We start from the raw sequence: 115,343 nt of genomic DNA, 5'->3' as shown, positions 1-115,343 counted from the left end.
CGGGGGTGGTGGCGGGGCGGGAGGGTCCGGTGTCGGGGTGGTGGTGGGGAGGCGGACCGTGAAGGTCGTGGTGCCGGGGCGGCTTTCCAGGGCCACGCTTCCTCCGTGTGCCTGCGCCACCGCCGCCACGATCGAGAGTCCGAGCCCCGCCCCGCCGCCCGCGGCCTCCGTGCGGCGGCGGTGTTCGGCACGGGTGAAGCGTTCGAAGACGCCGGGTCTGACCTCCTCGGGGACGCCCGGCCCGGTGTCGTGCACGTCCAGCCGGACGGTGTCGCCGTCGGTCTCCAGGGACAGGGTCACCTTCGTACCGGCGGGCGTGTGCGACCGCGCGTTGGCCAGCAGGTTGGCCAGTACCTGCTGCAGGCGGTGGGCATCGCCGGTCACCGTCACCGGCTCCTCGGGCAGTTGCAGTGCCCAGCCGTGACCGGGGCCCGCGGCCCGCGCGTCCGTGACGGCGTCCAGCACGAGCCGGGTGAGGTCGACGGGCCGCCGCTCCAAGGGGCGTCCGGCGTCCAGCCGGGCCAGCAGCAGCATCTCGTCGACCATCTCGCCCATACGGGCGGACTCGGCGGCGATCCGTTCCAGGGCCCGCGTCACCTCCGGCGGCACCGGCCCGGGATGCAGCAGGGCGAGTTCGGCGTGGCCGCGCACCGAGGCGACCGGGGTGCGCAGCTCATGGCTGGCGTCGGCGGCGAAGCCACGCAGCCGTTCCTCGCTCGCCTGCCGCTTGGTCAGCGCGTTCTCGACGTGTCCGAGCATCCGGTTGAACGCGGCGGCCACCTGCCCCACCTCGCCGCGCGGGTCGGTCTGCGGGGCCCGCGCGGGCAGCACGACGTCCCCGCTGGCCAGGGGCAGTTCGCTGACCCGGGTGGCGGTCGCGGCGACCCGGGTCAGCGGGCGCAGCGACCAGCGCACCCACAGGGCACCGGCGACACCGGCGATCACCAGGGCGGCGCCGAAGACCACACCGGCGACCAGTTCGAGCCGGTGCACGGCGGCCTCCACCGGCTCCAGCGGCAGCCCGGTGATCAGCACGTCGCCGTCCTGGCCCCGGTAGGCGGCGGCCCGGTAGGAGGCGTGCAGCGAGTCCAGCCCGACGGTGCGGGCCCGGCCGTCGGCCGGCAGGGCGGCGAGCCGCGCCCGGTCCCCGGCGGACAGGGTGACGTCGCGCAGATTGGCGGCGGCGCGGCCGGCCGGCACGACGGCCGCGTTGGTGACCCGGCCGTCGAGCAGCCGGGCGCCGAATGTGCCGGCCGCCTGGCGCCTGGTGTCGCCGTGCTCGTCGCCGTCGTGGTCGCTCGGCCTGAGGGCCTGGTGCTCCAGGCTGGCCGGGAGCCGGCTTCCGACGTCGGCCAACTGCTGGTCGAGGCGGCTGGTGAGAAAGCCGTCCAGCTCGACGACGGCGGCCACCCCCACGGCGGCGCAGCCGACGGCGAGCAGTACGACCAGTCCCGCGCTGAGCCGGGCCCGCAGTGTGCGCGGCCACGGCAGCCGCCGCAGCCCTGGCGCCATGCCCCGCCGTGGCGGCCTCATGAGAGCGCCGACTTGATCAGATAGCCGGACCCGCGCACGGTGTGGATCATGGGCGCCCGGCCCGCGTCGACCTTCTTGCGCAGGTAGGAGATGTACAGCTCGACCACGTGGGCCTGGCCGCCGAAGTCGTAGGACCACACCCGGTCGAGGATCTGTGCCTTGCTGAGCACCCGGCGCGGGTTGCGCATCAGGAAGCGCAGCAGCTCGAACTCGGTCGGGGACAGCTCGACCAGTTCGCCGGCCCGGGTCACCTCGCGGGCCTCCTCGTCCATGACCAGGTCGCCCACGACCAGCCGCGGCCCCTCCTCCAGCTGCCGGGCCATGCCCGCGCGCCGCAGCAGTCCGCGCAGCCGGGCGACGACCTCCTCCAGGCTGAACGGCTTGGTGACGTAGTCGTCGCCGCCCGCGGTGATCCCGGCGATGCGGTCCTCCACGGCGTCCCGCGCGGTGAGGAAGAGCACACAGACGTCGGGCTTCACCTCGTGCAGCCGGCGCAGCACGGCGAAGCCGTCGGTGTCCGGCAGCAGTACGTCGAGGACGACCGCGTCGGGCAGCAGCTCGCGGGCCGCCGCGAGCGCCGAGGCGCCGTCGCCGGCCGCGCGGACCTGCCAGCCCTCGTAGCGCAGGGCGCCGGTGAGCACCTCGGCGAGGTCGGGGTCGTCGTCGACGACGAGGACGCGCAGCGGGGTCCCGTCGGGGCGGGTCAGGGCGGGGCGGCCGGAACGGGTGGTGTTCATCTCGTCCCCCAGCATCCCCCATGCCGGGCGAGGGCGGGCGGCGGGAATGCTCTGAGGTTCCTCTGAGTCCGCTCGGCGCGGCTGTCCTCAGAGGCGGTTCAGAGGTTGCGGCGGCACAGTGGCGGCTCCGGTGGCGGCGCACGGTGCACATCCGCCGGAAGAGAGGACGTGATCATGGCCGCGGTGCATGGGCAGGTGCATGAACAGCGGACGGCACGCGCCGCTCCGCCCGCCTCCCGGTGGTCCCCGGCGCTCTGGCTGCCGGGGCTGCTGTGGGCCGGCGCTGCGGCCGTGCTCGCCCTGTGGTGGACGGACACGGGTCGGGTCGTCGGCGCGGCGGGCTGGCTGACCGGGGCCGGGCGGATCGCCGGTCTGCTGTGCGGGTACGCCTGCGCGGTGCTGGTGGGGCTGATGGCGCGGGTTCCGCTGCTCGAGGTGCGGATCGGCTCGGACCGGGTGGCCCGCTGGCATGCGATGGCGGGCCGGTACACGGTCTGTCTGCTGGTCGCGCACATCGTGCTGATCCTGGCCGGGTACGCCGCGCAGGACCACCTCTCCCCGGTCCGCGAGACGGTCACCGTGGTCCTCGACTACCCGGAGATGCTGAAGGCGACCGCGGGCGGGGTGCTGCTGTGCGCGGTGGGGGTCGCCTCCGCGCGCGCCGTGCGCCGCCGTACCAGCTACGAGTTCTGGTACTACACGCATCTGCTGACGTACGCCGCCGTCTTCCTCGCCTTCTCCCACCAGTTGGCGCTCGGCGACGACTTCGCCGGCAAGCCCGCGGCCACCGCCGCCTGGTACGCGCTGTATCCGGGCGTCGCGGCCCTGGTGATGTGGTACCGGATCCTGGGGCCGGTGCGGCTGAACCTGCGCCACCGGCTGCGCGTGGAGTCGGTGCACAGGGAGGCGCCGGGCGTGTACTCGGTCGTCGTACGCGGCCGGCGGCTGGACGAACTGGACGTGCGGCCCGGGCAGTTCTTCCGCTGGCGGTTCCTCGGCGCGGGCCTGGGCTGGACGTCGACGCCGTACTCCCTGTCGGCGCCGCCGCGCGGGGACCGGCTGCGGATCACGGTCAAGGCGCTCGGCGGTCACAGCGCGGCCGTGCCGCTGCTGCGGCCGGGCACCCGGGTGTGGGCCGAGGGCCCGTACGGCTCCCTGACGGCGGACCGGCGTAGCGCGCACAGGACGCTGCTGATCGCGGGCGGCGTCGGCATCACCCCGCTGCGGGCGCTGTTCGAGACGCTGCCCGGCGATGTGACGCTGCTCTACCGGGCGCGGACGGCCGAGGACCTGGCCCTGGGCGGCGAGCTGGAGGCCATCGCGCGGTGGCGCGGGGCGACGGTGCGCTACGCCCTCAACGGGGCGGCCGGCCAACGCCCGGCGCTGACCGCCGAGGCGCTGGGCGCCGCCTTCCCCGGACTCGCCGGGTACGACGTGTACCTGTGCGGTCCGCAGGGCTTCGCCGAGGACGTGTACACGCAACTGCGGGCCGCGGGTGTGCCGGACCGCCGTATCCACCACGAGTCGTTCGAGCTGTGAGGCCGTCATGCACGCGTTGAGGAAAGCCCGTCCACTGCGCCGGGTCGTACTGGCGAGCGCCGCGACCGTCTGCGGGACGGTCCTGCTGCTGGCCCTGAAACCGCACGCGACCCCGTCGGTGACCGTCGGTGCCCCGGCGCCCGCTTCGTCCTCGGGGGCGAGCGCGCCGGCCACCGCGCCTACTTCCGCGGGGGCGAGCGCGTCGGCCACGGCTCCGGCATCCGGCGACAAGACCGTCACGGGTGACGCGGCGCAGACCCGCTGGGGCCCGGTCCAGGTGCGCGTCACGGTGCGGGGCGGCCGGCTCACCGATGTCACGGCCGTCGCCTGCCCGCAGGACAATCCGCGCGACCAGCAGATCAACGCCTACGCCCTGCCCCAGCTGCGCCAGGAGGCGCTGGCCGCGCAGAGCGCGCAGATCGACACCGTGTCGGGCGCCACCTACACCAGCGACGGTTACCGGCAGTCGCTCCAGTCCGCGCTGGACTCGGCGGGCCTGTGAACACTCGGGAGCCGTGACACGTATCTGTGGGCCAAGGGTCCCGTCCCCCCGGAGGAACCGTGACCACCACCATCGCAGGCGGACGTGCCGCCCGCCGCCAGACGATGCGCCGCATCCGCCCGCGCCGCTCCCCGGCCGTCCCGCTGCTGCTCGCCGTCGCCGCGGGCGCGATGGGTGTGCTGTGGCTGTGGTGGCACAACACCCCGTCCATCGCCGACGACAACGGCAGGATCCTCAACGCGGGCCGGATCACGGGGCTGCTCGCCGGCTACCTCATGGCGCTGGTCGTGCTGCAGATGGCGCGGGTCCCCGCGCTGGAGCGGCGGGTCGGTTCGGACCGGGTGGCCCGCTGGCACGCGATGAGCGGCCGCTACACGCTGTGCCTGGTCCTCGCCCATGTCTTCCTCATCATGTGGGGCTACGCGCTGCAGGCGGGCAAGTCGCTCGGCGACCTCGTCCGGCAGACCGTCGACTCCGTCAACCAGCTGCCGGACATGGGCAAGGCCGCCATCGGCACGGGCCTGTTGGTGCTCATCGGGCTGACCTCGATCGGCGCGGTCCGCCGCAGGCTGCCGTACGACACCTGGTACCACGTCCACCTGATGACGTACGCGGCGGTGTTCCTGACGTTCTGGCACCAGATCAGCGCCGGGAACGACTTCGCCCTCGAACCCGCCGCGAAGACGTTCTGGTACGCCCTGTACGGCTCGGTGACCGCGCTGCTCCTGTGGTACCGGGTCCTCACCCCGATCCGGCTCAATCTGCGGCACCGGATGCGGGTCGAGGCGGTGATCGAGGAGACCCCGGGCATCGTCTCGGTGCTGATCGGCGGGCGCAGGCTGCACCGGATGGGCGCGGAGGCCGGGCAGTTCTTCCGGTGGCGGTTCCTGGCGCCGGGCATGCGGCTCAGCTCGCACCCGTACTCGCTGTCGGCGGCGCCCCGGCCGGACATGCTGCGGATCACGGTGAAGGCGATCGGCGACCACAGCGCCCGGCTGCGTGAGCTGCGGCCGGGCACTCGGGTGTGGGCCGAGGGCCCGTACGGCGCGCTCACCGCGTCCCGGCGCAGCCGCGGCAAGGTGCTGCTGGTCGCGGGCGGCGTCGGCATCACGCCGATGCGGGCGCTGTTCGAGACGCTGCCCGGCGCGGCCGGCGACCTGACCCTGCTGTACCGGGCCAACAGCACACAGGACCTGGCGCTGTGGGACGAGTTGGCGTCGATCGCCGAGGAACGCGGAGCCCGGCTGATGTACGCGGTGAACAGCCCGGAGGGGGAACGGCCGGACATCTCCGCGGACAACCTCCGGCGGAAGATCCCGGACATCGACCGGCACGATGTCTTCCTGTGCGGTCCGCCCGGGTTCGCGCAGTCGGTGTACGAGGCGTTGCGCGGCGCGGGGGTTCCCGCCCGCCGCATCCATCACGAGTCGTTCGAGATGTGAGCGACGGACTCTCAGCGGAACCCGACGGGAAATCAGGAGTGCACAGAAATGCGGAAGAACCACCCCATACGGCGCGTCGTGCTGGCCACCGCGGCCACCGTGTCCGGTGTCGTCCTGCTGCTGACGCTGAAGCCGGCCTCGGACCCGGCCTCCGCGTCGGCGGCGGGCGCGGCGCCCCAGCAGACGGCGGCGGCGCAGCAGTCGCCGCAGGGCGGAGCACAGGCCGCCGGATCCAGCACGGTGACCGGTGACGCGGCCCAGACCCAGTACGGGGCCGTGCAGGTACGCCTGACCGTCAGCAACGGAAAGATCACTGCGGCGGAGGCGGTGCAGGCGCCCAAGGGCGGCACCAGCGACCAGAAGACGGCACTGGCCGTACCGAAACTCAACCAGGCCACCGTGGCCGCACAGAGCGCCCAGATCGATGCCGTCTCCGGCGCCACCTACACCAGCAACGGCTACAAGCAGTCACTCCAGTCGGCGCTGGACAAGATGAAGGCGGCGAGTTCCTCGCCCGCGTCGCCCGCCGCGCCGTCCTCCGGCGCCGCACAGACCGGTTCCCGCACGCTCACCGGCGACGCCGCCCAGACCCCGTACGGCCCGGTCCAGGTGCGGATCACGGTCACCGACGGGAAGATCAGCGAGGCGGAGGCGGTGCAGGCACCCAAGGGCGGCACCAGCGACCAGAAAACAGCACTGGCCGTACCGAAACTCAACCAGGCCACCGTGGCCGCACAGAGCGCCCAGATCGATGCCGTCTCCGGCGCCACCTACACCAGCAACGGCTACAAGCAGTCACTCCAGTCGGCACTCGACCGGGCCGGTGGCTGACGCGGTGGCGGAGCCTGCGAGGACTCCCGCCGCGATGCGTCACGCGGAGGAGGTCATGGGGACGGTCTTCTCCTTCGACGTCCGCGGCGGGGAACCGGATGCCGTGCGGGCGGCGCTGGACGAGGCAGTCGCCGGGCTGCACCGGGTCGACGAGGTGTTCAGCACGTACCGCGAGGACAGTCAGGTCTCCCGGCTGGCCCGGGACGAGCTGGCCGTGGCCGACTGCGATCCCGAGGTGGCCGAGGTGCTGGCGCTGGGGGCCGAGGCGGAGCGGCTGAGCGAGGGGTGGTTCAGCACGGCGTACCGGGGCCGGCTCGATCCGACCGGGATCGTCAAGGGCTGGGCCGCCGAGCGGGCCGCGCTGCGGATCGCCGCGGCCGGGGTGAGCGGGGTCAGCGTGAACGGCGGCGGCGATGTGCAGATGCTCGGCGTGCCCGAGCCGCACCGGCCGTGGCGGGTCGGGGTGGCGGATCCGCTGCGGCCGGGCGGTCTTGCGGCGGTGGTGTCCACGACCGGGGTGGACCGGCTGGCGGTGGCGACATCCGGGACGGCGGAGCGCGGGGCGCACATCGTGGACCCGCGCACCGGGCGGACCGCGGTCACGGACCTGGTGGGGGTGACCGTGATCGCTCCCCGGCTGACCTGGGCGGACTGCTGGGCCACGGCGGCGTTCGCGATGGGCTCAAGGGCCGGCCTCGACTGGCTGGAGTCCCTGCCGGACGTGGAGGCCCTACTGATCACAGCAGGCGACGAGGTCCGCTGCACAGAGGGCTTGCCAGCCCGCCTGGGCTGACCCCACGGCCTCCCTTACGCCCCGCCAGGGCCGCGGGCAACCGCGCGACCAGCCGAATACCACCCGCACCCGACAACACACAACCACCCAACTCAGGGGCGCGGGGAACTGCGCAACCAGCCGAATACCACCCGCACCCGAGATCGCGGCCCCAGCCCCCAGCCCGCCCCCGCCGCCGAATACCTTCAGTGACCGTTCTGGGCCAAGCGCAGCATGTGGTCCGCCAGGGCCTGCCCCCCACTCGGCTCCCGGCTGATCAGCAGCACCGTGTCGTCACCCGCGATCGTCCCGAGGATGTCGTGCAGTTCGGCCTGGTCGATGGCGGACGCGAGAAACTGCGCGGCCCCCGGAGGGGTCCGCAGCACCACGAGGTTCGCCGAGGCCTCCGCGGAGATCAGCAGCTCCTGGGAGAGGCGCCGCATGCGCTCCTCCTTGGCCGACTCCCCGAGCGGCGCCCGGGGCGTGCGGAATCCCCCTTCGCTCGGCACCGCGTAGATCAGGTCACCGTCGGTGTTGCGGATCTTCACCGCGTTCAGCTCGTCCAGGTCCCGGGAGAGCGTCGCCTGGGTGACGCTCAGCCCGTCGTCGGACAGGAGCTTCGCCAGCTGGCTCTGCGACCGCACCGGCTGCCGGTTGAGGATGTCCACGATCCGGCGGTGGCGTGCGGTCCGGGTCTGCGGTACGGCGGGCCCGGCGGCCTGCTCGTTGTCCTGCCCGTGGTCCTGCTCCAGACTCATCGTCGTCTCATTCTCCGGATCGTCCGTCCCCGTTCACTGCGTCGAGGATGCCGGGCAGGGCCCGGAGGAACGCCTCCGTCTCGTCGTCGCCGACGTTCAGCGGCGGCATCAGCCGTACCACGTCGGGGGCGGGCGCGTTCACCAGGAAACCGGCGTCCTGAGCCGCCTGCTGGGCCTGTGGCGCGAGCGGCTCGGTGAGCACGATACCCAGGAGGAGCCCGGCACCCCGGACATGGGCGATCAGCGGGTGGCCCAGCGCCTCGATCCCGCCACGCAACCGTTCGCTCTGCCGCTTGACGTTCTGCAGCAACCCGTCGTTCGCGATGGTGTCGAGGACCGCGAGCCCCGCGGCGCAGGCCACCGGGTTGCCGCCGAAGGTCGTGCCGTGCTGGCCGGGCCCGAGCAGTTCGGCGGCGCGGCCGAAGGCGACCGTGGCGCCGAGCGGCAGCCCGCCGCCGAGGCCCTTGGCGAGAGTGACGATGTCCGGCAGGACGCCCTCGTGGGCCTGGTACTCGAACCAGTTCCCGGTGCGGCCGACGCCGGTCTGCACCTCGTCCAGGACCAGCAGCGAACCGGTGGCGGCGGTGATCGCGCGGGCCGCCTTCAGATAGCCGGCGGGCGGCACCACGACGCCGTTCTCGCCCTGGATCGGCTCGATGACGACGAGGGCGGTCTCCTCGGTGACCGCGGCGGCCAGTGCCTGCGCGTCGCCGTAGGGCACGTGTGTGACGTCGCCGGGCAGCGGCCGGAACGGGTCCTGCTTGCCGGGCTGGCCGGTGAGCGCGAGGGCGCCCATGGTCCGGCCGTGGAAGCCGCCCTCGGTGGCGACCATATGGGTACGCCCGGTGCGCCGGCCGATCTTGAAGGCGCCCTCGTTGGCCTCGGCGCCGGAGTTGCAGAAGTACACCCGGCCGTCGCGGCCGAAGAGTTGGAGGAGCCGTTCGGCGAGGGCGACGGGCGGTTCGGCGATGAACAGGTTGGAGACATGGCCGAGGGCGGCGATCTGCCGGCTCACGGCCGCCACGACCGCCGGGTGGGCGTGGCCGAGCGCGTTGACCGCGATGCCGCCGACGAAGTCGAGGTACTTCTTGCCGTCGGCGTCCCACAGCGTCGTGCCGGCGCCGCGCACCAGCGGCAGCCGTGGCGTGCCGTAGTTGTTCATGAGCGCGCCCTGCCACCGCTCGGTCAGTTCCTGATTGCCCGTCATGGGGCGTCCCTCTCCTGCTCGTCGGGCACGACCATGGTGCCGATGCCCTCGTCGGTGAAGATCTCCAGCAGGATCGAGTGCTGGACCCGGCCGTCGATGACACGGGCGGTGTGCACGCCGCCGCGCACGGCGTGCAGGCAGCCCTGCATCTTCGGCACCATGCCGGCGGACAGATCCGGCAGCAGTTTCTCCAGTTGGGAAGCGGTGAGGCGGCTGATCACCTCGTCGGAGTGCGGCCAGTCCTCGTAAAGACCCTCGACGTCCGTGAGGACCATGAGGGTTTCGGCGCCCAGTGCCGCGGCGAGTGCCGCGGCCGCCGTGTCCGCGTTGACGTTGTAGACGTGTCCGTCGTCCTGGCTGCGGGCGATGGAGGAGATGACCGGGATACGGCCGTCGGCGAGCAGGGCCTCGATCGCGCCCGTGTCGACGGCGGTGATCTCGCCCACCCGTCCGATGTCGACGGGTTCACCGTCGATCTCGGGCAGGTGCTTGGTGGCGGTCATGGTGTGCGCGTCCTCGCCGGTCAGGCCCACGGCGAGCGGCCCGTGCCGGTTGAGCAGTCCCACCAGTTCGCGCTGCACCTGCCCGACGAGCACCATGCGTACGACGTCCATGGCGTCCTCGGTGGTGACTCTGAGGCCGGCCTTGAACTCGCTGACGATGCCATGCCTGTCGAGCGCGGCGCTGATCTGCGGGCCGCCGCCGTGCACCACGACCGGTTTCAGGCCGGCGTGCCGCAGGAAGACCACGTCCTGGGCGAAGGCGGCCTTCAGCTCCTCGTCCACCATGGCGTTCCCGCCGAACTTGATGACGACGGTCTTGCCGTGGTGCCGGGTCAGCCAGGGCAGCGTCTCGACGAGGATCCGGGCCTTGGGCAGCGCGGTGTGTTTACGGGTCGAGGACTTCGGTTCTTCTGGGTGATCGACCGTCATAACCGACTTTCGGAAGTGTCTCGAATCAGCCGCCGGGCGGGCGGCGTCGGCCCGTGGAGGCGAGGGAGGACTTGTCTCGGACTCGTCTCGGACTGTCCGGGGCGAGCGGTCGCCGGTGCGACAGGAACCCTCGTCGGCGACGACGGGGACCCGCGACGACCAGGCGGGCGCGTCAAGAGCTGTAGACGCTGTTCTCGTGGACATAGTCGGCCGTCAGGTCGTTGGTCCAGATCGTGGCGGTCTCGGGGCCTGCCGCGAGATCCGCCACGATGTGGACCTCGCGGTAGCGCATGTCGACCAGGTCGCGGTCCTCGCCGACGCCGCCGTTCTTGCACACCCAGACGCCGTTGATGGCGACGCTCAGCCGGTCGGGTTCGAAGGCGGCGCCGGTGGTGCCGATGGCGGACAGGACGCGGCCCCAGTTGGGGTCCTCGCCGTGGACGGCGCACTTGAGCAGGTTGTTACGGGCGATGGAGCGGCCCACCTCGACGGCGTCGTCCTCGGTGGCGGCGCCCGTCACCTCGATCTTGATGTCCTTGCTGGCGCCCTCGGCGTCCTGGATGAGCTGCCGGCCGAGGTCGTCGCAGACCTGCCGTACGGCCTCGGCGAACTCCGCGTACTCCGGAGCGATGCCGGAGGCGCCGGAGGCGAGCAGCAGCACGGTGTCGTTGGTGGACATGCAGCCGTCGGAGTCGACCCGGTCGAAGGTGACCCGGGTGGCGGCGCGCAGCGCCCGGTCCAGTGTCTCGTCGTCGGCGACGGCGTCGGTGGTGAGGACGACCAGCATGGTGGCGAGGCCGGGGGCGAGCATGCCGGCGCCCTTGGCCATGCCGCCGACCGTCCAGCCCTTCCCGGTGACGACGGACGTCTTGTGCACGGTGTCGGTGGTCTTGATGGCGATGGCGGCCTTCTCACCGCCGTGCTCGGAGAGCTGGGCGGCGGCGGCCTCGACACCCGGCAGGAGCTTGTCCATGGGCAGCAGTACGCCGATCAGCCCGGTGGAGCAGACGGCCACCTCGACGGCGCCCCGGCCGAGGACCTCGGCCGCCTTCTCGGCGGTGGCGTGGGTGTCCTGGAAGCCCTGGGGGCCGGTGCAGGCGTTGGCGCCGCCGGAGTTGAGGACGACGGCGGTGACCTGGCCGCTCCTGATGACCTGCTCGGACCAGAGCACCGGGGCGGCCTTCACACGGTTGGAGGTGAAGACGCCCGCTGCGGCCCGGCGGGGCCCGTCGTTGACCACGAGGGCCAGGTCCGGGTTGCCGTTGTCCTTGATCCCGGCGGCGATGCCCGCCGCCGTGAATCCCTTGGCTGCCGTGACACTCACTGCGTCTCCTTGTTCGCTTCTTCGCCCGTGCAGCGCAGCGGTGCGGCCTTCGTCGTCGTCCGCAGCCCGGCGGCTGCGCGGTCGTCGCTCACGGTGCGACTCCGATCGTGGAAAGCCCCGTGGTCTCGTCGAGCCCGAGGGCGATGTTCATGCTCTGGACGGCACCGCCCGCGGTGCCCTTGGTCAGGTTGTCGATGGCGCTGATCGCGATGATGCGTCCCACGGCGGCGTCGTACGCGACCTGCACCTGTACGGCGTTGGAACCGTGGACGGACGCCGTGGCGGGCCACTGTCCCGCGGGCAGCAGGTGGACGAACGGCTCGTCGGCGTAGGTCTTCTCGTAGGCGGCGCGCACCGACTCGGCGGTGACCGGCCGGCGTGCCTTCGCGCTGCACGTGGCGAGGATGCCGCGGGGCATCGGCGCGAGGGTCGGGGTGAAGGAGACGGCGACCCGCTCGCCCGCCACGGCGCTGAGGTTCTGGATCATCTCGGGGGTGTGCCGGTGACCGCCGCCGACGCCGTACGGCGACATGGATCCCATGACCTCGCTGCCCAGCAGGTGCGGCTTGGGCGCCTTGCCCGCGCCGGAGGTGCCGGAGGCGGCGACGATCACCGCCTCGGGTTCGGCGAGGCCCGCCGCGTACGCGGGGAGGAGGGCGAGCGAGGCGGCGGTGGGATAGCAACCGGGTACCGCGATGCGCTTGGACCCCTCCAGCGCGGCGCGGGCACCCGGCAGTTCGGGAAGGCCGTAGGGCCAGGTCCCGGCGTGCCCGGAACCGTAGAACCGCTCCCAGTCGGCGGCGTCCTTGAGCCGGAAGTCGGCGCCCATGTCGACGACGAGGACATCGGGGCCGAGTTGCTCGGCGACGGCGGCGGACTGCCCGTGGGGCAGGGCGAGGAAGACCACGTCGTGCCCGGCGAGGGCCGCGGGGGTGGTCTCGGCCAGCACCCGGTCGGCCAGCGGCAGCAGCTGGGGCTGGAGCGTGCCGAGCCGCTGGCCTGCGTTGGAGTTGCCGGTCAGGGCACCGATCTCGACCTCGGGGTGTGCAAGGAGCAGTCGCAGGACCTCTCCGCCCGCGTATCCGCTCGCTCCGGCCACCGCCGCACGTACCGCCATGTCACCCTCCTCCTGGATGGCATGACTATACGTTTCGCTGCACGTTTATGCAATCCTATGCGGCGTCCCCCTCGGGGACCCGGGGCAGCATCACCCAGCGGGAGACCACGAAGGTCACCGGAATCGCCGCCGCGGACGCGAGCAGGGGCGCGAACCGGCTGCCCGCGTGCAGCACGCCGACGATCACGTACACACCCGCCGTGGTGATCAGGAAATTGGTGGCGTTCGTCAGCGGGAACAGCAGGAATTTCCGCCAGGTGGGCCGTATCCGATAGGTGAAGCGGGCATTGAGGAAAAAGGACCCGGTCATACTCAGCAGGAATGCAAGGACATGCGCGAAAAGGTAGGGCAAACGCATCAGGAACAACAGGTAGAGACCGTAATACGTGCCCGTGTTCACGACGCCGACGGCGGCGAAGGTGAGCATCTGCCGCGGCAGCGGCCGGGCCGCCGGGCGGGGCGTCGGACGGGTCGTCGCGGTACGCATCAGGGGATGAGGTCTTTCGTCCGTTCCACGTTGGTCGCCTTCACCAGGAAGTGCGGGCGCCCCTTGACCTCGTAGTAGATCCGGCCGGTGTACTCGCCGATGACCCCGAGCATGATCATCTGCACCCCGGCGAGGGCGGTGACCGCGGTGATGATGGTGACATAGCCGGGCGTGTCCACGCCGTGGATGAGCGCGGCGCCCACGATCCACGCCGTGTACACGCCCGCGCACAGCAGCAGTCCCAGGCCCAGGTACAGGGCGGCGCGCAGCGGCCGGTTGTTGAAGGAGAGCAGTCCGTCGAGGCCGTAGTTGAGCAGGCTGCGCAGGGTCCAGGAGCTGCGGCCGTGCTCGCGCACCGTGTTCGTGTAGGCGAAGGTGGTGCTGGGAAAGCCGACCCAGGCGAACAGGCCCTTGGAGAAGCGGTTGTACTCGGTCAGGTCGAGGACCGCGTCCACCACGCGCCGCGACAGCAGCCGGAAGTCGCCGACGCCGTCGACGAGTTCCACGTCCACGAGCCGATTGACCATCCGGTAGTACAGGCGGGCGGTGAGGGTGCGGGCGATGCCCTCGCCGGTCCTGGTGCGCTTGGCTATGACCTGGTCGTAGCCCTCTCCGCGCAGTTCGACCATGCGTTTGATCAGTTCCGGCGGATGCTGGAGGTCGGCGTCCATGACGATCACGCAGTCCCCCGTGGCGTGCCGCAGACCGGCGAGCAGGGCGGCCTCCTTGCCGAAGTTGCGGCTGAAGGAGACGTAACGCACCCGGGCGTCGAGGTCGGCGAGTTCCTTCAGGACGACCAGCGTCCGGTCGCGGCTGCCGTCGTCGACGTACACGAACTGCATGTCGTGCCCGAGCGGCAGCAGTTCATCGGCGACCTTCTGCACCGCCTCGTGGAAGGGTCCGAGGACGTCCTCCTCGTTGTAACAGGGCGCGACGATCGAGATGAGCATGGGTTCTTCCCCTTGGGCGGTCACAGAGCGTGGGTGAGGCGCTCGGGCTGTTCGGTCGTGGTCGTCGGTGCCGCGGTCCGTCGGCGGCGGACGGCGCGAAGGACGCAGAGCAGGATCAGGATCAGCAGCGCGGCGCCTCCCGCCGTCGCGCCCAGTCGCAGTCCCGGCGGGTGGAACGTGCAGCTCAAAGTGGTCGCGGAGCCGTCCAGGGGCACCGCGATCAGCCCGTAGTACTCCCCCGCGGGCTTCTCCTCGGCGCCGCCCGCGGCGCACCGCCAGCCCGCGATGCGCGGTGCCGCGACGACGGCGGTCCCCTTGCTGCCGGCGGGGAGTTCGGCCCGCAGCGTGCCGTCGTCGACGGTCACCGCGGTGGCCGCGGTGGCCCGCAGCCCGTCGACGGCGGTGCGCAGCGCGGCGGTGTCCAGGCAGCCGACCGCGCCGCGGTCCGGCACCCGGCTGGGCCGGTCCGGGGTCAGCTCGATCCGCACCCGCCCGGCGGCCGGAACCGCGCCGAGCGGCTGCATGGCCGCGATCTTGGCGCCGTCGGCGTCGGACCGGAACCGGGCGACCGGCCCGCCGCCGGCGAGCCGCGCGGTGCCCGAGAAGTGCGGCGCCCACAGGAACACCCGGTCGCCGGCCGTGCAGCGCGCCGTGATGGTGGGTCCTGGCAGGTCCGCGCCGCGGGCGGGCGCGGCGACGAGCAGCCCCGGACGGCGGGCGTCGCCGCGCTGCGGGGGCCGGCCGGAGGCGGTGCGCACCGTCGCGCGGGGCAGGGTGTAGACGCGGCTGCCCAGCATCCGTTCCTGGTTGCGGTACGGCGACGGCCCGAAGGCCGCGACGCCGGTGTGCGCCGAGGTGCCGGGCGGACGCACGGTCACCAGGGGCGGCACCTGCGCACGGGACACGGTCACCGGGCCGCCGCCCCGCGGCAGCCACGACTGGTGCGGGTCGGGCGGGGAGTGCACCCGCGCGCCGACGGAGAAGACCGCGTCCGTGACGGGGTTGTCCAGGCTCTGCAGGCTCCGGCCCCGCGAGGTCCAGCCGCCGCCGACGGCGGTGAGGGTACGGCTGAGGACGTCGGAGGTGAGGCTGCTGTAGTACTGGACGCCCTGGCCGCCCACCATCAGCGGGTCGTTGGCGACGGTCTGGTCCCGGCCCGGTTCGGTGCGGTAGCGGGGCCAGTCGTCGGCGCCCGCGATCGCGTCGGCCTGCGTCTGCTGCCGCTCGCCCCAGGGCGCGTAGTCGTCCATGTGGGCGAGGCGCAGCCGGCTGGCCACCGCGGAGGTCGCGGCGGTCTCGCCGAGCTGCCCGCCGAAGAGCAGCACGACGGCGCAGCCGGCCAGTACGGTGCGTCGGCGCCCGGCGGCCAGCCGGCCCCGGCCCTGCGCGGCGAGCAGGGCGAGCCCGCCGAGCGCGCCCACGACGGCGAGCAGGAACACCGCCCAGGTGTAGCGGTGCACCAGCGCGCTGCGGCTCGCGACGGCGGCGAGCAGCGCGAGCAGCGCGCTCGCCGCGCCCAGGGCGCGCCAGTCGGGCGGGCCGTGGGACAGGGTCTGCCAGGCGGCGATGACCAGCACCGCGCACAGGACGAACGCCTCCCGGTAGGCGCTGCCCTGCGGGGTGGCGAAGGCGTGCCAGACCAGTTGGGTCGGCGCCCACTGCAGCGACAGGGTCACCGCGATCACGAGCAGTGTCCAGCCCGCGCGCACCGGCCGGGGCACCGCCCGGTGGAACGGCAGGGCGAGCGCGAGCAGCAGCGCGGTGACGCCCACGTACAGGGCCGGGCTGCCGAAGCTGTACGTCGTCGGCAGCAGCCGGGCCAGCAGGTCGTCCGTGGGGACCGGGACGAAGTGCCCCTCGCGGCCGGGGTAGGCGTGCTTGGTGCCGAGGTACACGACCGCCACCAGCGGTGCGGCCAGGCCCATGCCGAGCGCGACGGTGCCGGCGGCCCGGCCGGCCGCCGCCAGCGCCTGCCGCCGCGGGAGTCCGGCGAGCAGCAGCCGGAGCAGCAGGACGAGTCCGGCGGCGAGGGTGGCCATGTACGCGGTGTAGAAGTTGGCGATCCAGGCGAGCGCGACGATCAGCACGCCGAGGACCGGCCGGTGGCGCCGCAGGGCCCACTCGCCGACCAGGCACAGCAGGGGCAGTGCGATCAGGCCGTCGATCCACATCGGGTTGTAGATGGCGACGGCCACGCCCCAGCCGCACAGGGCGTAGGAGGCGCCCAGCAGACCGGCCGCCCACCAGCGGCCGGGGCGCAGGGCGAGCAGCAGGCAGGCCATGGCGGCGCCGGCGGTCGCCGTCTTCAGCACGGTGACGACGTACACCGCGAGGTCGATCTCGTCCCGTGGGAAGACAGCGACGAGCAGGGCGAACGGGCTGCCGAGGTAGGTGCCGACGTCGGGCAGGAAGCTCGCGCCGTAGCCGGACTGCCAGTTGATGAGGAGCCCGCCGTCGGCGCGGCCGTGCAGCAGGTCCCACAGGTGGGCGTGGAAGGGTATGTACTGGTTGCCGAGGTCGTTGACGCTGCGGGTGCGGGGGCCGAACGGGTAGCAGCGGGCGAGCGCGTCGGCCGCGCACAGCGCGGTGACGGTGATGGCCGCGGCGAGCAGGGCTGCGGTTCGCCCGGTGACGCGGCTGTCACCGGGCGGGGTCGGGCGGTGCATTCTCGGGAGGCCCCCAGAGGGAATTCGGGACGCGCGGCGTCCCGGCCGGGGGTGTCAATCCCCGTGCTTCGCTGATTCGCCGGGTTAGACGGGCCTGGTTTCCGGATGGTTGTGTCACCGACCCGATCTGATGCCCGGAATTCCGAATACCTGAGCGTTTTAGAAATCCTCGCCGACTATTGGGAAAACGGCAGCTTTACAGAACATGAGCGAAAGGTGAATCAGACCGGCCCTGGCTCCGGCCACGCGACCGCCGACCGATGACGCCGGGTTTCCCAACTGACCACGCCGACCCCCTCCGGGGCCCCAGCCGCCCCTCGGCTACCGCGCCATCGTGACTGATCACGCCGACCCCCGCGCGCCCCTCCGGGGCACCTGCCGTCCCTGCCTGCGGCGCCAGCGTGGCTGGGTTGGCTGCCGCGCCATCGTGACTGACCGCGCCGTTCCCCGCGCCCCCATCCGGGGCACCAGCCGCCCCTCGACTGCCGCGCCATCGTGGCTGATCGCGCCGACCCCCGCGCACCCTCCCTGGGGCACCAGGCGTCCCTCGGCTGGGCGGCGGCGTGGCTGGGGCGGCGTCGAGGGTGGTGGGGCTTGGGCGGTGTCCGGGGACGTAGGGTCGACGCCATGGATGCGCTGCTGCCGTACCTGGCCCTGTCGGGGGGTCTCGCCGTCGTCCTGGGCTTCTTCACCTGGCTGGCGCGGCTGATCCGGCGCCGCGGCGCCGCCGGCGCGGGGATCGGCGCCGCCCTGGCCGCGTACGAGGAGGCTTTCCGCGCCACGAGCCATACCGCGCACTACGAGATCCGGGCCCAGGCGCGGCGCAAGGCGCCCACCGGCTCCCCGGACGGCCCGCGACCCGGGACGGGGAAGGCATGAGCCGGCCCGTGGGCGGGTACCGCGCGGCGGCGGGCGACGGGGTGTGGGGTGTGCCGGATGTGTGCGCGTATCTGGCCGGGCGCTGGCACGTCGAGCGCACCGTGCGGGATCTGGCGAGCGGCGACGAGGGCCGCTTCACGGGCGGCACCGTCTTCAGTCCGCTGCCCGGCGGCGGGCTGCTGCACGAGGAGTCCGGCACGTTCACCTGGCGGGGCGTGCCACGGCCCGCCGAGCGGATCCTGCGTTTTCTGCCCGGCGCCGGCACGGGCACGGCGGACGTCCGCTTCGCCGACGGGCGGCCCTTCCACGACCTGGACCTGACCTCGGGCCGCCATGTCGCCGACCACCCGTGCGCGGCGGACCTGTACCGCGGCGAGTTCACCGTCCAGGACGCGGACCACTGGCGGACGGTGTGGCGGGTGGGCGGCCCCGCGAAGGACCTCCTCCTCGTCACCGACTACACACGCGCGAACTGAGCCGCCGCGCCGCGGCGCATGGCGGCCGTCGGCGTCCCCGAGGCCGGCCAGTTGCAGTCGGCCCGGCCGCTGCTCACACTGGTGTCGTCGGTGCTGCTGGTGGGCGAGCACCTGACGGCGGCTGCTCCGCTGACCGCCGCCGCGGTGCTCGTGGGCATCGCCGTCACCCAACGATCACGTTCGTGAGGAGGCCCGCAGATGCGTGCAACCGTGGGCGACCAGCTTGTCCAGCACGGCAGGGTGGTCGGCCAGCACGACCAGGTCTCGGAGGTCGTCGAAGTGATGGGCACCGAGGGCAACCCGCCCTACCGCGTGCGCTTCCCGGATGGACACGAGGCCGTGATGGCTCCCGGCCCCGACTGCGAAATCCGTCACCCGAACCAGGAACCCCAGGCCCAGTAGTCAGCGCGGGGGCTGCGCCGGCTGCCGGTAGTGGTCGGCGACGACCCGCGCCATCGCCCCGATCGGATCCCGCGCCAGGTCCCGGGCGGAGAAGAAGACATGCCCGCGCACCCGCGCACAGCCGGCGGCGAGGGTGAGGTGCCGGGACAGCTCGGCCGGGTCCTGCCACTCGGCGGGCTGCCCGGCGGCACCCGTCTTGTACAGCGCCTCACCGATGTACAGGCGGGTCCGGCTGCCCTTGGCGACCTCGGCCCACCAGGGCACGAGTCTGGCGTAGTCGGCGGCGGCGAAGCCGATGTTCCAGTACAGCTGCGGCACGATGTAGTCGATCCAGCCCTCCCTGACCCAGGTGCGGGTGTCCGCGTACAGGTCGTCGTACGTCTGCACGCCCGCCCGGGTGTCCGAGCCGCGGCTGTCGCTCGACGCGTTGCGCCACACCCCGAACGGGCTGATCCCGAACTGGGTGCCGGGCCGGATCCGCCGGATCCGCGCGGCCGTCTCACGCACCAGTTTGTCGATGTTGTCGCGGCGCCAGGCCGCCCGGTCGGTGAAGCCGCCGCCGTACGCGGCGTACGCGGCGGCGTCGTCGAAGCTCTGCCCGGCGACCGGGTACGGGTAGAAGTAGTCGTCGAAGTGGACGGCGTCCACGGGGTACCTCGCCACCGCGTCCAGCATCGCGTCCTGCACGAAGGCGCGGACCTGCGGCAGGCCGGGGTTGTAGTAGAGCTTGCCGCCGTAGCGCACCACCCAGTCCGGGTGTCTGCGGGCCGGGTGGGATGCGGTCAGCCGGGCGGGGTCGGCGTGCAGCGCGATCCGGTACGGGTTGAACCAGGCGTGCAGCTGCAGCCCGCGGGCGTGCGCCTCGGTCACGGCCGTGCCCAGCGGGTCCCAGCCCGGTGATCTGCCCTGGGTCCCGGTGAGATACGCGGACCACGGCTCGTGGGGCGAGGGCCACAGCGCGTCCGCGGTCGGCCGCACCTGGAAGATGACCGTGTTGAGGCGGTCGCGGACGGCCCGGTCGAGGTGGGCGATCAGCTCCGCGCGCTGTGCGGCGGCGGTCAGGCCCGGTTTCGAGGGCCAGTCGTGGTTGTCGACCGACGCCAGCCACATGCCCCGCAGCTCGGTGGCGGCCCGGCGCGGTGCCGCCGCGCTGTCCGGCGCCGGCGCACCGCCCCCGGCGGGCGCACCACCGCGCGCGGGCGCGCCAAGCGCCGCCGAGGCACCGTCTGCCGCGGTGGCGCCACCGGCCGCGGCCGCACCACCTGGTGCCGCCGCGGCGCCCGGTGCCGTCACCAGCGTCGACAGCGCCAACGCGAACGTCCGGCGTGAGACCGGCCCCATCTGCCCACCCCCCATGACACTGCGGATCCATGCCGTCGCCGTCAGGAATCGTCCGGGCCCCAGCATGCCCCGCCCCCCGCGATCAATCATCGATACCGGGGAGTAACGTGCACGATCGGAGCAGGCGCGCAATTCTGAGGCGCCGCGCGGGCCGTGGATCAGCGAAGGGGACGATGTGACGGGCAGCTCGGATATCGCACGTGTCGGAGTGGTCGGCTGCGGTCAGATGGGGGCGGGCATCGCCGAAGTCTGCGCCCGCGCCGGTCTGGAGGTCAAGGTCGCGGAGACCACCGGCGAGGCCCTGGAGATCGGCCGCACCCGGCTGTTCAACTCCCTTGCCAAGGCCGCCGAGCGCGGCAAGATCAGCGAGGCGGAGCGGGACGCGACGCAGGCACGCCTCGGCTTCACCACCGACCTCGGCGAGTTCGCGGACCGCGACCTGGTCATCGAGGCCGTCGTAGAGAACGAGCAGGTGAAGACGGAGATCTTCCAGGTGCTCGACCAGGTGGTGACCCGGCCGGACGCGATCCTCGCCTCCAACACCTCCTCCATCCCGCTGGTGAAGCTGGCGGTCGCCACGGGCCGCCCCGACCAGGTCGTCGGCATCCACTTCTTCACCCCGGCCCCGGTGCAGCAGCTGGTCGAGCTGGTCCCGGCGCTCACCACCTCCGAGGGCACGCTCAGCCGTGCTCAGCTGTTCGCCGAGAAGGTGCTGGGCAAGCACGCCATCCGCGCCCAGGACCGGTCCGGATTCGTGGTCAACGCGCTGCTCGTGCCCTATCTGCTGTCCGCGATCCGGATGTTCGAGTCCGGCATCGCGGGCCGCGAGGACATCGACAACGGCATGGAGCTGGGCTGCGCCCACCCGATGGGCCCGCTGAAGCTGTCCGATCTGATCGGCCTGGACACCATCGTCTCTATCGCCGACTCGATGTACCAGGAGTACAAGGAACCGCTGTACGCCGCTCCCCCGCTGCTCCAGCGCATGGTCGAAGCGGGCCGCCTCGGCCGCAAGTCCGGCTCGGGCTTCTACACCTACGCCTGACCTGCACGAACACCGCCCCGCACAGCGCACCACACACCACCAGACCGCACGCGCGAGGGCCGTCACCACTGATCCCGGCGACGGCCCTCACTGATCGCCGCCGGGCTCAGGGGGTTCGGGCGGCTGCGGACGTGAGGCGGATCACTGCGGTCCGGTTTTTTTTGAATGTTGAAGCTTCCTTCGCCTATCGTCGTGTCGTCAGGCCATCCGGACCACGGTCCGGATTCGCGGGATGCGACCTCCAGGAAGTTCAACCATGTCTCTCGTTCTCGACTCCGCCACTCAGGACCTGCTGTTCCGCGAGGCCCGCACCGCCAACACCTTCACCGACGAGCCGGTGACCGACGAGCAGGTCCAGGCCGTCTACGACCTGGTCAAGTTCGGCCCCACCTCCATGAACCAGTCGCCGCTGCGCATCGTCCTGGTCCGCTCCCCCGAGGCCCGTGAGCGCCTGGTGCAGCACATGTCCGAGGGCAACCGGAAGAAGACCGCGGCGGCACCGCTGGTCGCGATCCTCGCCGCGGACAACGAGTTCCACGAGGAGCTGCCGCAGCTCTTCCCACACTTCCCGCAGGCCAAGGACATCTTCGCCGCCGACCGCTCGGTGCGGGAGAAGAACGCCACGCTGAACGCCGCACTCCAGGCCGCCTACTTCATCATCGGCGTCCGTGCCGCCGGTCTCGCCGCCGGCCCGATGACCGGCTTCGACCTCGCGGGCGTCCAGAAGGAGTTCCTGGACGACGACCACACCCCGCTGATGGTGGTCAACATCGGCAAGCCGGGCCCGGACGCCTGGTTCCCGCGCGGCCCGCGCCTGGCGTACGACGACGTCGTCACGACCGTCTGAGCCACGCCGTACGCATGCGGGAGGCCCCCGACCGGCTGTGACGCCGTCGGTTGGTTCGGGGGCGGGCTCCACTCGGCCCCGCTGAGCTTCGGCTCGGCGGGGCCGAGTGTCGCGAAGCGGCGGTGCGGGTGCGGGCCCGGGGTGTGCCGGTGAGATGGGCGCCGATGCGGGCGAGGTTGACCGAGGCGCCGGTGAGCTGGTGCCGGAGGCTCCGCCAGGCCCACGCCCAGCAGGACACGCCGCCAGAGCGCGGCCATGCCGCAGACCGTACGCCCGGGAGCCACTGGTTGCGCCGGCACCCGGCTCGCACGGCGCAGGCCCGCGAGGAAACCGCTCGCCCTCGGTGCCACGCTCAGGACCGACGGGACGGTCACGCGCCTGCGGCTGATTACGCGGAGCGACGTCGTGCGGGCCCGGCACCTGATGCGGTGCCGGGCCCGTCCGTTTCACACACCGTGTGCGTGCCGGACCCGCATACGGCCTTCGCACACGCTCCCCTCGCGCCCACCAGGCGAGTTGACTCCTCATGCGCATGCAAGGGATGCGGAACCCCCCGTTCGACTACGGAAAGGAGTGGACCCGTGACCGCCGATCCGAAGCATCCCGTGGTCCATGGAGAACTCGCAGAGTTACGGCGCCGCCTCGACGTGGCTTACGCCCGTGTCGAGGGAGGTCTGGCTCTGCTCAGTCATCGCAGCGAGGTGACCGCCAAGGAGCTGGACGAGCTGAACACCCGTATGACCTCGTTGGAACACACGCGCTGGCCGCTGTCCTCGGTGGCCGCGCTCACCTCCCTGGGAGCCCTCGTAGTGACCATCTGGCAGGTGCTGGCCCACTAGTCAGGCGAGCCTGAGGTGGTGCAGGAGGAGTAACGCCGCCGCCATGTTGGCGGCCGGGACCTCTCCGCGGGCGACCATGTCGGGGACGAGCTTGAGGGGGACCCATTCCCGGCGGTCCGACTCGAAGTCGTCCACGGGGTGTCCGATGTACTCGCCCTCGTCGGCCCAGTAGACATGGTGCCGGGCGTCGGTGAGGCCGTTGGACGGCTCCACGCTCATCAGATGGTGCAGGGGTCCCGGCCGCCAGCCGGTCTCCTCCTCCAGTTCCCTGGCGGCCGCTCGGGCGATGTCCTCGCCGTCCTCCACGACTCCCGCCGCGAGTTCCCACCCCCAGCTGTCCGTGATGAACCGGTGGCGCCACAGCAGGAGGACCTCGTTGGCCTCGTTCACCACCGTCGCCACGGCCACGGGCCGCAGCCGGATCAGGAAGTGGTCCAGGTGCCGGCCGTCCGGCAGTTCGACATCTGCCAGATTGACGCTGAACCAGCGGTTTGCATACACAGTTTGTTCGTTCTGTTTCGTCCACTGCACGGTTCTGCCACCTTCCGCCGAGTAAGTGGCAATATCGCAGCAGTGGCTGGGGCTGGCCTACAGCGGTACGCGCAGCGCCCCGTCGATGAGTTCGGCGGCCTCGGCGGTTCCGGCACAGCCGCTGCGCGTCAAGTGCTCGCGCACCGCGCGCAGTCGGTCGCGCAGTCGCTGGGACTCCATCCCCCGGGCCTGCTCGGCCATCTGCACCGCCGTGGCCACCGCGGTGTCCGCGTTGCCCTGCCGCAGTTCGATGGTGCTGAGCATGGCCAGCCGGTGCACCCGGCCCCGGTCGTGGGCCGGGTTTCCCACGGCGGCCGCGGCATGCTCCCGGGCCGCCGCCAGTTCGCCCAGACTGAGCAGCGCCTCGGCCACCTGCACATTGACGAGGCCCGGCTGGACATAGCCGGTCTCGTCGGGTTCGTAGCCACGACGGATGCGTTCGGCGGCCGTCTCGGCCCGCCGGATGCAGGACAGGGCGCTCGTGGCATCGCCCAGATGGGCGTACGCCTTGGCCTGCATCGCGTACAGATCCGAGGCCAGCGCGGGGGTGATGTGCTTGCCCGCGGCGCGCAGCGCGGCCTCGGCGAAGGCGACGGCCTGCCGGTACTCCCGTGTGAACAGCGCCTGGTTGACCAGGAGCGCGATGACATACGCCCCAAGTCCCCTGTCCCCGCTGGCCTTCGCCAGCCTGAGCGCCTGGTGGAAGTAGCGCTGGGCGAGCCCGTGCGCGTCGGAGTCGTATGCGCAGATGCCCGCGATCGCCACCAACGCGCCGGTGGCCCGGTGCACTTGGCGGCCGGTGGCGTCGGTGTAGCCGCCGCGCAGCAGCGGCGCCGCCTCGGCGTTCAGGAAGCCGACGACGCGGCTGCGGGTCGCGATGCCGCCGGCCTTGCGGTACATCTGCTCGTAGTGCGCGCGGGCGGCGCGCAGCATCTCGATGTCCCCCGCGGTGACCCGGTGTCCGCCGCCGCGCGAGACGTCCACGTCCTCGGGCGGGTTCTCCCACTCCCACACGGGCATCACCGCGGGTGTGCCGGTGACGGCGGGCGCGCCGAGCACATGCGGGCGCTGCTGTTCGTCGGAGCGCCACAGCGCGGTGGCCCGTTCGACGAAGCCGGACAGCGAGGTGCCGTGCGGGGTGGCGGGTTCGCCGGGGACGCCGAGGCCGATGTCGTCGAGCGTGACGGGCCGGTGCAGCCGGGCGGCAAGCACCTCGCAGATCAGGTCGGGCACCTGGCCGCGGGGCCGCTGGCCCTTCAACCACCGGGCGACGGCGGTGTGTTCGTAACGGAGCGCGAGGCCCCGCGCCCGGCCCGCCTGGTTGACATGGGCGGCAAGGCCGGCGTGCGAGATGCCGGCCTCGTCCAGGATCGCGTCGAGCAGAGTGTTGGGCTGCATGAATGCCCCCCGGGTGGCCTGGTGTGGTCAGCGTAGTGCGTACGGGTTCACACGGGGTGTGAACGAAAGTGCGCGAATCCGGGCGGTACGCGCACTGTCGCGGAGCGTGTTCGGCCGGGTTCACTGAGATGCCTCGCAAGAGGCCGGCCGCGCCGCCGGCTCTCCCTCCTACGGTGCGGCGGTCTGGCCGCCGGCTTGACCGTGCGCTCTAGGGCTGCCCTAGGGGGGTGCCGCCAAGGACGCGTTGTCCGCCGCGGGGTGTGGCGGGTCGGCAGCGCGGTTCCCCGCGCTCCTCGGGGGCGCTCCGCGCTTCGCCCCGCCCCTTTCGTTCCGCAGGATCAGAACGGCGATGTCGTCCGTCGGGGCGCCCGCGGTGTGCCGCAGCAGGGATGTGAGGACCGTACGCAGGACCGTCTGCGGGCAGACCGGGTCGTCGCGGGCGGCCTTGGTGAGGATGTCCGGCAGCGGGAAGAAGCGGCCCTGTGCGTCCCTCGCGTCCTCCGCTCCGTCCGTGTACAGGGCCAGGGATTCACCGGGGAGCAGCCGGCCGCGGAAGGCGGGCTCCACCTCGCGCGGCAGCGGGAACGGGCCGAGCGGTGGCAGGGGTTCGGCGCGGGTGAGCGGCTCGACGCCGTGGTCGCCGAGCCGGTACGGCCACGGATGGCCGCAGCTGAGCGCGCGCAGTTCACCGTCCGGGCGGATCTCCAGCACAAGCACCGTGACGAACTCCTCGGCGACCGGGGTGGCGGGTTCCCGGCCGGCCGAGGGATGCTCGGCGCGGGCCCGTTCGCGCAGGTGCCGGTCCAGGGCCCGGTCCAAACGGCGCAGCACACAGCCGAGTTCGGGCTCGTCGTGCACGGCCTCGCGGAAGCTGCCGAGGACGGCCGCGACGGTGGCCAGGGCGGCGAGACCGTGGCCGCGCACGTCCCCCATCACCACCCGGACGCCGTGTTCGGTGGCGATCGCCTCGTACAGGTCGCCGCCGATGGCCGCGCCACGGTCGGCGGAGAGCTGACCGGCGGCGACGAGCAGGCCGTCGAGGCGGGCGGGCGGAGGGCGCAGCAGCACGCTCTGCGCGGCGCCCGCGACCCGGCGGGCCTGCCGCAGCTCACGCAGCAGGGCCCGGCGGCCGTGGATCATGAGACCGGTGCCGACCGCGAAGAACACGGCGCAGGTGACGATCCGCGCGCCGAACCCGTTCCGCTGGGCGAGCGGGCAGAGCAGCTTGTACAGGATGGCCGCGCCGCCCCAGAGGGTGGGCAGTGCCAGGGCGCGGGCGCGGCGCACACCGCGCCGGGTGGGTGCTCGCGCCTTGAGACGGATCATGCCGATGCCCCCATGGAAGCCCTGACAGAGCAGACGGACCGGCCCCGAAAGGCCGGTCCGATTCTGTCGACGGCATGGCCGGAAAAGGCCAGATCACCACCAGCTGCCACCCGAACGAGTGAGCCGCCCCATTTCATCAGCGCGAGGTGGGCGGGTCCGCAATCACCATGCGGCTCCGCCACGCGGGCGCGAGCAACCACGACGCAAGCCGCAGACGAACGACGCCAGCACCCCCAAAAAGCGCGAGGCGGCCGACAGCGCCGCGGCGCTGCGCGACCAGCCACGACACAAGCCGCAGACAAACAACGGCAGCACCCCGAAAGGGGCGCGGGGCCGCAATCACCATGCGGCCCCGCCGCGCGGGCGCGACCAGCCACGACGCGCCCGCAGACGAACGACGGCCCGGCCGGCTAGGCCCGCAGCACAGCGCCCGTGCGCTCGCCCGCGAGGGCGACCGCCGCGTCCCGGGCGGCCGAGGCCTCGTCCACCGTCAGCGTCCGGTCCGCCGCGCGGAAACGCAGCGCGAACGCCAGCGACTTCTTGCCCGTCCCGAGCTGTTCGGCGTTCTCGTAGACGTCGAACAGCCGGACGGACTCAAGGAGTTCACCCGCTCCCTCGCGCAGGGCGGCCTCGACGTCGGCGCTCGGCACGCTCCCGTCGACGACCAGCGCCACGTCCTGGGTGGCCACCGGGAAGGTCGAGATACGCGGGCTCGTCACAAGTCCGGCGCCCGCCTCTTCCAGGACGTCCAGGTTCAGCTCCATCGCGCAGCTGCGCGCGGGCAGGCCGAGCGTCTTGAGGACACCGGGGTGCAGCTCACCGGCGTACCCGATGACCCGCTCGGCGCCGTCCACGACGACCGTCAGCTCGGCGCAGCGGCCCGGGTGCCAGGGCCCGTACTGCCCCTTGCGGACGATCAGTTCGGTGCCGGTCTCGCGGGCGAGCAGCCGCGCGGCCTGCACGGCGTCCGCCCAGTCGGCCGGGCGGCCCTTGCCCCACCAGCCGGCCTGCTCGCGCGCGCCGGCGAGGACGACGGCGGCGTGCCGCGGCTGCTCGGGCAGCTCCTCGGTGAGCGAGGCGATCTCCTCGTCGGTGGGACGCCGGTCGACGGGCAGCCGGACGGCCGTCTTCGGTTCCCGGCGCGGTGAAGTCTCCCCGGTGCCGGCGGAGTCGAGGGTCCGGGGATGGAAGACCAGCCCGGTCTCGAAGAGCGCCAGGTCGTGCGAGCCACGGCCGTCGTTGCGGCGCAGCGCGCCGAGCAGGCCCGGCAGCAGCGTCGTACGCAGGGCGGGCTCCTCGTCGGAGAGCGGGTTGACCAGCGTGACCACCCGGCGGTCGGGGTCGTCGGCCGCGAGGTTGAGCTGGTCGAGGATCTGCTCGCCGATGAACGGGTAGTTCAGCGCCTCGACATAGCCGGCGCCGGCCAGCGCGCGGCCGATCCGGCGGTGCAGCCGCTGCCGCTCGGTCAGGCCGCGGCCCGCCGGGGGCTTGGGCAGGGTGGAGGGCAGGTTCTCGTAGCCCTCCAGGCGGATGACCTCTTCCGCCAGGTCGTTCGGGTCGGTGAGGTCGGGCCGCCAGGACGGGACGGTGACGATCAGCTCGTCCTGCCCGTACACATCGCAGCCGACTTCCTGGAGCCGGCGGACGACCGTCCCCCGGCCGTAGTCGACGCCCGCGACCCGGTCCGGGTGGTCGGCCGGGATGGTGAGGGTGCGCGGCGCGGACGGCGCGATCACCTCGGTGACACCGGCGTCCGCGGTGCCGCCCGCGAGCAGCACCAGCAGGTCGACGGTGCGCTGGGCCGCGGCGGACGCGGCCTGCGGGTCGACACCCCGCTCGAAGCGGCGGGACGCCTCGGAGGACAGCTTGTGCCGGCGGGCCGTGCGCGCGATGGAGACCGCGTCGAAGTGCGCGGCCTCGACGACGACTTCGGTGGTGGTGTCGTCGGTGTCGTCGATCTCGGTGTCGGCGCCGCCCATGACGCCGGCCAGGCCGATCGGACCGCGGTCGTCGACGATGACCAGGTCCTGCGCGTCGAGGGTGCGGGTGACCTCGTCGAGGGTGGTGAGCTGCTCGCCCGCCGCGGCCCTGCGCACACCGATCGTGCCCTGGACGTGGGAACGGTCGTAGGCGTGCAGCGGCTGGCCCAGCTCCAGCATCACGTAGTTGGTGATGTCGACGGCCAGCGAGATCGGGCGCATGCCGGCCTTCTGGAGGCGCCGCTTGAGCCAGATCGGGGAGCGGGCCTCCGGGTCGAGGCCGGTCACGGTGCGGGCCGTGAAGCGGTCGCAGCCGAACGGGTCGGCGACCTTGACCGGGTGGCCGAAGGCGTTCGGGGCGGGCACGTCGAGCAGCGCCGGGTCGCGCAGCGGCAGGCCGTAGGCGATCGCCGCCTCGCGGGCGACGCCGCGCAGGGACAGGCAGTAGCCGCGGTCGGGTGTCACCGCGATGTCGAGGACCTCGTCGACCAGCTGGAGCAGTTCGATGGCGTCCGTGCCGACCCCGTGCTCCGGAGGCAGCACGATGATGCCCTTGGACCCTCCCCCAGACTCCGTCCGGGGGGACCCCCAGTCCCCCATGCCCAGCTCGTCACTGGAGCAGATCATGCCGTGCGAGACCTTGCCGTAGGTCTTGCGGGCGGCGATCGCGAAACCGCCGGGCAGCACGGCGCCGGGAAGGACCACGACGACCTTGTCGCCGACCGAGAAATTGCGGGCGCCGCAGACGATCTCCTGTGGCTCGCTGGTGCCGTTGGCCTGACCCACGTCGACCGTGCAGAACCGGATCGGCTTCTTGAAGCCCTCCAGTTCCTCGATGGTCAGCACCTGGCCGACGACGAGCGGCCCCTTGAGGTCGGCGCCCAGTTGCTCGACGGTCTCCACCTCAAGGCCGACCGAGATCAGCTTCTCCTGGACGTCACGCCCGGTCTCCGTCGCCGGCAGGTCGACGTACTCCCGCAGCCAAGAAAGCGGGACCCGCATCAGATCTCCATCCCGAACGGCCGGGTGAACCGGACGTCACCCTCGACCATGTCTCGCATGTCTTCGACGTTGTGGCGGAACATCAGCATTCGCTCGATGCCGAACCCGAAGGCGAATCCGCTGTACTTCTCGGGGTCGACGCCGCAGGCGGTGAGCACCCGCGGGTTGACCATGCCGCAGCCGCCCAGTTCGATCCAGCCCTCGCTGGAACAGGTGCGGCAGGGCCGGTCGGGGTTGCCGACGGACTCGCCCTTGCAGACGTAGCAGAGCATGTCCATCTCGGCGGACGGCTCGGTGAACGGGAAGTAGTTCGGCCGCAGCCGGGTCTTCATGTCCGCGCCGAACAGCGAGCGGACCATGTGGTCCAGCGTGCCCTTGAGGTCGGCCATGGTCAGGCCCTCGTCCACGGCCAGCAGCTCGATCTGGTGGAAGACCGGGGTGTGCGTGGCGTCCAGCTCGTCGGTGCGGTACACCCGGCCGGGGCAGACGATGTAGACGGGCAGCTCACGGTCGAGCAGGGCGCGGACCTGGACCGGCGAGGTGTGGGTGCGCAGGATCACACCGGACTCGCCGTGGTCGCCGTCCGGGCCCTGGACGAAGAACGTGTCCTGCATCTGCCGCGCCGGGTGGTCCGGGGTGAAGTTCAGCGCGTCGAAGTTGAACCACTCCGCCTCGACCTCGGGGCCCTCGGCGATCTCGTAGCCCATGGACACGAAGACGTCGGCGACGCGTTCCATCATGGTGGTCAGCGGGTGCCGGGCGCCGGCCGGTACGCGGTCGTACGGCAGCGTGACGTCGACCGACTCCTCGACCAGGACACGGGCGTCGCGTTCGGCCTCCAGTTCGCCCTGGCGGGCGGCGAGCGCCTTGTTCACGGCGCCGCGGGCCTGGCCGACGCGCTTGCCGGCCTCGGCCTTGGCGTGCGGGGGCAGGGCGCCGATCTCGCGGTTGGCGAGGGCCAGCGGGGAGGCGGGGCCGGTGTGGGCGACCTTGGCCTCGTGGAGCGCGTCGAGGGAGTCCGCGGCGGCGAAGGCGGCGAGCGCCTCGTCCCGCATGCGCTCGATCTCTTCCGGTTTCAACGCCTCTACCTCGACAGGGTCGTACGACTTATTGGGTGCCGACATCTCTTCCCGTGCTTCCGATTGGCTGGCTGATGGTCCCCGTCACCGGCCCGAGGACGAACCGTCACCGTTACCCGGGACTGCCGTCCCGCTCTTTGGGACACAAAGGTGCCAAAGGCCGAGTCTAACGGGGTCGGGGAAAGCGAATGCGCCCGTGGGTCCTCGGCGCGCGCTCAGAGCAGGTGTGCCGGGGTGCCCACGGGCAAAGTAAATCGGAACTCGGCGCCGCCGCCGGGGGCCCGGCCGACCGTGATGGTGCCGCCGTGGGCCTCGACGATGCCCTTGACGATATAGAGCCCGAGGCCGGTGCCGCCGCGCTTGCTGCCCCGCCAGAAGCGGGTGAAGACGCGGTTCATGGACTCCTCCGGGATGCCGCTGCCCTCGTCGCTCACCGTGACCGACGTGCCGGCGTCCTCTCCTTCGCGGGGGGACGCGGCGGGCGTGACGTCAATGGTGACGGTTCCCTCGCCGTGCCGCACCGCATTTTCGATGAGGTTGCTGAGCACCTGGTCGACCTTGTCGGGGTCGGCCCACAGGTCGGGCAGCGGCTGCTCGATGCGCAGCAGGAACCGGTCGGCGGGCTGTCCGGCGGCGACGTACGCCTGGATGTGGCGTCCCACGGCCGCCCCCATGTCGACGGGCTGGCGGCGCACCTCCAGCCGTCCGGAGTCGATGCGGGAGATGTCGAGCAGTTCGGCGATCAGCCGGGTGACGCGGTTGGCGTCCGCGTCGACGGTCTCCAGCATCAGCCGCTTCTGGTCGTCGGTGAACCGCTCCCACTTGGCGAGCAGGGTGGCGGTAAAGCCCTTCACGGAGGTGAGCGGGGAGCGCAGCTCGTGGGCGACGATGGCGATCAGCTCGGCATGGCTGCGTTCCGTGCGGCGCCTCGCCTCGGTGTCACGCAGCGAGACGACGACACGGCGGATGGGGCCGGTGGGCTCGCCGCGCACGTACCGCGCGGAGACCAGGACCTCCCGGCCGCCGGGCAGCAGCAGATTGCGCTCGGGCTGGCGCACCCGGATGGAGAGGCCGCCGTAGGGGTCGGTGAGCTGCCACCAGCGGCGGCCCTCCAGGTCTTCTAATGGCAGGGCCTTCTCCAGCCGGCGGCCGAGGGCGTCCTCGGGGCGTACGGCGGTGATCCGGGCCGCCGCCGCGTTGAAGCAGACAACGATGCCGTGTTCGTCGGCGATCACGAGGCCGTCGGGCAGTTCGTCGGGGTCGATGCCGAGTTCGGCGAGACCACCGTGCCGGGGCGCGGGTGGCCGCCGTACGTCCCGCCCTCCCGGCGCACTGCTCGTGCCGACGCTCATCCCCGCACTCCACCTCTCAGTCGACGTGGGGCACCTCGCTGCTCCAGCGAAGCCGTGAGCTTGGGGGAAAGCCCCGGGCGGGGCCACCCTACTAGCTCTCGGTGACGGAACGGCACCCTCCGCAGGCGCGCTGTGCACGGGCCGACGCATACAGACATACGGCCGCGGCGGTCGCGAGGTTCAGGCTCTCGGCCCTTCCGTGGATGGGGACGCGCACGACGGCGTCGGCGAGCGCCCGGGTCTCCTCGGGCAGCCCCCATGCCTCGTTGCCGAACACCCAGGCCGTGGGCCCGCCCATGGTGCCCTTGTCGAGTTCGTCGTCGAGGTCGTCGGGGCCGGCCCCGTCGGCGGCGAGCACCCGCACCCCGGCGGCCCTGAGTCCGGCGACGGCCCGCTCCACGGGCACGCCGACGCAGACGGGCAGGTGGAACAGGGAGCCGACGGAGGCCCGTACGGCCTTGGGGTTGTAGACGTCGACGGAGGCGTCGGTGAGCACGACGGCCTCGGCGCCGGCCGCGTCGGCGCAGCGCAGCACGGTGCCGGCGTTGCCGGGGTCGCGCACATGCGCGAGGACGGCGACGAGCCGGGGCCGGGCGGCCAGGATCGCCTCGAAGGGGGTGTCGAGGAAGCGGCAGACACCGACCAGTCCCTGCGGGGTGACGGTGGTGGAGATGTCGGCGATGACCTCGTCGGCGGCCAGGTGCACCGGGGCGTCCGCGGCGCGGGCCGCGCCCACGATGTCGGCGTACCGCTCGGCGGCCTCGACGGTGACGAACAGCTCCACGAGGGTGGGGGCGCCGCCGGCCCGGTGCCCGGCCGCCTCCCGCACGGCCTGCGGCCCCTCGGCGAGGAACAGCCGTTCCTTCCCCCGGAAGTTCCGCCGGGCCAGCCGCCGGGCAGCCGAGACACGACCGGACCGGGCGGAGATCAACTCGGGACCAGCGGGGGGCATCCTCTTCTTCACCTTCAACAGATTGTCACCAAGCGGAGTTCCGCCTGGGGGCGCGGGGAACTGCGCGACCAGCCCCCACCGGACCCGCAGCCGTAGCGACGGCCAAGGCCCAAACAACAGGACCCGCAAGCCAGAAAGCCTGCGGGTCCTCAAGTCACCGTACGCGGCTGAGGCCGGCGCAGCGTCAGGCGGCCTTGGGCGCGTTCACGTCCGAAGGCAGCGCCTTCTGCGCGACCTCGACGAGGGCGGCGAACGCGCTCGCGTCGTTGACCGCCAGCTCCGCCAGGATCTTGCGGTCGACCTCGATGTTCGCGGCCTTCAGACCCTGGATGAAGCGGTTGTAGGTGATGCCGTTGGCGCGGGCGGCGGCGTTGATCCGCTGGATCCACAGCTGACGGAAGTCGCCCTTGCGCTTCTTGCGGTCGTTGTAGTTGTAGACCAGCGAGTGGGTGACCTGCTCCTTGGCCTTGCGGTACAGGCGCGACCGCTGACCGCGGTAGCCGGAGGCCTGTTCGAGGATCGCCCGGCGCTTCTTGTGGGCGTTGACTGCCCGCTTGACGCGTGCCACTTGTTAACTCCTTGTAGCGGGGCCGTGGTGGTGCTCACACGGCCCGGAAACGGCTGGGTCCCGGTCCTGGCGCGGGGCGCTCGGCTGCGAGCGCCCGTGCGTCACTTGCCGAGAAGCTTCTTGATCTTCTTGGCGTCGCCCGGGGCCATCTCGGCGTTGCCGGTGAGGCGACGCGTCACGCGGGACGACTTGTGCTCAAGCAGGTGGCGCTTGCCGGAGCGCTCACGGAGCACCTTGCCCGAGCCGGTGATCTTGAAGCGCTTGCTGGCACCGCTGTGCGTCTTGTTCTTCGGCATAGCGCCGTTTCTCCTCGTCGGTGGCGCTCCGGTGCCCGGTTGCGAGAACCGGGCACGGTGGAGCGTCGCTCTTGTTTCGGTTACGTCCTGGGGACATACGTCCCCCGGGGTCACACCTCGGCGGAAGCCTCTGCAGGGGCCTCGGCGTCCACGGCGCTGTCGGGGTCCGCGGCGTTCTGCGAGCGGCCCGGGTGGGCCTTCGCGGACGCCTTGCGGGCCTCCTGCGCCTGACGGGCCTCGGCCATCGCCTCGGTCTTCTTCTTGTGCGGACCGAGGACCATGATCATGTTGCGGCCGTCCTGCTTCGGGTTGGACTCGACGAAGCCGAGGTCCTGGACATCCTCCGCGAGCCGCTGAAGCAGCCTGTAGCCCAGCTCGGGGCGGGACTGCTCGCGACCACGGAACATGATCGTGATCTTGACCTTGTCGCCCTGCTTGAGGAACCGGACGACGTGACCCTTCTTGGTGTCGTAGTCGTGCGGGTCGATCTTCGGCCGGAGCTTCATCTCCTTGATGACCGTGTGCGCCTGGTTCTTGCGCGCCTCACGGGCCTTCATGGCCGACTCGTACTTGAACTTCCCGTAGTCCATGAGCTTGCACACGGGCGGACGGGCGTTCGCCGCGACCTCGACCAGGTCCAGGTCGTACTCCTGCGCAAGCTCCAGTGCCTTCGCGAGCGGCACGATGCCGACCTGCTCGCCACTGGGACCGACAAGTCGCACCTCGGGAACGCGAATCCGGTCGTTGATGCGGGGCTCGGCGCTGATGGATCCTCCTCGGTAGCACCACGCGACGGTCTGGCGGACAGCCGCGTAACGTCTGTTTTCTCCTCAGACCAACCGCGACGAAGCAGAAAAAATGCCCCGGACGATCACAGACGGGGCTCCTCGCACTACCGGAGCACCGCCGCGGTGACCGCGGGGCGCGCTTTCGGGCGACTCCACCGCCCCGCAGGGAACGATGGCTGCCGCCTGACCGGAGACCCGCCGCCCCGGAAGGCGGTCAGGTGGGAGATCGGAGCCTCCACTTGTGGGCCGGGCACAGTCGTGTCCAGCCGGTCGTTCTCCCAGGCTAGCAGCTCGGGGGCGGCACGGCGAACCGAGGCCGACTGGGTCCTTGACCGGTGCGGCGCCTATCGTGTCCCGCATGAGTGAGACCTCCCCCTCCGGCCTTGCCGAGCAGCCCGACTTCGACGAGATGGCGCGCGACATCGCCGAGGTCCCCGCGGTCGAGGTGATCGTGACGGTCGCCGTCAACCTGATGAGCGCCGCCGCCGTGAAGCTCGGGCTGGCCCCCCATGAAGGGGAGGGTGACAAGTACAAGGACCTGGACGAGGCCCGCAAGCTGGTGACGGCCCTCGCCGGTCTGCTGGACGCCGGCGCGACCGAGATCAGCTCCTTTCACGCGGCGCCGCTGCGCGACGGCCTGAAGTCGCTCCAACTGGCGTTCCGCGAGGCGTCGATCGTGCCGGACGAGCCCGGCCAGGGCCCCGGCGAGAAGTACACCGGGCCCGTGTACGGCTAGGGCTGGCCCAGGGCTGCCCTAGGCCCGGCGCAGCTCATCCGCGTACGTACAGGGGCTCGCCCGGGGGCGTGGTCCCGGCCGGCAGCAACGCCAGGTCGAGGCCGTGCACCAGGCGGGCCCGCAGTGTCTCGTCGGCGGCGAGCCGGCCCGCGACGGCGCGGGCGGCCTCGGCGGGCCGCGCCGCCGGGTCGAGGACCAGGGCGAGCGTGCCGTCGGCCCGGCCGGGACCGAGGTGCGCGCGCAGCACGGCGGTCTCGGCGGCCACCGCGGTCCGCACCGCCTCCAGCACGGCGGGGTCGGCCAGCGGGTCGGCCGTCGTACGCCCCTCGGCCAGCGCGAGCAGTGCGGGTCCGGTCAGTTCGAAGGCCACCGGACCGGACATGTCCAGGACCACCGTGTCGGCCTTCTCGTGCGCTGCGGCCCGCAACGCCTGGTGCAGGGGCACGGCGACGGGGCGGGCGGCCGGGTCCCAGCGGGCCAGCGACTCGGTGGAGGTGAAGGCGGGCAGGGCGGTGCGGGATCCGGCCCGCAGGGTCGGCACGGCCATGTCGCTGGTCTTCTCGCGGCGCAGCCCCCGCTCGTCCTCCTCCACCTCGCCGAGGACGGCCACCACCGGGACGAGCAGCCGCGCTCCCTTGAGCGCCTCCAGGACCGGGCCCACGGCGGTACGGTCCTCGGCCCAGGCGGCGAGCGCGGCGCTCAGCCGGGGGTCGGCGGACCCGTCGTCGTCGGAGAAACCGGGGTCGGGAATGTTCTTCTTCGCCACGGTCCACGACCCTATCGGGGGGAGGTCGCCGGGCCTGTGCGGGGCCCGAATCCCCGCGGTCATGGATTTCACCGGACTCTCAGATCTCGCTGACGGGCTTCTCACCCGCTTCTCACGGCCCGCACAGCCGGCGCCCCGAGCATCGCCGCCATGGAGTCCCCCAGCAGCCACCGGCGCCACCGGTCCCGTCCCCGTGGCCGCCGTCCGAAGGCGCCCGCCGTGCTCGCGGTGCTCGCCGTCGTGGGAGTGATGGCCGGCGGGACGGTGTACGCGAAGGCGCGGGCGCACTCCGGCGGCGGGGACGTATCCTCGGCGGCGTCGCCGTCGGCCTCCTCCCCGGCCCCGGCGGGCGAGGAGGGATCGGTGCGGCCGGTGACGGAACCGACGGTGGACCGGGGCGCGCTGCTGAGCACGGCGATGGCGGCGGTGAGCGTCCCGTCGGGCGCACGGGTGTCGGCGGCGGTGCTCGACCTGGACTCGGGCGAACGCGCCGTCCACGGCGACGCGGCCTTCGACACGGCGAGCATCGTGAAGGTCGACATCCTGGCGGCGCTGCTGCTCCAGGCGCAGGACGCGGGCCGGCGTCTGACCGCCGCGGAACGGGCGTACGCCACGAAGATGATCGAGAACAGCGACAACGACTCGGCGACGGCCCTGTGGCAGGGCATCGGCGGCGCGGACGGGCTCGACGCGGCGAACGAACGCTTCGGGCTCACGGACACGACCGGCGGCGACGGCCCGCTGTGGGGGCTGACCCAGACCACGGCGGCCGATCAACTCACCCTGCTGCGCCAGGTGTTCGGCGACGACTCGGAGCTGAGCGGAACATCGCGGCACTATCTCCAGGGGCTGATGGAGTCCGTCGAGACCGACCAGCGGTGGGGTGTCTCGGCGGCGGCCGACGGCTCCGGGTTCGCCCTGAAGAACGGCTGGCTTGCGCGCAGCACGACCGGGCTGTGGGACGTGAACAGCATCGGGCGTCTCACGGTGGACGGCACCGCGTACCTGGTGGCCGTGCTCTCGCAGGGCACCGCGTCCAAGGCACGCGGCATCGACCTGGTCGAGACGACGGCCCGGGCCGCCCTGTCGGTATTCACCGCACAGCCGGCCACTGCGACGGCGCCCACGGCCTCCTCGACACCGGCGGTCTCACCGACGGACTGATCCGGGGTCAGCGTTCCGTGGGGCGTCTGCCGCGCCACAGGACCACCGCGGCCACCAGGAGCACCCCGCCGGCGCTGCCCGCGAGGGGGCCCGCCCAGTCCGCGGGGTCTCCGGCCCGTTCGGCGGTGTCCGGGCCCGGCCCGAAGTACTTCTCGCCGTAGGCCGCCGAACGCAGCCCCTGTGGCTCGAGCCGGCCGGCCGCGGCGATCGCGGCGGCGGGGCCGATGAAGCCGAAGCCGCGCGAGTCGTCCCGGCCGCCGCTCGGCGCGTCCTGGGCGGTCTCCTCCAGGAGCCGCTTGATCTGGGCCGGGGCCAGGCCCGGGTGGGCCGCCTTGACCAGCGCGACGGCGCCCGAGACGAAGGCGGAGGCGGCGCTGGTCCCCCAGCCCTCGTAGTACCTGCGGTCCGGGTCGGCGATGACGATGTCGACGCCCGGCGCGCTGACCGTGGCGTACCAGCGGCGGGTGGAGAAGGCGGCGCGGGTGCCGTAGCGGTCGACGGCGGTCGCGGCGATCACGCCCGGATAGGCGGCCGGGTAGGAGATGTGGTCGCCCTTGTCGCCGCCGTTGCCGGCGGAGGCGACAACGGCCACGCCCTTGTGCAGGGCGTACTGGACGGCCTCGTCCTCGCTCGGCTCCGGGTGCGCTGAGTCGGAGTCGTCGCCGAGCGAGAGGTTGATCACGTCGGCGCCGTGGTCGGCGGCCCAGCGGATGCCCTCCGCGAGGGCGTTGCCGCGGGTGGAGCGGGCCTTGGCACGGGCCGAGTCGTCGTCCTCAAGGATCACCCGGACGGGCAGGATCCTCGCCTCGGGGGCGATGCCCATGACGCCGTCGGCGTTGCCCGGTCCGTGGCCGTGCGCCGCGATGATGCCGGCCATGGCCGTGCCGTGCTTGGCCCAGGTGGCGTCGCCTGCCTCGGCGCCGAAGCCGACGAAGTCCTTGGTGGGCAGGACGTTGCCGGCGAGGTCGGGGTGCTCGGCGTCGACTCCGGTGTCCAGGACGGCGACCGTGACGCCCTTGCCCTTGGTGGTGCGCCAGGCCTCCTCGGCGTGCAGGGCGGACAGGGCCCACTGCTGGGCGCGTATGCCGTCGGCGTGCGCGACGGTGGACGGCAGGAGGGCGAGTGAGCCGGCGAGCAGCAGGCTCAGTGCGGTGCCGGTCGTGCTCGGGCGGTGGCCGCCCTTCGGTCGCCTCATGAGGGCTTCTCCGTGGCCGGGCTGACGGTCTGGCGCAGGCGCCGTTCGATGCGGTCGGCGAGGCCCTGGGCCTCCTGGCCGAGGCCCGCCTGTGCGGGGGCGGTGGTGGCACCGGACTGCTGGGCGTCCGCGGCGGGCTCGGGCGCGTCGACGGTACGGCCGTCGGCCCAGCCGGAGACGGCGTAGGCGACGACGGGGGCGTCGGTGAGCACCGAGATGGTCCAGGAGGCGCGCTGCTCGTCGCCGAAGTCCGCGGCGACGGTGCCCTTCGCGGCGTACGGGCGGGGCAGCAGATCGGTACGGCGGTCCAGTCGTTCGTCCTTGAAGCGGACGGCGAGGGCGGACATGGCGGCGGTGTCGGCCTTGGTGAACAGCAGACCGACGGTGGTGAGGTGGCTCTGGGTGGCGTCCGTGTACGTGGCCCGCAGCAGTCGTTCGCAGCCGAGCGGGGCGAGGAGCCCCCGCAGCAGCGGGTCGAAGGCGTTCGCGCAGCCGCTGTCCGGGGCGACGGCGATCCGGGTCCAGGTCCGGTCTGCTCCGCCGGGTCCGGCGCCCTTGCCGTCGACGGTGGGCGGGAACAGGTCGTCCACCGGCACGCTGTGCCACAGGTCGCCGGCCGCGGCGAAACCGCTTGTGCCGCCCGCGGCGCCGGCGTCTCCGGTGAGCCAACTCCCGGTCACAGCACCGCCGATCAGCCCGAGGCCGAGGACCAGGCAGGCGGCGGCAGCGGCGGTACGGGGGCGCAGCCGCGCGCCCAGCGGCCGGGGCCGCGCCCGGTCGTCGTACCCCTCGGGCCGGCCGAACGACACGACGGGCCGCTCGCCGCCGGGCGGCCCGAACGCGCTCCACGACAGCGCCGGGTCGGGAGCCACGCCGGATTCCGCCCGCCCCGGCCGCTCGGCACCGGAATCCGGCCCAGCGGCGGGCCGCGACGACACGGCAGCGGAATCGGACCGACCGGCGGGCCGCGGCGACACGGCATCTACCGAAGGCGAGTTGGGCACGGCAGCGGGCTCCGGCCGAGCAGCGGGCCACGGCGGCACGGCGGAATCGGGCCGAGCAGCGGGCCACGGCGGCACGGCATCCGCCGCAGGCGAGTCCGGCACGGCGGCGGAGCCGGGCCGAGCGGTGAACGAGGGCCGCACGGCGGCGGAATCCGGCCGAGTCGCCGGACCCGGCGGCACGGCATCCGCCGCAGGCGAGTCCGGCGCGGCAGCGGAATCCCGCCGAATCGCCGGACCCGGCGGCACGGCGGCAAAACCGGAGCCAGCCCGGACCTCAGACCCAACATCCAACCGACCGGACCGCAGCCACGCACCCCCCGCCGAAGGCGAGTCCGGCACGGCGGCGGAATCCGGCCGAGCGGTGGGCCGCGGTGGTGCGGAGGGGCGCGTGGTGGTGGGCGGTGGCGGGGGGCCCGAGGCGCCGTTCGGGTCGGGCTCGTGCGCGGGTGGCGCCGGCCGTGGCCGGGCTGTCGTCTCCGAGGGTGCCTCGCCGGGAGGGCGGGACGGCACAGGTGGGTGCCCGGGCCGCGGCGGAACGCCGGACCGCCGCGCGAAGAAAGCGCTCCCGCCGACCGAACGCTTGCCGGAGGCTCCCTCGCGCCTCGGACCGGACCCCGCGGTCGGCGGCGCGTCCGGGAAGCGGGCGGAGGCGGGCGGCGGAGGCGAGGACATCGGACCGGCAACCCCGGCCGACGTGACCGAGGGCCCGGCAGCAGGCGAGGCGGGGTCCGGCGCAGGCGCGGTCTCCGCGGGGCTCACGCCACCCGCACCATCGCCCGCACTCACGCGATCACCCATGTGGGCGCCACCGCCGCTCCCGACCGCGTCCCCACGGAGACCGGCGCGGGCGCCACCGCCGCTCCCGACCGCGTCCCCACGGAGACCGGCACGGGCGCCACCGCCGCTCCCGACCGCGTCCCCACGGAGACCGGCACGGGCGCCACCGCCGCTCCCGACCGCGTCCCCACGGAAACCAGCACGGGCGCCACCGCCGCTCCCGACCGCGTCCCCACGGAAACCAGCACGGGCGCCACCCGTGATAACGCCGACGCCCGTGGCCCCACCGCCACCCGCATTCGAGCCACCGCCCGCGTTGCCACCGCCACCCGCATTCGAGCCACCGCCCGCGTTGCCACCGCCACCCGCGTTGCCGGCGCCATACGCGGTCCCGTGGGCATCCCCGTTCGCGGGGGTGGCCGTGTTTCGGTTGTCGCTCGCGTTCGGGGTGGGTTTCGTGGTGTCGGTTCGTTGGGGTTTCTGCTTGTTGCCGGTTTTCGCGGTGCTGTGCTCGCGGGTCTGCGAAAACTCGGGGTTCTCATCGGTCCCGGTGGGCTTCGAAGGGGCCGGGGTGCCCGTGGGAGTGGGGCGCGGGGGGATCGGGGCGTGGCGCGCTTCCGTGCTCATGCACCCCCCGTTTCCTCGTCCCCGGGCCGTCTCCTCGGTACGCGAGTCGTCCTGCACCTCACCCGGGCCCACTGTCGGTCCGTCCCGGGCACGCATACCCGCACGGACGCGACGGCATCCCGGCGCGGTGCCGCGGCCGACGGCGTCGCGTCGTACGTGCGCGTCACTCTACGGGTTGTTCCACGGCGAACGGGAACCAGTCCGCGACGCCGTGGCATCTGCCCGGAACGTCCCCCTACCCTGCGGTAATCCTGTCTGGCAGGCTGCGTCCATGACTGCGCGCGCCGCCGACCGGGCCCGTTACGACCGGGCCACCGCCCATCTCGACGCCCCTGTCGCGATCGTGGACCTGGACGCCTTCGACGCCAACGCGGACGATCTCGTGCGCCGGGCCGGCGGAAAGCCGATCCGGGTGGCCAGCAAGTCCGTGCGCTGTCGCGCCCTGCTGGAACGCGTCCTCGCGAGAGACGGTTTCCAGGGCATCATGTCCTTCACCCTGGCCGAGTCGCTGTGGCTCGCGCGCTCCGGGTTCGACGACGTCCTGCTCGCCTATCCGTCCGCCGACCGGGCCGGTTTCGCCGAGCTGACCGCCCACCCCAAGCCGGCCGCCGCCGTCACCGTCATGATCGACGACCCGGCCCAGCTCGACCTGATCGACGCCTCCCGCGCCGACGGCGGTGAAGTCGTGCGCGTCTGCCTGGAGTTGGACACGTCGCTGCGGCTGCTGGGCGGGCGGCTGCGGGTCGGGGCGCTGCGTTCGCCGCTGCACTCCCCCGGCCAGGTCGCCGAGTTGGCGCGCGCGGTGGTGCGGCGCCCCGGTTTCACACTCGTCGGGATCATGGCGTACGAGGGCCATATCGCCGGCGTGGGCGACCTGCTCGCCGGTCGTCCGCTGCGCTCGCGGGCCATCCGTCTGATGCAGTCGACCGCGCGCCGGGAGCTGGCCGAGCGGCGGGCCGCCGTGGTGCGGGCCGTCCGGGCGGTGGCGCCCGGCCTGGAGTTCGTCAACGGCGGCGGTACGGGCAGCGTGCAGCACACGGCGGCCGAGGACGCCGTCACCGAGGTCGCGGCCGGTTCCGGGCTGTATGTGCCGCGCCTGTTCGACAACTACACGTCGTTCACCGGCCGTCCGGCCGCACTGTTCGCGCTGCCCGTCGTGCGCCGGCCGGGCGTCGGCGTGGTGACGGTGCTCGGCGGGGGCTATCCGGCCTCCGGTGCGGCCGGCGCGGACCGGCTGCCGGTGCCCTGTCTTCCGCAGGGGCTGCGCTACGACCCGCAGGAGGGGCCCGGCGAGGTGCAGACGCCGCTGCTCGGTGCGCCCGCCGACGATCTGCTCGTCGGCGACAAGGTGTGGTTCCGGCACGCCAAGGCCGGTGAGTTGTGCGAACGGTTCGAGGTGCTGCATCTGGTCGAGGGGGACCGGGTGACGGCGGCCGCGCCCACCTACCGGGGCGAGGGCCACACGTTTTTGTGACGGGTCAGTTCGACTCTGTGACGGGTCAGTTCGACGGGCCGAGGCTGCTGCCGACGCCGCCGCCGGTGTCCGCGTCGCCCACCGCCCGGATGCCCCGGGTGATCTCGTCCATGTCGGACAGCGGGGGCCCGTCGGGGCCCGCGTCGAAGACGAAGCGGACGACGACGGGCGCTTCGGTGCCGACGCTGGAGGGGAAGGCCAGCGACTGGACGTAGCCGCCGTGCCCCTTGGCCGTGGTGACCCGCCAGCGCACGTAGTACCCGCTGCGGCCGGCGACGGCGATCTGGCCCGAGGCGACGAGCCGATGGGACGTGATGCCGCCGAAGGGCCGCTGCCCGATGGCGTTCTCCTCGAAGGCGGCGTCCGCGGCGTCGCTGATGTCCTGCTTGGCGAGCGTTTCGGGCGAGGTCTGGCCGGTGGCGCTCGCGGTGCGGGTGCTGACCAGGCCGTGCCGGCACAGGCCGACGCCGGCCGGGCAGTCGTAGGTGCCGTCGGTGGTCATGACGACGTCGTCGTCGGCGACGTACTGCGGGCGCACCCAGCCGTCGGGCAGCGGCAGCGTGATGCCGTTGAGCTGGTCGACGATCCTCCCGGGGTCGTCGGCGGACGGGCCGGAGGCCGACGGCGGTTCGGACGGCGACGGCGAAGCGGGCCGCGGGTCGCTCGTGGTGGGCGTGGCCGCGGTGTTCGCCTCGGTGGACCCGGTGCCCTCGTGGTCCGTGCGGAGCACGAGGGCACCGGTCACGATCGCCGCGACCAGCACGGCGCCCGCGGTGATGAGCGCGACCGCCTTCGCCCGCCGGGAGGCACGGTCCGGGGCCGCCGGCGTCGCCGACGGGACGGGCGCTCCGGGCGCGCGGCGGTGCTCGGTCCAGGCGCTGCCGTCCCACCAGCGTTCCAGCTGCGGGGCGTTGGGGTCGGGGTACCAGCCGGGCGGCGGGGTCATGCTCATCCGGGCACTGTAGGCCGCGCGCCCGATGCGCGTACACGGTGTCCGGCCCGCGGGCGGGCGCGGCCCGGTCAGAGCGGTGTGACGTACGCGCCGGAGATTCCGCCGTCCACCAGGAAGTCGCCGGCGGTGACGAAGGAGGAGTCGTCGCTCGCGAGGAAGGCGACGGCGGCGGCGATCTCCTCGGCCTCGGCGAACCGGCCGAGCGGGATGTGCACCAGGCGGCGGGCGGCGCGCTCCGGGTCCTTGGCGAACAGCTCCCGCAGCAAGGGGGTGTTGACGGGGCCGGGGCACAGCGCGTTGACCCGGATGCCCTCCCGGGCGAACTGCACGCCGAGTTCGCGGGACATGGCGAGCACCCCGCCCTTGGACGCGGTGTAGGAGATCTGCGAGGTGGCCGCGCCCATACGGGCCACGAAGGAGGCGGTGTTGATGATGGATCCCCGGCCCTGGCGGCGCATGTAGGGGATGGCGGCCTTGCAGCACAGGTAGACGGAGGTGAGGTTGACCTCCTGGACGCGTTTCCATGCCTCCAGGCCGGTCTCCAGGATGGAGTCGTCGTCGGGCGGGGAGATGCCGGCGTTGTTGAAGGCGACGTCGACGCTGCCATAGGTGTCGTACGCCGTCTTGAACAGCGCCTCGACCTGCTCGGGGTCGGTGACGTCGACCTTCACGAACAGCCCGCCGACCTCGTCGGCGGCGGCCTTGCCGCGGGTCTCGTCGATGTCGCCGCAGACGACGTGGGCGCCCTCGGAGGCCAGTCGGCGGGCGGTGGCGAGGCCGATGCCGCTGCCCGCTCCGGTGACGACGGCGGTACGGCCAACCAGCCGGCGGCAGATGATCTCAGGGGTCTCGGCGGTCACTGTGCGGGGCCCTCCGTGCTGATGAAGACGTTCTTGGTTTCGGTGAAGGCGGTCAGGGCGTCCGGGCCCAGCTCGCGGCCGAGGCCGGACTGTTTGAAGCCGCCGAACGGGGTCCAGTAGCGGACGCTGGAGTGCGAGTTGACGGACAGATTGCCGGCGCGGACGGCCCGCGAGACGCGCAGGGCGCGGCCGAGGTCCCGGGTCCACAGGGAGCCGGCCAGTCCGTAGGGGGTGTCGTTGGCGAGGCGGACGGCGTCGGCCTCGTCGGTGAAGGGCAGCAGGACGGCGACCGGGCCGAAGATCTCCTCGCGGGCCGCGGCCGAGTCGGGCCGCTCGCCGGTGAGCACGGTCGGCGGGAACCAGTAGCCCGGTCCCTCGGGCGCGGTGCCGCGCAGGGCGGGGGCGTCCGCGGGCACGAAGGACCGTACGCGGTCGCGCTGCCGGGCGGAGATCAGCGGGCCCATACGGGTCTTCGGGTCGGCCGGGTCGCCCACCACGACGGACGCAAGCGCGTCCGCCATCAGCTCGCGGACCTGCTCGTGGACCGGCTCCTGCACCAGGATCCGGGTGCGGGCGCAGCAGTCCTGGCCGGAGTTGTCGAGGAAGGAGAACGGGTCGACGGCGGCCTCGATATCGGCGTCGGCGAAGACGATGTTGGGGCTCTTGCCGCCGAGTTCGAGGGTGACCGGTTTGACCAGGCGGGCGCACCGCTGCATGACCTCGCGGCCGGTGCGGGTGGAGCCGGTGAACACGATCTTCGCCACGTCGGGGTGGTCGACGAGCGCGCGGCCCGCGATGTGCCCGTGCCCGGGCAGCACCTGGAAGAGGTGCTCGGGCAGGCCCGCCGCCAGGGCGAGTTCGGCGAGGCGGAGCGCGGTGAGCGGGGTGGTCTCGGCGGGCTTGAGGACGACGGCGTTGCCCGCGGCGAGGGCGGGGAAGCCGCCCCAGGCCGCGATGGGCATCGGGAAGTTCCAGGGCGCGATGACCCCGACCACGCCCAGCGGCTCCTGGAAGGTGACGTCCCAGCCGCCGGGTACGGGGATCTGCTTGCCGAGCAGGCGCTCGGCGCCGCCGGCCGCGTAAAGCAGCAGGTCGCGGGCGTTGCCGGCCTCCCAGCGCGCGGTGTCGAGCAGATGCCCGGCCTCGCGGACCTCCAGCCGCGCCAGTTCCTCGATGTGGGTGTCGACGGTGTCGGCGAAGCGGCGCAGCAGCCGGGCCCGGTCGGCGGGCGCGAGGGCGGCCCAGCGCCGCTGTGCCGCCGTGGCCCGTACGACGGCGGCGGTGACGTCGGCCGCGGTGGCGGCGGGGACGGTGGCGACGACCTCTTCGGTGGCGGGGTTGCGCACCTGGAGTTCGGGTTCGGTGGACAGCTCGACGTGTGAGTCGTACGAGTCGTACGAGTCGTACGAGTCAGGCCGGTCGGACACGGTGGGCCTCACATGCGTTCGAAGGAGCGGCGCAGTTCCCAGTCGGTGACGGCGGCGTCGAAGGCGTCCAGTTCGACGCGGGCCAGGTTGTGGTAGTGGTCGACGACCTCGTCGCCGAAGGCGGCCCGGGCGATCGGGCTGGCCGTCCAGAGCGCGGCGGCCTCCCGCAGGGTGGTCGGGACGTGTTCGAAGCCGGCGGTGTAGGCGTTGCCCGGGCAGGGCGGTGGCAGTTCCAGCTTCTGCTCGATGCCGTACAGTCCGGCGGCCACCAGGGCGGCGACCGCGAGGTGCGGGTTGACGTCGCCGCCGGGCAGCCGGTTCTCGAAGCGCAGGGAGCGGCCGTGGCCGACGACGCGCAGGGCACAGGTGCGGTTGTCATGGCCCCAGGCGACGGCGGTCGGGGCGAACGAGCCGGGCTGGAACCGCTTGTAGGAGTTGATGTTGGGGGCGTACAGCAGGGCGAAGTCGCGCAGGGCCGCCAGCTGTCCGGCGAGGAAGTGCCGCATGACGTCGGTCATTCCGTCGGGCCCGGCCATCGCGCCTGCGCCGTCGGCGTCGGCGAGCGAGAGATGGATGTGGCAGGAGTTTCCCTCGCGCTCGTTGTACTTGGCCATGAAGGTGATCGACACGCCTTCCTGGGCGGCGATCTCCTTGGCGCCGGTCTTGTACACGGCGTGCTGGTCACAGGTGACCAGGGCCTCGTCGTAGCGGAAGACGATCTCGTGCTGGCCGGGATTGCACTCGCCCTTGGCCGACTCGACGGTGAGCCCGGCGCCGGCCATGTCGTTGCGCAGACGGCGCAGCAGCGGTTCGATGCGGCCGGTGCCGAGGATGGAGTAGTCCACGTTGTACTGGTTGGCCGGGGTCAGTCCGCGGTAGCCCGCGTCCCAGGCCTGCTCGTAAGTGTCCTTGAAGACGATGAACTCCAGCTCGGTGCCGACCTGGGCGGTGTAGCCGAGCCCGGCCAGCCGCTCCAGTTGGCGGCGGAGGATGTGGCGGGGCGCGGCGGCGACCGGGGAGCCGTCCGCCCAGGCGAGGTCGGCGACGACCAGGGCGGTGCCGGGATGCCAGGGGACACGGCGCAGGGTGCTCAGATCGGGGTGCATGGCGAAGTCGCCGTAGCCGCGGTCCCAGGAGGACATGGCGTAGCCGTCGACCGTGTTCATCTCGGTGTCCACGGCGAGCAGGTAGTTGCAGCCCTCGGTGCCGTGGTGCAGGACCTCGTCGAGGAAGAAACGGGCGGCGAACCGCTTGCCCTGGAGTCGCCCTTGCATGTCGGGGAAGGCCAGCACGACAGTGTCGATCTCACCGCTCGCGACGAGGGCGTGCAGTTCCTCGACGCCGAGCGGGGGTGTGCGGTCTGCCACGGCAGAGCCTCCTTCGGCTTTTCGGCCGGCCGGGAGCCATAAGGTATTGCCGAGAACCATTGGTTGGGAAGGGGGCACGACGGGATGGCGCGGGACACGCGGCGGGGACGGCCGGACGACCGGCTCGCGCCGGTGCTGCGGCCGGTGCGGGCGGGCAACGGCTTCGAGGAGGCACTGGAGCAGATCCTGCAGATCATGCGGCTGGGCCTGGTGCCGTGCGGCGAGCGGCTGCCCGCCGAACGGGAGCTGGCGCGGCGGCTCGGGATCAGCCGGGTGACGCTGCGCGAGGTGCTGAAGGTGCTCCAGGACCAGGGGCTCGTGGAGTCACGGCGCGGGCGCTACGGCGGCACATTCGTGCTGCCCCGGAGGAACGCGGGCGGCGAGGACGAGCTGCGGCACCGGATCGCCGCGGTCGACATCGACGATGTGCTCAGGTTCCGGGAGGTGCTGGAGGTGGGCGCGGCGGAACTGTGCGCGGCGCACACGCCGGCCGGCGAGTCCGCAAAGCGGCTGCGGGCGGCACTGGCCCGCACGCATGACGCGCCGCTGGCCGAGTACCGGCGGCTGGACACCCTGCTCCACCTCACCCTGGCCGAGCTGTCCGGCTCGCCGACGCTGGCCGCGCAGTACGCGGCCGTCCGGGCGACCGTCAACGACCTGCTGGACTGCATCCCGCTGCTCGTCCGCAACCTGGAGCACTCCCAGCGCCAGCACACGGCCCTGATCGAGGCGGTCCTGGACGGCGACGCGGACGGCGCCCGGGACATGATGCGAGAACACTGCGCGGGAACAGCGGCCCTCCTACGGGGCTTCCTGACCTGAGCCGACAGACACCGAACAGCCACCCGGGCACCGGCAGACACAAAGCACGCCGAACACAGACGCGCCCCCACAGCCCCGCCCGGCGGGCGCCCGCGGCGCCCCCGCCCGGGAGCGTCCGCCAGGCCCTGATCGCAGGCCCCCATCCCCCACACCCCCGCCGGCACACCCCCGCACACCGCACAAGCCCGCCCGACCGCGCCAGGCCGCCCCGCGGGGCAAGGAGCAGCGCGTCCCCGCAGAGTGCCCCTCCGCGCACACCCGACCCAACCGGCGTCCGCGCGACAGCGTCGGGGGGCTTGCCGGGGGGTGGGTGGTTCACGGTAAAGGTGTGCGTGCTAGCCATTGAGGGGAGCGAAGGAGGGTGCCATGGCGGGTCGGCCGTTGATCGGGGTCAGTACGTATCTGGAGTCCGGGGCGCGCTGGGGGGTGTGGGAGCTGGCGGCGGCGCTGCTGCCGACCGGTTATCCGCGGCTGGTGCAGCGGTCCGGCGGGCTGGCCGCGATGCTGCCGCCGGACGGGCCCGAGCACGCCGCGGCCACCGTGGCACGGCTGGACGCCGTGGTGATCGCGGGCGGCCCGGACGTCGAGCCGGTCCGCTACGGAGCCGTCACCGACCCGCGGACCGGGCCGCCGGACCGGGCCCGCGAGGCCTGGGAACTCGCCCTGATCGACGCCGCGTTGGCCGCGGAGGTGCCGCTGCTCGGGATCTGCCGGGGCATGCAGCTGCTGAACGTCGCGCTCGGCGGCACGCTGGTGCAGCATCTGGACGGGCATGCCGAGGTGCCGGGGGTCTTCGGCCGGCACCCGGTCAAGCCGGTGCCCGGCACGCGGTACGCCGGCATCGTCCCGGAGGAGACCTCCGTACCCACGTTCCACCACCAGGCCGTGGACCGGCTCGGCGACGGGCTCGTGGCATCGGCGTACGCGGCGGACGGCACGGTCGAGGCGATCGAGCCCTCGGCGCCCGGCGGATGGGTGCTGGGGGTGCAGTGGCATCCGGAGATGGGCGAGGACCTGCGGGTGATGCGGGCGCTGGTGGCGGCGGCCGGCTGAGCCCGGCTCAGCCGCGGGTCAGCGACAGCAGTTCCCGGGCCGGGCCCGTCGGCCGGTGCCCGGTCCGCCAGACCGCGCGCAGGTCACGGCCGAGGGACATGTCCCGTACGGGGATACGGACCAGGCGGCGCAGGCCGAGTTCCTCCCGTACCGCCAGTTCGCTCAGGACCGCGGGCCCGGCGCCGCTGACCGCGGAGGCCTTGACCGCCGTGGTGGAGGACAGCTCGATCAGCGGGCGGGCCGGCCCGCCCAGGGCGGCGTCCAGGACCTGGCGGGTGCCCGAACCGCGTTCGCGCAGGATCAGCGGGGTGCCGGCCAGCTCGTCCGCGGTCAGGGGGCTGCGGCGGCGGGCCCAGGGGTGCGCGGGTGCGGTGACGACGATCAGGTGGTCGTGCGCGATGACCGCCGAGTCCAGTCCGGCGGGGACCGTGAGCCCCTCCACGAAGCCGAGGTCCGCCTCGTCCGCGAGCAGCCGTTCGGCCACCGCCGTCGAGTTCCCGGCCAGCAGGGAGACCGCCGTGTCCGGGCGTCCCGCGCGCAGGGCGAGCAGCCAGCCCGGCAGCAGATACTCGGCGATGGTCATGCTGGCCGCCACCCGCAGCCGCGAGTCGCGCCGGTCCCGCAGCGCCTGCGCGCCCGCGTCGAAGGTCTCGGCCGCCTCCACGATCCGCCGCGCCCAGTCGGTCACCAGCGCCCCGGCGTCGGTGAGCCGGGAGCCGCGTGGCGAGCGGTCCACCAGGGCCACGCCCAGCTGCCGCTCCATGGAGCGGATCCGGCTGCTGGCCGCCGGCTGGGTGACGCCCACCTCCCGGGCCGCGGCGCCGAGGCTGCCGGTGCGCGCCACCGCCAGCAGCAGTTCCAGCGCGCCGAGATCGGGAACCCGATGGGCCAGCGATCCCGGCCCGCGCCGCTCCTCCGCCTCACTCATAAAACCAGCTTATGCCCTGATGGATTTGGCGCTGCTGTGGCCGGCGTTCGCGGCGGCCCATGCGGCGTGGGCCGGGCGGCGCGGCATGGGGTTCCCGATGACCCGGTGGGGTTCACGCTGGGCACGTGTGTCACCGGTGCCGCGGCGCCGGCCCGGCCCACCGGGCTGGCCGCCTCCGGCTGGCTGACGGCCGGCCGGTACGGGTGCCGGTCGCCGCCTGGGCGGGCGCCGCCGTGGGCACGGTGCGCGGGCTGCTCAGCGGTGAGCTGCCCGCAGCGCCCCGGACAACACCCGGGGCGCCTCGGCCAGCGACGGGCCGTACCACGTCAGGTGCCGTCCGCTGATCAGGGCGCAGGGCAGTTCCGGGAAGGCCTCGGGGCCGTCGTCGGCCGTGAAGCGGTACGGCTCGTCGGGCAGCACGACGAGGTCGGGCGCGGCGGCCCGCAGTTCGTCCAGCGGGATCCGCGGATAGCGGTCGGGGTGCCCGGCATGGATGTTGTCCACGCCGAGGCGGGCGAGCACGTCGCCGGCGAAGGTGTCCCGGCCGAGCACCATCCACGGCCGTCGCCAGACCGGTACGACCGCCGTCACGCGCGGCGCGGGCACCGGCAGAGCGGACCAGATGTCCTCGGCCTCGTCCAGCCAGCGTGGCCGGGCCGTGGCGCCGCACGCGGTCAGCACGCGGGCCAGTTCCCCGAAGGCCTGCGGTACATCGCGCACCTCGGTGACCAGCACGGTGAGGCCCGCGGCGCGCAGCGCGTCCAGGTCGGGGCCGCGGTTCTCCTCCTCGTTGGCGATCACCAGGTCGGGGGCGAGGGCCACGATCCGGTCCACCCGCGGGTTCTTGGTGCCGCCGACGCGGGTGACGGGCAGGCCGGCCGGGCGGACGCACCAGTCGGTGGCGCCGACCAGGACACCGGGGACGGTCTCGGCGACCGCCTCGGTGAGGGACGGGACAAGGGAGACGACCCGCATCATCCGCTCCGCGGGAAGAACACGCAGACAGGGGGCACGGGGAACCGCACGCCCAGGAGGGACACGGGAAAGCGCACGCCTTGGAGGGGCAGGGGCAACCATGCGCCCGGGAGCCACACGGGAAAGCGCCCGCCCGGAAGAGGCGCGAGGGAGGGCACGCCCGGAAGCGGCACGGAGAAGCGCATGCTCGGAAGAGACCGGGAGCAGCGCGCGCTCAGCAGGGCCAAGGGGAAGGGCCCGCCCGGAAGCAACCCGAGCAACCACGCGCCCAGGAGCCACACGGGAAAGCGCCCGTCCGGAAGAGGCCCGGGAAAGCGCATGCTCGGAAGAGACCGGGAGCAGCGCGCGCTCAGGAGGGGCACGGGGAAGGGCCCGCCCGGAAGCAACCCGAGCAACCACGCGCCCAGGAGCCACACGGGAAAGCGCCCGCCCGGAAGCGGCGCGAGGGAGGGCACGCCCGGAAGCGGCACGGAGAAACGCGCCCCCGGAAGAGACCGGGAGTAGCGCGCGCTCAGCAGGGGCACGGAGAAACGCGAGCCCAGGAGCGGCATGGGCAACCGTGTGCTCAGGAAGGCCACGGGGAACCGCTCGTCCGGGAGCGGCATGGGGATGCGTGGGCCCAGCCGCGGCGCTGCCGCAGCAGGCGGGCGCAGGGTCATGTGCCGGGCCGTGGCGGAGGTCATCCGGCCTGGTCAGCGGGGCCGGTCGTGGACGGCCTCGATGTGCTCGGCCACCGCGACGACGATCACGCGGGTGTCGGGCACCGTGGCGCGCCAGCGGTGGCGCACCCCGCCCGTGAGGTAGAGGGTGTCGCCGCGGCCCAGGCGGTAGGCGCGGCCCTCGGCCTCTATCTCCACCGCGCCGTCGGCGACGTACAGCAACTCGTCGTTGCGGTGCTGGAATTCGCGGCCCGCGTCATGGTCGCCGGTGAACTCGGAGGCGTGCAACTGGTGGTGACCGCGCACCAGCGAGCGCACCCGGGGTGCGAAGTCGCTCTCGACGACCTCGCCGCGTACGACGTCGACACTGCACGCCGGGTCGGCGGCGGCGAGGAGTTCGACGGCCGTGGTGCGCAGCGCGTCGGCGACCTTCTCCAGGGAGCCGGTGCTGGGGCGTGCCCGGTCGTTCTCGATCTGACTCAGGAAGGGCACGGACAGGCCGCTGCGCTCCGCCACGACGGCGAGGGTCAGCTCCAGCGCGCGGCGCCGCCGCCGGACGGCCGCGCCCACTCGGACAGGCTGTTGTTCCTTGTGGTCGCCCATCGCTCCGGCTCCCTCCTCCGCTCGTCGTGCCACCGCCCTCGGCGCCCGACGCAGGGCCCCGTCGCCCTGAAGGGTTCTCTGTACCCTACGCATGTTCGGCGAACCGTTTCATGCGGCCGTCACATCCACGTAAACGTCGGTGAGCACGACCCTCACGGTTCGCGCCAGTGGGCGGGCGGTCCGCCGATCGGTCCGGCCGACCACGGGACGGTGGGCCCATGGCGACCAGCTCCCGGGGTCGTGGCGCAACCGCTGACCCTCGATCAGCACGGGATCGCGCCCCTTATCTTCAATGCGCCGGAGGCTCCCGGTGTTCCCGGCCCGCACCCGGATCCGCACCGTGCGGCGGAGTCGCTGGTCAGGCGGGTGCGGCGGGTGGCGAAACGGGTGCGGGCCGGGCCAGGGCGGCGACCGCCCGAACGACCGGGCGGGGGCGCGGTCCGCCGTATGCGCGGTCGACGGCCCGGCGGGCGGTGGGCGCGGGCTCGGGCGGGGCCGTGGCGCTCCGTGGTTGGCCGGATCCTTCCCGTGGACGGCGGCAGCACGGCGGGCCGGCGCCGAGGGGCTGGAGAACGGGAGCCAACGGGAGAAGCAGAACGGGCGGAGCGGTGGCCACGCCTTTCGACGCGACCACCGCTCCCTGCGCCGGCGGGCCTCAGGCCACGGGTGCCAGCTTGTCCTCAAGACCCGGCTGGGCGTCCAGCCACTGCCGTGCGGACGCCTTCTCGTGCCCGGCGCCGCCCTTCTGTATCGCGACCTCCAGGGAGGCGAGCTGCTCCTCGGTGAGCTTGAAGTTCTTCAGCCAGCCGGACAGCTCGGGGAAGTCCTGGCTGAACGTCTTCTTGCCGACCATGTGGATCCGCTCGCCCTTGCCCCAGGCGCCCTCAGGATCCTGGAGCTTCTTCAGGTCGTACTTCCCGTACGCCCAGTGCGGCGACCACAACGTCACCACCACCGGCTCACGCTTCTTGATCGACCGGTCCAGCTCCGCCAGCATCGACGACGTACTCGACGACACCACCTTGTACTCACCCTCAAGCCCATAGGCCTTCAGGACCTTGCTGTTCAGCGTCGCCATCTCCCCGGCACTCGCCTCAATACCGATGATCTTCCCGCCGAACCTCTTCCCCTGACCCTTCAGATCGGCCAGCGAATCGATCCCCTTCACATACGAGGGAACCGTCAACTCCAACGACGTCGGCCCGTACCACGACCCCAGATCCTCCAACCGCGAACCGTACTTGTCCCAGTACGCCTTGTGCGTCGTCGGCAGCCACGCGTCCAGCTGGACGTCCATCTGGCCGGAGGCGAGGGAGCTGTAGAGCGGGCCAGGGTCCAGCTGTTTGAGGGTCGGCTTGTAGCCGCGGTCCTCCAGGATATTCTGCCAGAGATAGGTGCCGGCGATGGCCTCGTCCCACGGGAAGTAGCCCATGTCGACGGTCTTGCCCGCGTCCTTGCCCTGCTTCTTGGCGCCGCCGCCGGGGACGGGGGCGAACTGGTCGACCAGGCCGGGGCTCTTCTTCAGCCAGGCGCGCACGCCGTCCTGCTCATGGCCCTGGCCGGCGTCCCGGATGGCGTTCTCCAGACCGGTCAGCTGTTGCTCGGTGAGCTTGAAGTCCTTCAGCCACTGCGCGGCGACCGGGTCGTCGGAGCTGAAGCCCTTGCGGGCGACGGTGTGGATCCCCTCGCCCTTGCCCCAGGCACCCTCAGGATCTTGGAGCTTCTTCAGGTCGTACTTCCCGTACGCCCAGTGCGGCGACCACAACGTCACCACCACCGGCTCACGCTTCTTGATCGACCGGTCCAGCTCCGCCAGCATCGACGACGTACTCGACGACACCACCTTGTACTCACCCTCCAGCCCATAAGCCTTCAGGACCTTGCTGTTCAGCGTCGCCATCTCCCCGGCACTCGCCTCAATACCGATGATCTTCCCGCCGAACCTCTTCCCCTGACCCTTCAGATCGGCCAGCGAATCGATCCCCTTCACATACGAGGGAACCGTCAACTCCAACGACGTCGGCCCGTACCACGACCCCAGATCCTCCAACCGCGAACCGTACTTGTCCCAGTACGCCTTGTGCGTCGTCGGCAGCCAGGCGTCGGTCTGGAAGTCGAGATCGCCGCGGGCCACGCCGGAGTAGAGCGGGCCGGGGTCGAGCTGCTTGACGTCGGTCTCGTAGCCGCGCTGCTCCAGCAGTTCCTTCCACAGATATGTGGTGGCGGTGCCCTCGTCCCAGGGGATGTAACCGATGCTGATCCGCTTGCCCTTGCCGATGTCGGTGCTCGCACCGGCCTGGGCGTCATCGGAGCCGACCAGGTTCAGGCCGCCCGCGACCAGCGCGAGCACGACGACACCGACGACCGCGACCGCGCCGGCCGGCCGGTAGTGGGCGAACCGTGCGCGACCCACCAGGGCCGAGACCTTGACCGCCGCGCGCCGGCCCAGCGGGGAGACCCGCTCGCCCAGGGCGCCGGTCATACGGTCCAGGTACATGGCGAGGATGACCACCGCCACCCCGCTCTCGGCGGCAAGACCCACCTTGAGCTGGGTGATCGCGGAGTACACCTGCTCGCCGAGGCCGCCGGCACCGGCCATGCCGCCGATGACCACCATCGACAGGGCCAGCATGATGACCTGGTTGACGCCGGCCATGATGGTCGGCAGGGCCAGCGGCAGCTGGACGCGCAGCAGGATGTCGCGCGGGGTGGTGCCGAACGCCTCGGCGGCCTCCACGAGTTCACCGTCGACCTGACGGATGCCGAGTTCGGTCATCCGGACGCCCGGCGGCATCGCGAAGATGATCGTCGCGAGCAGACCCGGGGTCGTGCCGACGCCGAAGAACATCACGCCGGGGATGAGGTAGATGAACGCCGGCATGGTCTGCATGACGTCCAGCACCGGCCGCAGCTGGGCACTGACGCGCCTGCTGCGCGCGGCCCAGACGCCGAGCGGAATGGCGATCACGACGGTGATGACCGCGGCCACGAGCACCAGGGACAGGGTGTCCATGGCGTCGTCCCACAGCCCCAGCGAGTCGATGAGCGCGAGCCCCACGAAGGCGAGGACGCCCGGCAGCAGACCGCGCAGCCAGGCGGCGATCATGGCGAGGATGCCGGCCAGCAGCAGCGGTTCGCCGCCGCTGAGGACGGTGTCCACAGCGCTGTACATGCCGTCGAGCACGGCGTTGACGATGTCGAAGACCCAGGTCAGATGAGACTGCAACCAGTCGACCGCGGTCTCCACCCAGTCGCCGAAGTGGATCCTAGGCACCGGCGGCCGCCTTCCCGTCGCGCGGACGGCAGGGCGCGGGTTCGCCCTGCTCGTCACCGAGGAATCCGACGAGGCGCTGCCACGGGACGACGCCGACGAGGACACGGTCGTGGTCGACGACGGCGACCGGGTGGTTCACACGGGCGCTGATCGCGCACAGCTCGGCGAACGGCGTGTGCGGGGTGGCGGTCTCGCAGTCGCAGTCGGCCTCGTCGCCCCGGACGTCGGTGTCCATGACGGCGGCGGCGGTCAGCACGCGGACGCGGTCGACGTCCTTGGTGAACGAGGCGACGTAGTCGTCGGCGGGGCGGACGAGGATGTCCTCCGCGGCGCCCACCTGGGCGATCCTTCCGTCGCGCATCACGGCGATCCGGTCGCCCAGGCGCATGGCCTCGTTGAGGTCGTGGGTGATGAAGACGATCGTCTTCTTCAGGCTCTTCTGCAGCTCCAGCAGCTGGTCCTGCATGTCACGGCGGATGAGCGGGTCAAGCGCGCTGAACGACTCGTCCATGAGCAGCAGATCGGCGTCCGTGGCGAGGGCGCGGGCCAGGCCCACGCGCTGCTGCATGCCGCCGGACAGCTCGTCGGGCCAGGACTTCTCCCAGCCGGCCAGGCCGCACAGGGCGAGCGCCTCGTCGGCGCGACGATCGCGCTCGGCGCGGGGCACGCCCTGCACGCACAGGCCGTAGGCGGCGTTGTCGCGGACGCTGCGGTGCGGGAACAGCGCGAAGTGCTGGAAGACCATGCTGATCTTGCGTGAGCGCAGTTCGCGCAGTGCGCCGTCGGGCAGCGAGGTCAGGTCCTGGCCGTCGAACCTGACGCGGCCCGCGGTGGGCTCCGACAGGCCGTTGAGCATGCGCAGCAGGGTGGACTTGCCGGATCCGGACAGCCCCATCACAACGAAGATCTCGCCGGGTTCCACCTGGAAGGAGGCGTCGATGACCGCGGCGGTGGTGCCGTCGGCGCGCAACTCCTCCCGGCCGGCGCCCTGCCGGAGTCGCTCCACTGCATCGTCGGGTCGTCTTCCGAACACCTTGTAGAGATGTTCGGCCTCTAGCCTGGGTGACACGCGTACCTCTCGTCTCGGGGGCGGGCAACAGAGGCCGCGCCTGCCCCGATCCGAGGAGGGCAAACGCCCTGGTGACCCACTTCACACCCCGGGTGGCGGGGCCGTCGCCGCTGGTCACGGGCGGGTGTCGGTGCCGTACGGCATGATGCGGGGCGTGACCGGACGACTCATGCTCCTCGACACCGCCTCGCTGTACTTCCGTGCGTACTTCGGTGTGCCCGACTCCGTGAAGGCGCCGGACGGCACGCCGGTGAACGCCGTGCGCGGGCTGCTGGACTTCATCGACCGGCTGGTGCGGGACCACCGGCCCGACCGGCTGGTGGCCTGCATGGACGCCGACTGGCGGCCCGCGTGGCGGGTCCGGCTCATCCCCACGTACAAGGCGCACCGGGTCGCCGAGGAGCATGCCCAGGGCCCGGACACGGAGGAGGTGCCGGACACGCTCTCCTGGCAGGTGCCGGTCATCGAGGAGGTGCTGGACGCGCTCGGCATCGCCCGGGTGGGCGTCGCCGAGTACGAGGCGGACGATGTGATCGGCACGTTCACCGCGCGCGCCGAGGGCCCGGTCGACATCGTCACCGGCGACCGTGACCTGTACCAGCTGGTGGACGACGCGCGCGGGGTGCGGGTGCTGTACCCGCTGAAGGGAGTGGGCACGCTCCAGCTCACGGACGAGGCCGTGCTGCGCGGGAAGTACGGCGTCGACGGCCGGGGGTACGCGGATCTGGCGCTGCTGCGGGGCGACCCGAGCGACGGGCTGCCCGGGGTGCCGGGCATCGGTGAGAAGACGGCGGCGAAGCTGCTCGCCGCGTTCGGCGACCTGGCCGGGATCATGGCGGCGGTCGACGACCCGAAGGCCGGGCTGACCCCGTCGCAGCGCAAGCGTCTGGACGAGGCCAGAGCGTATGTCGCGGTCGCCCCGGAGGTCGTCCGGGTCGCCGCCGACGTGCCACTGCCGAACGTCGACACGGCGCTGCCGCGCACCCCGCGCGACCCGGCGGGCCTGGAGGCGCTGACGGCACGCTGGGGACTGGGCGGGTCGTTGCAACGGCTCCTCGCCACGCTCGCCGGGTGAGCGGCGTCCCGGCCGGTGTCCCCGCCCGGAGTTCCGGTCGTGTTCCTGCCTGCCGGTCCGTGTTCCTGTCGGCCGCAAGGGCGTGGTGCTAACTTAGGTAAACCTAAGGAAGTCACATGGAGGCAGCCATGGCAGAACGTCCGGCACGGAGGCCGCGAAAGCCTCGCTCCGCGCAGGTCATCCGCACCGAGCGGCTGACCCCCCATATGCAGCGGGTCGTGCTCGGCGGTGCGGGGCTGGCGGATTTCGCGGCGGACACCTGCACCGACCACTATGTGAAACTGCTGTTCCCTGTGGGGGGCGCGACCTATCCGGAGCCCTTCGACCTGGAGCGGATCCGTGCGGAGTTCCCCCGTGAGCAGTGGCCGGTGACCCGGACGTACACGGTGCGTGACTGGGATGCCGAGCACCGGGAGCTGACCCTGGACTTCGTGGTGCACGGCGACGAGGGCCTGGCCGGTCCCTGGGCGCGACGTGTGCGGCCCGGCGAGACCGTGTGGTTCATGGGCCCCGGCGGCGCCTACGCGCCCGACGCGAGCGCCGACTGGCATCTGCTGGCCGGCGACGAGAGCGCGCTGCCCGCGATCGCCCGCGCTCTGGAGACGCTGCCTGCCGGTGCCCGGGCCCATGCCTTCGTGGAGGTGTCCGGGCCGCAGGAGGAGCAGAAGATCGACTCCGATGTGGCCGTCGTCTGGCTGCACCGCGGGGACCGGCCGGTCGGCGACGCCCTGGTCGAGGCCGTGCGGGCGCTGGAGTTCCCGGCGGGCCGGGTGCACGCGTTCGTGCACGGCGAGGCGGGCTTCGTGAAGGAGCTGCGTCGGCTGTTGCGGGTCGAGTACGCGATTGCCCGCGAGGACCTGTCGATCTCCGGCTACTGGCGGCTGGGGCACGACGAGGACGGCTGGCAGGCGTCCAAGCGGGAGTGGAACGCCCGCGTCGAGGCAGAACAGGAGGGCCCCGCCGCCGCGTGAGGACCGACGCCGCCTGAGGGCCGACGCCACGTGAGGCCCGACGCCGCCCGAGGGCCGCCGCCGCCTGAGGGCCGCCGCCGCGTGAGCACCGACCCCGCGTGAGGACCGGGCCCTGCGGCCGGCTGAGCCCGGCAACCGCCCCACCGGCACCTCTCCCCCGTTATGTCTTCTGCGGTCCTGCAAGAGGGCCGCCGGCCTCCGGGCCCGGCATGACTGTGTCATGCGCGCACGGGCGCCGAGGCATCCCGACGTGGGCGCGGGACGGACACCGGGCCTCGGCGGCGCGCGAGCGGCGGTCGCGGCCGCCCCGGTACCGGCCGGGGCCGCCGGCCTTCGCATGGCGGCCCAGGCCGTCGGACGCCCGCGGGCGGCGCCCCGTACGCTGGGCCGTGATGAGACGAAGGACCCGTACCCCGCCCGCTCCGCTGCCCGCGCGCGACGGCGTGGATCCCGTGCGGGTGCGACTGCCCGCCGAGGGACCTTGGGAAACGGTGCGCGCGCATCTCGTGGCGCGGCTGTCCGGGGCGCCGCCCGGCATGGTCGACGGGATGCTGGCGGCAGGCCGGATCGTAGGGGCCGACGGGCGGGCGGTCACGCCGGACGATCCGTACGTGCCCGGCATGTACGTGTGGTTCCACCGGGAGCTGCCCGCCGAGGTGCCCGTGCCGTTCGACCTGGAGGTCGTCTACCGGGACACGCACCTGGTCGTCGCCGACAAGCCGCACTTCCTCGCCACAACCCCGCGCGGCGGCCATGTCGTTCAGACGGCGCTGACGCGGCTGCGCCGGGAACTGGGCGTTCCCACGCTGTCCCCGGCGCACCGCCTGGACCGACTCACGGCGGGACTGGTGCTGTTCACGGTGCGGCCCGAGGAGCGCGGCGCCTACCAGTCGCTGTTCCGCGACCGGCTGGTACACAAGGAGTACGAGGCCGTCGCGCCGTACGATCCCGCGCTCACCCTGCCCCGGACGGTGCGCAGCCGGATCCTGAAGGAACGTGGGGTGCCGGCCGCCCGGCAAGTCCCGGGCGAGCCGAACGCGGTGACCCACGTCGAACTGGCCGACGTCCGGGAGCGCGACGCGCTGGCCCGCTACCGGCTGACCCCGCGCACCGGGCAGACGCATCAGCTGCGGGTGCACATGAACGCCCTGGGCGTGCCGATCCTCGGCGATCCGCTGTATCCGGTGGTGACCGGACCCGGGCCGGCCGGTGACTTCCGACGACCGTTGCAACTGCTGGCCCGGCAGCTGGAGTTCGCCGATCCGATCACCGGGACGGAGCACCGCTTCCACAGCGATCGGACGCTTATGGCCTGGTCCGCGTACCCGGAATGGGCCGCGAGCTGACCCGTTCGGTTCACGCCCCGAAGACGAAGAACGAAGGGGCGCGCAGAACTGCGCGAGCAACCACACACCACCCGCACCCACCCCCGGCAGCCACGCCCCCGAAGGGGCGCGCGGGGAACTGCGCGAGCGGCCAAGGCCGACCCGCGCCCGCCGGCCGAACCGTCACCCCACCGACGAGTAGGCCACCACACCCCGCAGCAACTGCTCCACCGCCTTACGCGCACTCTTGGCCACGGTCGAGCCCTCCGCAGGCGCCGCCGCCGAGATCTGCCCGAGCACATCGATCACCTGCTTGCACCACCGCACAAAGTCCCCGGCCGGCATCTCCGCCTCACGCAGCACCTCGTCCAGGCCCGTACCGGAAGCCCACATATAGGCGGCCCAGGCGAAACCGAGATCGGGTTCGCGCTGCCCCACCCCCTCGGTCTGAGTGATCCGGAACTCCTCCTCCAGAGCGTCGAGCCGCCCCCAGATACGGACCATCTCACCGAGCGCGGCCTTGGCCCGGCCCGAGGGCACCCGGGGCGCCAGCGCATCGTCGCCGACCCGCGCCTCGTACACCAACGCCGAGACACAGGCCGCGAGTTCGGCGGGTCCCAGCCCCTCCCAGACCCGCTCACGCAGACACTCGCTGGCCAGCAGGTCGAGTTCGCCGTACAGCCGGGCGAGCCGTTTGCCGTGTTCGGTGACCTCGTCGCCCCGCAGGTAGTCGAGTTCGGTCAGCAGCGCCACGATCCGGTCGAAGGTCCGCGCGATCGTGTTCGTACGCCCCTCGATACGGCGCTCCAACTGCGAGGTGTCGCGCAGCAGCCGGTGGTAGCGCTCCGCCCAACGGGCGTGGTCCTCACGGTCGTTGCAGCCATGGCAGGGGTGCGCGCGAAGCGCGGTGCGCAGCCGGGCGATCTCCCGGTCGTCGGCGGCCTGCGCACGCTTCTTGCGGTGCCGCTCCGGCGGAATGTGCCCGGCCTTGCTGCGCAGCGCGGACGCCAGGTCCCGACGGGACTGCGGCGAGCGCGGGTTGAACGTCTTCGGGATGCGCATCCGCTCCAACGGCTCGACCGGCACCGGGAAGTCGATCGACGCCAGCCGCTTGACCTGCCGTTCGGCGGTGAGGACGAGGGGGCGGGGCCCGTCGTGGTACTCGAAGCCGCGGTGGCCGTTGGAGCGCCCGGCGGGCAGGCCGGGGTCGAGCACCAGGGCCAGGCCCGCGAACTTGCCGGTGGGCACATGGATGACGTCGCCGGGCCGGAGCTTCTCCAGGGCGACGGCGGCCTCGGCACGCCGCTGGGCCGCACCCTGCCGGGCCAGTTCGTTCTCCCGGTCCTTCAGTTCGCGGCGCAGACGCGCGTATTCCTCGAAGTCGCCGAGGTGGCAGGTCATGGACTGCTTGTAGCCCGAAAGACCTTCCTCGTTGCGCTGCACCTGCCGGGAGATCCCGACGACCGACCGGTCCGCCTGGAACTGCGCGAAGGAGGTCTCCAGCAGTTCACGTGAGCGGTGCCTGCCGAACTGCTCGACCAGGTTGACCGCCATGTTGTACGACGGCTTGAAGCTGGAACGCAGCGGATAGGTGCGGGTACCCGCCAGGCCCGCGAGGTGTTCGGGGCTCATGCCGCGCTGCCACAGCACCACCGCATGGCCCTCGACGTCGATGCCGCGCCGGCCGGCCCGCCCGGTGAGCTGTGTGTACTCGCCGGGGGTGATGTCGGCGTGCTGCTCGCCGTTCCATTTGACGAGCTTTTCCAGCACCACCGAGCGAGCCGGCATGTTGATGCCGAGCGCCAGGGTCTCGGTGGCGAAGACGGCCTTCACCAGGCCGCGCACGAACAGTTCCTCGACGACCTCCTTGAAGGTGGGGAGCATGCCCGCGTGGTGGGCGGCGATGCCCCGCTCCAGGCCCTCCAGCCATTCGTAGTAGCCGAGGACGTGCAGGTCTTCGCGGGGGATGGAGGCGGTGCGCTCCTCCACGAGGTCGCGCACCCGCTGCCGGGCCTCCTCGTCGTTGAGCCGCAGTCCCGCGTACAGGCACTGCTGGACGGCGGACTCGCAGGCGGCCCGGCTGAAGATGAAGGTGATGGCGGGCAACAGGCCCTCGGAGTCGAGCCGTTCGATGACCTCGGGGCGGCCCGGCGTCCACACCCGGGAGCGCTGGCGCCGCTCGCGTTCGCGGTCCGCCTCGCGCATCGCACGGCCGCGTCTGCGGTCCTGGTAGGAGGGCCGGCCGGCCTCCGTTCGGGCGAGCCGGGCGAGGTCGGGGTTGACCGCCTTCTTGTGGCCCTCGCCCTCCTCGAACAGGTCGTACATCCGGCGGCCGGCGAGCACATGCTGGAACAGCGGCACCGGCCGGTGCTCGGAGACGATCACCTCGGTGTCGCCGCGTACGGTGTCCAGCCAGTCGCCGAACTCCTCGGCGTTGGAGACGGTCGCCGACAGCGAGACCAGGGTGACCGACTCGGGGAGGTGGATGATGACCTCCTCCCACACCGCGCCGCGGAAGCGGTCGGAGAGGTAGTGCACCTCGTCCATGACGACATGGCCGAGGCCGAGCAGGGTCCGGGAGCCCGCGTACAGCATGTTGCGCAGCACCTCGGTGGTCATCACGACCACCGGGGCATCGGAGTTGACGCTGTTGTCTCCGGTGAGCAGGCCCACCTTGTCGGGGCCGTAGCGGCGGCACAGGTCGGCGTACTTCTGGTTGGACAGCGCCTTGATGGGTGTCGTGTAGAAGCACTTCTTGCCCTGGCGCAGCGCGAGGTGGACGGCGAACTCGCCCACGATGGTCTTCCCTGAGCCGGTGGGGGCGGCCACCAGCACGCCCTTTCCCGCCTCAAGCGCCTGGCAGGCCTCGATCTGGAAGGGGTCGAGGCCGAAGTCGTACATCTCGCGGAAGGATGCGAGCGCGGTGGCCTGCTCGGCTGCCCGTCGGCGGGCTGCCGCATACCGCTCGGCCGGTGAGAGGTCCTCTGTCATCGTGCTTTCGAGCGTACCGGGCGGCACTGACAACAGGACGATCATTATCCGGAAAGCGGGATGTACGCCGGGCGCACCCAGACGCCGCGCACGCGGCTGCCCGCGCCGTTGCGGGCGCGGGCACCTCACCGGTCGTGGGGCGCGAACGCTCAGGTCACGTCGTCGTAGCCGTTGACCCGGTCCGTGCTGGACTGCTCGGGCAGCGCCCGGCTGGCGGAGACCGTCTCGATCTCGCCGATGTCCTCGGGCGTCAGATCCAGCTCGGAGGCCTCGTCGTCGGCGGGGCCCGCGGCGTCGCGCCGCCGCCTGCGCCGGTCGTTGAGCAGGGAGAAGGCGACCGCGATGAAGTACAGCACGCAGATCGGCCCGGCGAGCGACAGCATGGAGACGGGGTCGGTGCTGGGCGTGGCCACGGCCGCGAAGACGGTGATGCCCATGATCATGGCCCGCCACCAGCCGAGCATGCGCTTGCCGCTGAGCGCGCCGGTCAGATTGAGCATGATCAGCAGCAGGGGCAGCTCGAAGGAGAGACCGAAGACGACCACCATGCGTGTGACGAGTTGCAGCAGGTCGTCCAGCGGCAGCAGGTTGTCCACGCCATGCGGTGTGAACTGCATCAGCACCTGTGCCGTGGTGGGCAGCACCCGGTAGGCGAAGTACGCTCCGCCGAGGAACAGCGGGGCACCGGTGCCGACGAACGCGTAGGCGTACTTCTTCTCGTGCCCGTGCAGGCCGGGCGCGACGAACCCCCACAGCTGGTAGAGCCAGATCGGCGAGGCGAGCACGACGCCCGCCATCAAGGAGACCTGAAGGGCCAGCGTGAACGGGGCGAGCAGGCCGTTGATAGTGATCCGCGCGCACTGCTGGCCGTCGTCGCTGGACCGGGCCAGTTCCTCGAAGGTCTTCCCGCAGCCGACCGAGTCGAGGATCGGCTTGGTGAGGAAGTTGATGATGTCGTTGTAGAAGAAGGCGGCGACGACCGTGACGACGACGATGGCCAGAATCGCCTTCGCGAGCCGGTTGCGCAGCTCACGAAGATGATCCGCAAGGGGCATCCGCCCCTCGGGATCCTTCTCCTTCTTGCGGGCAGGCTTGGGCAACCCACGTCCTCATCTCGTGCGGCGGGCCGGGAACTTCCGGCCCTGCGTCAGCGCTTGGTGGTGTCCGACGGCTCGGTGACCGGCCGCGAGCTGGTCACGTCGCCGGGGGCAGCCTGAATGGTGCGCTGGGACGAGGACTGCTCCTCGGAGCTGGGGGCCTGCGCGGAGGCGGCGGTGTTGTTGCCGCCGTCCTCCTTCATCGCCTTGGCCTCGCTCTTGAGGATGCGGGCGGACTTCCCGAGCGAGCGGGCCATGTCCGGAAGCTTCTTCGCGCCGAACAGCAGGACGATGACGACGAGGATGAGAATGATCTCGGGGGCTCCGAGCCTTCCGAACATAAGTCTTTACCTTCTCACCGAGGCGGCTGGGTGGGATGCTGTCCGCCCCTTCGGACATCTGCCCGAAGGACCGTGCTGGCAGCGATCGTAACGCTCAGGGGTGAACGCGAGGCAATCCCTGTGCGTACTCCCGGTCCGCGGTACGGGCCTCGTTCTGCGCACCGCGATCAGCAGCGTACCCGCCGCAGCGGGCAGCGTGACAGGGCGAAGTGACACATAACGCGTCCGGTCCGTGCAGTCACAGGCGTTCACCATGGTCCTCACAGCGCGTCGGCGGCGCGGGACGCGCTCACCGCGGCCCGCTCCAGATCCTCGGCCGCGCGGCCGATCCGGCGCGCGGAGTCCTCGACCTGCCGTCCCAGGCGCCGCGCCTCCACGAAGACCCGCACGGCGAGCACACCGAGGACGGCCAGACCCAGAAAACCCACGGCCACCGCGAACATCGCCCAGAACATGCCGTCGAGCCTAGACCGTGGGGTGCAGCCGCAGTGTCTTGACCCCGCCGTCGGTCAGCAGCTCGACGATGCGTTCCCCGGCGGGCTTGCGGACCAGCACCCCGCAGTCGGGGCAGGTGAAGGAGTAGAACGTCGTACGGCTGGTGGCGCCGACGGCGAGCCGCAGGGCGCCGGCGGACAGCTCGAAACGGCCCCGGCACTGCGGGCAGCCCGCCCTGAACACCACGGGAACCACTCTTCGCATCCCCGCGAAGGCGGCCGCGACCGTCATCTCCCCCGCGTCGGACACCGCAGACTCGCTCAAAGCCCTCGCTCCTCACTTCGTGATAGGTCGCCTTCGGGGCACACCCGCAGATGACGCGGGCACCGCGCCCGGCCGCCGCCCACCGGCCCCGCGGCACCGGGCGGACACCCGCGGCTCGCTACGCCCTGTCGTACAGCCCGTCGCGCTCCGCGCGCGTCACCTCACGCGGCGCGCCCGGCGCCGCCTCCGCCCCGTCGTCCCCGTCGTACCCGGCGAGCGCCGCACGGGCGGCCCACCGGGCGCTGTCGGCCAGCTCGGGCGGCGAGACGATCCGGCCGTCACGGCCGAGCCGCAGCGCCAGACGTCTGAGCGAGGCCGGATCGGGGGTGCGCACGGTGATACGCAGCCCGCCGTCGGCAAGCTCATCGGCGCTGTCGTGCGGGTAGTACTCGGCGACCCAGCGGCCGCCCGGGCCGACCTCGACGACGACCTCCGGGTCCTCGGCGGCCGGCTGCACCAGCCCCTCCGACAGATCCCGCAGCTCGATCTCCGGCGGCGCCGACGGCTCGTCGAGGATCTTGATCTCGGCGACCCGGTCCAGCCGGAACGTGCGGCGCGCCTCCGAGCGGCGGCACCACGCCTCCACATAGGTGTGGCCGACACTGACCAGACGGATGGGGTCGATCTCACGCTCGGTGACCTCGTCACGGGCGGGAGAGTAGTAGCGGATCCACAGGCGGCGCCGCTCGGAGATGGCCCGGTCGACGTCCGCGAAGACACCGCCCTCCGACTCGAAGGTCACCGACAGCCGCGAACTGGCACCCGCCGCATCACCGGCGGCGCCCTCCACCTTCGCGGTGGCCCGCAACAGCGCCTGCCGGTCACTCTCCCGCAGACCCGGCAGGGTGGCCACGGCGCGCGCGGCCACCAGCAGCGCGGTCGCCTCGTCCGCGGCCAGCCTCAGCGGCTCCGCCGCGTCCGCGCCCAGCGCGGCCGGATTGTGCCACCAGATGCGCTCGCCGTCCGTGTCGATGTCCAGCAGATCACCGCCGCGGAAGCTGGTGCCGCACATCGGCAGCACATCGAGGTCCGAGACCAGCTCGTCCTCCGTGACGCCGAAGGCACGCGCCACATCGGCGACCCGGGCACCGGGGCGCTCCCGCAGATACGTCACCAGGGAGAGCATCCGCCGGGTCTGATCGATGGCGTTCACGGGCCTGACCGGTTTGCCTGCCACTGTTACGCTCCGCTCCCCCTCAGCCCTTGGCCACGGCACGCAGCCGGTCCACCACGTCGGCCCGCAGCTCGGCCGGCTCCAGGACCACCACATCGGGCCCGAACTCCACCAGCCAGGCGTCCAGACCGTGCCCGTACGGAATCTCCAACTCGTCCCAGCCGTCCCCGAGTTCCCGGACCGCGGTGGCTTTCGCCCGAAGGGGGTAGCCTGCGCCGGAACGCAACCGGATCAGCGCCGAACGGTCCGCGATCTCACCCGCCCAGCTCGCGACGGTCTCGCGCACGGTGACGACATCGGGCACCGCAGCGGTGAAGGCGCTCCCGCGGGAACGGACCCGGCCGGTGATCCGGGACAGCCGGAACACCCGCTCGGCACACCGGTCACGGTCCCAGCCCGCCAGATACCAGTGGCCGCGCCAGCACTCCAGCGCCCACGGCTCGACATGCCGGGTCTCGGGACGGGCCGCGCTGGCCTTGCGATAGTCGAACACCACCGGACGGCGGTCACGGCAGGCCAGCATCAACGGCTCGAAAGCGGCCTCGTGCACCGGGATACGCGGCTCCAGCGCGCCATGCGCCTCGTACGGGTCGACACCCTCGGGCAGCCCGGCCGCGCGCAGCTTCTGCAGGGCGCCGCTGGCCGCGCCGGCCAGCCGGGCCTGCTGCCACACCTTGGCGGCCAGCCCCAGCGCGGCGGCCTCCTCCGCGTCCAGCGTGATGGGCGGCAGCCGGTTGCTGTCCCGGCGGGCGAGATAGCCGACCTCGCCGTCGAGGTTCTCGACGGTCTCGATGACCAGGCCGAGTTCCCGCAGGTCGTCCTTGTCGCGCTCGAACATCCGGCTGAAGGAGTCGTCGCCGCCGGCCGTGCCCTTCCCCGGCCCGAAAGCCTCGACATACGCCTCGATGGACTCCCGCAGCTCACGCTTGCTGAGCGGCCGCCGCGTCCCGAGCAGACACAGCGCCAGATTCATCAGCCGCTCGGCCTTGGCAATGGCCATCGACGCCCTTCGCCTTCCCTATGGTGCTTACGATCGTCGACCGTACCGCTCCACGGTGGCGCGGCAAAAGCCGAGGGCCCGTGCCCGGGCGGGCACGGGCCCCGGAATGACCGGGTCCGATCAGACCCCGACCAGGTCACAGACGAAGATCAGCGTCTCGCCGGGGGCGATCCGGCCGCCGCCCGCGCCACGGTCGCCATAGGCCAGGTGCGCCGGAATGGTCAGCTGACGACGGCCGCCGACCTTCATGCCCTGCACACCCCGGTCCCAGCCCGCGATGACCTGACCGGCACCCAACTGGAACTTCAGCGGCGTACCGCGGTTCCAGGACGCGTCGAACTCCTCACCCGTGGAGAAGGCCACGCCCACATAGTGGACGGAGACGGTGTCGCCGGCCTTGGCCTCCGGACCGTCGCCCTGCCAGATGTCCTTGATCTCAAGGTCCGCCGGCGGCTCGCCGCCCGGGAAGTCGACCTCGGGCTTCTCGATGCTCACGTCTCTAGCTCCTGCTTGTGTACGACACGAAACGCCGACAGTCTTTCATCCCCCGCCCCCGCACGCCCGCGACGGGCGGGCGCGTCCCGACGCCCATGTCCTTACATCGCCGCCAGGATGTCGACGGAGAACACCAGCGTCGAACCCTTCTTGATGACATCGCCGCTCGGCGGCGTGTCACCGTAGGCCAGGTCCGGCGGCACCACGACAAGGACCCGGCTGCCGACCTTCTTACCGGTCAGGCCCTGCGACAGCCCCTTGACGACCTGCTGCATCTGCTGCAAGGAGAACTGGCTCAGCCGGCCCGAGCCATACGTCTGCTCGAAGGTCTTGCCACCGTCCCAGACCACACCCCGGAACTGGCACAGGATCGTCTGGTCCGCCTTCAACGCGGCGCCATCGCCCTCCAGGACGTACTCGGACACCAGCCGGCCCGGCGCCGCCGACTTCGGGATGTCCACGGAAGGCGCGTTGCCGTCCGTGTTCGTACCGACCTTCGGCAGGGCGGCATCGGTCTGCGGAACCTCCTTGCCCCGCGCCGAACTCTTGGAGTTGAACACATCCACCAGGTCGACGACGAACACCAGGGTGTCCGTGCCCTTGATCCCGGCCTGCGCATTGCCCGACGCGCCGTAACCCCAGGTCGGCGGCACCGCCATCAGAACCCGGCTGCCGACCTTCTTACCCGTCAGGGCATACCGCCAGCCGTCGATGACACTGCCCTCGGCCAACTGCAGCACCAGCGGGCTCTTGCGGTCGTAGGAATTGTCGAAGACCTTCGCCGACTTCCAGATCTGCCCCAGATAGTGCGCCTGCACGAAGTCGTTCTCCGCGACCGTCCGGCCGCCGCCCGCGATCACCGTCTTCACCGCGAGGTCCTTCGACGGCTCCCCGGACCCCTTGGCCACGGTCGGTTTCTCACCGAACTTCGCACCCGCGGTGATCGCCGGCAGCGGCCCCTCCACGATCTTCGGCGGCGGCACCGACGAAGCCGAGCCGGACGGAGACGCGCTCGCCTTGCTGGAGTCCGACTTGCCGTCGCCGCACCCGGCGAGCGTGACCAGTCCTGCGGGTACGGCAGCGAAGAGGAGTGAACGTCGGCGCACGGTGGGGGCCTCATAATCAATCGATCTTGCGGATGGCGTGCCCGCGCAACTCTACGGCGTGCGAAGGGCGCCGTACGGGAAACGTACGGCGCCCGTGTGGCGTTATCCCCGGATCCCCCCGTCCGAGCGAACTCGAACAGGGGAACACCGCAACACCCCGCTCACATGCCGGCAATGAGCTTCTCCACCCGGTCGTCCACCGAACGGAACGGGTCCTTGCACAACACCGTCCGCTGCGCCTGGTCATTGAGCTTCAGATGCACCCAGTCGACCGTGAAATCACGGCGCTGCTCCTGCGCCCGCCGGATGAAGTCACCACGCAGCCGGGCCCGAGTCGTCTGCGGAGGAACCGACTTGCCCTCGAAGATCTTCAAGTCATTGCAGATCCGGGCGGCTTGACCCTTCTTCTCCAGCAGGTAGTACAGACCACGACGCCGGTGAATGTCGTGGTAGGCGAGGTCTATCTGCGCGACCCGCGGATGCGACATGGTCATGTTGTGCTTGGCCCGGTACCGCTCGATGAGCTTGTACTTCATCACCCAGTCGATCTCGGTGGCGATCCGGTCCAGATCCTCCGACTCGATCGAGTCGAGCGTACGACCCCACAGCTCCAGCACCTGCTCCACCGTGCCGGTGCGGATACCACGGCGCTCGCAGAAGTCCACGGCCTTCTCGTAGTACTCGCGCTGCACCTCCAGCGCGGAAGCCTCCCGCCCGCTGGCCAGACGCACCTTGCGCCGGCCCGTGATGTCATGACTGACCTCACGGATCGCCCGGATCGGGTTCTCCAAGGTCAGGTCACGCATCACCGTGCCCGCCTCGATCATGCGCAGCACCAGGTCGGTGGCCCCGACCTTGAGCAGCATCGTCGTCTCCGACATGTTCGAGTCGCCCACGATGACATGCAGCCGGCGGTAACGCTCCGCGTCCGCGTGCGGCTCGTCCCGCGTGTTGATGATGGGCCGGGAGCGCGTCGTCGCCGAGGACACGCCCTCCCAGATGTGCTCCGCCCGCTGGCTCACGCAGTACACCGCGCCGCGCGGCGTCTGCAGCACCTTCCCCGCACCGCACAGCAGCTGCCGGGTCACCAGGAACGGAATGAGGATGTCGGCGAGCCGGGAGAACTCCCCGTGCCGCGCCACCAGATAGTTCTCGTGGCAACCGTAGGAGTTGCCCGCCGAGTCCGTGTTGTTCTTGAAGAGGTAGACGTCGCCCGCGATTCCCTCCTCGTGCAGGCGTCGTTCCGCGTCCACCAGAAGCCCTTCGAGAATGCGCTCGCCGGCCTTGTCGTGGGTGACCAGTTCGATCACGTTGTCACACTCGGGTGTCGCATATTCCGGATGTGACCCCACATCGAGATAGAGGCGGGCACCGTTGCGCAGAAAGACATTGCTGCTACGGCCCCATGACACGACACGGCGGAAGAGGTACCGCGCCACCTCGTCAGGCGACAGGCGGCGCTGTCCCCTGAACGTGCACGTGACGCCGTACTCGTTCTCCAGCCCGAAAATGCGGCGGTCCATGACTGAACATTACGCCCGATCCCCTGAACTGAAACGGGGTTCGACAGCACGATTTGGATCATTTTCCGCTGACCCCGCAACCACCGCCCGCCGACCGGGAACTGCGAGGACCCGCCCCGTGGCCAGCAACACCAGCAGGGACACGGCCCCCGCGGCACCCGGAACCGCGAACCCCCACAGCGCGCCACCCGCCTCGACCACCGGACCCGCCAGGCCCGTTCCCACCGACGCGCCCACGGTGAACGTCGTCACAAGCCACGAGAACGCCTCGGTGACCGTACCGCTCGGCGCATGCCGGTCGACGATGACGAACGCACAGGCGATCGACGGCGCCAGGAACACCCCGGCGACCGCGGTGAGCAACACCATCGCCACCGCACCCGGCATCAGCGTCAACGGCAGATAACACAACGCCAGAAGCGCCACCAGCCCCCGCAGTCGCCGCTCCGGCACCCCCCTCCACCGCCGCGCCCCGTACACCGTGCCGCCGGCCAGCGCGCCGAGCCCGAGAGCCGCCATCAGCCAGCCGTACACCGCGTCACCGCCGTGGTCATCGGCATAGGGCACCGAGGCCACCGTGATGGAGCCGAGCGCGATACCCACGAACAGGAACGCGCCGAGCAGCGCCAGCAGCCCCGGCGAGCGCAGCGGGCCCAGCCAGTGCGCCTCCCGCGGCGCGGAACGCCACGCGCGCGAAGGCGGCGACAGCACCACCGACAGCGCCCCGAGCACGCCCACGACGTTCAGCACCAGCAGGGCCGCCCGCTCCGACCACACCGACACGCACACCGTGACCAGCAGCGGACCGACGGTGAACATGACCTCCTGGGCGACCGCGTCCATGGCGTACGCGGTGTGCACCTGCTCCTCGCGGCGCAGAACCGACGGCCACAGGGCCCGCAGACCGCCCTCCAAAGGAGGCGCGAACAGGCCCGCGGCCCCCACGGCGGCACAGGCCAGCGGCAGCGGGTCCGTGCCACAGAGGGCGAAGACCGCCATCGACAGCGCCGCGAGCACCGCCGCGGGCAACTGGATCCGAGGCTGCCCGTACAGGTCGACCAGCCGCCCCAGGACCGGCTGCCCGACGGCGTTGGCCACGCCGTAGACCGCGGCCAACGCCCCCGCGAGGCTGTAGCCGCCGCCCTCCGCACGCACGAACAGCACCAGCGCGATCGCGGCCGTCGCGTTCGGCAGCCGGCCCACCAGCGTGCCCGCCAGCAGCCGGGCCGCATGCCTCGCCCTGAGGATCTCCAGGTATCCCGCGGCCATCTCCAGCCCTCCACCGGCTCGCCCGAGGTCGGTCGTCACCCTCAGGTGTTACGTATAACGCCGGGGTCATACGTACCATGTGCGCTGTTCTCACGTCCAGACGAAGGAGCGCACCCACGGTGCCACCCAGCAGCACGCGCCCCACAAGCCGTGACGTCGCCCAGGCCGCCGGCGTCTCCCAGGCAACCGTCTCCCTCGTCCTCGGCGACAAATGGCACGGCCGGGTCTCGGCCACCACCGCACAACGAGTCCGCGACGCCGCACACGACCTCCGCTACCGCCCCAACCTCGCCGCCCGCAACCTCCGCCTCGGCCGCACCCGCACGGTCCTCCTCGTCGTCCCCGCCCTCACCACCGAATTCTTCGCCGGTGTCTACACCGGAGCCGCCCGCATCGCCGCCCGACACGGCTTCGGCGTCGTCCTCTACCCCTCACCGGAAGGCGTCGGCCCGGCCCGCGACCCCTTCGCCTCCGCACAAGCCGCACTGGACGGAGTCATCGCCTCCTCCATGGCCGCCGACGCACTCACCGCCATCCGCGGCGACCAACTCCCCCTCGTCATGCTCGACAGCGACCCGGCCGGCAGCCTGGGCGCCGCCACCGTCAACCTCGACATCGCCGACGGCGTCCGCCAGATCACCGAACACCTCCTCGCACTCGGCCACCGCAGCTTCCTGCACCTCGCCGCGGACGTACCCTCCTGGACCTTCCACGTACGCGCCCACGAACTCGCCACCCGCCTCACAGCCGTCCCCGGCACCACCGTACGGACCATCCACACACCCCTGTCCATCGAGGACGCCACAACCGCCACCCACGCCGCCCTCGCCACCCCCGGACCCCACCCCACCGCCCTCGTCTGCGACGACGACATTCTCGCCGCCGGCGCCTACAAAGCACTGCGCCGCCGAGGACTCCACGTACCCACCGACATCTCGGTCACCGGCCTCGACGACCTCACCCTGGCCACCGCCGTCGACCCCGAACTGACCACCGTACGACTCGACGCGGAACAGTTCGGCGAACGCGGCATGCAAGCCCTCCTGGACGTCCTGGAGGGCCGCCGACCGGACCGGACCGACATCCCCGTACACCTGGTGGTACGCGGCTCCACAGCGCCACCCAGGCCCCACTGACGGCCACCTGGCGGACACAACGCCGCGCCCCGGACGGCGAGGCCGACCGGGGCGCGCAAGGCTGACGAAGCAGACCCGGACCCTACTCGTCCCCAGGGCCCTCCGCCTCGGCACCCTCGGCGCTCTCCGCCTCCGTGCCCGCACCATCCCCGGCCAGCAGCCGCGACAACTGCCGGCCCACGATGCGCTTGAACTTGCGCTGCTGCGGTCGCGTCCGATCCAGCACGGCGACCTCCAAACGCTCCGCCGGGATCTCCCGCTCGCTGCCGTTCGTGTCCCGGGACAGGGCCTGCACCGCCAGCTTCAGCGCCTCCGCAAGACTCATCCCGTCACGGTGCCGCTGATCCAGGAAGCCACTGATCTGCTCGGCGTTTCCGCCCACCGCGACCGAGCCGTGCTCATCCACGATCGACCCGTCATGCGGCAGCCGATAGATCTGATCACCCTCCGGGGTCTCCCCGACCTCGGCCACCACCAACTCCACCTCGTACGGCTTCTCAGCCGCACTGGAGAAGATCGTGCCCAGCGTCTGGGCATACACATTGGCCAGACCCCGGGCGGTCACATCATCCCGGTCATAGGTGTAGCCACGCAGATCGGCATAGCGCACACCGCCGATACGAAGGTTCTCGTACTCGTTGTACTTGCCGGCGGCGGCGAAACCGATCCGGTCATAGATCTCGCTGAACTTGTGCAGCGCACGGGACGGGTTCTCACCGACGAACACGATGCCGTCGGCATACTGCAGCACGACCAGGCTGCGGCCACGGGCGATGCCCTTGCGGGCGTACTCCGCCCGGTCGGCCATCGCCTGCTGAGGTGAGACATAGAACGGCGTCGACACCGGTTATCCGTCCCTTTCTGTCGAAGTCACTGGACCACCTGGCAAAGAAACAGCCGGCTACAGCAGCGCGGCCCGCGGGCCGTCCGGCTGCTCCAGACGCCGCTCCAGGATCGAACGGGCGATCTCGGAGGACTCCTCCTCGGTGAGCCGGCGGAAGCCGTCCTCGGTGATCACGGTGACGATCGGATAGATCCGGCGCGCGACATCGGGACCGCCGGTCGCCGAGTCGTCGTCGGCCGCGTCATACAGGGCCTGCACCACGAGGGTCGTGGCCTGCTCCTCGGTCAGACCGTCATGGAACAGCTTCTTCATCGCACCCCGCGCGAAGACCGAGCCGGAACCCGTCGCGGCGAAGTTGTGCTCCTCGGAGCGGCCCCCGGTGACGTCGTAGGAGAAGATCCGGCCCCTGTCACGGTCCACGTCATAACCGGCGAAGAGCGGCACTACGGCCAGCCCCTGCATCGCCATGCCCAGATTGGACCGGATCATCGTCGACAGCCGGTTCGCCTTGCCCTCCAGCGACAGCTGGGCGCCCTCGACCTTCTCGAAATGCTCCAGCTCCAACTGGAAGAGCTTGACCATCTCGACGGCCAGACCCGCGGTACCGGCGATCCCGACGGCCGAGTACTCGTCGGCGGGGAAGACCTTCTCGATGTCGCGCTGAGCGATCACATTGCCCATCGTGGCCCGGCGGTCACCGGCCAGCACCACGCCGCCCGGGAAGGTCACGGCCACGATCGTCGTCCCGTGCGGCGCCTCGATCACCCCCTGCGTGGGCGGCAGCTGCCGCCTGCCCGGCAGCAGGTCCGGCTGGTGATCGGCGAGAAAGTCCATGAAGGAGGAGGACCCAGGCGTCAGGAAGGCAGCTGGTAGACGCCCGGTGCTACGAGTGTTGGCTTCCACGCGTTTCCTTCCACGTATGCAGCAGCCCGCCTTATGGCCTCGGGCTGATCCTTGAACTGCCCCAGTGCAGCGTTGCAGCTGAAGCACAGTACGCCACGGACCCTACCCGTCTCATGACAGTGATCCACATGCGCGGGTCGAGCCGCCAGGCATATACAGCAGACGCCTCCTTGAGCGGCGATCAACTCGTCGCGCTCGGCTTCGGTGAGGCCGTACTGACGCTTCAAGTGACCCTGCCGCCCCTGCGCGGCCTTGCATGCCTTGCAACGGGTCGACAACCCATCAGAGGCGGTTGCGTTGCGATGCCACTCGCTGTGGGGCTTGACCTCGCCGCATGTGCGACAGAGCTTGTGCCCGGGCGGGACATCCACCTTCTCCCGGACGGGCTTGCCCATGGCCTCCCGGCGGCGCCGGTAGTGCGCGGCGCCGTACTCCGCCACGCACTTCCGGCAGTGCACCTGGAGGCCATCACGCCGGTTCCTGTCCCGCGCGAACGCCTCACAAGGCAGATCCCGCCCACATTTCCTGCATCGCTTCGCGTTTGGGTCCTCAGCCACCCAACTCCCCCGCAACCTTCAATTCGAAGGAAAAGTGACTGATTCCCCTCTACTGACCGCCTTTCTGCACGAAGCTTCGCACGAAATCCTCGGCATTTTCCTCAAGTACGTCGTCGATCTCATCCAGTACCGAGTCGACGTCGTCGCTCAGCTTCTCGTGTCGTTCCTTGAGCTCGTCGGTGGCCTGCGCGTCCTGCGCCTGCTCCTCGACCTCTTCGGTAGAGCGCGTGGCCTTCTGCTGGCCGCCGCCGGTGTCCTTGGTCGCCATAACCCTCACCCCGCTCAGTTCGCCCGACATGGTCGGCAGGTCGGCATTCCTGCCGATCGGTGATGATCAGACCCTACAAGCCGGGTCCGACATCGGCCCCGCAGTTTCTCCAACGTACGGGGGCCACCTCGATGATTCCCGGGCGCCGGGATTTCCACCCCGGACGCCCGGTGCGGGCCGCCGGCCCGTTCAGCCGCCGGACAGGACTCTGACCAGGTCTTCCGCCGTGCGGCAGCGGTCCAGCAGCTCCTTGACGTGATTTCGCGTTCCGCGAAGCGGTTCCAGGGTTGGAACGCGTTGGAGGGAGTCCCGGCCGGGCAGATCGAAGATCACCGAGTCCCAGGAGGCGGCCGCCACATCGTCCGCGTACTGCTCCAGGCACCGGCCCCGGAAGTAGGCGCGGGTGTCCTCCGGCGGCTTTGTGCGGGCGCGTTCGACCTCGGTCTCGGTCAGCAGCCGCTTCATGCGTCCGCGGCCCACCAGGCGGTTGTAGAGGCCCTTCTCGGCACGTACGTCCGCGTACTGGAGGTCCACCAGGTGCAGCCGGGCGGCGTCCCAGTCCAGGCTGTCGCGGCGGCGGTAGCCCTCCATGAGTTCACGCTTGGCGACCCAGTCCAGTTCGCCCGCGAGGCTCATGGGGTCGTGTTCCAGGCGGTTGAGGGTGTCTTCCCAGCGGACCAGGACGTCCTTGGTCTGTTCGTCGGCGTCCGCGCCATGGCGTTCTTCGACGTACTTGCGGGCCAGTTCGTAGTACTCCATCTGGAGCTGGACCGCGGTGAGTGTGCGGCCGCTGCGGAGGGTGACCTGGCGCTTGAGGGTGGGGTCGTGGGAGACCTGGTGGAGGGTGCGTACGGGCTGGTCCACGGCCAGGTCGACGGCGATGAAGCCGTCTTCGATCATGGACAGGACCAGGGCTGTCGTGCCCAGTTTCAGATAGGTGGAGATCTCGGAGAGGTTGGCGTCGCCGATGATCACGTGGAGGCGCCGGTATTTCTCGGCGTCGGCGTGCGGCTCGTCGCGGGTATTGATGATGGGGCGTTTGAGGGTGGTCTCCAGGCCGACCTCGACCTCGAAGTAGTCGGCGCGCTGGCTGAGCTGGAAGCCGTGTTCGTGGCCGTCCTGGCCGATGCCGACGCGGCCGGCTCCGGCGAAGACCTGCCGGGAGACGAAGAAGGGTGTGAGGTGGCGCACGATGTCCGAGAAGGGGGTCTCCCGCTTCATCAGGTAGTTCTCGTGCGTGCCGTAGGAGGCGCCCTTGTTGTCGGTGTTGTTCTTGTACAGGTGGATGGGCTGGGCGCCGGGGAGCTGGGCGGCTCGTTCGGCGGCCTCGGCCATGATCCGTTCGCCGGCCTTGTCCCAGAGGACGGCGTCGCGCGGGTTGGTGACCTCGGGTGCGCTGTATTCGGGGTGTGCGTGGTCGACGTAGAGGCGAGCGCCGTTGGTGAGGATGACGTTGGCGAGGCCGATGTCCTCGTCGGTGAGCTGGCTGGCGTCGGCGGCTTCGCGGGCGAGGTCGAACCCTCGTGCGTCGCGCAGCGGGTTCTCCTCCTCGAAGTCCCAGCGGGCTCGGCGGGCCCGGTGCATCGCTGCCGCGTAGGCGTTCACGATCTGGGATGAGGTGAGCATGGCATTGGCATTGGGGTGGCCGGGGACGGAGATGCCGTACTCCGTCTCGATGCCCATTACTCGCCGTACGGTCATGCGGCCCTCCTTGCCCGGCGGCGTCCTCGGTCGTGGGCGCCGCTCAAGTACCGCTGGCGCTCCGGTGCGTGTGCGGTGCCCGTCCCCGCACTGCGCGACTCGGCGGTACCGAAGAGCCTAGAACGCCTTTGCGCTGGTGGGGAGATCATTTGCGTCATTGCCTGCTCCGGCGTGGCCTGGAAAACAGTCGGCTGCGGGTACCCGGTGGGGGCACCCGCAGCCGCCCTGTCTTTACAGGTACTGTCCGGTGTTCGCCACCGTGTCGATGGAGCGTCCGGTGTCTGCGCCCTGCTTTCCGGTGATGAGGGTGCGGATGTAGACGATCCTTTCACCCTTCTTGCCGGAGATGCGGGCCCAGTCGTCCGGGTTCGTGGTGTTGGGCAGGTCTTCATTCTCCTTGAACTCGTCCACGCATGCCTGGAGGAGGTGGGAGACCCTGAGGCCCTTCTGGTTGTGTTCGAGGAATTCCTTGATCGCCATTTTCTTGGCGCGTCCGACGATGTTCTCGATCATCGCTCCGGAGTTGAAGTCCTTGAAGTAGAGGACTTCCTTGTCGCCGTTGGCGTAGGTGACCTCCAGGAAGCGGTTCTCCTCGGATTCGGCGTACATGTGCTCGACCGCGGTCTGGATCATGCTCTGGACCGTGGTGGCCTTGTCGCCTTCGTGTTCTCCGAGGTCGTCCGCGTGCAGTGGCAGGCGTTCGGTGAGGTACTTCCCGAAGATGTCCTTGGCCGCTTCGGCGTCCGGACGCTCGATCTTGATCTTCACGTCGAGCCGGCCGGGGCGCAGGATGGCGGGGTCGATCATGTCCTCGCGGTTGGAGGCTCCGATGACCACGACGTTCTGCAGGCCTTCGACACCGTCGATCTCGGCGAGCAGCTGGGGGACGATGGTGTTTTCCACGTCGGAGCTGACGCCGGAGCCGCGGGTGCGGAAGAGTGATTCCATCTCGTCGAAGAAGACGATCACGGGGGTGCCTTCGCTGGCTTTCTCCCGTGCGCGCTGGAAGACGAGGCGGATCTGCCGCTCGGTCTCGCCGACGTACTTGTTGAGCAGTTCGGGGCCCTTGATGTTCAGGAAGAAGCTCTTGCCCGCGGCCTGGCCGGTGACCTCGGCGACCTTCTTGGCCAGCGAGTTGGCGACGGCTTTGGCGATGAGCGTCTTGCCGCATCCGGGGGGTCCGTAGAGCAGGACGCCCTTGGGCGGGCGCAGCTCGTGCTCCTTGAAGAGGTCGGGGTAGAGGTAGGGCAGCTCGACCGCGTCGCGGATGGCCTCGATCTGGTTGCCGAGGCCGCCGATCTGCTCGTACCCGATGTCGGGTACCTCTTCGAGGACGAGTTCCTCGACCTCGCTCTTGGGGACCACTTCGTAGACGTAGCCGGAGCGGGGTTCGAGCAGCAGGGCGTCGCCGGGGCGGATGGTGACGTCCAGCAGCGGCTCGGCGAGCCGTACCACCCGTTCCTCGTCGGTGTGCCCGAGCACCAGGGCGCGCTCGCCGTCCTCCAGGATTTCCTTGAGGGTGACGATGTCCCCGACGCGCTCGAACTCCATGGCTTCGACCACGTTGAGCGCTTCGTTGAGCATGACTTCCTGGCCGCGCCGCAGGATGTCGAGGTCGACGCTCGGGCTGACGTTCACCCGGAGCTTGCGGCCGCCGGTGAAGATGTCGGCGGTGCCGTCCTCGTTCGCCTGTAGGAAGACTCCGAAGCCGGCCGGTGGCTGGGCGAGCCGGTCGACCTCTTCTTTGAGGGCCACGATCTGGTCGCGGGCCTCGCGGAGTGTGTTGGCGAGTCGCTCGTTCTGTGCGGACACGCCGGCCAGGTTGGTCTGCAGCTCGACGATCCGCTCTTCGAGAATCCTCGTGTGTCGCGGAGAGTCGGCGAGCTTGCGTCGCAGGACGGCGATCTCCTGCTCAAGGTAGGCGATCTGCCCGGCCGGGTCCTCGGACCCTCGTCCCGGGCGGATGCCGCGGTTCATGTCGTCGTCGTGGGCTGCCACGGTCCTCACCTCCTCCAAGGGGAGCTGGACGCTTCCAGACCCTACCTGGGTGGGTGTCGATTGAAACCCCTAGATCACAAAGACTGTCAAGGTGTGTCCGATCTTCACCCTTGCGCTCTCCCTCACGCCAGGGGAATACCCACCGAACACGGTTGGGAAGCCGCCGCGGGTAGGGTCGTGGGGTTCAACACCCGTCAGAGCTGGCCGGATTCCCGTCGGCTCGGTCCGTGAACGGCAGGAGGGATGACTGTGCGGCAGGAGGTCCTGAGCGGTGATGAGTCGCTGGAGGTCTGGATCGACCAGGATCTGTGTACGGGGGACGGGATCTGCGCCCAGTACGCGCCGGAGGTGTTCGAGCTGGACATCGACGGGCTGGCATATGTGAAGGGGGCGGACGATGTGCTGTTGCAGGCCAAGGGGGCTGTGGCTGCGGTGCCGTTGCCGCTTGTCGCCGATGTGGTGGACTCGGCGCGGGAGTGTCCGGGTGAGTGCATCCATGTGCGTCGGATTTCGGACAGGGTCGAGGTGTACGGGCCGGACTCGGAGTGATGTCGGGGTCACCCCGCGTGATCTGTGTCTGATTTCTCACATTCCCACCGGGACGAGGTGTTTCATACGCTGTGGGCGGCCGCCGGTGTGGAGCGGATGAACGCGCTGCCGTTCCACTGCCACTTGGCGGGCGTCTTCACGTCGGGGCAGCAACTCGGTACGTCGGCCGTGGAGTAGCCGAGGAGGGTCGCGGTGACCGCGCCGGAGCGCACGGCGAAGTCGGTGACGGTGAGCCGGTCCTTGGGGTCGACGAGGGTGGCGACGACGCGGGCCCGCTGGGTCCGTGCGTCCCGGGTGAGGACGTACACCCCGTCGGGCGGGGTGCCCATGGCGGCGTCGCAGTGCACCACGGCGATGGTTTCGGGTCTGTCGTCGCCGTCGAGGTCTCCAGTGGCCTTCTGTTTGACGACGGCCTTCACGGTTCCGCAGTCGATGGGGAAGGCGACGCCCGTGGTGCCGGGCGCGGTGGCCGCGGGTGCGGATTCCACCTGCCGGTCCGCGGCGGGCTGGGCGGCCTTGGCCGAGCCGGGCTGGAGTATCGAGGAGAGGGCGACGACCCCGGCGACAGCGGTTGCGGTGGCCACCCAGTGGATGGGGCGGGTGTGGGTGTGTGCGAGTTCCGGGACGGCGGATTGCACGAGGAGTGTCTCCTGTGAGGGCTGTGCCGGTGGGGGTGGCCAGCATGGTGCCACACGTCACAGTGCGGGGGAACGGCGGGGTCCGGGTTTCCCTCGGGTGCCGTGTCCGCGGGTGGTGGCGGCGCGTGGATCGGGCCGGGTGCCGGTCTGTGGTGTCTCAACGCGTGGGCGCCGTCGCCGAGTTCCCGTGGGGTCCGGGAACTCGGCGACGGCGCCGTCGCGTTGGTGTGTCGGGGGTGTGCGGAGGTCAGCGGCCGGTGCCGCCGTCGGGGTTGGGGCCCGCGTAGTCCTCGCCGTAGGCGCCCTTGGCGGGGCGGCGGCGGCGCATGGGCGGCTCGACGCCGTCGGCGAGGCGCCGGGCGGTGAGCAGGAAGCCGGTGTGGCCGATCATCCGGTGGTCGGGGCGGACGGCCAGGCCCTCGATGTGCCAGTTGCGGATCATCGTCTCCCAGGAGGTCGGCTCGTTGAAGCAGCCGATCTCGCGGATGGACTCGACGGTCCGGGCGAGCTGTGTCGTGGTCGCCACGTAGCAGCACAGGATGCCGCCGGGCACGAGTGCCTTGGAGACGGCTTCCAGGCATTCCCAGGGGGCGAGCATGTCGAGGATGACGCGGTCGATGTCGGTGTCGGACAGGTTGTCCTGGAGGTCGCCGACGGTGAGCTGCCAGGCCGGGTGCGGTCCGCCGAAGTAGCGCTCCACGTTCTGGCGGGCGATGTCGGCGAAGTCCTCGCGCCGCTCGTAGGAGTGCAGCATGCCCTGGTCGCCGATGGCCCGCAGCAGGAAGCTGCTGAGCGAGCCGGAGCCGACGCCGGCCTCCACGACGCGGGCGCCGGGGAAGATGTCGGCGAAGGCGAGGATCTGTCCCGCGTCCTTCGGGTAGACGACGGCTGCCCCGCGGGGCATGGACAGGACGTAGTCGGGGAGCAGGGGGCGCAGCGCGAGGTAGGCGACGTTTCCGGTGGTGCGGACAACGCTGCCCTCGGGAGCGCCGATCAGTTCGTCGTGCGGGAAGGAACCCTTGTGGGTGTGGAAGTTCTTCCCGGCTTCGAGCGTGAACGTGTAGTGGCGGCCCTTGGGGTCGGTCAGCTGTACCTGGTCCCCGACCTTGAAGGGCCCGCGCCTGCGGGCGGCACCGGTCGGTTCGGACATGTGACCAGCCTACCGGTTCCCTGCCGGGGGCTTGACCGCTCCGCGGGGTTCGCCGGTGAGGGGGCGGGGTGCTGCTTCGTGACCCGGTGCCGGTGCGTCGTGGCTGAGCGCGTCGTTTCCCGCGCCCCCCATGCGGCGCGCTCCCGGCCGGGCCACGCCATGGCCTTGGGGCGGTTCAGGCGGGCCGTGCCATCGCCTTGACGAAGGCTCGCTCCACGTCCGCTGCCGACAGGACGCCGTAGATCTCTCCGGTTTCCTCCACCACCAGGTACTCGGTGGCCGGGGTGGCCCGTAGGACGTCGAGGAGGTCCTCGCCCGCCAGTTCGGCGGAGACGCGCATACCGTCGGTGAGTTCCTGGGCGAGACCGCTGACGGCCACCCAGGGGCGGCGGTGCTCGGGTACGCCGACGATGGCGGCCTCACGGACCAGGGAGAGCGGGTGGCCGTCGGCGTCGACGACGACGAGGGCGCGGGCGCCTGCGGCGTTGGCGCGGCGCAGTGCCTCGGACAGCGGGGTGTCGGTCTCCACGGGGACGGCTCGCCGGGTCAGGGTGCGGGCCCGCAGCTCCGGTAGGTGCTCGCGCAGCCGGGCCATGCGCAGGCTGTTGCCGGCGCCGGTCCAGATGATCGCGGCGAGGATGGCGGCGAGCAGGGCGTCGGTGACGGTGTCCATGCCGCTGATGTCCTGGGCGTCGGAGCCGAGGGCACCAGACTGGTTGAGCAACGGGAGGCCGATCAGGACGGAGATGGCGAGGGCGCGGCCGACCCAGGCGGCGGCCACGGTGCCGCTCATGGGCCTGCCGGTGATCTTCCAGATGACGGCGCGGAGCATCCGGCCGCCGTCGAGGGGGAGGCCGGGCAGCAGGTTGAACGCGGCGACGATGAGGTTGGAGATCATCAGTCCGGCCAGCAGGACGCCGGGGACGGTGCCGGGCTCGACGGGCTGCATGGCCAGGTAGAACAGGCCGGCGAGGACGAGCGAGAGCAGCGGTCCGACGAAGGCGAGGACGAACTCGCGTCCGGGGGTTTCGGCCTCCTTCTCGATCTCGGAGACGCCACCGAAGAACTGGAGCTGGATACGGCGGACCGGGAGTTTGAAGCGGACGGCGGCGACGGTGTGGGCGAGTTCGTGGACGAGGACGGAGGCGTAGAAGGCGACCGCGAAGAAGAGGGAGACCAGGTAGCGGGCGGCGCCCAGCTCCGGCAGCACCCGGTCGAGCTGGCCGCCGAACACCCAGGTGATCAGCGCGGCGACGAGGAACCAGCTGGGCGCCACGTACACGGGCACGCCGAAGGGCCGTCCCATGAGCAGCCCGCCGCCGGGCCCCTTGGGGCGCTCGGGCGGCTGTCCGAGTCCCTTGCCTGCGCCGGAGTCGGCGTGAGCGCGCGGCTCGCCGTCGTCGTCAGGTCGCCCGCCGGGTGCGGGGTGCGGGGGCGTGGCCCGGGTGGCGTGCTGGTTTTCGGGCGGGGTCGGGGAGGGGTGCGCGGCCGGGTCGTGCGACGGGCCGTGGCCGGTCGTGGCGGCGGGGTCGTGTCCGGGTTCGGATGCGCGTTCGGGGTGGGGCCCGGCCGCGGTGTCCGCGTCGGACGCGGGTTCGGTCGGTCCGGTGGAGGTGGGCTCGGTGGTGCCGCTCGTGTTGCAAGGCTCGTTGGCCTTGGTGCCGATGGGCTCGGTGGTGCCGCTCGTGTTGGAAGGCTCGTTGGTCTTGGTGCCGATGGGCTCGGTGGTGCCGCTCGTGTTGGAAGGCTCGTTGGTCTTGGTGCCGATGGGCTCGGTGGTGCCGGTGGGCTCTGCGGTGCTGATGGGCTCGGTGGTGCTGGTGGGCTCGGTGGGCGCGGCGCTGTCGTCGGTGCCGTTGCCGTTGCCTTCGCCGGTGTCGGTGTCGGTGTTCGGGGCCGTAGGACCTGCGGGGCGCTCGGTCGGCTCGTCGTTGCCGGACCGCGGCTGCCCGCTCCCGCCGCTCACGTCCACGGTGTCCCCTCGTTAGAAGCGTCTTCCGCGCCTGCCGGGCGGAAGGGTCTGTGGTCGATGGTATGCGGCCGTCGGCGTGCGTTACGCCCCGGCACCCCCGGTGTTCGCCCCGCAGACGACGGGCGGGCGGCGCGGCCGGGTCACTGTCAGTGGCGGCACGTATGGTCTGTGCTCATGGACAGCAGCATCGAGGGTGCCACGGAGGCCGGTCACGGGGACGGCGGCGAGGTGGACCCGGTCGCGGGGACAGCGGTACAGAGGGCGGCGGACGGCTCATCGGGCCGCCCGCCCGGCCCGGCCGAGGCGGGTGCAGGCGGTGCAGCCGGTGCCGCCGTGACCGGCGGGGCCGTCGCCGCGCCGCCCGCCTCGCTGTCCCCCTCACGGGCCGGCGACTTCATGCAGTGCCCACTGCTGTACCGGTTCCGGGTGATCGACCGGCTCCCGGAGAAGCCCAGCGAGGCGGCGACCCGGGGCACCCTGGTGCACGCGGTGCTGGAGCGGCTCTTCGACGCGCCCGCGGCGGAGCGGACCGCGCCCCGCGCCAAGTCACTGATCCCCGGCCAGTGGGACCGGCTGCGGGAGACGAGGCCCGAGGTCGTGGAGTTGTTCGCGGACGACCCGCGGGGCGAACGGCTCGCGCGCTGGCTCGGCGAGGCTGAGCAGTTGGTGGAGCGCTGGTTCACGCTGGAGGATCCGAGCCGGCTGGAACCGGCCGAGCGGGAGATGTTCGTCGAGGCGGAGCTGGAGTCGGGGCTGCGGCTGCGCGGAATCATCGACCGGGTCGATGTGGCCCCCACCGGCGAGGTGCGGATCGTCGACTACAAGACGGGCAAGGCGCCGAGACCGCAGTACGCGGAGGGCGCGCTGTTCCAGATGAAGTTCTACGCCCTGGTGGTATGGCGGCTGAAGCAGGTGGTGCCGCGCCGGCTCCAGCTCGTCTACCTGGGCAGCGGCGATGTGCTGACGTACGACCCCGTGCTCGCCGATCTCGAACGGGTGGAGCGCAAGCTGCTGGCGCTGTGGGAGGCGATCCGGCAGGCCACCGAGACGGGTGACTGGCGTCCGCGGCCGACCCGGCTGTGCGGCTGGTGCGACCACCAGGCGCACTGCCCGGAGTTCGGCGGCACTCCCCCGCCCTATCCGCTGCCGGTGAGGGCGGCCGAGTCCGCGGGCGTCCCGCAGGGCAGAATGGGGCCGGGCTAGCTAAGGAGACTTATGGCCATCCGCGTCCTACTGGTCGACGACCAGCCGCTGCTGCGCACCGGGTTCCGGATGATCCTGGAGGCGGAGCAGGACATCGCGGTCGTGGGCGAGGCCGGAGACGGCCTCCAGGCCCTCGACCAGGTGCGTGCTCTGCAGCCGGATGTGGTGTTGATGGATATCCGCATGCCGCGGATGGACGGGGTGGAGGCGACCCGGCAGATCTCCGGTCCGGGACGTGACGGCCCGGCGAAGGTGCTGGTGCTGACCACGTTCGATCTCGACGAGTATGTGGTGGAGGCGTTGCGGGCCGGGGCGAGCGGCTTCCTGTTGAAGGACGCGCCCGCCAATGAACTCGTCCAGGCGATCCGGGTGGTGGCCGACGGTGAGGCGATGCTGGCGCCGAGCATCACACGTCGGCTGCTGGACAAGTACGCGACGCATCTGCCCTCCGGTGAGGAACCGGTGCCGGACACGCTGCACACGCTCACCGAGCGTGAGGTGGAGGTGTTGAAGCTGGTGGCGCGCGGTCTGTCGAACGCCGAGATCGCGGCGGACCTGTTCGTCAGCGAGACCACGGTGAAGACACACGTCGGGCATGTGCTGACCAAGCTGGGCCTGCGGGACCGGGTGCAGGCTGCGGTGTACGCGTACGAGAGCGGGTTGGTGCGGCCCGGCGCGCAGTGACGGTACGGGCGTGACGTACGGCGTACCGGAGCGCCCCTGGGGACGTCCCCTGGGGATACCCGCTGGGGATGTCCTTCAGGGAGGTCCGCCGGCCGTACGCGAGATACGAGAGCCCGGGGGCGCCTTTTCCGTGGAAGGGCGCCCCCGGGGCTCTTGTGGGTTCGGGGCCCGGCGGTGCCGGGCCCCGGGCGGGCGGGGTGGGTGTCAGCCGCTCACGCCGCGGCCCAGCTCCCACAGCTGGAGCGAGGAGGCCGAGTTGATGGCGTACGCGGCGCCCGTGATGTCGTCCCGCGCGGCGACGTACTGCTTGCCCTGCCACAGCGGCAGGTAGGGGACGTCATCGGCGACGGTGTCCTGGATGCGGGTGAGGGTCTTGGCGGCGCCGAGCCGGTCGGCCTCGCGCCGGGACTCCGGGATCAGGGTGTTGATGATCTCTGAGTTGGCGTACGGCGAGGCGAGGAAGTTGTCCTTGTCGAGGAACGGCGCCAGGTAGCTGTCGGGGTCGGGGAAGTCGGGGAACCAACCCATGCCGTAGACGTCGTACTTGCCCTTGCGCTCGTCGGTCTGGTAGACGGACCAGGGCCAGCCCTTGATGCTGACGTCGAACAGACCGCTGTCGTTGAGCTGCTTCTGCAGGACCTCGAACTCCTGCTTGGTGGCCGCGCCGTAGTGGTCGGTCGTGTAGTGCAGGGTCAGCTTCACGGGGGCGGTGATGCCGGCCTTGTCGAGCAGTTGCTTGGCCTGGTCGACGTCGGGCTCGCCGTACTTGTTGAAGAACGAGTTGGAGTGCCCGGTGATGCCGGCCGGGACCATCGAGTAGAGCGGCTCGGCCTGGGAGCCGTACACCTTGGAGACGAGTTCGGCGCGGTTGATGACCTTGGCCATCGCCTGGCGGACGGCCTGGTCCTTGACGGTCGGCGCGTTGGTGTTGAAGCCGAGGTAGCGGATCTCCAGGCCGGCCATCTCGACGAGGCTGATGTGCTCGTTGTTTCCGGCGTCGAGCTTGCGGATCTGCGCGGGCGTCATGGCGCGGGTCATGACGTCGATGTCGCCCTTTTCGAGGGAGACGCCCATCGCGTCCGCGTCGCTGAACGAGCGCATCTCGACCTTGTCGTTGTTCACCTTCAGACTCCCCTTGTAGTAGGGGTTCTTGGTGAAGGTGGCCGAGACGATCGCGTTGTCCTTGACGTTGGCCTTCATCGAGTAGGGGCCGGAGCCGTCCACGTCGAAGCCGTCGCGCAGCTTGTCCTTGGCGTAGTCCTTGGAGTTGACGATGCCCGCGACCGGGGTGGACAGCTTGTACGGGAAGGTGGCGTCCGCGGTCTTGAGGTGGAAGATCACCTCACGGTCGCCCTGGGTTTCGATGGTGTCGATGGTGGAGAGCAGGGCGAACACACCGCTGTCCGCCTTGATGCGCAGCGCCCGCTCGATCGAGTACTTGACGTCCTCGGCGGTGACGTCGTCGCCGTTGGCGAACTTCAGCCCGTCGCGCAGCTTGCAGGCGTAGCGCTCGTTGCCGCTGTCGGTGAAGCCGCAGCTCTCGGCGGCCTCGGGCACCGGGTCACCGTCGCCCTTGGGCTGTGTCATCAGGGTCTGGACGGTCTGGCGCAGCACGTTCCAGGAGCCGACGTCGTACGCGTAGGCGGGGTCGAGGGGGGCCGGGGCGTCCTTGGTGGCGGTGAACCGGTCGGTGGTGCCGACGACGATCGCGCCGCCGCCATCACTCCCGCTGTCGGAACCACCGCATGCGGCGAGCACCGGCGCGAGCAGGCCCGCCATGGCCGGCAGCACCAAAGTCTTGCGGTTCATGCTCGAATTTCTCCAGGGCTGTTCGAGTCCGTGTTCCCGGCATGCAGGGGGTGTTGCGGCCGATCACGGGGGTAAGGGTGATGTTCTCGCGACGAGATTAGTCCGCGCCCGCACGGCGCTTCACGGTCGCGGGAGTTGATCCTCCATCACGCAGTGAAACCGGGCGTGGACGCACCGAAAACCCGACAGCAGCAGGATTAGTGCAGCGTCCCATCAATCGGGACACATGGTCGCGCGGAGGTTGCCCGGGCGGGGAGGGCTGGCACAGGTCCCGGCCGTTGTCGACCCTCGGGAAAGTGGCAAACCTCACACTCTGAAGTCGGCCGATCATAAGCGGAATTCAGCCAGTCGGCCGACTTTGCATTCGCCGTGGTGTACGGCGGCGGATTCCGGCCCGATGGGCTTTGCGCGCTGGGTGAACGGCTAGCGCATATCCGTCATCAGGCCGCGCAGAAAGGCCAGGTCGACCTCTTCGAGGGAGCCGACGACGGTGCGTCGGGCGGTCGGCGGGATGGGGGCGACGGACGGTACGGCGACCACCCGGCAGCCGGCGGCCTCGGCCGCCGCGACGCCGGTCGCGGTGTCCTCGACGACCGCGCATCTGGCCGGGTCCACGCCGAGGCCGGCCGCGGCGAGCAGATACGGGTCGGGGTACGGCTTGGTGCGGGTGACCTCGTCGCCGGCGATGGACAGGCCGAAGTGCTGGGGGCCGAGGGAGACCATGACGCGGTCGATGATGCGGCGGTGGGAGGCGGAGACCAGGGCCGTGGGGATCTCCTGCTCGTACAGCTCGGCGAGCAGCCGGATGGCGCCGGGCATCAGCGGCAGGGTGCGGCCGATGCGGTCCTCGAACCCGTCGTTGAGCAGGACCGACAGCTCGGCGAGGGTGATGTCGGCGCCGGTGGCCTCGATCAGGAAGCCGGCGCTGCGGGTCATCGGGCCGCCGACGACGACATGGCGCCAGGACTGGTCGAGGGTGTGGCCGAGGGCGGCGAAGACCTCGACCTCGACGTCCCACCAGAAGCCTTCGGTGTCCACCAGAGTGCCGTCCATGTCCAGGAGGACGGCCTGCAGGGCCGAGCCTTCCGCCGAACGGGTTCCGAGCGCGGGGACCGTAGCGGTCATCCTGGCGCACCTCCTTGAGGGACGATCAGGCCGGTTCCCATGCGGGGAACCGGCCTGCGGTGGACCGACCAGTGTACGTCCCCACCGACCGAACCGCTCCCCACAACCCGCGACCACCCCATACCCGATACCGCGGGTAACCCCCCACCCACCCCGAACGCCCCCTGACCAGCCAGAACCCACGCAACCCGTCCCCGCTGCCCACGACGACCGACGACGCCCCCGCGCAGGGCAGGCCCCCACGAGCAGGGCGCACGCGGGCGCGGCGGGCGAGGCGCGGGCGCGGCGGGCGTGGACGCAGCGGGTGAGCGCGGGCCAACGGGGGCGGGCACGGTGCGTGGGCACGAGGGCCAGGCGCAGGTGCGCGGGCCGACGCGGGCACAGCCGCTGCTGACCGGCGTGGTGGCCGGGCGTGCGCAAGGCGGCGGGCGTGGGCGCCGTGGTTGGAGTCCCTGGCGCGCCCTGCGGGCCCGTCGCGCCACCTCCTCGGACGGACCTGGGGCCTGACACACACGCGAACGCGACCCCGGCGCCCGCCGACCGGCCGCTTACGTCCCCAAGCGGACGCACGCGGACGCCCCGAGGGTCCGGCACGGCCATACGAATGCGGAAACCCGAGACCCAGGGCCGAGTGCGACGCGCGCGAACGCCGCCGAGGGGCCCGGGGGTCAGGCCCGGATACGCGCGGACGCAGGCACAGCGGGCCCACGTGAGCACAGCGGGCGGGCAAGGCACAGCGGTCGAGGGCAGGCGCGGGCACCGGGCGCGGGCATGGTGGGCAGGCGCGGGGCGTGGCTGGGCATGCGTGGAGCGTGGCTGGGCATGCGTGGAGCGTGGCTGGGCATGCGTGGAGCGTGGCTGGGCATGCGTGGAGCGTGGCTGGGCAGAGGGCGCGCCCTGCGGGCCCAGCGCGCCGCGCCCGCGGAAGGACGCCAGGCCCTGGCACGCGCGGACAAAGCCCCGCGCCCGCCGAACAGACACGCACCGGCATCGACCGGAAACACGGAAACACACGGACGCCCCCGAGTGCCCCGCGCCTGGCCCGACGCGGGGGATGCCTCCGAGAACCGTGGGCCGGGCCCGGACGCACGCGGATGTCTCCGACAGGGCCGGAACCGGGCTGGACGCCCTCGGCCGCGGGCACAGCGCCCCGCAGACGCAGGCAGGAGGCAGGCGCGGGCGCGGTGGCTGGGGAGCGCCCGCGCCCTGTGGGGGCGGCGGGCGGTGTCGCGGACAGGTGCGCGGCCTCGACATGGGGACGAGGTCAGACCCCGCGCCCGCCGACCAGACACACACCGTCGCCAATCGGACGCACACGGACGGCCCGGTGGGTCATGCCCCGGGCGTACACACGCCTGGCACCCGGGGGCGCGTGAACGCCTCCGGGGTGCCGGGACCGGTCCGACACATGTTGTCCCCGAGGGCCCGGGAGCCCGCCGGATGCGCGACGCCTCCGAGAGGCCCGGGGCCGGGCCGGGTCCAGGCGCCCCGCGCGAGCGGCCGCCCCGCGCGAGAAGCCGCCCCACGCGGGAAGCCGCCCCACGCGGGAAGCCGCCCAGACCCTGGAGGACGGCCGCTTCTCGCTGGCGCAACTGTCCGCCCGACGCGAGGACCGCCCGCTGCCGGCCCGCCGCCCGCCCTGCTTCTTCGACCCACGCCACGGGACCTCGGTCACCGACGCCACCTGGACCCCGCCCGGCGGCACCGCGCGCGAGGTCCCGGTCTGCGCGCGCCCCGCGCGAGAAGCCGCCCCGCGCGGGAAGCCGTGGGCTCGTGATCAATACAGCTAGCGGGCGTTGAAGTACTTGGCTTCTGGGTGGTGGATGACGATGGCGTCCGTGGACTGTTCGGGGTGGAGCTGGAACTCCTCCGAGAGGCGGACGCCGATGCGCTCAGGGCGGAGGAGTTCGGCGATCTTGGTCCGGTCCTCCAGGTCGGGACAGGCGCCGTAGCCGAGGGAGAAGCGGGCGCCCCGGTACTTCAGGGCGAACATGTCCTCCATGTCCGCCGGGTCCTCACCGGCGAAGCCCAGTTCGGAGCGGACCCTGGCGTGCCAGTACTCGGCCAGCGCCTCCGCCAACTGCACGGACAGACCGTGCAGTTCGAGGTACTCCCGGTAGGAGTCGGACGCGAAGAGCCGCGCCGTCTCCTCGCCGATCCGCGAGCCGACGGTGACGACCTGGAGGCCGACCACATCGGTCTCGCCCGACTCCTCCGGGCGGAAGAAGTCGGCCAGACACAGCCGGCGGCCGCGGCGCTGGCGCGGGAAGGTGAACCGGGTGCGCTCGTTGCCCCGGTCGTCCAGGATGATCAGGTCGTCGTCCTTGGACACGCAGGGGAAGTACCCGTAGACGACGGCGGCTTCGAGGAGGTTGTCCCTCTGGAGCCGGTCCAGCAGCCCGCGCAGCCGCGGCCTGCCCTCGGTCTCGACGAGTTCCTCGTAGCTGGGCCCGTCGCCGGTGCGGGCCTGCTTCAGCCCCCACTGCCCCTTGAACAGCGCGCCCTCGTCAAGCCAGCTCGCGTACTCCTTGAGCTGGATGCCCTTGATGACGCGGGTGTCCCAGAACGGCGGCGTGGGCACGGGGTTGTCGGTGGCGACGTCCGAGCGTACGTGGCCCTCCTCCGGCCGTTCCTCGGTCTCGACGGCCGCCACCGGGCGCACCCGGCGCTGCCTCAGCTCCGGCAGCTTCGCCCCGGGCAGGCCCCGCTTCACCCCGATGAGCGCGTCCATCAGGCGCAGGCCCTCGAACGCGTCGCGGGCGTAGCGGACCTCGCCCTCGTACAGCCCGTGCAGGTCCTGTTCGACGTAGGCACGGGTCAGGGCCGCGCCGCCGAGGATCACCGGGTAGGTCGCCGCGAGGCCCCGCTGGTTCAGTTCCTCCAGGTTCTCCTTCATGATCACCGTGGATTTGACCAGCAGTCCGGACATGCCGATGACGTCCGCGCGGTGCTCCTCGGCCGCCTCAAGGATGGCCGAGACCGGCTGTTTGATGCCGAGGTTGACGACGTTGTAGCCGTTGTTGGACAGGATGATGTCGACGAGGTTCTTGCCGATGTCGTGCACGTCGCCGCGCACGGTGGCGAGCACGATCGTGCCCTTGCCCACCTCTCCCTGGCCGTCGGTCACCTTCTCCATGTGCGGTTCGAGGTGGGCCACCGCCGTCTTCATCACCTCGGCGGACTGCAGGACGAACGGCAGCTGCATCTGGCCGGAGCCGAACAGCTCGCCGACCACCTTCATGCCGTCGAGGAGGGTGTCGTTGACGATGTCGAGGGCCTTGCGGGTCCGCAGGGCCTCGTCGAGATCGGCCTCCAGGCCGTTGCGTTCGCCGTCGATGATGCGCCGCTTCAGGCGCTCCTCCAGCGGCAGGGCGGCCAGTTCCTCGGCCCTGCCCGCCTTCAGCGACTTCGCGGTGGCGCCCTCGAAGAGCGCCATCAGCTTCTGCAGCGGGTCGTAGCCCTCCTCGCGGCGGTCGTGGATGAGGTCGAGGGCGGTGCGCACCTGCTCCTCGTCGAAGCGGGCGATCGGCAGGATCTTGGAGGCGTGCACGATGGCCGAGTCCAGGCCGGCCTTCACGCACTCGTCGAGGAAGACCGAGTTGAGCAGGATGCGGGCGGCCGGGTTGAGCCCGAAGGAGATGTTCGACAGGCCCAGCGTGGTCTGCACGGCGGGGTGACGGCGCTTGAGTTCGCGGATCGCCTCGATGGTGGCGATGCCGTCCTTGCGGGACTCCTCCTGGCCGGTGCAGATGGTGAAGGTCAGGGTGTCGATGAGGATGTCGTCCTCGCGGATGCCCCAGTTCCCGGTCAGGTCGTCGATCAGCCGTTCGGCGATCTCGACCTTCTTCTCGGGCGTGCGGGCCTGGCCCTCCTCGTCGATGGTCAGGGCGATCAGCGCGGCGCCGTGTTCCCGGGCGAGCTGGGTGACCTTCGCGAACCGGGATTCCGGGCCGTCGCCGTCCTCGTAGTTCACCGAGTTGATGACCGCGCGGCCGCCCAGCTTCTCCAGGCCGGCCCGGATGACGTCCACCTCGGTGGAGTCGAGCACGATCGGCAGGGTGGACGCGGTGGCGAAGCGGCCGGCGAGTTCGTCCATGTCGGCGACGCCGTCGCGGCCGACGTAGTCCACGCACAGGTCGAGCATGTGCGCGCCCTCGCGGATCTGTTCGCGTGCGATCTCGACGCAGTCGTCCCAGCGGCCCTCCAGCATGGCCTCGCGGAACTTCTTCGAGCCGTTGGCGTTCGTCCGCTCCCCGATCGCCAGGTAGGAGGTGTCCTGGCGGAACGGCACCGACTGGTACAGGGAGGCGGCGCCCGGCTCGGGTCGCGGGCTGCGCTCGGGCGGGGTGACGCCCTGGACGCGCTCGACGACCTGGCGCAGATGCTCGGGGGTGGTGCCGCAGCAGCCGCCGACCAGCGAGAGGCCGTATTCGCGGACGAAGGTTTCCTGGGCGTCGGCCAGCTCCGGCGCGGTCAGCGGGTAGTCGGCGCCGTCCTTGCCGAGGACCGGCAGGCCCGCGTTGGGCATGCAGGACAGCGGGATACGGGCGTTGCGGGCGAGGTAGCGCAGGTGCTCGCTCATCTCGGCCGGGCCGGTGGCGCAGTTCAGGCCGATCATGTCGATGCCGAGCGGTTCCAGCGCGGTCAGGGCCGCGCCGATCTCGGAGCCGAGCAGCATGGTGCCGGTGGTCTCGACGGTGACGGACACGATGACCGGCAGGTCCAGGCCGAGGGCGGCAAGGCCCCGGCGGGCGCCGAGGACGGCGGCCTTGGTCTGCAGCAGGTCCTGGGTGGTCTCCACCATCAGGGCGTCGGCACCGCCCGCGACCAGGCCCTCGGCGTTGCGCTGGTAGGCGTCGCGCAGGGTGGTGTAGGCGGCGTGGCCGAGTGTGGGCAGTTTGGTGCCGGGGCCGATGGAGCCGAGGACCCAGCGCTGTCGGCCGTCGCCCGCGGTGAATCCGTCGGCGACCTCGCGGGCCACGCGGGCGCCGGCCTCGGACAGCTCGTACACGCGGTCGGCGATGTCGTACTCGGCCATCGCCGCGTGGTTGGCCCCGAAGGTGTTGGTCTCGACGCAGTCCACGCCCACGGCGAAGTAGGCCTCGTGGACCGAGCGGACGATGTCGGGGCGGGTCACATTGAGGATCTCGTTGCAGCCCTCAAGGTTCTCGAAGTCGTCGAGTGTGGGCTCCTGGGCCTGGAGCATGGTGCCCATCGCTCCGTCGGCGACCACCACACGGGTGGCGAGCGCTTCGCAGAGCGCGGACACACGGGTCCGGCTGTCGGCGGAAGGGGTCGGTGGCGACGAGGCCATGTAAGGGCTCCCTGGAGTGCGACGGCTGTCGGCTATGCGGTCGCTCCGGACGGGCCCGGAGCAGGCGCACGGCGCCAGGGTAACCGGGAGTGGGCTTGGATGGGCAGGGCGTCCACGGGACGGACGGGTGGGACGGATGGGTCACGCCGGCGTCGGCGGGGGCGTCACGCAGGGCGTCCGACCCGTTAGCGGGACATCGACATGGACCGGTAGTGTTCGACATTGCCGAACGGCGGCGGCGGTTGCCGTCGGGGTCGCACAGCCGAAGGGACGGAGGGCGGTACGGCGATGACACGGAACATCCAGTCGCTCGAACGGGCGGCCGCGATGCTGCGGCTGCTCGCGGGCGGCGAGCGACGGCTCGGTCTGTCGGACATCGCCTCCTCGCTGGGCCTCGCGAAGGGCACCGCCCACGGCATCCTGCGCACCCTCCAGCAGGAGGGGTTCGTGGAGCAGGACGAGCCTTCGGGGCGGTACCAGCTCGGCGCGGAGTTGCTGCGCCTCGGCACCACCTACCTGGATGTGCACGAACTGCGGGCGCGGGCCCTGGTATGGACGGACGACCTGGCCCGCTCCAGCGGCGAGAGCGCCTACCTGGGCGTCCTGCACCAGCACGGCGTGCTGATCGTGCACCACGTCTTCCGGCCGGACGACAGCCGGCAGGTCCTGGAGATCGGGGCCATGCAGCCGCTGCACTCCACGGCGATGGGCAAGGTGCTGTCGGCGTACGACCCGGTGGCGCACAGCGAGGCGCTGGAGGCCGACCGCACGGCGTTCACCGATCGCACCGTGTGCGACCCGGAGGGCTTCGAACAGGTCCTGGACATCACGCGCGCGCGGGGGTACGCGGCCGATGTGGAGGAGACCTGGCAGGGCGTGGCCTCGGTGGCCGCGCCCATCCACGACCGGCGGCGGATGCCGGTGGGCGCGGTGGGTGTCACCGGCGCGGTGGAGCGGCTGTGCCGGGACGGCGCGCTGCGCCCCGAGCTGATCGCGGCCGTGCGGGACTGCGCCCGCGCGGTGTCGCGCGATCTGGGCGCCGGGCGGTTCTGAGCCCCGTTTCCTTCGACTGATCGCTTCGGCCGATCGCTTCTTTCGACCGATCGTTTCGTTCTACCGATCGTTTCGTTCTACCGATCGTTTCGTTCTACCGATCGCTTGGACCGAGGCCGGTTCGCCTGTCGGCGTGCCGGCCTTCGCCGTTTTCCGGAACCGATCACCCGTAGCGATCAACGGCGATCAACAACGATCGGAGTTTCGCAACGAAACACTTGACTCCTGCGTAACACCGGAGCAAGACTCCCGTCCAACGGTCGGCATTGTCGAACACTTACCGGCAATACGCGCTAGAGTGTGACAACGCCAAGGGCCGGCATCGCTCTCACCCCGAGGGCATCAGAACCCCCGGAGTGACCCGGGGTTCGGCTTCCCTGGACGAAGGACAAAGGAGTCGCGGGTGTCCAGCTCCGACATCTTCATCGGCGAGACCATCGGTACCGCCATACTCATCCTGCTCGGCGGCGGCGTCTGCGCCGCCGTCACGCTGAAGGCTTCCAAGGCCCGCAACGCCGGCTGGCTCGCCATCGCCTTCGGGTGGGGTTTCGCGGTGCTCACGGCGGTCTACATCTCGGCGCCCATGTCCGGCGCCCACCTCAACCCGGCCGTGACGCTCGCGCTCGCGATCAAGGACGACGACTTCGGCAACCTGCCCGTCTACTGGGGCGGCCAGCTGCTCGGCGCCATGATCGGCGCCACACTGGTCTGGGTGGCGTACTACGGCCAGTTCCACGCGCACCTCACCGACCGGGAGATCGTCGGCGGTCCGGGCGCCCAGGACACGACGCCCGCGCGGGTCAAGGCCGTCGAGGCCGAGGAGCCCGCCGCCGGTCCGGTCCTCGGTGTCTTCTCCACCGGTCCGGAGATCCGGCACGCGGTGCAGAACCTCGCCACGGAGATCATCGGCACGCTGGTGCTGGTCCTCGCCATCCTCACGCAGGGCCTGAACGACCAGGGCAACGGCCTCGGCACCCTGGGCGCCCTGATCACCGCCCTGGTGGTCGTCTCCATCGGCCTGTCCCTCGGCGGCCCGACCGGGTACGCGATCAACCCGGCACGTGACCTCGGCCCGCGCATCGTGCACGCCCTGCTGCCCCTGCCCGACAAGGGCGGCTCCGACTGGAGCTACGCCTGGATCCCGGTGGTCGGTCCACTGATCGGCGGTGCCGTCGCTGCGGGCATCTACAACGTCGCATTTGCTTAGAAGCACCCCGCTTCCCCGAGCCGCACAGCAGGCGCCGCCTCGCAGGCCAAGCCCTCACCCCACGGAACCTCCAGGAGCACACAGTGACCGACGCCCACACGGCAGGGCCCTTCATCGCCGCGATCGACCAGGGCACGACCTCCAGCCGCTGCATCGTCTTCGACCGGGACGGCCGCATCGTCTCCGTCGACCAGAAGGAGCACGAGCAGATCTTCCCGAAGCCGGGCTGGGTCGAGCACGACGCGAACGAGATCTGGACCAACGTCCAGGAGGTCGTCGCCAAGGCCGTCGAGAAGGCCGGCATCACCCGCGACGACATCAAGGCCATCGGCATCACCAACCAGCGCGAGACCACCGTGCTGTGGGACAGGAAGACCGGCCGGCCCGTCCACAACGCCATCGTCTGGCAGGACACCCGCACCGACGCCCTGTGCAAGGAACTCGGGCGCAACGTCGGCCAGGACCGCTTCCGCCGCGAGACCGGTCTCCCGCTGGCCTCCTACTTCGCCGGCCCCAAGGCCCGCTGGCTGCTCGACCACGTCGACGGGCTGCGCGAGCGAGCCGAAGCCGGCGACATCCTCTTCGGCACCATGGACTCCTGGGTCATCTGGAACCTGACCGGCGGTGTGGGCGGCGGCCGCCACGTCACGGACGTCACCAACGCCTCCCGCACCCTGCTGATGAACCTGCACACCATGCAGTGGGACGCCAAGATCTGCGAGTCCATCGGTGTCCCGCAGCAGATCCTCCCCGAGATCCGTTCGTCCGCCGAGGTCTACGGCGAGGTCACCGGCGGCAAGCTCGGTGAACTGCTCGGCGGCATCCCGGTGGCCTCCGCGCTCGGCGACCAGCAGGCGGCCCTGTTCGGCCAGACCTGTTTCGCCGAGGGCGAGACCAAGTCGACGTACGGCACCGGCACCTTCATGGTGATGAACACCGGTGACAAGATCATCAACTCGTACGCCGGCCTGCTGACCACGGTCGGCTACAAGATCGGCGACCAGCCGACGGTCTTCGCCCTGGAGGGCTCGATCGCCGTCACCGGCGCGCTGGTGCAGTGGATGCGCGACCAGATGGGCCTGATCTCCACCGCCGCCGAGATCGAGACGCTCGCGCTGTCGGTCGAGGACAACGGCGGCGCCTACTTCGTGCCGGCGTTCTCCGGTCTGTTCGCCCCGCACTGGCGCTCCGACGCCCGCGGTGTGATCGCCGGCCTGACCCGGTACGTCACCAAGGCGCACCTGGCCCGCGCCGTCCTGGAGGCCACCGCCTGGCAGACGCGGGAGATCGCGGACGCCATGACCAAGGACTCCGGCGTGGAACTGGCCACCCTGAAGGTCGACGGCGGCATGACCGCCAACAACCTGCTCATGCAGACCCTCGCCGACGTCCTGGACGCCCCGGTGGTGCGCCCGATGGTCGCCGAGACGACCTGCCTGGGCGCCGCCTACGCCGCCGGTCTCGCCGTCGGCTTCTGGAACAACACCGACGACCTGCGCGCCAACTGGCGCCGGGCCGCCGAGTGGACGCCCCGCATGGACGCGGAGACCCGCGACCGTGAATACAAGAACTGGCTCAAGGCCGTCGAGCGGACCATGGGCTGGATCGAGCACGAGGAGTAAGCACCCGACATGACCAGTCAGCCCACCCTGCAGTCCGTGCCCGCTCTGGGAACGCGCCCGGCCCACGGCGCCAACCCGAGCCGCGCCGAGACCCGGGAACAGCTCACCAGGGCGTCGTACGACCTTCTTGTGATCGGCGGCGGCATCCTCGGCATCTCCACCGCCTGGCACGCCGCGCAGTCCGGTCTCAGGGTGGCTCTGGTCGACGCCGGCGACTTCGCCGGTGCCACCTCGTCCGCCTCCTCCAAGCTGCTGCACGGCGGACTGCGCTATCTGCAGACCGGCGCGGTGAAGCTGGTCGCGGAGAACCACTTCGAGCGCCGCGCGGTCTCCCGCCAGGTGGCCCCCCATCTGGCGAATCCGCTCACCTTCTACCTCCCCGTGTACAAGGGCGGGCCGCACGGCGCGGCGAAGCTCGGGGCGGGCGTCTTCGCGTACTCGGCGCTGTCCGCGTTCGGGGACGGCGTCGGCCATCTGCTCTCCCCGGCGAAGGCCGCGCAGGACGTGCCCGAACTGCGCACCGAGAACCTGAGGGCCGTGGCCGTGTACGGCGACGACCAGATGAACGACGCGCGCATGGCGCTGATGACGGTCCGCGCGGCCGTCGAGGCGGGCGCCGTCGTCCTCAACCACGCCGAGGTGACCGGGCTGCGCTTCACGAGGGGCCGGGTCACCGGCGCCGAGCTGACGGACCGGCTGTCCGGCGACGAGTTCGGCGTGAACGCCCGGCTGGTGCTCAACGCGACCGGCCCGTGGGTGGACCGGCTGCGCGCGCTGGAGGACCCGAACGCCGCGCCGTCGATCCGCCTGTCGAAGGGCGCGCACCTGGTGCTCAGGCGCACCGCCCCCTGGAAGGCGGCGCTCGCCACCCCGATCGACAAGTACCGCATCACCTTCGCCCTCCCCTGGGAGGACATGCTGCTGCTCGGCACGACCGACGAGGCGTACGAGGGTGACCCGGCGGACGTCGCGGTCACCGACAAGGACATCGCCCAGATACTCGACGAGGCCGCGTTCTCCGTGCGCGACCAGCAGCTCGACCGCGATCTGATCACCTATGCCTTCGCCGGTCTGCGGGTGCTGCCGGGCGGCCCCGGCGACACCGCGAAGGCCAAGCGGGAGACCGTGGTGACCGAGGGCAGGGGCGGCATGCTGTCCGTCGCGGGCGGCAAGTGGACGACCTTCCGGCACATCGGCCGTACGGTCATGAAGAAGCTGGAGTCGCTGCCCGGCCATCCGCTGGGCGACGACTTCGCACCGGTCTCCGCGCTGCCGAGGAAGCTGCCGCTGCCCGGCGTGGCCAATCCCCGTGCGGTGGCCCACCGGCTCCTCGTGGACCGGCCGGCGCCCGGCCCGCACATGGCCGCCGACACGGCGCGGCACCTGGCCACCCACTACGGTTCGCTGGCCTTCGACATCGCCCGGCTGGCCAACGAGGACCCTCGGCTGGCCGAGCGGGTCCACCCGGAGGCGCCCGAGATCTGGGCCCAGGTGGCGTGGGCCCGGGACCACGAGTGGGCCGAGACGCCGGACGACGTGCTGCGACGCCGGACGACGCTGACGATCCGCGGGCTCGCCACGGAAGAGGTACGCGCCGAGGTCGCCGACGTACTGGCCGAGAAGCGCTCGTAGGCGGGTCTTCCGGTACAGCATGGGGGCGGTCCCGCTTCGGTGGGGCCGCCCGGATTGATCGTCTCCGCTGCGCTGCGGCCCGGCGACCGGCTACCCAAGTAAGTTCGGCGGGGGCGCCGTGGGGGTGCAGGGCGTCTTGATGGTGCGGGTTCGTCGGGGTGTTCGCGCAGTTCTCCGCGCCCCTCAGGTCTCAGGTGGTGCAGGCCGTCTTGATGGTGCGGGTTCGTCGGGGTGTTCGCGCAGTTCCCCGCGCCCCTCAGGTCATCGGTTGTCGGGGGTGTTTCGCGGGGGTGGGTGGGGCAGTGATCCGTTCACTCGGCCGTGCAAGGGGGCTGCGGGCGTCCCCGGCGGACGCCGTAAGGTTGGGACGTACGCGAGGGCACGTCGGAAGGAGGCGCTGGGTGATCGAGCTGGAGGGAGTTCCCGAGCTGATCGACCCAGTCATGGTGGCCGCGTTCGAGGGCTGGAACGATGCCGGCGACGCCGCCTCCACCGCGGTCGCACATCTTGAGCGGGAGTGGAAGGGCGAGGTGTTCGCGGCGCTGGACGCCGAGGACTACTACGACTTCCAGGTGAACCGCCCCACGGTGTTCATGGACGGCGGCGTACGCAAGATCACCTGGCCGACGACCAGATTGTCGGTGGTCCGGGTCGGCGGTGACAAGCCGCGGGACCTGGTGCTGATCCGCGGCATCGAACCGTCCATGCGATGGCGGTCGTTCTGCAACGAGCTGCTGGGCTTCGCGCACGAGCTGGGCGTGGAACTGGTGGTCATCCTGGGGGCGCTGCTCGGCGACACCCCGCACACGCGTCCGGTCCCGGTCAGCGGGGTCACGTCCGACCCGGACCTGGCCGAGCGCATGGACCTGGAGGAGACCAAGTACGAGGGCCCCACGGGCATCGTCGGTGTGCTGCAGGAGGCGTGCACACACGCGGGCGTGCCGGCCGTCAGCCTGTGGGCCGCGGTGCCGCACTATGTGTCGCAGCCGCCCAACCCCAAGGCGACGCTGGCCCTGCTGAACCGCCTGGAGGACCTGCTCGACCTGCGTATTCCCCTGGGCGAGCTGGCGGAGGACGCGCGCGCCTGGCAGGTGGGCGTGGACCAGCTGGCGGCCGAGGACAGCGAGGTCGCCGAGTACGTCCAGACGTTGGAGGAGGCGCGGGACACCGCCGAGCTGCCGGAGGCGTCGGGCGAGGCGATCGCCCGGGAGTTCGAGCGGTATCTGCGGCGCCGGGACGGCAGCCCGCCCGGCGGGCACGCCACGGCGGACGGCGGCGACGGCCCCTCCCCGTACCGGCGGGACAATCCGCCCGGCCGGACCCGGCCGCCGAAGCCGCCGAAGCCCGGCGGTTCCGGTACGTCGGACAACGACGACGAGGACACCTCGGAGGACTGAGCGGGGGACCGGCAGTTGGCCGGTCCAACGGTCGACTGACGCGTCCCGCCCCCATCACAGCGGCCGCGCGGTGCACGGTGCGCGCCCATGACCGCCGGCGGGTCCAAGGCCCCCGACACCGCCGACTGCCCCCGCCCACGGTCCCCGCCCGACAAGCCACCGGCCCCACCCGGGACACGTTCCCCGGCCCGCTCCTGGCCGCACCCGCCCAGCTCCTCCAGCCACGCCCGGCCCACGCCGACGTGCTCGCCCGGCCTGGCCAAGCCACCCGGCCACAACCGGCCTGGTCCCACGGTCGACGTACTACCAGACCCACGCCCGGCCTCCCCCGGCACGCGGCCGACGTGCTGACCGGCCAGAGCCGATGTGGTCGCCGGCCCACGGCCCGTTGGGGTGCCGGGCCGTGGGCGGTGGGGTCAGAGGGCGACGCCCAGCAGGGCGTCCGCCGCGCGGGAGACGATGCCCGGGGCGCCCGGGTCCGTACCGCCGTGGGCCTGCTGCTCGGCGGCCCATCGGTCGACGGCGGCCAGCGCGGCCGGGGCGTCGAGGTCGTGCGCCAGGGCCTCGCGGATCTCCTCGACGAGCGCCTCGGCGGGCGGCCCGTCGGGCCGGGAGACCGCGGCGCGCCAGCGGCCGAGCCGGGCCACCGCGTCCGCCAGTACCCCGTCGGTCCACTCCCAGTCGGACCGGTAGTGGTGGGCGAGGAGGGCGAGCCGGATGGCGGCGGGGTCGACGCCGTCGCGGCGCAGCCGGGAGACGAAGACGAGGTTGCCCTTGGACTTCGACATCTTCTCGCCGTCCAGGGCGACCATGCCGGCGTGGACGTACGCCTTGGCCATGGGGAACTCGCCGGTCAGCACCTGGGCGTGCGAGGCGCCCATCTCGTGGTGCGGGAAGGCGAGGTCGGAGCCGCCGCCCTGGACGTCGAAGCCCATGCCGAGGTGGTCCAGGGCGATGGCGACGCACTCGATGTGCCAGCCGGGGCGGCCGGGGCCCAGCGAGCCGCCGTCCCAGCGGGGTTCGCCGTCGCGGGCGGCCAGCCACAGCATCGGGTCGACCGGGTTCTTCTTGCCCGGGCGGTCCGGGTCGCCGCCGCGCTCGGCGGACAGCAGCCGCATGGCGGCGGCGTCGAGGTGCGAGACGCCGCCGAAGTGCGGGTCGGACTCCACGGAGAAGTAGATGTCGCCTTCGAGTTCGTAGGCCGCGCCCAGGTCCCGCAGCCGCTCGATGAGCGGCACGATGCCCGGTATGGCCTCGACGGCGCCGATGTAGTGCTCGGGGGGCAGGATCCGCAGCGCGGTCATGTCCTCGCGGAACAGGGTGGTCTCCTGCTCGGCGAGGGCGACCCAGTCGACGCCGTCGCGCTGGGCGCGTTCCAGCAGTGGGTCGTCCACGTCGGTGACGTTCTGGACGTACTGCACCTGGCGCTTTGTGTCCAGCCACACGCGCTGGACGAGGTCGAACGCGTTGTAGGTCGCCGCGTGACCCATGTGGGTCGCGTCGTACGGCGTGATGCCGCAGACGTAGATACGGGCGACGGGACCGGGGACGAGAGTGACCAGGCCGCCGGTCGCGGTGTCGTGGATCCTCAGGTCCCGGCCTTGACCGGGCAGGGCGGGGACTTCGGAAGCGGGCCAGGCATGCATGTACATGAGACTAACCGGCCGCGAGTTCGCCCTACGAACCGGACCAGGCCGGATGACCGGAAAGGCGATCTTGCGGACGGGCCGCCGATGTGCTGCACCGCCCGCCGGACGCCCCGCAGGAAGGGCCGTACCGCGCCGTCGGCCGGCTGCGGCGGCTCACGGCCGTCCGCGCGGTTTTCCCGCCCCCCTTCGGGGCCCTGCCGCACCTCAGCGGACTTCACTCGATCCGCTCAGACGGGCGGCCAGGGAATGGCGGGCCATTCCCCGCTCGGCTCCGGATGGGTCCCGGCCGTCAGCAGCGCCTCGACACGCGCGCGCGTGGCCGTCAGCTCCTCCGCCGTGATCAGCCCGGCCAGCCGGCCGGCCAGCGCGCCGCCGTCGCCCAGGGTGTCGCGCAGGTCCTTGAGGACGTCGACCGCCTCGGGGGTGAGCGGTTCGCCCGCCCAGCCCCACAGCAGCGTGCGCAGCTTGTTCTCGGCGTTGAAGGTGACCCCGTGGTCGATGCCGTACAGCCGTCCGTCGGCGGTCGGCAGCAGATGGCCGCCCTTGCGGTCGGCGTTGTTGATCACCGCGTCGAGGACGGCGAGCCGGCGCAGCCGCTCGTCGTCGGCGTGCACGAGCAGCGCCGTGCGGCCCTCGCCGACGTCGGCCAGGCCGATCGCCTTCCAGCCCGGTCCGGGTTCCTCGCCGTCGACCAGGGCGAGCAGTTCGGCGTCGGGGGCCGCCTCGATCCACAGCTGGCACATGCCCTCGCCGTAGGGTCCCTCCCGCAGCACCGTGGGCGGCACCAGGCCCCAGCCGGTGGCCTCGGAGACCTCGTACGCGGCCACCTCACGCTCGGCGAGGGTGCCGTCGGGGAAGTCCCACAGGGGGCGCTCCCCGGCGACCGGCTTGTAGACGCAGGACGCCTCCTGCCCGTCGTGGACGACCGTGCAGAACAGTGCGGCGTTGGACGCGTCGCGGATGCGGCCGCGTACCTTCAGCTCGCCCCCGGCCAGCAGCTCGGCGGGGGTGGTGGCGGGCGTCACGCTCCGCGGCGGTATCCGTTCTGGCGCGGACATACGTGTCCTTCCGGATCGAGCGGCAGGCTGCACAGCGGGCACGGCGGCCTTCCGGCGTTGACGACGTCGAGGGCGCGCTTGGCGAAGGCCCTGGCCTGCGCGCCGGTGAGCCGGACCCGGAGCATCGGGGGGCCGTTCTCCTCGTCCTGGAGCAGCCGTTCCTCGGCCTCGGCGAGGTCCTCGTCGGAGTCGGCGTCCAGTTCCACCAGCGCCTGGGCCTCGACGATCATGCGCTGTTCGTCGCCGTCCCAGGCCAGGGCCATGGTGCCGACGCGGAACTCCTCCTCGATGGGGGTGTCGAGCGGGGCGCTGTCCGAGACCTCGTTCGGGGCGACCGCGGGCACCGGCGCGCTGCCGCCGCTACGGCGTACCACCTCGTCGAGCAGTTCGTCCATGCGCTCCGCGAGCGCGGCGACCTGGGTCTTCTCCAGGGCCACGCTGGTCACCCGGGGGCCGGCGGAAGCCTGGAGGAAGAACGTACGGCGCCCGGGCAGCCCGACCGTGCCGGCCACGAAGCGGTCCGGGGGGTCGTAGAGGAACACCTGACGGGACACGTCCTGTCTCCATTGAAATCGAGAATGCGTGAAGGTCCATGCGTGAACGCGATGATGTCAACCGCTTCACCCTACTGCGGCCGACGATCACGGTGCGCCCGCACCGCCTCCGACCGGAGCGTCTTCACCTGGCGGTTCCTCGCGGGGCACAAGGGAGGCGAAATCCCCGGTGTCGCCGAGGCGAACGAGGAACGGCCGCAGGCGCGTGTACCGGATCGCGGTGACGGAGCAGGGTTCGACGGAGATCCGCTGGAACAGGTCGAGGTGCAGGCCGAGCGCGTCGGCGACGAGGGACTTGATGACGTCGCCGTGCGAGCACATCAGGTAGACGGCGTCCGGGCCGTGGTCGCGTTCCACGCGCGCGTTCCACGCGCGCACGGCTTCCGCGGCGCGGGCCTGCATGGCCCGCATGGACTCGCCTCCGGGGAACGCGGCGGCCGACGGATGGGCCTGTACGACCTGCATCAGCGGCTCGTCGTTCAGCTCGGCGAGTTTGCGTCCGGTCCAGTCGCCGTAGTGGCACTCCCCGATCCGGTCGTCGGTGTGGGCGTTCAGCCCGGGCCGGGACTCCAGGAGTGGCCGGATCGTCTCCTGGCAGCGTTGCAGGGGGCTGGTGACCGCTTCGGCGAGGGGCAGCGCGGCGAGCCGTCCGGGCAGTGCGGCGGCCTGCGCGGCGCCGCGCTCGTCCAGGGCGACGCCCGGCGTCCAGCCGGCCAGCTCGCCCGCGGTGTTGGCGGTGGAACGTCCGTGCCTTACGAGGATCAGCGTGGGCATGCGGCCCAGGGTAAGCGCCCGCCCGAGGTGCCCCGGGGTGCCGGTGCCGCGAAGTGCGGGCGGGACGGGCCGGTCCTGGCACGTTCCTCGCCCCGGTCAGCGAGGAGTCCGGGCGCGTCCGCCGGCCGGCCTGGCCGGCGTGGAAATGCCGAATGCGCGTCAGCGGCCCCGGAACGGGGACATCGATGGCCGCCACGCGCGCGTGGACGGGTCTGAGGTCTTGACCGGCTGGTGGCGGGCGTTCCGGCGGCCCCGGCGGCGCAGATGCGCGTCCGGTGGGCGGCGCGATGCGGAGGTCGCTCGCCGTCAGGCGAACTCGGGGGCGGTGGGCGCGGGGCCGCCCAGGGCGTTGCGGCGCTCGGGCATCCGCAGGGACACCATGCGCCGCCAGCCCGCCGCCCGCTCGTACCCGTACACGGCGTGGATGCCGGCCGCGAGCAGCGCGGACCTGGCCTTCGGCCAGCCGAGGATGCGGCCCATGCGGTCCATGACGGCGAGGCTGACGTCCCGGTGGATCCGGATCTCGGCCAGGGCGCACTCGCGCAGCACGCGCCGGATGGCGGGGCCGTGACCGGCCTGGGCGAGGCGCAGCAGTTCCTCGTGGCAGTAGGCGAGGTGGTTGTCCTCGTCGTTCGAGATCATCTTGACGGCGCGGCCGAGTTCCGGGTGGTCGCCGAAGTGCTTGCCCAGCATCGCCATCTGCTCGCAGGCCCGCTGCTCGGTGACCCGGCTGTGGGCGAGGTAGACGACGATGTCCTGGACCGTCAGCGGCTCCTCGGCGTTGAGCTTGTCGTGGGCGAGTCCGATGCCCTGGCGTTCCAGGAGCATGGTGTAGTCCGTCTCCGGCGGGACCGGGACGGGCCGCAGACCGCGCTTGTTCATCAGCGCGTTGAAGATGCGTCCGTGCTTGTCCTCGTCGGCGCCGTGGCGGGTGATCTTGGGGGCGAGTGCGCGTTCGCCCGGTGGCACGAGTGCGGCGATCCGCGCGTTCTCCCAGCCGCCCTGTGATTCCCCGCTGGCCGCGATGGAGCAGAAGAGCCGGAAGGACTCGTCGTTGTCGAGGATCTCCTGGAAGAGACTCTTGGCCGAAAGCATCGTGGGCACCTTCCTGCGGGATGCGCGGGTTCCGCGGGGCTCCGCCGGTTTCCGTGAGATTCCGCAAAGAACGAGTCAAATGCCGCGCAGAAGGTGCCGCAACAGGTATGTCGGACAACTCCGCCGAACGGATGAGCCGTCGGGTCGTGGCGGTGGCGTAACCGTGCGGGCGCGGGTGCGTTGTTTCCCGTGACGGCCGTGGCGGGGAAGACCCCCGAGCCCCCACCACGGCCGTGAGAACTCCCGCTCCGGAGGCCGTGGGCCTCGCTTCAGGCGAGGTCCGCGCGGTCCAGGGCCTCGGTGCCGGCACGCAGGGAGGCGATCCGCTCGTCGAGCGTGAAGCCCGCGGGGGCGAGGGTGAGGGTGGTGACCCCGGCCGCGGCGTAGGCCTTCATCCGGTCGGCGATGCGGTCGACGGAGCCGAGCAGGGTGGTCCGGTCGATCAGGTCCTGCGGTACGGCGGCCGCGGCGCCCTGCTTGTCGCCCGAGAGGTACTTGTCCTGGATCTCGGCGGCTTCCTTCTCGTAGCCCATGCGCTGGGCGAGCTGGTTGTAGAAGTTCTGCTTGCGGCTGCCCATGCCGCCGACGTACAGGGCGGTGTAGGGGCGGAAGGTGTCGGCGAGCCGGGGCACGTCCTTGTCGTCGCCGACGGCGAGCGGCAGGGTCGGGCAGACGTCGAACCCGTCGAGGCCCTTGCCCGCCTTCTCGCGCCCGGCACGCAGATACTTGACGGCCGTCTCCTCCAGGTGGTCGGCCGAGGGGAAGATGAGCAGCGCCCCGTCGGCGATCTCCCCGGTCTGCTCCAGGTTCCTGGGTCCGATGGCGGCGATGTAGAGGGGGATGTGCTCGCGCTGCGGGTGCACGGTCAGCCTGATCGGCTTGCCGGGGCCGCCGGGCAGCGGCAGCGTCCAGTGCTCGCCCTCGTACGACAGGCGTTCGCGGGTCATGGCCCGGCGGACGATCTCGACGTACTCGCGGGTGCGGGCCAGGGGCTTGTCGAACGTGACCCCGTACCAGCCCTCGGAGACCTGCGGACCCGAGACGCCGAGGCCGAGCCGGAAGCGGCCGCCGGACAGCGAGTCGAGGGTCGCGGCGGTCATCGCGGTCATGGCAGGCTGACGGGCCGGGATCTGGAAGATGGCCGAGCCGACGTCGATCCGCTCCGTGTGCGCGGCGACCCAGGTCAGCACGGTGGCCGCGTCCGATCCGTACGCCTCGGCGGCCCAGCACACGGCGTACCCCAGCCGCTCGGCCTCCTTGGCCACGGCCAGATTGTCCGCGTCCATCCCGGCGCCCCAGTACCCGAGGTTGATCCCGAGCTGCATGACCGATTCCCCTTACCCGCCAGTAACGTCCCTGTCCGCCAGACCTTAGCGCGCCCCGCCCCACGGCAGCTACGGCCCGGGGAACGGCCGGCGCTCCGTGGCGGGAGCGGCCCGCTGCCCCCACGGGGTCGGCGGGAGTGACGGGCCGAGGGGCGCGTGGGTGTGCCGGGGTGGACGAGGCGCGGGGCCGGACGGGGCCAGGCCGCGGATCGCCGGGCCGCGGCCGTCTTGCCGACGGTGATCCCGCTCCAGGTCGCCCCCGCCTGGGTCCGCGACCGCACCGGCGTGGCCGCCCCGGCGTGGCGTCCCAGCGCAGGGTGCTCGCCGGCCTCGCCCCGGAGTCGGGGATCGCGACGAGTCGGAGGTCGCAGCGAGTCGGAGGTCACGACCAGTTGGAGGTCGCGACGCGGACCGCGGATCTCCGCCGCCGGCCGCTGATGGGCGGCGGCGTGCCGGAGTACGGCGCCGGGCGGGTCGTCCTCGGGCAGCTTTGTACGGTTTCTCGTGGCCCAGGCGGGTTCCGGAACCGGGGGTCAGGCGATCGGATCCGGCGAGGGTGACTGCCCGTGGCCGCTCTTCCGGTCGTGCCGTCCGGCCCGGTTGAGCCCCCGTCGCGGCGCGCGGTCGTGGGGGGGCGCGTGGCGGGGGGAATCGGTTGTCCACAGGTGCCCACGGGGGCAGTTCCGGCCAGTAGGGTCGACGGACATGGAGCAGAGGCATCTGGGCCGTACCGGCCTGCGCGTGTCCCGGATCGGACTCGGCACCCTCACCTGGGGCCGGGACACCGACGAGCACGACGCCGCGGACATGCTGAAGGCGTTCTGGGAGGCGGGCGGGACCCTCGTCGACACCGCGGACGTGTACGGCGCGGGTGAGGCCGAGTATCTGCTCGGACAGCTGATAGAAGGGCTCGTGCCGCGCCGGGACCTGGTCATCTCGACGAAGGCGGGGAGCGTAGTGGACCCGGACCGCCGTTTCGACGGCTCGCGCGGCCATCTGCTGGCCGCCCTCGATGCCTCCCTCGCCCGCCTCGGCACGGACCACGTCGACGTCTGGCACATCCACGCCTTCGACCCGCACACCCCGCTGGAGGAGACCCTTCAGGCCCTCGACCTGGCCGTCAGCAGCGGTCGCGCGCGCTACGCGGGAGTCTCCAACTTCTGCGGCTGGCAGCTCGCCAAGGCCGCCACCTGGCAGCTGTCACAGCCGGGCACCCGCACCCGGCTGGCGAGCACACAGATGGAGTACTCGCTGCTCCAGCGCGGTGTGGAACGCGAAGTGCTGCCCGCCGCCGTCGATCTGGGCGTCGGCCTGCTGCCCTCGTCCCCGCTCGGCCGCGGCGTTCTGACCGGCAAGTACCGCAACGCGACTCCGTCGGACTCGCGCGGCGCCTCCGAGCACCTGGCGCCGTTCGTCGCGCCGTACCTGGACGACACCGCGAGCCGGATCGTGGACGCCGTGGCGACGGCGGCGGACGGGCTCGCGGTGACCCCGCTCCAGGTCGCTCTCGCCTGGGTCCGCGACCGCCCCGGCGTGGCCGCCCCGATCATCGGCCCGCGCAACGCGCAGCAGCTCACGGCGGCGTTGTCAGTGGAGGCGCTTAATCTTCCTGACGAGATCTGCCGAGCGCTGGACGATGTGTCGGCGCCCCTGCACCGCTATCCCGATCACGACTGGAGCACCCTGTGAGCACGGACCCGGAGACCACGGAGGAAGCCCGGCCGGGGATCCCGGAGGCGACGGAACCGGAAGCCGCGGACGCAACGGAACCCGCGGACGGGCCGGAGAGCGCGGGCGAGGACAGCGCCGAGCCGTCCGGCGCCGCGACGAGCGAGGGCGGCACCGATGCCGCCGCCCAGCAGTCCGAGGCGGAGGCGGAACTCGCCGCCCAGCGCGTCGAGCGGGAGCGGATCGAGCAGCGCAAGGCCGACAAGAAGGGGCCGATCGAGAGCGGCGCCAAGCTCAGCGGCACGGCGGCCGATCTGCTCGCGGCCGTGCGGGCCGTGGAGAGCGGCGAGCGGCCGGCCGCGGAGGTCTTCGGCGAGGCGGCGCCCACGCCGCGCAGACCGGCCGCTGCGGAGCCCGCGCGTCGACCGCAGCCAGCCCCGGCCGCCGAACCCACCGCCCAGGCACCGGCGGCGGTCGACGCGGTGCGCGCGGTACTGCGCGACGGCGGCGCCCCCGAAAACCTCGCCCCCCAGGTGGCCGCGGCGCTCGGCGAGGGCGCGGACGCCCGGCTGCGGTCGGATCCCTGGCTGTTGCTGCGGGTCGGCGGCGTACGACCGGAGCAGGCCGACGGCTTCGCGCGGGCGTTGCTCGGCGCCGAGTGCGGCCCGGACGACGAGCGGCGCGGCCGGGCCGTGACCGGCTGGCTGCTGGAGCAGGCGGCGCTGGCCGGGCACACCGCCCTGGAGATGCCCGCGCTGCTCGCCGCGCTGGCCCAGCGGGGCGTGCCGGATCCGGACGCGGCCGTGCAGGGCACGCTCGCGGAGGGCGAGGCCCTGGTCTTCCAGGACGCCTTGGAGGAGCCCGGCGCCCAGGCCCGGCCGCGCCCGGCGCAGGACGCCGCAGACGCCGAGGACAGCGGCGAAGGGGAGGACGGCGAGGAGGAGCGGCCCGTCCGGGTCCTCGTCGGTCTTGAGCGGTACGCGCTCGCCGAGGAGAGCCTTGCCGACGGCCTGGCCCGCCAGCTCAACTCCGTACCGAAGCAGGACGGCCCGGCCGATGCCTGGCAGCGCGCGGCCACGACCGCGGGGGGCTCGGCGGGTGAGCTGATCGCGGCGGTCGCGGGGCACGGACTGGTGCTGCACACGGGCGGCCACGCGTCCCTCGTCGACCCGGCGCGCCTGCTGCACGAGGCGCCGGCGCTGGGCCTGCGGGCCTGGGCCGCCGCGCACACGGCCGACGGCCGGGACGAGTGCGCGGCGCTGCTCGCCGGCTTCGACGGCCCGGACGCACCGGCGGACCGGACCGGCCGCGGGACCGCGACCGTGGCGGGGCTGCTGGCGGGCACCGAAGGGCCGGGGCGGGACACGGACGGCGCCCTGGACCTCGATCTGCTGATCGTGCTCGACGCGCCCCAGCTCGATGTCGAGACCGCCGCCCTGCTCGTGGAGTCGCTGCCGGACGGGGCGCGGCTGGTGCTCTCCGGTGACCCGGCGGTCCTGTGGTCGGCCGGGCCCGGGCGGGTCTTCGCCGATCTGCTCCTGACCCGGGCGTGCCCGCAGATCGCCTCGCGGGTGCCCGATCCGGGGCCACTCGGCGAACTCGTCTCCGGTATCGGCATCGGCGAACTGAACCAGGTCGAGGCGCCCGGCAAGGAGGTCGTGATCGTACCCGTGCGGGACGCGGGCGAGGCCGTGCACCGGGCCGTGCAGCTGGTCGCGGACTCGGTGCCGCGGGCCATCGGCGTCCCGGCCGAGCAGACGGTGGTGATCACGCCGGGGCACGGCGGAGCGGCCGGCACCCGCGCGCTCAACGCAGCGCTCAAGGAGCGGCTCAACCCGGGGCCCGGCCGCTTCGGCGGCTTCGACCCCGGCGACCGGATCGCCTACTCCCCCGCTCCCGGCCGTACGCTTCCCGGCCGGGTCGTGCAGGCCGACTCCGACGGACTGCACCTGTCCTGCGCGGACGGGCCGGTCGTGGTGGCGCGGGAGCAGGTGGAGCGGTCCGTGCGGCACGGGTGGGCGCTGACCGCGCACCAGGCGGTGGGCGCCCGGTGGCCGGCGGTGGTCGTGGTGCTGCCCGGCGATGCCGCGCAGGCGCTCAACAGGCCGTGGGTGTACACGGCGTTCGGCCGTGCCGACCGCCATCTGTCCGTGGTGCACGGCGTGGAGCAGGTGCTGCCCAGAGCGGTCGCCGAGATCCCCGCCAAGCCCCGGACCACCCGGCTGCCGGCCCTGCTGCGCGCCCAGCTCCCGCAGGCCGACTGACCCGCCCGGCCCTCGGGGCCGGCACGACGGCGACCACGACCGACGAATACCGACGCCGGCCGGGCACAGGGGCGGCACGGTCACCACGACCGCACCGGCACGAGGGCCGGCACCACGAGGGCACCGGCAAGAAAACGACCCGCGCCCCGACCCCGGCCGTGCGGCCGGACACGACGCGTGACCCACGGCGGCGGAACACGGCCGTGGGTCACGCACTGTGGCGGGCGAAACGCGCGGCGGGCCGAGCGCGGCCGTGGGCCGAACGCGGCGGTGCCGCGCGGGGCTCATGCCCGTGCGGCACCGGCGTCGGTCGGTTCAGCGATCCGCGTCCAGGGGCTCCAGGTCCTCGTCCTCGTCGCCGTGCAGGTCCAGCTCGTCCTCAAGATCGTCGTCGGCGTCGTCCGCGGTGTCCTCGTCGTCGAAGACGGCGCTGACGTCGAAGCGGCAGACCACCCGCTGCGGATCGATCTGCTCGAACGGCGCCTCCAGCCACTCGCCGGGTTCGGCGGGTTCGTCCGCCGCGGTCACCCACAGCGTCGAGTCGCCCTCCTCCAGGCCGAACTCCTTGTGCCGGGAGGCGATCTCGTCCGGTTCGAACTCGCCGAACAGGATCCCCAGCGCCCCGTGCACCGTGCCGGAGGCATCCACGCCCGCGCCGCCCTCGTACTCCGCCGCCTCGACCCGTCCGGCCTGGGCCAGCAGCCGCTGCGGTTCCACCACGGCGTAGTCGCGGCGGATCAGCACGCTCAGGGCGTTCGGTTCCTCCGGGCCCGCGTACGGCGGCAGCGACTCATCCGTGCCGGGGATCTCGAAGGGCGTGACCTCGTCGTAGCGGTCGTAGAGCAGCTCGTCGTAGGTCTCGGCGGCCGCCGCGAGCTGGTTGAACGCCTCGTAGACGGCCGGGTCGTCCTCACCCGACCTGCGTTCGACCGCGGCCAGGTGGCGGTCGAGCGCGGTCTTGACCGCCTCGGCGGCGGCGCGTACCTCGGCAGCGGTGGGCTGCGCAGCATCAGACATAGTGCAGACGCTATCCGTACCCGGCCCCAGCCCGCACAATAGATGCGATGCCGGAATACGAATTTGTCGACGTGTACGTTCCGCGGGGGGTGTCCCGTAAGGACGCCACGCGTCTGCTGACGGACCATGCCGAGTACGGACACTGGGAGTTGGACCGACTGAGCCTGCTGCGCGACGGCAGCCGCAGGGTGCGGTTGCGCCGGCGGATCATCCGCCAGGTGCGTGCCACATGGTGAGACGGTGAGACACAGCACCTGACCGGAGCGGCCCCGTCCTGCGGGGCCGCTCCGTCTCACCGCCGTTCGCACGTCAGGCCGCGGCCCGCGCCTTGCGGTAGAGCACCGCGCCGGCCAGCAGCGCGCCCGCGCTCAGCGGGACGGCGGCGTCGATCGGCAGGCCGCTGCCGGTGTGGGCGAGCTGCGCGGCTCCGTCAGGTCGCGTGACGGAGCTGTCGCCCTGCGGGCGGATGTGCGAGGTGTGTGCGGCCGGTGTTTCGCCGCCCTTGGCGGGCGGGGTGCCCGGCGTACTCGGGTGGCCCGGGTTTCCGGGCGGGGTCGTGCGACCGCCGCCAGGAGGGTTTTCATGGCCGCCACCCGGAGGGGTTTCGTGGCCCCCGCCGGGAGGGGTTTCATGCCCGCCGCCGGGAGGGGTTTCGTGGCCGCCGCCCGTGCCGTTGGCGCAGTCGTTCCCGGTCGCGGCGTTGCCGGCCCCGATGACGTCGACGCTGTTGCCGCACACATTCACCGGCACGTCGATCGGCACCTGCACCGTGTTGCCGGAGCCCACGCCGGGCGAACCGTCGGTGCGACCGCCCGTGTGCGCACCGCCCGAGTCACCGTGACCGCCCGCGGCGGCGCCCGCGCGTTGGGTGCAGGCGTTGCCCACCGCCGGGTTGAGGACTCCGATGATGTTCACGGTGTTGCCGCAGACGTTCACCGGCACGTGCACGGGCACCTGGACGGTGTTGCCGGACAGCACGCCGGGCGAGTGCGTGGCGGTACCGCCCGCTCCCGCGTCGGCGTGGGCGTATCCGCTGGTGGCGGCGAGCGCGCCGGTGGCCGCCATCACGGTGATCAGGCCCTTGCGGGTGCCCTGTCGCATAGGTGAATCCCCCCTGCGTTCGATGATGTTCCGTTTTTTTCTGGTTCTTTATGCTTTGCGCTGCGCTGGATTCCCCGGTTGTCGTTCCGCAGGGCGGATGCGTTCCGCGGGGCGGATGCGTTCCGCCGGGGAAACCGGTCGGCCCCGGAGCGCATGGCGCGCGCTCCGGGGCCGACGAGAGGACGCCCCTCAGGGAGTCGACGTCACTTGTTGACGCAGGTGTTGCCGAAGGCGGGGTTCAGCAGCCCGATCACCGAGATCGTGTTGCCGCAGACGTTCACCGGGACATGCACCGGAACCTGGATGACATTGCCGGAGACGACGCCCGGGGACTGCACGGCGGCACCCTGGGCACCGGAGTCCGCGACGGCGAGGCCCGCGCCCGCGAGAACCAGACCACCAGTGGCAGCCGCAGCAGCGACGACCTTCTTGATCATTCTTCCTCCTTGTTGGCAAGTGCGGCCCCAGCTGCGGACCGCATCACGTGTAACGAGGAGGGAGTAATGGGGCTACGAGCGTATGGTCGCATTCACCCGTCCCAGTGGTCTCCGCACGCGTGGCCGATTTCAGGACGCGTCGATGAACCGGTCGAGCACCCGCACACCGAACTTCAGCCCGTCCACCGGCACGCGTTCGTCAACGCCGTGGAACATGCCCGCGAAGTCCAGCTCCGGAGGCAGCTTCAGGGGCGCGAAGCCGAAGCCGCGGATGCCCAGGTCGTCGAAGGACTTGGCGTCCGTGCCGCCGGAGAGCATGTACGGGATGGCCTTGGCGGCCGGGTCCTCGGCGACCAGCGCGGACTGCATCGCCTCCACCAGCGCGCCGTCGAAGCCGGTCTCGACGGCCTTGTCGGAGTGCACGTCCTCCCGCCGCACCTTCGGCCCGAGGATCCGGTCGAGGTCGGCGAGGAACTCCTCCTCGTACCCGGGCAGGAACCGCCCGTCGACGTGCGCGGTGGCCTCGCCCGGGATGACGTTGACCTTGTAACCGGCGTTCAGCTGCGTGGGGTTGGCCGTGTTGCTCAGGGTCGCGCCGATGAGCTTGGCGATACCGCCCAGCTTGGCGAGCGTCGCCTCCATGTTCTCCGGGTCGAGTTCGGTGCCGAGCGCGTCGCCCAGCTCGTCGAGGAAGGCCCGGGTGGTCTTGGTGACCCGCACCGGGAACCGGTGCCGGCCCACCCGGGCGACCGCCTCGGACAGCTCGGTGATCGCGTTGTCCCGGTGGATCATCGAACCGTGTCCGGCGGTTCCGGCCACGGTCAGCTTCATCCAGTGCATGCCCTTCTCGGCCGTCTGGATCAGATAGAGGCGGCGCTGCTCGCTCACGGTGAACGAGAAGCCGCCGACCTCGCTGATCGCCTCGGTGACACCGTCGAACAGCCCGGGGTGGTTGTCGACCAGCCAGCGGGCGCCGTAGGTGCCTCCGGCCTCCTCGTCGGCGAGGAAGGCGAGCACGATGTCCCGCGGGGGGCGCCGGCCGCTGCGCAGCCGGTCGCGTACGACGGCCAGCGTCATGGCGTCCATGTCCTTCATGTCCACGGCGCCGCGCCCCCAGACGCACCCGTCGGTGACCTCACCGGAGAACGGGTGGTGGGTCCAGTCGTCGGCGTTGGCCGGTACGACGTCGAGGTGACCGTGGATCAGCAGTGCGGGCCGGGACGGGTCCTCGCCCTCGATGCGGGCCACGGTCGAGGCGCGCCCCGGGTGCGACTCGAAGACGCTCGGTTCGAGGCCCACCTCGGCGAGCTTCTCGGCGACGTATTCGGCGGCCTTGCGCTCGCCCGGGCCCGAGTGGTCGCCGTAGTTGCTGGTGTCGATCTGGATCAGCTCGCGGCAGAGGTCCACGACCTCGTCCTCGCCGGTGATGCCCCTGGCCGTGTCCGTCTCGCTCACGCTGCTTCCTCCCGCGCTGTCGCTGCTGGTGGTCACCCTCATCCTCCCTCGCCACCGCCCCGGCCCCAAGCCCGGTCCCGGCCCGTCACAAGGCGTTCACGCGGGACCGGGCGCGGGGACGGGGCGTGATCGGGCACCTTCGGAAGCCTGGTAATGTTTTCCTCGTCGCCGCGGGGGAAACCCGCGCGACGGACACCTTGTCCGGGTGGCGGAATGGCAGACGCGCTAGCTTGAGGTGCTAGTGCCCTTTATCGGGCGTGGGGGTTCAAGTCCCCCCTCGGACACCAGTGGAGACCCCTGTTGATCAGGGGTCTTTCTGTTTGGTCGGGGGTCCGTAGGCATGTCGTGGTCCCGCACAATGGGGGCATGACGACGCGTTCTTGGTGTCCGTGTGGGCTGGGCGGGAGGTACGAGGGGTGTTGCGGGCGGTATCACCGGGGGGCGGGTGCGGCGCCGACCGCTGAGGCGCTGATGCGGTCGCGGTACGCGGCCTTCGTACGGGGGGACGCGGGGTATCTGCTGCGCACCTGGCATCCGCGGACGCGGCCCGTGCGGCTCGATCTCGATCCGGGGCTGCGGTGGACCGGCCTCGAGGTGCTGGGCACGACGGACGGCTCGGCCTTCCACACCACCGGGACCGTGACCTTCCGGGCCTCCTACCGGGGCGGCTCGCTGCACGAGCGCAGCCGGTTCGAGCGGGTCGACGGGGCGTGGGCGTATGTCAACGGGGATGTCCTCGACTGACGGCCGGGTGGCCGCCCGTGGCCGGGGCTTCCAGCCGGGCGGGTCAGGGCGCGAGGACGTCCAGTTCCTGGAGCGCGCCCATGGTGATCTCACGGGTCAGCCGCTCGGCACGGTCCGCGTCGCCGCCGCGCACCGCCTCCGCGACCTGGACGTGCAGGGTGACGGCGGCCGGGTCGGGGTCCTCGAACATGACCTCATGGTGGGTGCGGCCGACGAGGACTTCCGCGACGACATCGGCCAGCCGGGCGAACATCTCGTTGCCGGACGCGGTGAGGATCACCCGGTGGAAGGCGACGTCGTGGACGAGGTACGCCTCCAGCCTGTGGCCGCGTGAGTTGGCCACCATGGCGAGCGCACACTCGGTGAGTTCGGCGCACTGCTCGGCCGTGGCGTGCCGCGCGGCGAGTCCGGCCGCGACCGGTTCGATCGCCGAGCGCAGTACGGTCAGCGAGCGCAGCTGGCCCGGGCGGTCGGCGCCCGCCAGGCGCCAGCGGATGACCTGCGGGTCGTAGACGTTCCACTCGGACTTCGGGAGCACGGTCACACCCACCCGGCGCCGGGACTCGACCAGGTGCATGGACTCAAGGACGCGCACCGCCTCGCGCATCACCGACCGCGACACCTCGAAGTGCTGGGCCAGTTCGTCCGTGCGCAGAACGCTGCCCGTGGGGTACTCCCCGGCGGT

General features: G+C 71.8%; 98 protein-coding genes, 1 tRNA gene and 2 pseudogenes (1 of these 101 cut by a window edge). 34 read left to right on the top strand and 67 right to left on the bottom strand.

The features are described 5' to 3' along the window. Positions 1-42: 42 nt before the first annotated feature. Together ABT245_RS08005 and ABT245_RS08000 are read right to left on the bottom strand one after the other, a co-directional pair. Positions 43-1,533 (bottom strand): annotated as a pseudogene (locus ABT245_RS08005) (sensor histidine kinase); the annotation flags it as partial. Next, the gene (locus ABT245_RS08000) at positions 1,530-2,270 is read right to left on the bottom strand and encodes a response regulator transcription factor (protein WP_351730176.1); all 741 of its coding nucleotides are present in this window, start codon (positions 2,268-2,270) and stop codon (positions 1,530-1,532) included. The pseudogene ABT245_RS08005 and the gene ABT245_RS08000, both read right to left, overlap by 4 nt. A gap of 174 nt (positions 2,271-2,444) precedes the next feature. Here ABT245_RS08000 and ABT245_RS07995 point away from each other — a divergent pair, with 174 nt between their 5' ends. Genes ABT245_RS07995 through ABT245_RS07975 form a run of 5 tightly spaced genes read left to right on the top strand, consistent with a single transcriptional unit; the run spans position 2,445 to position 7,377 of the window. Beyond that, positions 2,445-3,809 carry a ferredoxin reductase family protein gene (locus ABT245_RS07995; RefSeq protein ID WP_351730173.1) on the top strand — a complete coding sequence of 455 codons (1,365 nt, stop codon included), beginning with the start codon at positions 2,445-2,447 and terminating at the stop codon, positions 3,807-3,809. A gap of 7 nt (positions 3,810-3,816) precedes the next feature. After that, on the top strand, positions 3,817-4,311 hold the full coding sequence (locus tag ABT245_RS07990; RefSeq protein WP_351730171.1) for an FMN-binding protein: 495 nt from the start codon (positions 3,817-3,819) through the stop codon (positions 4,309-4,311). A gap of 59 nt (positions 4,312-4,370) precedes the next feature. After that, positions 4,371-5,753, top strand: a complete 1,383-nt coding sequence (locus ABT245_RS07985) for a ferredoxin reductase family protein (RefSeq protein ID WP_351730169.1) — start codon at positions 4,371-4,373, stop codon at positions 5,751-5,753. Positions 5,754-5,801: 48 nt separating this feature from the next. Beyond that, complete coding sequence (locus ABT245_RS07980) at positions 5,802-6,584, top strand: FMN-binding protein (RefSeq protein WP_351730166.1); 783 nt, start codon at positions 5,802-5,804, stop codon at positions 6,582-6,584. Between the two features lie 34 nt (positions 6,585-6,618). After that, positions 6,619-7,377 carry an FAD:protein FMN transferase gene (locus ABT245_RS07975; RefSeq protein WP_351730164.1) on the top strand — a complete coding sequence of 253 codons (759 nt, stop codon included), beginning with the start codon at positions 6,619-6,621 and terminating at the stop codon, positions 7,375-7,377. A gap of 185 nt (positions 7,378-7,562) precedes the next feature. Here ABT245_RS07975 and ABT245_RS07970 read toward each other — a convergent pair whose 3' ends face one another. From ABT245_RS07970 to ABT245_RS07935, 8 genes are all read right to left on the bottom strand, one after another. Next, positions 7,563-8,114 carry an arginine repressor gene (locus ABT245_RS07970; protein ID WP_351730161.1) on the bottom strand — a complete coding sequence of 184 codons (552 nt, stop codon included), beginning with the start codon at positions 8,112-8,114 and terminating at the stop codon, positions 7,563-7,565. A 7-nt stretch (positions 8,115-8,121) separates the two neighbouring features. Then, entirely contained in the window at positions 8,122-9,321 is a 1,200-nt protein-coding gene (locus tag ABT245_RS07965; protein ID WP_351730159.1) for an acetylornithine transaminase, read from the bottom strand. Beyond that, positions 9,318-10,253: an acetylglutamate kinase gene (argB, locus tag ABT245_RS07960; protein ID WP_351730157.1), complete on the bottom strand. Its 936-nt coding sequence runs from the start codon at positions 10,251-10,253 to the stop codon at positions 9,318-9,320. Before argB ends, ABT245_RS07965 begins: the two co-directional genes overlap by 4 nt. Before the next feature lie 172 nt (positions 10,254-10,425). After that, positions 10,426-11,577: a bifunctional glutamate N-acetyltransferase/amino-acid acetyltransferase ArgJ gene (gene argJ, locus ABT245_RS07955; RefSeq protein WP_351730155.1), complete on the bottom strand. Its 1,152-nt coding sequence runs from the start codon at positions 11,575-11,577 to the stop codon at positions 10,426-10,428. A gap of 88 nt (positions 11,578-11,665) precedes the next feature. Beyond that, entirely contained in the window at positions 11,666-12,694 is a 1,029-nt protein-coding gene (gene argC, locus ABT245_RS07950; protein WP_351730152.1) for an N-acetyl-gamma-glutamyl-phosphate reductase, read from the bottom strand. A gap of 55 nt (positions 12,695-12,749) precedes the next feature. After that, positions 12,750-13,181, bottom strand: coding sequence for a GtrA family protein (locus tag ABT245_RS07945; RefSeq protein WP_351730150.1), 432 nt, complete (start codon positions 13,179-13,181; stop codon positions 12,750-12,752). Beyond that, the gene (locus ABT245_RS07940; RefSeq protein ID WP_351730147.1) at positions 13,181-14,131 is read right to left on the bottom strand and encodes a glycosyltransferase family 2 protein; all 951 of its coding nucleotides are present in this window, start codon (positions 14,129-14,131) and stop codon (positions 13,181-13,183) included. Before ABT245_RS07940 ends, ABT245_RS07945 begins: the two co-directional genes overlap by 1 nt. 20 nt (positions 14,132-14,151) lie before the next feature. After that, entirely contained in the window at positions 14,152-16,797 is a 2,646-nt protein-coding gene (locus tag ABT245_RS07935) for a YfhO family protein (protein ID WP_351730144.1), read from the bottom strand. A 627-nt stretch (positions 16,798-17,424) separates the two neighbouring features. On the opposite strand from ABT245_RS07935, the gene ABT245_RS07930 reads away from it, so the two are divergent. The 4 genes and pseudogenes from ABT245_RS07930 to ABT245_RS07915 all read left to right on the top strand — a co-directional run bounded on the left by ABT245_RS07930 (position 17,425) and on the right by ABT245_RS07915 (position 18,554). Next, positions 17,425-17,676 (top strand): hypothetical protein, encoded by a 252-nt coding sequence (locus ABT245_RS07930; protein WP_351730142.1) that lies wholly within the window; start codon positions 17,425-17,427, stop codon positions 17,674-17,676. Beyond that, entirely contained in the window at positions 17,673-18,152 is a 480-nt protein-coding gene (locus ABT245_RS07925) for a DUF6314 family protein (protein ID WP_351730140.1), read from the top strand. The genes ABT245_RS07930 and ABT245_RS07925 overlap by 4 nt, the downstream gene beginning before the upstream one ends. 12 nt (positions 18,153-18,164) lie before the next feature. Next, positions 18,165-18,338, top strand: a pseudogene (locus ABT245_RS07920) (EamA family transporter); the annotation flags it as partial. A gap of 12 nt (positions 18,339-18,350) precedes the next feature. After that, positions 18,351-18,554, top strand: coding sequence for a DUF1918 domain-containing protein (locus tag ABT245_RS07915; protein ID WP_351730137.1), 204 nt, complete (start codon positions 18,351-18,353; stop codon positions 18,552-18,554). Here ABT245_RS07915 and ABT245_RS07910 read toward each other — a convergent pair whose 3' ends face one another. Beyond that, complete coding sequence (locus ABT245_RS07910) at positions 18,555-19,895, bottom strand: glycoside hydrolase family 10-like protein (RefSeq protein ID WP_351730134.1); 1,341 nt, start codon at positions 19,893-19,895, stop codon at positions 18,555-18,557. A gap of 175 nt (positions 19,896-20,070) precedes the next feature. Here ABT245_RS07910 and ABT245_RS07905 point away from each other — a divergent pair, with 175 nt between their 5' ends. The 3 genes from ABT245_RS07905 (at position 20,071) to ABT245_RS07895 (ending at position 22,626) form a co-directional block, all read left to right on the top strand. Then, the gene (locus ABT245_RS07905; protein WP_351730131.1) at positions 20,071-20,940 is read left to right on the top strand and encodes a 3-hydroxybutyryl-CoA dehydrogenase; all 870 of its coding nucleotides are present in this window, start codon (positions 20,071-20,073) and stop codon (positions 20,938-20,940) included. Positions 20,941-21,196: 256 nt separating this feature from the next. Beyond that, entirely contained in the window at positions 21,197-21,787 is a 591-nt protein-coding gene (locus tag ABT245_RS07900) for a malonic semialdehyde reductase (RefSeq protein ID WP_351730128.1), read from the top strand. 581 nt (positions 21,788-22,368) lie between these two features. Continuing rightward, positions 22,369-22,626, top strand: a complete 258-nt coding sequence (locus ABT245_RS07895) for a hypothetical protein (RefSeq protein WP_351730125.1) — start codon at positions 22,369-22,371, stop codon at positions 22,624-22,626. On the opposite strand, the gene ABT245_RS07890 is transcribed toward ABT245_RS07895, so the two are convergent. From ABT245_RS07890 to infC, 10 genes are all read right to left on the bottom strand, one after another. Beyond that, positions 22,627-23,157: an NUDIX hydrolase gene (locus ABT245_RS07890; protein ID WP_351730122.1), complete on the bottom strand. Its 531-nt coding sequence runs from the start codon at positions 23,155-23,157 to the stop codon at positions 22,627-22,629. Positions 23,158-23,214: 57 nt separating this feature from the next. Then, a complete protein-coding gene (locus ABT245_RS07885; protein WP_351730119.1) occupies positions 23,215-24,555 on the bottom strand; it encodes an NsdA family TPR-like regulatory protein in 1,341 nt (446 codons plus the stop codon). Positions 24,556-24,774: 219 nt separating this feature from the next. Further along, the gene (locus tag ABT245_RS07880; RefSeq protein ID WP_351730116.1) at positions 24,775-25,881 is read right to left on the bottom strand and encodes a PP2C family protein-serine/threonine phosphatase; all 1,107 of its coding nucleotides are present in this window, start codon (positions 25,879-25,881) and stop codon (positions 24,775-24,777) included. A 410-nt stretch (positions 25,882-26,291) separates the two neighbouring features. Then, complete coding sequence (gene pheT, locus ABT245_RS07875) at positions 26,292-28,862, bottom strand: phenylalanine--tRNA ligase subunit beta (protein ID WP_351730113.1); 2,571 nt, start codon at positions 28,860-28,862, stop codon at positions 26,292-26,294. Next, positions 28,862-29,986 (bottom strand): phenylalanine--tRNA ligase subunit alpha, encoded by a 1,125-nt coding sequence (gene pheS / locus ABT245_RS07870; RefSeq protein ID WP_351730110.1) that lies wholly within the window; start codon positions 29,984-29,986, stop codon positions 28,862-28,864. The genes pheT and pheS overlap by 1 nt, the downstream gene beginning before the upstream one ends. Before the next feature lie 170 nt (positions 29,987-30,156). Further along, entirely contained in the window at positions 30,157-31,293 is a 1,137-nt protein-coding gene (locus tag ABT245_RS07865) for a sensor histidine kinase (RefSeq protein WP_351730107.1), read from the bottom strand. A 91-nt stretch (positions 31,294-31,384) separates the two neighbouring features. Then, complete coding sequence (locus tag ABT245_RS07860) at positions 31,385-32,245, bottom strand: TrmH family RNA methyltransferase (RefSeq protein ID WP_351730104.1); 861 nt, start codon at positions 32,243-32,245, stop codon at positions 31,385-31,387. Between the two features lie 184 nt (positions 32,246-32,429). Beyond that, positions 32,430-32,813, bottom strand: a complete 384-nt coding sequence (gene rplT / locus ABT245_RS07855) for a 50S ribosomal protein L20 (protein ID WP_028422957.1) — start codon at positions 32,811-32,813, stop codon at positions 32,430-32,432. A 101-nt stretch (positions 32,814-32,914) separates the two neighbouring features. Next, positions 32,915-33,109, bottom strand: a complete 195-nt coding sequence (rpmI, locus tag ABT245_RS07850; protein ID WP_121888283.1) for a 50S ribosomal protein L35 — start codon at positions 33,107-33,109, stop codon at positions 32,915-32,917. Between the two features lie 110 nt (positions 33,110-33,219). Further along, positions 33,220-33,876 carry a translation initiation factor IF-3 gene (gene infC / locus ABT245_RS07845; protein ID WP_351730220.1) on the bottom strand — a complete coding sequence of 219 codons (657 nt, stop codon included), beginning with the start codon at positions 33,874-33,876 and terminating at the stop codon, positions 33,220-33,222. A 379-nt stretch (positions 33,877-34,255) separates the two neighbouring features. On the opposite strand from infC, the gene ABT245_RS07840 reads away from it, so the two are divergent. Continuing rightward, a complete protein-coding gene (locus ABT245_RS07840; RefSeq protein ID WP_351730100.1) occupies positions 34,256-34,633 on the top strand; it encodes a DUF1844 domain-containing protein in 378 nt (125 codons plus the stop codon). Positions 34,634-34,667: 34 nt separating this feature from the next. On the opposite strand, the gene ABT245_RS07835 is transcribed toward ABT245_RS07840, so the two are convergent. Continuing rightward, complete coding sequence (locus ABT245_RS07835; RefSeq protein WP_351730097.1) at positions 34,668-35,399, bottom strand: SseB family protein; 732 nt, start codon at positions 35,397-35,399, stop codon at positions 34,668-34,670. Positions 35,400-35,549: 150 nt separating this feature from the next. On the opposite strand from ABT245_RS07835, the gene ABT245_RS07830 reads away from it, so the two are divergent. After that, complete coding sequence (locus tag ABT245_RS07830; protein WP_351730094.1) at positions 35,550-36,563, top strand: serine hydrolase; 1,014 nt, start codon at positions 35,550-35,552, stop codon at positions 36,561-36,563. Positions 36,564-36,570: 7 nt separating this feature from the next. On the opposite strand, the gene mycP is transcribed toward ABT245_RS07830, so the two are convergent. Both mycP and ABT245_RS07820 read right to left on the bottom strand, forming a co-directional pair. Beyond that, positions 36,571-37,758, bottom strand: a complete 1,188-nt coding sequence (gene mycP, locus ABT245_RS07825) for a type VII secretion-associated serine protease mycosin (RefSeq protein ID WP_351730091.1) — start codon at positions 37,756-37,758, stop codon at positions 36,571-36,573. Beyond that, the gene (locus ABT245_RS07820; RefSeq protein ID WP_351730088.1) at positions 37,755-38,630 is read right to left on the bottom strand and encodes a hypothetical protein; all 876 of its coding nucleotides are present in this window, start codon (positions 38,628-38,630) and stop codon (positions 37,755-37,757) included. Before ABT245_RS07820 ends, mycP begins: the two co-directional genes overlap by 4 nt. Before the next feature lie 1,807 nt (positions 38,631-40,437). Between ABT245_RS07820 and ABT245_RS07815 the strand changes: the two genes are divergently transcribed. Continuing rightward, the gene (locus ABT245_RS07815) at positions 40,438-41,640 is read left to right on the top strand and encodes an amino acid deaminase/aldolase (protein ID WP_351730085.1); all 1,203 of its coding nucleotides are present in this window, start codon (positions 40,438-40,440) and stop codon (positions 41,638-41,640) included. Between the two features lie 25 nt (positions 41,641-41,665). Here ABT245_RS07815 and ABT245_RS07810 read toward each other — a convergent pair whose 3' ends face one another. The 4 genes from ABT245_RS07810 to ABT245_RS07795 form a co-directional block, all read right to left on the bottom strand. Further along, positions 41,666-42,586, bottom strand: a complete 921-nt coding sequence (locus tag ABT245_RS07810; RefSeq protein WP_351730217.1) for a DUF2510 domain-containing protein — start codon at positions 42,584-42,586, stop codon at positions 41,666-41,668. Positions 42,587-42,660: 74 nt separating this feature from the next. Beyond that, a complete protein-coding gene (locus ABT245_RS07805; protein WP_351730082.1) occupies positions 42,661-43,452 on the bottom strand; it encodes a 3-oxoacyl-ACP reductase in 792 nt (263 codons plus the stop codon). Then, entirely contained in the window at positions 43,449-44,822 is a 1,374-nt protein-coding gene (locus tag ABT245_RS07800; RefSeq protein ID WP_351730215.1) for an aldehyde dehydrogenase family protein, read from the bottom strand. Before ABT245_RS07800 ends, ABT245_RS07805 begins: the two co-directional genes overlap by 4 nt. Before the next feature lie 65 nt (positions 44,823-44,887). Next, positions 44,888-46,246 (bottom strand): glutamine synthetase family protein, encoded by a 1,359-nt coding sequence (locus ABT245_RS07795; protein WP_351730079.1) that lies wholly within the window; start codon positions 46,244-46,246, stop codon positions 44,888-44,890. A gap of 84 nt (positions 46,247-46,330) precedes the next feature. On the opposite strand from ABT245_RS07795, the gene ABT245_RS07790 reads away from it, so the two are divergent. Both ABT245_RS07790 and ABT245_RS07785 read left to right on the top strand, forming a co-directional pair. Continuing rightward, positions 46,331-47,068 (top strand): FadR/GntR family transcriptional regulator, encoded by a 738-nt coding sequence (locus tag ABT245_RS07790; RefSeq protein WP_351730076.1) that lies wholly within the window; start codon positions 46,331-46,333, stop codon positions 47,066-47,068. Between the two features lie 366 nt (positions 47,069-47,434). After that, entirely contained in the window at positions 47,435-48,121 is a 687-nt protein-coding gene (locus ABT245_RS07785; RefSeq protein WP_351730073.1) for a gamma-glutamyl-gamma-aminobutyrate hydrolase family protein, read from the top strand. A 7-nt stretch (positions 48,122-48,128) separates the two neighbouring features. On the opposite strand, the gene ABT245_RS07780 is transcribed toward ABT245_RS07785, so the two are convergent. The 5 genes from ABT245_RS07780 to ABT245_RS07760 form a co-directional block, all read right to left on the bottom strand. Beyond that, positions 48,129-49,049: a LysR family transcriptional regulator gene (locus ABT245_RS07780; protein WP_351730070.1), complete on the bottom strand. Its 921-nt coding sequence runs from the start codon at positions 49,047-49,049 to the stop codon at positions 48,129-48,131. Between the two features lie 255 nt (positions 49,050-49,304). After that, positions 49,305-50,024, bottom strand: coding sequence for a helical backbone metal receptor (locus tag ABT245_RS07775; protein ID WP_351730067.1), 720 nt, complete (start codon positions 50,022-50,024; stop codon positions 49,305-49,307). Between the two features lie 692 nt (positions 50,025-50,716). Further along, a complete protein-coding gene (locus ABT245_RS07770; RefSeq protein WP_351730064.1) occupies positions 50,717-51,286 on the bottom strand; it encodes a helix-turn-helix domain-containing protein in 570 nt (189 codons plus the stop codon). A 655-nt stretch (positions 51,287-51,941) separates the two neighbouring features. Further along, positions 51,942-54,560, bottom strand: a complete 2,619-nt coding sequence (locus ABT245_RS07765) for an ABC transporter permease/substrate binding protein (RefSeq protein ID WP_351730061.1) — start codon at positions 54,558-54,560, stop codon at positions 51,942-51,944. Then, positions 54,553-55,629, bottom strand: coding sequence for a quaternary amine ABC transporter ATP-binding protein (locus ABT245_RS07760; protein ID WP_351730058.1), 1,077 nt, complete (start codon positions 55,627-55,629; stop codon positions 54,553-54,555). The genes ABT245_RS07765 and ABT245_RS07760 overlap by 8 nt, the downstream gene beginning before the upstream one ends. A gap of 145 nt (positions 55,630-55,774) precedes the next feature. On the opposite strand from ABT245_RS07760, the gene ABT245_RS07755 reads away from it, so the two are divergent. From ABT245_RS07755 to ABT245_RS07745, 3 genes are all read left to right on the top strand, one after another. Then, positions 55,775-56,704, top strand: a complete 930-nt coding sequence (locus tag ABT245_RS07755; protein ID WP_351730212.1) for a 5'-3' exonuclease — start codon at positions 55,775-55,777, stop codon at positions 56,702-56,704. A 128-nt stretch (positions 56,705-56,832) separates the two neighbouring features. Beyond that, entirely contained in the window at positions 56,833-57,675 is an 843-nt protein-coding gene (locus ABT245_RS07750; RefSeq protein WP_351730055.1) for a siderophore-interacting protein, read from the top strand. 392 nt (positions 57,676-58,067) lie between these two features. Next, positions 58,068-59,021 carry an RluA family pseudouridine synthase gene (locus ABT245_RS07745; protein WP_351730052.1) on the top strand — a complete coding sequence of 318 codons (954 nt, stop codon included), beginning with the start codon at positions 58,068-58,070 and terminating at the stop codon, positions 59,019-59,021. 162 nt (positions 59,022-59,183) lie between these two features. Here ABT245_RS07745 and ABT245_RS07740 read toward each other — a convergent pair whose 3' ends face one another. From ABT245_RS07740 to ABT245_RS07690, 11 genes are all read right to left on the bottom strand, one after another. Then, a complete protein-coding gene (locus tag ABT245_RS07740) occupies positions 59,184-62,036 on the bottom strand; it encodes a DEAD/DEAH box helicase (protein ID WP_351730049.1) in 2,853 nt (950 codons plus the stop codon). 104 nt (positions 62,037-62,140) lie between these two features. Beyond that, positions 62,141-63,091: a twin-arginine translocase subunit TatC gene (gene tatC / locus ABT245_RS07735; protein ID WP_351730046.1), complete on the bottom strand. Its 951-nt coding sequence runs from the start codon at positions 63,089-63,091 to the stop codon at positions 62,141-62,143. Positions 63,092-63,138: 47 nt separating this feature from the next. Further along, a complete protein-coding gene (gene tatA, locus ABT245_RS07730) occupies positions 63,139-63,429 on the bottom strand; it encodes a Sec-independent protein translocase subunit TatA (protein ID WP_351730043.1) in 291 nt (96 codons plus the stop codon). A gap of 260 nt (positions 63,430-63,689) precedes the next feature. Beyond that, positions 63,690-63,884 (bottom strand): hypothetical protein, encoded by a 195-nt coding sequence (locus ABT245_RS07725; RefSeq protein ID WP_351730040.1) that lies wholly within the window; start codon positions 63,882-63,884, stop codon positions 63,690-63,692. 10 nt (positions 63,885-63,894) lie between these two features. Further along, on the bottom strand, positions 63,895-64,155 hold the full coding sequence (locus ABT245_RS07720) for a hypothetical protein (RefSeq protein WP_502982076.1): 261 nt from the start codon (positions 64,153-64,155) through the stop codon (positions 63,895-63,897). 151 nt (positions 64,156-64,306) lie between these two features. Then, entirely contained in the window at positions 64,307-65,365 is a 1,059-nt protein-coding gene (locus ABT245_RS07715) for a helix-turn-helix transcriptional regulator (RefSeq protein ID WP_351730034.1), read from the bottom strand. Between the two features lie 19 nt (positions 65,366-65,384). Next, complete coding sequence (locus tag ABT245_RS07710; protein WP_351730031.1) at positions 65,385-66,362, bottom strand: helix-turn-helix transcriptional regulator; 978 nt, start codon at positions 66,360-66,362, stop codon at positions 65,385-65,387. Between the two features lie 120 nt (positions 66,363-66,482). Further along, entirely contained in the window at positions 66,483-66,857 is a 375-nt protein-coding gene (locus ABT245_RS07705; RefSeq protein ID WP_351730028.1) for an FKBP-type peptidyl-prolyl cis-trans isomerase, read from the bottom strand. A gap of 101 nt (positions 66,858-66,958) precedes the next feature. Further along, complete coding sequence (locus ABT245_RS07700) at positions 66,959-67,963, bottom strand: FKBP-type peptidyl-prolyl cis-trans isomerase (RefSeq protein ID WP_351730025.1); 1,005 nt, start codon at positions 67,961-67,963, stop codon at positions 66,959-66,961. 161 nt (positions 67,964-68,124) lie between these two features. Beyond that, on the bottom strand, positions 68,125-69,486 hold the full coding sequence (gene pafA, locus ABT245_RS07695; RefSeq protein WP_351730022.1) for a Pup--protein ligase: 1,362 nt from the start codon (positions 69,484-69,486) through the stop codon (positions 68,125-68,127). A gap of 9 nt (positions 69,487-69,495) precedes the next feature. After that, positions 69,496-70,755 carry an MFS transporter gene (locus ABT245_RS07690; protein ID WP_351730209.1) on the bottom strand — a complete coding sequence of 420 codons (1,260 nt, stop codon included), beginning with the start codon at positions 70,753-70,755 and terminating at the stop codon, positions 69,496-69,498. 77 nt (positions 70,756-70,832) lie between these two features. Here ABT245_RS07690 and ABT245_RS07685 point away from each other — a divergent pair, with 77 nt between their 5' ends. After that, positions 70,833-71,891 (top strand): LacI family DNA-binding transcriptional regulator, encoded by a 1,059-nt coding sequence (locus ABT245_RS07685; protein WP_502982073.1) that lies wholly within the window; start codon positions 70,833-70,835, stop codon positions 71,889-71,891. Positions 71,892-71,973: 82 nt separating this feature from the next. Here the strand turns inward: ABT245_RS07685 and prcA are convergent, their stop codons facing one another. From prcA to arc, 6 genes are all read right to left on the bottom strand, one after another. Continuing rightward, positions 71,974-72,735, bottom strand: a complete 762-nt coding sequence (prcA, locus tag ABT245_RS07680; RefSeq protein WP_351730016.1) for a proteasome subunit alpha — start codon at positions 72,733-72,735, stop codon at positions 71,974-71,976. 57 nt (positions 72,736-72,792) lie between these two features. Then, positions 72,793-73,638, bottom strand: a complete 846-nt coding sequence (prcB, locus tag ABT245_RS07675) for a proteasome subunit beta (RefSeq protein WP_351730013.1) — start codon at positions 73,636-73,638, stop codon at positions 72,793-72,795. Continuing rightward, the gene (locus tag ABT245_RS07670; protein ID WP_351730010.1) at positions 73,590-74,195 is read right to left on the bottom strand and encodes an endonuclease VII domain-containing protein; all 606 of its coding nucleotides are present in this window, start codon (positions 74,193-74,195) and stop codon (positions 73,590-73,592) included. Before ABT245_RS07670 ends, prcB begins: the two co-directional genes overlap by 49 nt. 49 nt (positions 74,196-74,244) lie before the next feature. Further along, the gene (locus ABT245_RS07665; RefSeq protein ID WP_351730007.1) at positions 74,245-74,463 is read right to left on the bottom strand and encodes a ubiquitin-like protein Pup; all 219 of its coding nucleotides are present in this window, start codon (positions 74,461-74,463) and stop codon (positions 74,245-74,247) included. Between the two features lie 189 nt (positions 74,464-74,652). Beyond that, entirely contained in the window at positions 74,653-76,164 is a 1,512-nt protein-coding gene (dop, locus tag ABT245_RS07660; protein ID WP_351730004.1) for a depupylase/deamidase Dop, read from the bottom strand. A 231-nt stretch (positions 76,165-76,395) separates the two neighbouring features. Further along, a complete protein-coding gene (gene arc / locus ABT245_RS07655) occupies positions 76,396-78,162 on the bottom strand; it encodes a proteasome ATPase (protein ID WP_351730001.1) in 1,767 nt (588 codons plus the stop codon). Positions 78,163-78,405: 243 nt separating this feature from the next. Here arc and ABT245_RS07650 point away from each other — a divergent pair, with 243 nt between their 5' ends. Then, a complete protein-coding gene (locus ABT245_RS07650; protein WP_351729998.1) occupies positions 78,406-78,711 on the top strand; it encodes a ferredoxin in 306 nt (101 codons plus the stop codon). A 62-nt stretch (positions 78,712-78,773) separates the two neighbouring features. Here ABT245_RS07650 and ABT245_RS07645 read toward each other — a convergent pair whose 3' ends face one another. From ABT245_RS07645 to ABT245_RS07635, 3 genes are all read right to left on the bottom strand, one after another. Further along, the gene (locus tag ABT245_RS07645) at positions 78,774-79,349 is read right to left on the bottom strand and encodes a hypothetical protein (RefSeq protein ID WP_351729995.1); all 576 of its coding nucleotides are present in this window, start codon (positions 79,347-79,349) and stop codon (positions 78,774-78,776) included. Between the two features lie 247 nt (positions 79,350-79,596). Next, positions 79,597-80,499 carry a tRNA (adenine-N1)-methyltransferase gene (locus ABT245_RS07640; RefSeq protein WP_351729992.1) on the bottom strand — a complete coding sequence of 301 codons (903 nt, stop codon included), beginning with the start codon at positions 80,497-80,499 and terminating at the stop codon, positions 79,597-79,599. 175 nt (positions 80,500-80,674) lie between these two features. Continuing rightward, on the bottom strand, positions 80,675-82,471 hold the full coding sequence (locus tag ABT245_RS07635) for a site-2 protease family protein (RefSeq protein WP_351729989.1): 1,797 nt from the start codon (positions 82,469-82,471) through the stop codon (positions 80,675-80,677). A gap of 174 nt (positions 82,472-82,645) precedes the next feature. On the opposite strand from ABT245_RS07635, the gene ABT245_RS07630 reads away from it, so the two are divergent. Both ABT245_RS07630 and ABT245_RS07625 read left to right on the top strand, forming a co-directional pair. After that, complete coding sequence (locus tag ABT245_RS07630; protein ID WP_351729986.1) at positions 82,646-83,674, top strand: RecB family exonuclease; 1,029 nt, start codon at positions 82,646-82,648, stop codon at positions 83,672-83,674. A 12-nt stretch (positions 83,675-83,686) separates the two neighbouring features. Continuing rightward, a complete protein-coding gene (locus ABT245_RS07625) occupies positions 83,687-84,358 on the top strand; it encodes a response regulator (RefSeq protein ID WP_351729983.1) in 672 nt (223 codons plus the stop codon). Between the two features lie 204 nt (positions 84,359-84,562). On the opposite strand, the gene ABT245_RS07620 is transcribed toward ABT245_RS07625, so the two are convergent. The 3 genes from ABT245_RS07620 to metH all read right to left on the bottom strand — a co-directional run bounded on the left by ABT245_RS07620 (position 84,563) and on the right by metH (position 92,606). Next, positions 84,563-86,167, bottom strand: a complete 1,605-nt coding sequence (locus ABT245_RS07620) for an ABC transporter substrate-binding protein (RefSeq protein ID WP_351729980.1) — start codon at positions 86,165-86,167, stop codon at positions 84,563-84,565. 423 nt (positions 86,168-86,590) lie between these two features. Next, positions 86,591-87,292 carry an HAD family hydrolase gene (locus ABT245_RS07615; RefSeq protein WP_351729977.1) on the bottom strand — a complete coding sequence of 234 codons (702 nt, stop codon included), beginning with the start codon at positions 87,290-87,292 and terminating at the stop codon, positions 86,591-86,593. A gap of 1,786 nt (positions 87,293-89,078) precedes the next feature. Further along, complete coding sequence (gene metH, locus ABT245_RS07610) at positions 89,079-92,606, bottom strand: methionine synthase (protein WP_351729974.1); 3,528 nt, start codon at positions 92,604-92,606, stop codon at positions 89,079-89,081. 288 nt (positions 92,607-92,894) lie between these two features. On the opposite strand from metH, the gene ABT245_RS07605 reads away from it, so the two are divergent. The 5 genes from ABT245_RS07605 to ABT245_RS07585 all read left to right on the top strand — a co-directional run bounded on the left by ABT245_RS07605 (position 92,895) and on the right by ABT245_RS07585 (position 99,517). Beyond that, on the top strand, positions 92,895-93,659 hold the full coding sequence (locus tag ABT245_RS07605) for an IclR family transcriptional regulator (protein ID WP_351729971.1): 765 nt from the start codon (positions 92,895-92,897) through the stop codon (positions 93,657-93,659). Positions 93,660-94,062: 403 nt separating this feature from the next. Beyond that, positions 94,063-94,866, top strand: coding sequence for an MIP/aquaporin family protein (locus ABT245_RS07600; protein ID WP_351729968.1), 804 nt, complete (start codon positions 94,063-94,065; stop codon positions 94,864-94,866). Between the two features lie 83 nt (positions 94,867-94,949). Continuing rightward, positions 94,950-96,488 (top strand): glycerol kinase GlpK, encoded by a 1,539-nt coding sequence (gene glpK, locus ABT245_RS07595; RefSeq protein WP_351729965.1) that lies wholly within the window; start codon positions 94,950-94,952, stop codon positions 96,486-96,488. 9 nt (positions 96,489-96,497) lie between these two features. Next, positions 96,498-98,120 (top strand): glycerol-3-phosphate dehydrogenase/oxidase, encoded by a 1,623-nt coding sequence (locus ABT245_RS07590; RefSeq protein ID WP_351729962.1) that lies wholly within the window; start codon positions 96,498-96,500, stop codon positions 98,118-98,120. A 401-nt stretch (positions 98,121-98,521) separates the two neighbouring features. After that, positions 98,522-99,517: a PAC2 family protein gene (locus ABT245_RS07585; protein WP_351729959.1), complete on the top strand. Its 996-nt coding sequence runs from the start codon at positions 98,522-98,524 to the stop codon at positions 99,515-99,517. Positions 99,518-99,933: 416 nt separating this feature from the next. Here the strand turns inward: ABT245_RS07585 and mshC are convergent, their stop codons facing one another. The 6 genes from mshC to ABT245_RS07555 form a co-directional block, all read right to left on the bottom strand. After that, positions 99,934-101,163, bottom strand: a complete 1,230-nt coding sequence (gene mshC, locus ABT245_RS07580; protein WP_351729956.1) for a cysteine--1-D-myo-inosityl 2-amino-2-deoxy-alpha-D-glucopyranoside ligase — start codon at positions 101,161-101,163, stop codon at positions 99,934-99,936. 230 nt (positions 101,164-101,393) lie between these two features. Then, positions 101,394-102,224, bottom strand: a complete 831-nt coding sequence (locus tag ABT245_RS07575; RefSeq protein ID WP_351729953.1) for an SCO1664 family protein — start codon at positions 102,222-102,224, stop codon at positions 101,394-101,396. Beyond that, entirely contained in the window at positions 102,188-102,778 is a 591-nt protein-coding gene (locus ABT245_RS07570) for a DUF3090 domain-containing protein (protein WP_351729950.1), read from the bottom strand. Before ABT245_RS07570 ends, ABT245_RS07575 begins: the two co-directional genes overlap by 37 nt. A gap of 87 nt (positions 102,779-102,865) precedes the next feature. Then, a complete protein-coding gene (locus ABT245_RS07565; RefSeq protein ID WP_351729948.1) occupies positions 102,866-103,552 on the bottom strand; it encodes a histidine phosphatase family protein in 687 nt (228 codons plus the stop codon). 306 nt (positions 103,553-103,858) lie between these two features. Beyond that, entirely contained in the window at positions 103,859-104,647 is a 789-nt protein-coding gene (locus ABT245_RS07560; RefSeq protein ID WP_351729945.1) for a ferritin-like domain-containing protein, read from the bottom strand. Between the two features lie 269 nt (positions 104,648-104,916). Beyond that, positions 104,917-105,972, bottom strand: coding sequence for an LLM class F420-dependent oxidoreductase (locus ABT245_RS07555; RefSeq protein ID WP_351729942.1), 1,056 nt, complete (start codon positions 105,970-105,972; stop codon positions 104,917-104,919). A gap of 705 nt (positions 105,973-106,677) precedes the next feature. On the opposite strand from ABT245_RS07555, the gene ABT245_RS07550 reads away from it, so the two are divergent. Both ABT245_RS07550 and ABT245_RS07545 read left to right on the top strand, forming a co-directional pair. After that, positions 106,678-107,661, top strand: a complete 984-nt coding sequence (locus tag ABT245_RS07550) for an aldo/keto reductase (protein WP_351729939.1) — start codon at positions 106,678-106,680, stop codon at positions 107,659-107,661. After that, on the top strand, positions 107,658-109,904 hold the full coding sequence (locus ABT245_RS07545; RefSeq protein ID WP_351729936.1) for a helix-hairpin-helix domain-containing protein: 2,247 nt from the start codon (positions 107,658-107,660) through the stop codon (positions 109,902-109,904). Before ABT245_RS07550 ends, ABT245_RS07545 begins: the two co-directional genes overlap by 4 nt. A 315-nt stretch (positions 109,905-110,219) precedes the next feature. On the opposite strand, the gene ABT245_RS07540 is transcribed toward ABT245_RS07545, so the two are convergent. Beyond that, positions 110,220-110,921: a hypothetical protein gene (locus ABT245_RS07540; protein ID WP_351729933.1), complete on the bottom strand. Its 702-nt coding sequence runs from the start codon at positions 110,919-110,921 to the stop codon at positions 110,220-110,222. A gap of 47 nt (positions 110,922-110,968) precedes the next feature. Here ABT245_RS07540 and ABT245_RS07535 point away from each other — a divergent pair, with 47 nt between their 5' ends. Then, on the top strand, positions 110,969-111,157 hold the full coding sequence (locus ABT245_RS07535) for a DUF5703 family protein (RefSeq protein WP_005485166.1): 189 nt from the start codon (positions 110,969-110,971) through the stop codon (positions 111,155-111,157). Positions 111,158-111,230: 73 nt separating this feature from the next. On the opposite strand, the gene ABT245_RS07530 is transcribed toward ABT245_RS07535, so the two are convergent. From ABT245_RS07530 to ABT245_RS07520, 3 genes are all read right to left on the bottom strand, one after another. Next, complete coding sequence (locus tag ABT245_RS07530; protein ID WP_351729930.1) at positions 111,231-112,022, bottom strand: chaplin; 792 nt, start codon at positions 112,020-112,022, stop codon at positions 111,231-111,233. A 203-nt stretch (positions 112,023-112,225) separates the two neighbouring features. Next, positions 112,226-112,459, bottom strand: coding sequence for a chaplin ChpH (gene chpH / locus ABT245_RS07525; RefSeq protein WP_351729927.1), 234 nt, complete (start codon positions 112,457-112,459; stop codon positions 112,226-112,228). A 129-nt stretch (positions 112,460-112,588) separates the two neighbouring features. Then, a complete protein-coding gene (locus ABT245_RS07520) occupies positions 112,589-113,914 on the bottom strand; it encodes a M20/M25/M40 family metallo-hydrolase (RefSeq protein ID WP_351729924.1) in 1,326 nt (441 codons plus the stop codon). Positions 113,915-114,113: 199 nt separating this feature from the next. On the opposite strand from ABT245_RS07520, the gene ABT245_RS07515 reads away from it, so the two are divergent. Further along, positions 114,114-114,201: transfer RNA gene (locus ABT245_RS07515), tRNA-Leu, on the top strand. 79 nt (positions 114,202-114,280) lie between these two features. Beyond that, positions 114,281-114,658, top strand: coding sequence for a YchJ family protein (locus ABT245_RS07510; protein WP_351729921.1), 378 nt, complete (start codon positions 114,281-114,283; stop codon positions 114,656-114,658). Between the two features lie 43 nt (positions 114,659-114,701). On the opposite strand, the gene ABT245_RS07505 is transcribed toward ABT245_RS07510, so the two are convergent. Then, a protein-coding gene (locus tag ABT245_RS07505; RefSeq protein ID WP_351729918.1) for a FadR/GntR family transcriptional regulator crosses the window boundary here: on the bottom strand, positions 114,702-115,343 show its 3' portion. The gene runs 60 nt beyond the window's last position; only the last 642 of its 702 coding nucleotides appear in the window; its start codon lies off the right edge, out of view; its stop codon occupies positions 114,702-114,704.

Origin of the sequence: Streptomyces sp. NPDC001508 (assembly GCF_040298665.1) — a bacterium.
Lineage (GTDB): Bacteria > Actinomycetota > Actinomycetes > Streptomycetales > Streptomycetaceae > Streptomyces.
This window is presented reverse-complemented; position numbering and strand designations above follow the sequence as displayed.

Bases quoted from the DNA above. Each gene is read 5' to 3' on its own strand.
- ABT245_RS07995 (WP_351730173.1), top strand. From the start codon at position 2,445: ATGGCCGCGGTGCATGGGCAGGTGCATGAACAGCGGACGGCACGCGCC.
- mshC (WP_351729956.1), bottom strand. From the start codon at position 101,163: ATGCATGCCTGGCCCGCTTCCGAAGTCCCCGCCCTGCCCGGTCAAGGC.
- dop (WP_351730004.1), bottom strand. From the start codon at position 76,164: ATGACCGTACGGCGAGTAATGGGCATCGAGACGGAGTACGGCATCTCC.
- ABT245_RS07605 (WP_351729971.1), top strand. From the start codon at position 92,895: ATGACACGGAACATCCAGTCGCTCGAACGGGCGGCCGCGATGCTGCGG.
- argC (WP_351730152.1), bottom strand. From the start codon at position 12,694: ATGGCGGTACGTGCGGCGGTGGCCGGAGCGAGCGGATACGCGGGCGGA.
- ABT245_RS07590 (WP_351729962.1), top strand. From the start codon at position 96,498: ATGACCAGTCAGCCCACCCTGCAGTCCGTGCCCGCTCTGGGAACGCGC.
- ABT245_RS07540 (WP_351729933.1), bottom strand. From the start codon at position 110,921: ATGTCTGATGCTGCGCAGCCCACCGCTGCCGAGGTACGCGCCGCCGCC.
- ABT245_RS07625 (WP_351729983.1), top strand. From the start codon at position 83,687: ATGGCCATCCGCGTCCTACTGGTCGACGACCAGCCGCTGCTGCGCACC.
- ABT245_RS07620 (WP_351729980.1), bottom strand. From the start codon at position 86,167: ATGAACCGCAAGACTTTGGTGCTGCCGGCCATGGCGGGCCTGCTCGCG.
- ABT245_RS07665 (WP_351730007.1), bottom strand. From the start codon at position 74,463: ATGGCGACCAAGGACACCGGCGGCGGCCAGCAGAAGGCCACGCGCTCT.
- ABT245_RS07565 (WP_351729948.1), bottom strand. From the start codon at position 103,552: ATGCCCACGCTGATCCTCGTAAGGCACGGACGTTCCACCGCCAACACC.
- ABT245_RS07690 (WP_351730209.1), bottom strand. From the start codon at position 70,755: ATGGCCGCGGGATACCTGGAGATCCTCAGGGCGAGGCATGCGGCCCGG.
- ABT245_RS07640 (WP_351729992.1), bottom strand. From the start codon at position 80,499: ATGTCCGAACCGACCGGTGCCGCCCGCAGGCGCGGGCCCTTCAAGGTC.
- pafA (WP_351730022.1), bottom strand. From the start codon at position 69,486: ATGGACCGCCGCATTTTCGGGCTGGAGAACGAGTACGGCGTCACGTGC.
- ABT245_RS08000 (WP_351730176.1), bottom strand. From the start codon at position 2,270: ATGAACACCACCCGTTCCGGCCGCCCCGCCCTGACCCGCCCCGACGGG.
- ABT245_RS07750 (WP_351730055.1), top strand. From the start codon at position 56,833: ATGGCAGAACGTCCGGCACGGAGGCCGCGAAAGCCTCGCTCCGCGCAG.
- ABT245_RS07970 (WP_351730161.1), bottom strand. From the start codon at position 8,114: ATGAGTCTGGAGCAGGACCACGGGCAGGACAACGAGCAGGCCGCCGGG.
- ABT245_RS07980 (WP_351730166.1), top strand. From the start codon at position 5,802: ATGCGGAAGAACCACCCCATACGGCGCGTCGTGCTGGCCACCGCGGCC.
- ABT245_RS07930 (WP_351730142.1), top strand. From the start codon at position 17,425: ATGGATGCGCTGCTGCCGTACCTGGCCCTGTCGGGGGGTCTCGCCGTC.
- ABT245_RS07975 (WP_351730164.1), top strand. From the start codon at position 6,619: ATGCGTCACGCGGAGGAGGTCATGGGGACGGTCTTCTCCTTCGACGTC.
- ABT245_RS07880 (WP_351730116.1), bottom strand. From the start codon at position 25,881: ATGATCCGTCTCAAGGCGCGAGCACCCACCCGGCGCGGTGTGCGCCGC.
- ABT245_RS07935 (WP_351730144.1), bottom strand. From the start codon at position 16,797: ATGCACCGCCCGACCCCGCCCGGTGACAGCCGCGTCACCGGGCGAACC.
- ABT245_RS07535 (WP_005485166.1), top strand. From the start codon at position 110,969: ATGCCGGAATACGAATTTGTCGACGTGTACGTTCCGCGGGGGGTGTCC.
- ABT245_RS07575 (WP_351729953.1), bottom strand. From the start codon at position 102,224: ATGTCCGCGCCAGAACGGATACCGCCGCGGAGCGTGACGCCCGCCACC.
- ABT245_RS07615 (WP_351729977.1), bottom strand. From the start codon at position 87,292: ATGACCGCTACGGTCCCCGCGCTCGGAACCCGTTCGGCGGAAGGCTCG.
- ABT245_RS07745 (WP_351730052.1), top strand. From the start codon at position 58,068: ATGAGACGAAGGACCCGTACCCCGCCCGCTCCGCTGCCCGCGCGCGAC.
- ABT245_RS07510 (WP_351729921.1), top strand. From the start codon at position 114,281: ATGACGACGCGTTCTTGGTGTCCGTGTGGGCTGGGCGGGAGGTACGAG.
- ABT245_RS07830 (WP_351730094.1), top strand. From the start codon at position 35,550: ATGGAGTCCCCCAGCAGCCACCGGCGCCACCGGTCCCGTCCCCGTGGC.
- ABT245_RS07555 (WP_351729942.1), bottom strand. From the start codon at position 105,972: ATGCAGCTCGGGATCAACCTCGGGTACTGGGGCGCCGGGATGGACGCG.
- ABT245_RS07725 (WP_351730040.1), bottom strand. From the start codon at position 63,884: ATGTTCTGGGCGATGTTCGCGGTGGCCGTGGGTTTTCTGGGTCTGGCC.
- ABT245_RS07815 (WP_351730085.1), top strand. From the start codon at position 40,438: ATGACTGCGCGCGCCGCCGACCGGGCCCGTTACGACCGGGCCACCGCC.
- ABT245_RS07775 (WP_351730067.1), bottom strand. From the start codon at position 50,024: ATGCGGGTCGTCTCCCTTGTCCCGTCCCTCACCGAGGCGGTCGCCGAG.
- ABT245_RS07810 (WP_351730217.1), bottom strand. From the start codon at position 42,586: ATGACCCCGCCGCCCGGCTGGTACCCCGACCCCAACGCCCCGCAGCTG.
- ABT245_RS07900 (WP_351730128.1), top strand. From the start codon at position 21,197: ATGTCTCTCGTTCTCGACTCCGCCACTCAGGACCTGCTGTTCCGCGAG.
- ABT245_RS07910 (WP_351730134.1), bottom strand. From the start codon at position 19,895: ATGGGGCCGGTCTCACGCCGGACGTTCGCGTTGGCGCTGTCGACGCTG.
- ABT245_RS07945 (WP_351730150.1), bottom strand. From the start codon at position 13,181: ATGCGTACCGCGACGACCCGTCCGACGCCCCGCCCGGCGGCCCGGCCG.
- pheT (WP_351730113.1), bottom strand. From the start codon at position 28,862: ATGCGGGTCCCGCTTTCTTGGCTGCGGGAGTACGTCGACCTGCCGGCG.
- ABT245_RS07630 (WP_351729986.1), top strand. From the start codon at position 82,646: ATGGACAGCAGCATCGAGGGTGCCACGGAGGCCGGTCACGGGGACGGC.
- ABT245_RS07990 (WP_351730171.1), top strand. From the start codon at position 3,817: ATGCACGCGTTGAGGAAAGCCCGTCCACTGCGCCGGGTCGTACTGGCG.
- ABT245_RS07885 (WP_351730119.1), bottom strand. From the start codon at position 24,555: ATGCAGCCCAACACTCTGCTCGACGCGATCCTGGACGAGGCCGGCATC.
- metH (WP_351729974.1), bottom strand. From the start codon at position 92,606: ATGGCCTCGTCGCCACCGACCCCTTCCGCCGACAGCCGGACCCGTGTG.
- ABT245_RS07550 (WP_351729939.1), top strand. From the start codon at position 106,678: ATGGAGCAGAGGCATCTGGGCCGTACCGGCCTGCGCGTGTCCCGGATC.
- ABT245_RS07860 (WP_351730104.1), bottom strand. From the start codon at position 32,245: ATGCCCCCCGCTGGTCCCGAGTTGATCTCCGCCCGGTCCGGTCGTGTC.
- ABT245_RS07940 (WP_351730147.1), bottom strand. From the start codon at position 14,131: ATGCTCATCTCGATCGTCGCGCCCTGTTACAACGAGGAGGACGTCCTC.
- ABT245_RS07965 (WP_351730159.1), bottom strand. From the start codon at position 9,321: ATGACGGGCAATCAGGAACTGACCGAGCGGTGGCAGGGCGCGCTCATG.
- ABT245_RS07780 (WP_351730070.1), bottom strand. From the start codon at position 49,049: ATGAGTGAGGCGGAGGAGCGGCGCGGGCCGGGATCGCTGGCCCATCGG.
- ABT245_RS07915 (WP_351730137.1), top strand. From the start codon at position 18,351: ATGCGTGCAACCGTGGGCGACCAGCTTGTCCAGCACGGCAGGGTGGTC.
- ABT245_RS07530 (WP_351729930.1), bottom strand. From the start codon at position 112,022: ATGCGACAGGGCACCCGCAAGGGCCTGATCACCGTGATGGCGGCCACC.
- ABT245_RS07710 (WP_351730031.1), bottom strand. From the start codon at position 66,362: ATGGCCATTGCCAAGGCCGAGCGGCTGATGAATCTGGCGCTGTGTCTG.
- ABT245_RS07785 (WP_351730073.1), top strand. From the start codon at position 47,435: ATGGCGGGTCGGCCGTTGATCGGGGTCAGTACGTATCTGGAGTCCGGG.
- argB (WP_351730157.1), bottom strand. From the start codon at position 10,253: ATGACGGTCGATCACCCAGAAGAACCGAAGTCCTCGACCCGTAAACAC.
- ABT245_RS07720 (WP_502982076.1), bottom strand. From the start codon at position 64,155: ATGACGGTCGCGGCCGCCTTCGCGGGGATGCGAAGAGTGGTTCCCGTG.
- ABT245_RS07650 (WP_351729998.1), top strand. From the start codon at position 78,406: ATGACTGTGCGGCAGGAGGTCCTGAGCGGTGATGAGTCGCTGGAGGTC.
- ABT245_RS07560 (WP_351729945.1), bottom strand. From the start codon at position 104,647: ATGCTTTCGGCCAAGAGTCTCTTCCAGGAGATCCTCGACAACGACGAG.
- chpH (WP_351729927.1), bottom strand. From the start codon at position 112,459: ATGATCAAGAAGGTCGTCGCTGCTGCGGCTGCCACTGGTGGTCTGGTT.
- pheS (WP_351730110.1), bottom strand. From the start codon at position 29,986: ATGTCGGCACCCAATAAGTCGTACGACCCTGTCGAGGTAGAGGCGTTG.
- ABT245_RS07790 (WP_351730076.1), top strand. From the start codon at position 46,331: ATGGCGCGGGACACGCGGCGGGGACGGCCGGACGACCGGCTCGCGCCG.
- ABT245_RS07740 (WP_351730049.1), bottom strand. From the start codon at position 62,036: ATGATCGTCCTGTTGTCAGTGCCGCCCGGTACGCTCGAAAGCACGATG.
- mycP (WP_351730091.1), bottom strand. From the start codon at position 37,758: ATGAGGCGACCGAAGGGCGGCCACCGCCCGAGCACGACCGGCACCGCA.
- ABT245_RS07685 (WP_502982073.1), top strand. From the start codon at position 70,833: ATGTGCGCTGTTCTCACGTCCAGACGAAGGAGCGCACCCACGGTGCCA.
- ABT245_RS07770 (WP_351730064.1), bottom strand. From the start codon at position 51,286: ATGGGCGACCACAAGGAACAACAGCCTGTCCGAGTGGGCGCGGCCGTC.
- tatA (WP_351730043.1), bottom strand. From the start codon at position 63,429: ATGTTCGGAAGGCTCGGAGCCCCCGAGATCATTCTCATCCTCGTCGTC.
- ABT245_RS07925 (WP_351730140.1), top strand. From the start codon at position 17,673: ATGAGCCGGCCCGTGGGCGGGTACCGCGCGGCGGCGGGCGACGGGGTG.
- rpmI (WP_121888283.1), bottom strand. From the start codon at position 33,109: ATGCCGAAGAACAAGACGCACAGCGGTGCCAGCAAGCGCTTCAAGATC.
- ABT245_RS07755 (WP_351730212.1), top strand. From the start codon at position 55,775: ATGCGGGGCGTGACCGGACGACTCATGCTCCTCGACACCGCCTCGCTG.
- ABT245_RS07840 (WP_351730100.1), top strand. From the start codon at position 34,256: ATGAGTGAGACCTCCCCCTCCGGCCTTGCCGAGCAGCCCGACTTCGAC.
- ABT245_RS07865 (WP_351730107.1), bottom strand. From the start codon at position 31,293: ATGAGCGTCGGCACGAGCAGTGCGCCGGGAGGGCGGGACGTACGGCGG.